Source organism: Roseovarius aestuarii (assembly GCF_019966515.1).
GTDB classification, from domain to species: Bacteria; Pseudomonadota; Alphaproteobacteria; order Rhodobacterales; family Rhodobacteraceae; genus Roseovarius; species Roseovarius aestuarii.
Map to the genome: position 1 here is coordinate 56527 of NZ_JAIMIB010000010.1, position 106348 is coordinate 162874.

Consider the following 106348-nt stretch of genomic DNA (forward strand, 5'->3'; position numbering starts at 1 on the left):
TTGCGCCGGGTGCGAATGGCACTAATGCGGAAGTTATGCCGTAGCGAATGTAAACGCGAAAAATGGCAACAATGGCTCGAAGCATACAAGCTGATTGGGCGATGGACGCTGCAACGCCTCAAATATTCGGTTTGGAACCCTTCGCGGTCAAAGACGGCTATGCCCATGTGTCAATGAAACCCGGCCTCGGCATTACGCCCGGTCCTGACAAGTTGGCGATGTGCCGCACCTCATTTCTGGGCTGAGCGCCCAAAATGCTCCGCCAATAGATCAAACACCAAGCGGATCCGCCGCGCTGTGTGCAGCTCTGAATGGGTGGCCAGCCAAACCGGGAACTTGAACGGCTCCATGTCCGGTAGCATCTGCTCCACACCAGGGGTCATTGCTCCGACTTCATCCATCATCGGCACGATCCCGAACCCCTGTCGCACCATCTCCCAGGCCACGATCCCATTCGCCGAGCCGATCCGGAAATTCTCCGGACGGACCGGAACGCCCGCTGGCTCAAGATAACCGATCATCTGGTCTACCGAACCCAAGCTGACGAAATCAAGCGCTGCCAAACCCGCCAGATCCGTCGGACGCCCAACACGGTCCAGATAAGCCGACGCACCATAGAAATGCGCCGTCGCCTCCGTCACCAGTTTGGCGATCAGGTCCGGCTGGGTGGGGCGCACATGACGGATCGCAATATCCGCCTCCCGGCGCTGAATGTCGCGGATCTCGTTTGAGGCCACCACGTCAATTTTAAGCCGCGGTGCCACGGCACGGATTTTCTCCAGAACTGGCGGCAGCAAATAGGCCGACATCACATCCGCCGCGGTGATCCGCACCAGCCCTTCAATGTTCTGAGACTGCCCGGATGCCACAAGCGAGATCCGGCTCGCCACATTCGCCATGTCGCGCACATGATCCAGCAATTCGGCCCCAGTCCCGCTTAAGGTCAGCGACTTGCCGACCCGTTCAAACAGTATTACGCCCAAAGCCTCTTCCAGCGCCGCAACCTGTCGGCCCACGGTCGGCTGTGTCTGCCCCAAAGCCCGTGCCGCCGCCGAGAAAGACCCCTCTTCCACGGTCGCCAAAAACGCCCGCACCTGGTTCCAGTCAAAGCTGATCGCCTGCCAATTCATGCATTATTGCATAACACACGAACATATTGAGGCAATTCCAAATAAAAATGCAGAACGGTACAAAGACGTCAACGCATAGCAGAAAGACGACCATCATGACCGCCACGGCCTTTGAAACCAATTTCTGGAGCAAAGTCTCCCGCAAATACGCCGAGCGCCCTATCGATAATATGGAGGGCTATCTGGACACTTTGGAGCGCACCAAGGCGCATCTGAGACCCACAGATAACGCCCTAGAGATCGGGTGCGGCACTGGCTCAACCGCGCTCCTGTTGGCGCCGCATGTCGCCCATATGACCGCCACCGATCTGGCCCCCGGTATGATCGAGGTCGCTCGAGAGAAACTGGCAGAGGGAGGTCTTGACAATGTCACCTTCAAAATCGTCGACGTGCCCGCACACAACCCGGCCGATGGCCCCTACGATGTCGTCATGGCCCACAACCTGCTGCATCTGCTTAAAGACCTCGATGCGGCCCTGGAGCATATCGCAACACTCGTCGCCCCTGGTGGGTTGTTCATCTCAAAAACCGTTTGTGAGCCACGAGCCGGAGGTCTGAAGTTCAACCTTGTGCGCCGCCTTGCTTTGCCGCTGATGCAGCTGTTCGGCAAAGCGCCATTCGTGAATTTTCTCTCCGCCGCTCAATTGGATGCCAAGATCGAGCTCGCCGGGTTTGAGATCATAGAAAGCGCAGATCAGACCGGATTTGCCCTCAGCCGCTATCTGGTGGCGCGTAAAACCTGAGGGGCCTTTCTGCATGACGCTGACTGCAGGGCAGTTGTTTGGACGATTCCCAGCTAAATCCGTCGTTGACGGCTTCGAGCCCAAAGCGGAATTCAACATGGGCCGGAGAATTCACTGTCTGTCATCAGCACCCACGGAACAGAATAGATTGATTGCGTAGCGGAGGATCAGGCTCATCGTAACCATCGGAGTGTGGAGATGAGAATATAATCCGGGAAACACAAAGCGACGGCAGAGAGGGTCGCCCTCATCTTGAGCAGCCCTATTTGGCGGGTCCAAATTGATTTTTAGTGTATGATCGGTCTGGGTTGCATTGGTATGATGGTTTGCTGAGCAGTTCGTTCTACGGCCTGGGCACTATCTACGCCGAAGGGATCGGGTTCTCGGCAGCCCAGATTGCTTTGTTCGTATCCCTCGTCCTGATCGCTCCGGCAGTTACCCAATTGCCAACCGGGGCCTTGGCGGATTGGTATGGTCGCGTACAGATCGCGACGCTGGCCTCTCTGCTTGCCCTGGCCTGCGCATCGGCTGTTTCGTTTCAGTTCGTCAATTCCTTCCTGACTGTAACGATCACCGCTGTTTTGGTGAACGGGCTCGGTCAGCCGCTTTACGCGTTGGGCCACGGGCGCCTCGTTGACGGAGGGCACAATCTGATTGCTGCGACAACGGCAGGCCTGCTTGGTTATAGCTTTGGTACGTTTTTTGGGGCCAATCGGGGCAGCGCTCGCGATGGATCATGTTGGTCCAGTAGGACTCTATTACTGGATCGGTCTCTGTCTTCTGGCCAGTAGCGGCAGAGCGTTCATGGCCATGCTAGCTACCCAGAGGCGATGTTGCCCGCTTTGAGCCCGGTATATTGGCGAAACAGTCCGGGCCATTTATAGCAGCCCGTCCTGAAGGCACACGAGGATGGCGAAAGCAGGCTCGGTGTCCGATTTCCAGACTGCTGGTGATCTGCGTTGCTTGCCAGCTACTCGCGGTAAATCTTATCAGCCTTGTGTGCCATGGCGACCGGCATTTGAACGACGGTGCATCAGGTGCCGGAAAGGGTGAAGCCTTTCTCCCAGAACCGCAAGGACGATGGCGCAAATGCCGGCAATCTGCAGTAAATCAGGACGTACGTTGTAGATCGTGAGATCAAAGACAAGTGCCGTCATGGGATAGAGGAAGGACAGGATCGCAATTCGGCTACTTCCGAGCGACTGCACCGCACCATAAAGCAGAACGTACGTGATTGCCGTGTGAAGGATACCGATAATCAGCAAATAGTTAGCGCTGCCTGCGTCAACCGCCAACGCGTCCGCTCCCACCAGCGGCAATATAACGACAGCGCCGACCAGCAGTTGAACCGCCGAGTAAAGGCCCGCCGGTGTCGCTGAAAGCTGTTTTGTGATCAGCAGGGTCGCGGTGTAGCAAACCATCGCCGCCAGCGTCAGGCCAAGGCCCGTCGTGCTCATGGCTGATCCGCTGCCGATGGCCACAAGGGCAACCCCAAAGAATGCAACCATGGCCCAGCAAATTGACCTTGGGCTAAGCTTTTCGTGAAAGATCAGCGCGGCGCCGACGATCAGCGCAAACGGATACATATGGTAAACCGTGGGTACCATCGAAATCGAGGCATGCGCATAGGCCATGAAGAAAAGCACCCAATTGGCCGCCATGGTCACACCGCTAAATGCCATCAAGATAAGGGACCGCACGGTTATCTTGGCAAAATCCGCGCGGTGACGGGCGATGCCATACAGCAACAGGGTCATCCCGCCGATCAGACATCTGTAGAAGACCACGACCGAAGCCGACTGGCCGCTTTCAACCACGAAGATACCGATGCTCCCTGCCAGGGTCATGGCAGTTATCATTTTTAGATTGTGTGTATTTACGCTTGGGGAAGCTGTCATCTCGTCTCTCCTCATGCGGCTGAGGATAGAAGCGGCGATAAATTAAATTAAACGATTTTAATTGATATAATAAATCTGATATAGTGATTATATGCTGCTTGATCTTGACCAATTGCGAAGTTTCGCCGCCGCCGCTGACACGCTCAACTTTTCCGAGGCTGGCCTTCGGGTCGGTCGCGTTCAGTCTGCGATCAGTGCCCAGATAAAGGCCCTTGAGGAAACAACCGGGCAGCTCCTGTTTGAACGCGGGCGTGGAAAGACAATGAGCCTGACCCCGGCGGGCGAGAAGCTGCTGGCCCATGCCCACCAGATGCTGCGGCTTAATGCGGCGGCGCTGAGTGATCTGAAACAGGCGGGTGCCCATACTGCGTTCAGCGTTGGCACGACCGAGACCTACGCCCTGTCCATCCTGCCGCGCATGCTGTCGTATTTTGCCACCAGCCACCCCACCGTGGAACTGACTGTCATCTGCGGAACCAGCCTGCAACTGCTGCAGGCAGTCGAAGAGGGCAAGCTTGATCTGGCGATCGTAACCGATCAACCGAAATCTGAAGGAAAGACGTTGATATACGAAGACGAACTGGTTTGGGCAGCAGGGCCGCGTTTCCATGTTGACCCCAAAACACCACTGCCGTTGGCATTCATGCCGGTCGGCTGTGAGTACCGCAGGCGAGCGCTAAAGGCACTGGACACGTTGGAGCGGCCATGGCGAATGGCGGTGAATAGCCTGAGCCCGACCGGCATCCGCGCAGCGATCCGGGCGGATCTGGCTGTTTCCGCAATGCCTGTCGCATCGCTGGAAAAAGACTATCGCGTTCTTGGCAAACCCGAGGGACTGCCGGAGCTGGACGGTATCCGCATCGTTGCATACAGCCATCCCGAAGAAGCCAATGCACTCGCCAACGAGTTTGCCGCCCTGGCCGCGAAGGTTATCTGACCAGACACTTGCATCACATGGACCGGCGTCCGGTTGTCCCGCGTTTCAATGGTCGAAACTGGCAGCACCGAAGTGACGATTTAGGCTTCTCCGGTTTTCGCTTGCTCAAAGGACCGGAAACGGAAATTCCACTGCGTCGCCAAAACGACGTCGCTGCAAGCGCGACAGTTTTCTGCGTGAGCACTAGCCGCGATTACACAAGCCCGTTTTGTCCGCAACCAAGACCTTACCGCAATCGGCGGCTTTCCCTTATCTGCGCGCGCCTTTCCACTAGGCCCAGCTGTGCCTCACGGTAGAGCATGAACATCCCGCTGCCCACCACGATCGCTGCGCCGGCCAGGGTCACCGGGTCGGGCCATTCACCGAAGGCCAGCCAGCCCAAGACCAGCGCCCAGATCAAACCGGTATATCTGAACGGCGCGATAAAGCTGATCTCGCCTACTCGCATGACCATAACCGAAAAGAGATACCCACCAATGATCATCAGCGAAGCCCCCAATGTCAGCGTACTTGCTCGCATATCCATTGGCACCCAGTCCCGCATCAGGCTTGCCAGTCCAAAAAATATCATAATCGCCAATGACGTTACCAGCGTCACCAGCATTGATGGCGTTTCCTTCGACAGTTTCCGCGTCGACAGATCCCGCAATGTGACAAAGGCAACGGCTGCCATTGTGTAAAGCGAATAGCTGTTGAAGCCCTCGGCCCCCGGACGAACGATCAAGAGCACGCCGACAAAGCCGACCAGGATCGCCGACAATCGCCGCCAGCCGATCGGCTCTTTGAACACCAACGCCGCAGTAAGAGTGATGGTCAGCGGCAGCGCCTGCAGGATCGCGGTTACATTGGCCAGGGGCATGTTGAACAATGCGGTCAGAAAGAAGTAGGCTGCCCCGATCTCCGCCACTGTCCGTACACCGATGAATTTCAGGTCACGCGCGGGCAGCCGCAACGTCAGCGCCTTCATGCGCCAGGCCAACAGCCCGACCAGAACCGATGTGATCACGCCGCGCAGGAACAGAAGCTGAAAGAGCGGGATTTCCCCCGCGAGCATCTTCATCATCGTATCGTTCAATGTGAAGGCCGCCATCGAGGCCATCATCAGCAGCGCGCCGGTCAGATTGTCGGATCTTGCCATGCCGTTCCTGTCCCGTCCTGTCCTTAGCCATTAGGCGCACAATCCGCAGGGCAGCAAGAGGATTCTCTTCTGCCAGAAATCACCCTTCGGTCCGTTTGGACCCGTAGCCTAGCGCGCCAGTCGGGCGACCTTTTCGCGACAGGGACAGGTAAGCAGGTGATCATTCACCAGACCACAGGCCTGCATGAAGGCATAAACAATCGTTGGTCCGCAAAATTTGAAACCTCTTTTCTTCAAATCCTTCGAAATATCTTCGGAGATTTTCGTCTTCGCAGGCACCTCGTCCAGCGTGGCAAAACGGTTCTGAAGCGGACTGCCGTCGACATAATTCCACAAGTATTTGTCAAAGCCGATCTCGGCCTCGATCTTCTGCCAAGCGATCGCATTTGTGATCGTCGCCTCGATCTTGCCCCGGTGCCGAATGATCCCCGGATTTTGTAGCAGGCGCAGCACATCACCCTCTCCCCACCGGGCAATGACATCAGGATCAAACCCTTGAAAAGCCTCGCGAAAATTGTCGCGCTTTTTCAGAATTGTGATCCAGCTCAAACCTGCCTGAAACCCGTCCAGGATTAGCTTTTCCCACAGAGCACGGCTGTCATATTCAGGAACACCCCATTCGTCGTCGTGATAGTCCGCGTATATTTTTTCGCTGCCGGCCCAGCCACATCTTTCCGTCATCTGCGCTCCTCTGAAGACCCGATATCGCCAGACTGTTTCAAATCAGCGACTTAACTCCTCATTAGCGTGATTGTCCCAGTCTGTGAACCAAGCGATTCCGGAGATCACTATGGGACACAGCGCCAATTGGGCCAACATTCAAGCGGGATATGACAATCCGCTTTCTTATGCGGTGACCGCCCGCGACCGATCAGTCGTCGACATGGTGAAGCAGGCCGTCAAACACAAGCAGGTCATGCTTGCGTATCAGGCGGTTGTGCCTGCATCGCAGCAAAACCAGCCCGCCTTTTACGAGGGCCTGATCCGGATACTCGACGAAACCGGGCGTATCATCCCAGCCCGTGATTTCATCGACGCGATCGAGACCACCGAAACCGGCCGCGTGATCGACTGTCTTGCCCTTGAAAAAGGCATCCAGACCCTGGCGGAATTTCCTGACCTGCGCCTCGCCATCAACATGTCAGCGCGTTCAATCGGATATCGTCCCTGGGGTAATATCCTGCAAAAAGGCCTCGCCGGCGATCCTACGATTGCCGAACGGCTCATTCTGGAAATTACTGAAAGCTCGGCGATGCTCGTGCCCGAACTGGTCGTGGGATTCATGAACGACCTGCAGCGCCAGGGCATCAGCTTTGCGTTGGATGATTTTGGCGCCGGCTATACCAGCTTCAAATATCTGAAAGATTTCTTCTTTGATATCCTCAAGATAGACGGGCAATTCATACGCGGCATCGCCAACGACGCGGACAACCAGATACTGACCGCAGCTCTGGCATCCATTGCCGAGCAATTCGATATGCTGACCGTTGCCGAAAGTGTCGAGCAACCGGACGATGCCGCCTATCTCACGGCGATGGGTATCAATTGCCTGCAAGGCTACTATTTTGGTGCGCCCACCGTGAATCCCCCATGGGTCGACAGCGACTTGGCGCAAGCTTCCGCCTGACTGCCGCAAACCTGCGGTTGCTGCCCTTTTAAACCTGAGGTATGACAACCCTGAGGTGCGGGGGATGTTGACGTACGCAAATATGCGGCGTCAAATATTGCTCCGTGCGCATAGCAACCGCCTGGTGGAGGAAAATCATTGACCAATGTAGTAATTGCATCCGCGGCACGGACCGCGGTTGGATCCTTTGGCGGCTCGTTCGCCAACACGCCTGCCCATGATCTTGGCGCGGCCGTTCTGGAAGCCGTCGTCGAACGTGCTGGCGTAGACAAATCTGAAGTCTCCGAGACCATTCTGGGCCAGGTGCTGACCGCCGGTCAGGGCCAGAACCCTGCCCGCCAGGCGCATATCAATGCCGGCCTTCCCACAGAAAGCGCGGCCTGGGGCATCAACCAGGTTTGCGGCTCGGGCCTGCGCGCTGTCGCCCTGGGTGCGCAGCATATTCAACTTGGCGATGCCAGCGTCGTCGCTGCCGGTGGCCAGGAAAACATGACGCTCAGCCCCCATGTCGCGCACCTGCGGGCCGGTACAAAAATGGGTGACGTGAAATACATCGACTCGATGATCCGCGACGGCCTCTGGGATGCGTTCAACGGCTATCACATGGGTCAGACCGCCGAGAATGTCGCCGAGAAATGGCAAATCAGCCGCGAGACGCAGGACGAGTTCGCCGTCGCTTCCCAGAACAAGGCAGAAGCGGCACAGAAAGCCGGGAAGTTCCAGGACGAAATCACCGCGTTCACGGTCAAGACCCGAAAGGGCGACATTGTGGTGGACGCCGACGAATACATCCGCCACGGCGCCAATATCGAAGCCATGCAAAAGATGCGCCCGGCCTTCACCAAGGATGGCAGCGTCACCGCCGCCAACGCCAGCGGCCTGAACGATGGTGCCGCCGCGACCCTGTTGATGAGCGCGGACGAGGCCGAAAAACGCGGCATCGAACCGCTGGCCCGCATCGTGTCATATGCCACCGCGGGGCTTGATCCGGCGGTGATGGGTGTGGGTCCGATCTATGCGAGCCGCAAGGCGCTGGACAAGGCTGGCTGGAAGGTGGAAGACCTTGATCTGGTCGAAGCCAACGAAGCCTTCGCCGCGCAGGCCTGCGCCGTTAACAAGGACATGGGCTGGGATCCGGCGATCGTAAACGTCAATGGCGGCGCTATTGCTATCGGCCATCCGATCGGTGCCTCGGGCTGCCGCGTCCTGAACACGCTGCTATTCGAGATGAAGCGCCGCGACGCCAAAAAAGGCCTCGCCACGCTCTGCATCGGCGGCGGCATGGGTGTTGCGCTCTGCGTCGAACGCCCCTGATTTTGCACGATTCGGTTTGATCGGGGGCGCCTATCGGTGCCCCCGCGACTTTTTGACAGGATTTCGCTGCACAATGGTAATTTTTAGCTGCACTGCGGCAAAATACACGCGTAATAATATTGCGCATCCCGACCCCAAATAGTAACAGAGTTACCAACACATTTCGCCAAACTGGAGGACACCATGGCACGAACAGCACTCGTCACCGGCGGATCGCGCGGCATCGGCGCGGCCATTTCGAAAGCACTCAAGGCCGAGGGCATGAACGTCGCCGCCACCTATGCCGGCAATGACGAAGCCGCCGCGGCTTTCACGGCTGAGACCGGCATCAAGACCTATAAATGGAACGTCGCCGATTACGGCGAAAGCGCCGCAGGCATCGCCAAAGTCGAAGAAGAAGTCGGCGCGATCGATGTGGTTGTCGCCAATGCGGGCATCACCCGCGACGCACCGTTCCACAAGATGACGCCTGAGCAGTGGCACCAAGTGATCGACACCAACCTGACCGGCGTGTTCAACACCGTGCACCCGGTATGGCCCGGCATGCGCGAACGCAAGTTCGGCCGTGTCATCGTGATCAGTTCGATCAACGGGCAGAAAGGCCAGTTCGCACAGGTGAACTACGCCGCGACCAAGGCGGGCGATCTGGGCATCGTCAAATCGCTGGCACAGGAAGGCGCGCGCGCGGGCATTACCGCCAACGCCGTCTGCCCCGGCTATATCGCGACGGAAATGGTCATGGCGGTACCAGAAAAGGTTCGTGAGTCGATCATCGGCCAGATCCCGGCCGGTCGCCTTGGTGAACCTGAAGAGATCGCGCGTTGCGTCGCCTTCCTGGCCTCGGATGATGCTGGATTTATTAACGGCTCGACCATCTCGGCAAACGGCGCTCAATTCTTCGTCTGACTAGTCCTGACGTCATGAGAAAGGGCCGATTCACGCAACCGGCCCTTTCCGTTTTCCAAGCGCGCTTGCAACGATCACTCGGAAGAATGTGGCTTTCTGAACCAGCGCCAGATTTCTTTTAGTGCATCACTTCGGGCCTGATGGGCGGCGCGGATGGCGTCTCGGGTGCGGGCATTTGATGGTGCTTCGATCATGTCGACCTCCCAGTACTTCAGTGTTACTTTACTGAATTCAATATGCATCGATTTTTTTAAGCCTACAAACGAGACTTTATGCGCTTTCACTTAAGTGATACTTAACTGATATGAGTGACCGCTTTCCCCCATTGACCGCTCTGCGTGCCTTCGACGCCGCCGCACGGCATATGTCGTTTCAGGAGGCGGCGTCAGAGCTGAACGTCACCCCCGCTGCCCTGAGCTTTCAGATAAAATCATTGGAGGAGCATTTCGGCGGTCCGCTTTTCATCCGCCGCAACCGCGCCGTCGACCTGACCGAAGCGGGCCGCGCCCTGGCCCCCGGCGCACGAGACGGGTTCACGACATTGGCGGCGGCCTGGCGCAGTGCCCGCCGTGTGACCGATCACGCCTCGCTGACAATCACCACCGGACCGTCTTTCACCGCCGTCTGGCTGGCCCCCAGGCTTTTCAGCTTCGCGCAGGCCAATCCCGATATCGAACTGCGTTTCAGCGCCAGCCTGACCCTGGTCGATCTCACACGGTCTGAAGTGGATATCGCCATTCGCTTTGGCTATGGGCCTGACAGCCCGGATGTGCACGCCGAAAGCTTTCTTGACGACTGGGTTACACCGATGATGTCACCCGATCTGGCGCAGCGCTATGCCTCACCCACTGACCTTGCCGATGCCTCGCTGATCCACCAGGACGACATCAGATTTCTTGATCCGCCCTGTGACTGGCCCGCCTGGTTTCGCGCCGCTGGTCTGCCGTCGCGGGATTGGACAGGCCAACGCTATTCGCAGGCCGACCACGCCATCGATGCGGCGATCTCTGGGGCAGGTGTCATTCTCGGACGCGGTGCGCTGGCCGCAAGGGCATTGGAACAGGGTCAACTGGTCGCGCCCTACCGCACCGCTCTGAAAACCATTGCGAACTATCGTATCATTTGTTTGAAAGGGGCCGAACATCGACCCCAGATCGTCGCCTTCCGCGACTGGCTGACAGAACAAACCAATAGTGTTGCGGACCTTGCCCGCAAACACGATCTGATTGATCTGCGCGACGTTTCGTCAGATTAGGCGTTGACGGATAGTCGCGTTATTTCCTCTTTCAGCCTTAGCTTCTGCTTCTTGAGTTCTGCGATTTCCAGGTCACTTGAGCCCGGTGCGCGCTGCGCTTCTTCAACTTGGTTCGAGAGAGATTGATGTTTCTTCTTCAGTTCCTCAACATGCGAACTCAAGCTCATGGGCGTTCTCCTCTCTGAAATTTTGCCTAGCCTAGACAGTCGATCACAAATTCTGCCACCTGTCACGCTGCAAGCGCAGCATAATCGAAAAATATCTACTTCAAGTTGAATTTCCTTATTGCGAAAACTGCAAGGCTGCGCCGTCTCTTAACACGCAAGCCGTTGCATTGGTGTAATTTTCGCGGTCGCCCGGGTGGCTGTTCCCTTCGTGCAAAACCCAACCATGATGCAATTTGAAATCGGCGCGACCACCCTTGCGGCCCCGCAACAAAATCAGCCGTGCGGTGCGACCCGGACGGGGAATCAGCGGTAGGGCTTCCAGACTGCCCAGATGTGATGCCATCGCACTCAACAGAGCGGGCATGCGTTCAGCGCGCTGGATGACAGTGACTGTGCCCTTTGGGGCCACTCTTTTGGCCGCCGAGGCAATCCAATCGGCCAATGGCGTGTCTTCCCCCAAAGCCGCCTCGCGCCCGGCGTCCTGGGCGCGCGTCCCGGTGCAGCGGTCGAAATAGGGCGGATTGGCGATGACATGGCTGAACTGACGCTGGGTGATACAGGCGGGCATCTGTTGCAAATCACCGTTCACAATTTCGGCACCCAACTGGTTCAGCGCCGCATTCCGCCGAGCCAGATCGGCATAACTGGGCTGAAGTTCCAGGCCGGTCAACGACAATCCAGGTACCCGGCGCCCCAGACATAAAAGCGCCGCGCCGGCCCCGCAGCCCAGGTCCAGCACCGTGTCACCGCTCGCTGCGGGCACGCTGGCGGCCAGCAAAACCGGATCAATACCGGCCCTGTAGCCGCTTTTGGGTTGAATAAGCTGCAACTTGCCGCCCAGAAAGCGATCGGCACTCAGTTGATCCTCAGGCCAGACCTCAGCCATCCAATTCGAATCCATTGTCCTTGAGTGTCCGGGCCGCACGATCAAAATCATCCTCGCGCACCATCAACCGCCGCGGGAAAATACCTATCGACCCTTCGAGCACACTCATATTTACGTCCATTTCAAAGCAGTCTATACCCTCGCCCTGAAGCAGTGCTTGGGCGAACGCAATTAATGTGGGGTCGGTTGTGCGCAATAGCTGTTTCATAGTCGATGACATAAGGGCACCGCGATCTGTTTGTCGAGCGGTGTGACAGGAGTGTGATGGGTTTGGACCACGCTGCGACAAAGCCGCATGAAAAACTGGCGGCGCATCTGGCAAACAAGTTGGACCAGGTTAATACCCTGATCCGAGCGCGCATGGAATCTCGGCACGCCCCGCGCATCCCCGAGGTTACCGCACATCTGGTCGAAGCCGGCGGCAAGCGCCTGCGCCCGATGCTGACCCTGGCGGCGGCGGATATGTGCGGGTATGGCGGCGATTTCGACGTTCACCTGGCTGCAACGGTCGAATTCATCCACACGGCGACCCTTCTGCATGACGATGTGGTGGACGAAAGCGCGCAACGGCGCGGGCGACCCGCCGCCAACCTGCTTTGGGATAATAAATCAAGCGTATTGGTTGGAGATTATCTGTTTTCCCGCGCCTTCCAGTTGATGGTCGAAACCGGATCGCTGAGGGTTCTCGATATTCTTGCCAATGCGTCGGCCACGATTGCCGAAGGTGAAGTACTGCAATTGACGGCATCCCGTGATCTTGCCACCAACGAAGCGATCTACCTGCAGATCGTGCGCGGCAAGACCGCCGCGCTGTTTTCTGCGGCGACGGAAGTCGGAGGCGTGATCTCAGGTGTATCCGAAGATCAGGTGCAGGCCCTCTATGACTATGGCGACGCGCTTGGGATCGCCTTCCAGATTGTTGACGACCTGCTCGACTATCAGGGTCAAAGCACGGCGACCGGCAAAAATGTCGGAGATGATTTCCGCGAACGCAAACTGACCCTACCCGTGATCAAGGCAGTTGCAGAGGCCAGTGAGGACGAGCGCGCCTTCTGGACCCGTACCATCGAAAAGGGCCAGCAGCGTGACGGGGATCTGGACCACGCCCTCGAGTTGCTTGAGCGCCACGACGCGCTTGGGCGCACCCGCCAGGATGCGAATGTTTGGGCTGACAAGGCAAAATCCTCGTTGAACCGTTTGGCGGATCACCCGGTGCGCCAGATGCTGCTCGATCTGACCGATTTCGTGATCGCACGGGTTAGCTGACGCAGGTCGGGACGTGACGCCGGGCCGTGCAAAGCAAGAATGAAAGGTAGTTTCAGGCCGTGCTGGACCAAATTGAGGCCACCTGACTTGACACCCAATCCCCTGAAGTCACCCGTTGAGGCGCGTTGCAGCCACCCACCAGCCCGGATAATCCTGCCGCAATCGTCCGGCGGCGGAGGCTGCGGTTTCCGCATCACCATAAATCCCAAAACACGTGCCGCCCGAGCCAGACATCCGCGTGATCAGACAGCCAGGCGTAACCGCAAGCGTGTTGAAGACATGTTCGATGATCGGCTCGGCCTCAATCGCGGCCTCCTGCAAATCATTGCGCATCTCGCTGAGCCAGGAGATCAGCTCGCGTGACGAAGCACCGCGTGGCAGGTCATCAGGCATCGGCGCGTTGTTGTGATTGCGCAGGCGTTTGAACACCTCGACGGTCAGCACCGGCAGTTTCGGGTTGACCAGCACCGCATGCAGCGCGGGCAGATCGGGCACCGGATTAATCTCGTCGCCAATACCCCGCATTCGCGCGGCGCGGCCATTCATGCAGACCGGCACGTCCGCGCCGAAGGCCAGCAGATCATCCGGCACCGGCTTACCGCTGATTTCCGACAGGGCGCGAAACGTCGCCGCTGCGTCGCTTGACCCGCCACCAATACCCGCGGCATGCGGCAGGTTCTTCTCAAGCTGAATATTGGCCGAGACTGCCATCGCATCGGCAGCCCGCGCCACCATGTTGGTGCGATCCCGCGGCAAACCGTCGGCCATCGGCCCCTTGATGATCATGATCGGCGTATCCGATGGCCGAACGGTGATACGATCACCCACATCGGCAAACATCACCAGCGAATCCAGCAGATGATAGCCGTCCGGGCGTTGCCCGGTCACGTGTAGCGTCAGGTTGACCTTTGCCGGCGCGAATTCCTTAACCACCGTCATCGACAACCTTCAGAGGCGCACTGCCTTCTTCCTTGAGGACTTCATCCAGACCGACCTCCAGCTTCCGACGGATACGATCAGCCTCGACGTCCGAACTGGCCTCGCCTTCACTGACGAACGACAGCGCCCTATGCCACTGAAACTCCGCCTCCTGATAGCGGCCCACCGCCCACAGAACATCGCCCAGATGGTCATTTACAACCGGATCGACAGGCTCCAGTTCGGCGGCCCGCTCCATATGTCCTACCGCTTCGTCGTACCGGCCCAGGCGATAGAGCACCCAGCCCAGACTGTCGATGATGTAGCCGCTGTCTGGCCGCGCCGCGACGGCGCGTTCTATCATGTCCAACGCCTCATCCAGATTGATGCGCTTTTCGACCATGGAATAACCCAGATAGTTCAGCACCTGCGGCTGCTCCGGGCTCAGTTCCAGCGCCTTGCGGAAATCGGCTTCGGCGTCCTCCCACTCATCCAACCGTTCATGGCTGATGCCGCGGGCGTAATAGACGAACCACTGATTGTTATCGCGCTCCTCATATAGCGCTAGCGCCCTGTCATATGCCGCGGCGGCCTTTTCAAACTGCTCCAGCTGACGATGAAGATCACCTGTCGAGACATGCACAATCGGCAGGTTGCCATGCGATTGGGAAAGCTGTTCCAGCACCTCGATGGCAGCGTCGGCCTTGTCAGAGCGGCGCAGCGCTTCCGCGCGACCCAGTTCTGCAATATAGTAGGATGGATGATCACGCGGCACCCGACGATAGGCCGTGGTCGCAAGTTCATGCCGTTCAAGCGTTTCCAGCAATTCGGCCGTCATGATGACGGCATCGACATTATCCGGCGTCAGATACTCGGCCACGCGGGCATAGAGCAGCACGTAATCTTGTCCGGCATCGACCTGAAGCGCGCGACCGAGAGAGAAAAATACTTCGGACACCCCGTCACGCGCACCGCTGATGACGCTGAAGGGCAGTCGCTCGTCGGCAGCAAGTCGTTCACGAAGCTCGGTTATTTCGGGATCCATGTTACCGCCAAAGACCTCGTCGATGACAGCAACTGCCTCGTCGTTATGTTCAAGCTGGCTCAGCACCTGTGCCCAGGCCATAGTGCCGCGTCTGGTGCGCTGCATCGGACCTTCGGCGTCGCCCGAGAATATCGCTTCGGCGCTTTCGAAATCACCAACCGAAGCCAGCGCCAGCGCCTTGTGGTAATTTGCGAAACTGTGCAAGCCGCGTTGATCGGCAACCTTGTCGAAAAGCTCGAGCGCGGTCTTCATGTCGCCCTGACCCATATGCGCCCAGGCCGCGATCAACCCGTCGCCAAGCTCTCCGATGCCCCGATTTCTATCGATGCGGTCCAGCAGCTCGTCATAAGCCTCGCGACGCCCCTCATCTGCAAACAGAACCATGTGGGCCACCTGGCTTAGCAGGTCAGCATCCTCAATCCGCTGCGCAACGGGCAGGGCCTTTTCAAGCTGTCCGAGACCGACATAAGCCGCAATGGCATTTTCCATGAGTGCCGGGTTCGACGGATCCTTGGCCAGGGCGCGGGTAAAATGCTCGGCGGCGGCAGTGAAATCATTCTGGAACCGCGCCTGGCGCGCCGCCAGATAGGCGCCCACGGCCTCGTCGGCATGGGGCGGGCCGGTTGGCAACTGCAGCGCAGCGGCCAGAACGGCAATGGAAAGGGATCTGAGTTTCACGTGTGCCTGCCTCTGGGATTGCTCAGTCAGCAAACTAGTGTGATAGCGCTCTCAACGCAATGCGGGACAGCCTTTTTGCCGCCCCGCAAGCGAGAAATCACGCGCCTTTTACATGTTGGGATAATTCGGCCCATCACCGCCCTGCGGTGTCACCCAGTTGATGTTCTGGCTGGGGTCCTTGATATCGCAGGTCTTGCAATGCACGCAGTTCTGAAAGTTGATCACGAATTTGTCGTCGACCACTTCATACACGCCCGCCGGGCAGTAGCGCTGCGCCGGTTCAGCGAATTTCGGCATGTTGACTGACATCGGAATATTCGCGTCTTTCAACTGCAGATGGGCGGGCTGGCTTTCCTCATGATTGGTCATCGAGAAGCTGACATTGGTCAGCCGGTCAAAGCTAAGCTTGCCATCGGGCTTGGGATAATCGATCGGCTTGTGGGTGCTGGCCTGTTCGGTCGCCTCGGCATCGGTCTTGCCGTGTTTGAGCGTGCCAAAAAGGCTGAAGCCCAGCGTGTTGGTCCACATGTCGACCCCGCCCAGCATCAGGCTGGCCAGCAATCCGTATTTCGACCAGAGCGGCTTGACATTGCGCACCTTCTTCAGATCCTCGCCGATCGAACCGGTCCGCACCTCGGCTTCATACTCACTAAGCTCGTCACCCGACCGACCACCTTCGATGGCGGCATGGGCGGCTTCGGCAGCGGCCTTACCGCTAAACATCGCGTTGTGATTGCCCTTGATGCGCGGCACGTTGACCATGCCCACCGAACACCCCAGAAGCGCGACGCCGGGCGCCACCATCTTGGGCATCGACTGGAAACCACCTTCAGAGATCGCTCGTGCACCATAGGCCACGCGTTTACCGCCCTTCAGCAGCTCCGCCACCATCGGGTGGTGCTTGAAACGCTGGAATTCCATGTAGGGGAAAAGATGCGGGTTGCGGTAGTTCAGGTGCACCACGAAGCCAACGTAAACCTGATTGTTCTCAAGGTGATAGATAAAGGACCCACCACCGGCATTGCTGCCCAGAGGCCAGCCCATCGTGTGGGTTACCGAGCCTTCCTTGTGCTTGGCCGGGTCGATCTCCCAGATCTCTTTCATGCCCAGCCCGAATTTCTGCGGCTCCTTGCCTTGTGAGAGATCGTATTTGGCGATCACTTCCTTTGATAGGCTACCCCGGACGCCTTCACTCAGGAAAACGTATTTGCCATGCAGTTCCATCCCCGGCTCGTAATTGGGGCCGTGGCTGCCATCCGCCTCTTTCCCGAACTCGCCCGCGACCACGCCCTTGACGCTGCCATCGTCACCGTAAACGATTTCCGAACAGGCCATGCCGGGGAAGATCTCGACGCCCAGTTCCTCGGCTTGCTCCGCCATCCAGCGGCAAACATTCCCCATCGAGACAATGTAGTTGCCGTGATTGTTCATCAAGGGCGGCATCGGGAAGTTGGGAATACGGATTTTGCCCGCCTCACCCAGCATGTAGAAATTGTCGTCCTTGACCGGCGTGTTCAGCGGCGCGCCTTTTTCTTTCCAGTCGGGAATCAGCGCATCCAGACCGCAGGGATCCAGCACCGCGCCTGACAGAATATGCGCGCCAACCTCGCTACCCTTCTCCAGCACGACGACCTGCCGTTCGGGATCAAGCTGCTTCAGGCGGATCGCGGCGCTCAGACCAGCTGGGCCTGCGCCCACGATCACAACATCATATTCCATCGTTTCGCGTTCGATCTCGGCCATTCTGCACGCTCCTCTCGGGCAAAAAGATTTGAGATTGGCTAAACCAGAGAGGCCGCCAATGCAATCGCGATGGCGCGTCAAACGATGTTACCAAAGGGAATTGGCGCGTTTCTCGTCACTATTGGCGGATTTACTGGCGTACCAGTGCTTCCGTGCCGAGGCTCGCATAGATATCAAGTACCTGATCAACCTCGTCGCCGTTGCGAATCCGCGGATCATAAAGCGCCTCCAGCAGCCGCTGGTCATAGTCGCGCGGCTTGTTTTCAGGCAGGTTGTCAAAGGTGAAATAGGTCGAATCCTGCGCATCGTTCATCAGCCCCATCGCCTGCACCATCTCTTCGTAGATGCAGGCCCTTTGCAGGTCAGGATTGATAGTAGGCGCAATCAGGATCGTGCCGAAATGAATGCTTTCACCATTGGAAAGCACCTTGAAATAGCAGGGGCCATCGCCCTGCACGTAGCTGCGTGTCAGGTTGCCCGTGAACCGTCCATAAGATGTCAGCGCGATGAAATGCGATGCCAGATGCGGCGACACCATGAAGACAAAGATATTCGCCGAAAGCTTCAGGTCCTGTTTCTGCGCGATCAGCAGATCCGAGGTCATCTGCCCTGTTCCAGTGTTGCGCGGGCTGTAACGCGACGCGGTGTAGAAACGCGGATCAAATCCCTCTTCGGTCAGGTTGACAAAGGTGGGTGGTTTAACCGGCAGGCCGGTCGCAGACGCAATGAAATCCGTCACCTCAGCGAAAGCTGACTGATCAACCGCCTGGTCGTGCACGACGACAAAGCGCGGCGCATAATGCCATTTCTTAACCGTATCTGATTTGGCGGTGACGATGATCCGGGCATCGCTCAGGTCGTCAGCAGCAGCATGGGTGCTACCCCATCCGGCCAAACTCAGGGCCGCGGTCAGTACAACACTCAACAACCTGTGCATCTGCAACCTCAACGATTTTACTTTGGCGAAAAATCGCCAAAAAAGGCGCTTATGTCAAATCACACTTGCCAGTAGTTTTGGAATTTTTCGTGATTCGAACGTAACGTCACTTCAACCGAAAGTTAACTTTTGTGTGATCGCCCGCAGAGCTGATGCGGTTCCGGCGCTCATAAAGACGCGGACGGCGGGACGCCGCTCTGCTCTGCCATATCTGGCAGGAAATAGCTATTTTGGCGGGAAAAACGACCTGATTGCGCCGTGGGTTCTCATCATCTATTGCATCCGCTGACCCGCTCGGGGCAATCTTGCGCGATGAATTACAAAGTTGACGGGGTCGCGCCACGACCCCTGACCTGACAGTGGACGACCAACATGGAAAAGATCCCAATGACCCAAGCGGGTTTCGACGCGCTTGAGACTGAACTGAAGCAGCTGAAATCGGTGGAACGCCCGGCAATCATCCGTGCCATCTCGGAGGCACGCGAACATGGCGATCTGTCCGAGAATGCCGAATATCATTCGGCCAAGGAAAAACAGTCCTTCATCGAGGGGCGAATCAAGGAACTTGAAGGCGTGATCGGTCTGGCCGAGGTCATTGATCCGGCAAAATTGTCGGGCACGATAAAATTTGGTGCGACGGTCACCCTGGTCGATGAAGACACCGATGAGGAAAAAACCTGGCAAATTGTCGGAGAGCATGAGGCCAGCATCGAAAACGGCCTTCTGAACATCAAATCTCCGATCGCGCGCGCGCTCATCGGCAAAGATGAGGGCGATAGCGTCGAAGTTCGCACTCCTGGTGGCGAGCGATCCTATGAGGTGCTAAAGATCGCCTATGTCTGATAGGCAAGCCGAGATGTCGAACCAAACAGAGACCCACCCAACGCCTCTGGGGATTTATGACAAGGCGCGCAAGGAACCGATCACCGGCATTGAGGTGATTGCGATTGCGCTGTCTTTGCTGTGGCTGCTTGGCACTGCCGTTTTCTTTCTGACGCTGGGGCCAGGCGAGATATCCGGAGCCTCAGGCAGTGCGCTGCAATTTGTCATGGTCCTGCTCGCGATTTTTATGCCGGTAGCGATGATCTGGGTGGCGGCGACGGCGGCTCGGGCAAGCCGTGTTATGCGCGAAGAAAGTCAGCGCCTGCAAACCTCGATCGACGCGATTCGCCGGACATATGTGGCGCAAAATCAGGGCCGCAACACCGCCTCCGAGCCGTCGGTCAGCAAGAAGCTGGATGAAATTGCCGCCGCGCAACGCAAAACCGAAAGCGCGCTGGCCACGTTTTCCTCGACGCGCCCGGCGGCCCCGGCACGGCCAGTGACGCCACAACCCGAAAGCAAGCCCGAAAATGACGGCCAGGTAGCCCTTCCGCTTGGCACCTCGGCCGAAGACATTCAACCACCCCCCGATCTTCCCGATTTCATTCGTGCGCTCAACTTCCCGGAAAACGCCGCTGACAAAGCGGGTTTTGCAGCGCTGCGCCGTGCGCTGAAAGATCGCGAAACCGCTCAGCTGATCCAGGCCGCACAGGATGTACTTACGCTTTTGTCCCAGGACGGTATCTATATGGACGATCTGCGCCCTGACATGGCGCGGCCCGAAGTGTGGCGCCGCTTCGCCGCTGGCGAACGGGGCCGGGCGATTGCCTCGCTAGGTGGTGTGCGCGACCGTTCCTCGCTGGCGCTGGCCGCGTCACGCATGCGCAGCGAGACGATTTTCCGGGATGCAGCACATCACTTTCTACGCCTCTTCGACCGCATGTTCACGCAGTTCGCAGAGACCGCAAGTGATGCCGAGATTTCAGAACTCTCCGACACCCGAACCGCCCGCGCTTTCATGCTGCTCGGTCGGGTGGCGGGAACGTTCAACTAGGGGCGCACACCGTCCGCCTGAACGCCGTGCAACCCGAAAGGCAACGCATGTACCAGACCGCGCGAAGAGGCAAATACCCGTATCCGCTCCACGGGGCTCGCAAAATTTGGTTCACCATAAAGTAAGGCCCCGCCAACCGGCAGGGCCTTGTCACGCGATTTGCGCGAAATGTCTTATGATGCGTCCGAGATGAACTTGACCGCGTCGCCGAAGGTCTGGATGTTTTCGGCGGCGTCATCGGGAATCTCGATGCCGAATTCTTCTTCGAAGGCCATGACCAGTTCGACCGTGTCCAGGCTATCTGCGCCCAGATCGTCAATGAAAGAAGCGTTCTCGGTCACCTTGTCCTCTTCAACACCAAGATGCTCAACAACGATCTTTTTTACGCGGTCTGCGGTATCGCTCATGTCATAATCCTCATAGTCTGTTGGGCATCATGGCCCGTTTTTCTGCACCCGCTCAGGTCGGGTAGCGGCTCTCATTTTTTGCCCTTCGGGCGGTTCTAGTCACCCGTTCCGGGCTGCCAACAGGCATGTTGCACATGCGACTTGGTCAATCTGCGCCGCCTATAACACATGGCGCGCCGTTGGCAAATGCTTTCCCAAATTGGTCAATCACGCAAGAATTGCAAGGGGGGCAGTTGGTATTTTAAGGGCGGCAAACACGGGCAAACACCTGCTACACATATGAAAACGCCGCTTTGTGGGCGGGAAAAACATATACTTGCATCGCATTGGTGGCAACGGCTGGGCCGGTTTTATCCCTACTCAACCGTCCGATGACGGCAGAATGCGGCTCACATTGATTCCCTGCCCGGACATGCGCGATCAGAGCATCGCCATCCCGCCATTCACATGCAACGTGGCGCCAGTCACATATCCGGCTTCGGAGCTCGCCAAATAAAGCACCGCCGCTGCAATTTCATCGGCACTGCCCATACGTGCGGCGGGAATCTGCGCATTGATCTTGTCTTTCTGATCATCCGTCAGCTTGTCGGTCATCGCGGTGGCTATAAACCCGGGCGCCACGGCATTAGCGGTGATCCCGCGGCTTGCCACCTCGGCGGCGATGGATTTGGTCATGCCGACCATGCCCGCCTTGGATGCCGCGTAGTTCACCTGCCCGGGGTTGCCCGTAGCCCCCACGATCGAGCTGATATTGATGATCCGGCCCCAGCGTGCCTTCATCATGGGACGCATCACCCCTCGGCACAGTCTCATCGTAGACGTGAGGTTTACATCGATCACGTTCTGCCATTCCTCGTCCGACATACGCATGAAGATCTGATCGCGGGTAATCCCGGCATTATTGACCAGAATATCAACCGATCCCATTGCCTCGGCGGCCTGCTTCGGCAGGGCATCAACAGCGCCCGGATCGCTCAGGTTGCACGGCAGCACGTGGGTGCGTTCTCCCAGTTCTGCGGCCAGCGACTCAAGCGGTTCGACCCGCGTGCCGCTCAGGGCTACCGTTGCGCCGACGCCATGCAAAGCACGCGCAATGGCGCCGCCGATGCCTCCTGACGCGCCTGTTACCAGCGCGCATTTTCCTGTCAGATCGAACATGTCCCGTGTTCCTCTCGTCAGTAAACTGTCCCAGTTATTTACTTTGCGCCGCTGCGGCTCAGGCGTTCCGCAGCGCCTCGGCAGCGGCCATGACCTCATCAGGCGTGCCAACCGTGCGGCTGGTCATATCGCGGTTGATCCGCCGCACCATGCCCGAAAGGGCCTTGCCTGCGCCAATTTCCCACACCTCATCGACACCCTGTGCCGACATGTACATCACCGATTCCCGCCACCGGACCGAGCCGGTAACCTGTTCCACCAACAAAGATCGGATTGTCGTCGGATCGCTGACATTCTCAGCCAGCACATTGGCAACGACCGGCACGTTCGGGTGCGAGATATCTACCCCGTCCAGTGCCTGCGCCATCGCCTCGGCAGCGGGCTCCATCAGCTCGCAATGGAAGGGTGCACTGACCGGCAGCAGCATCGCCCGCTTGGCGCCACGTTCCTTGGCAAGCTCAACCGCGCGTTCCACCGCGGCCTTGTGGCCCGAGACCACAACCTGCCCCGGATCATTGTCGTTGGCCGCCTGGCACACTTCGGCAAGTGCCGCATCTTTGGCAACTTCGCGAGCCGCATCAAAATCCAGCCCCAGCAATGCCGCCATCGCGCCCACGCCCACCGGTACCGCCTTTTGCATCGCCTCACCGCGAATGCGCAGCAGCCGCGCCGTATCGGCGATGCTCAGCGCCCCGGCTGCGGCCAGGGCCGAATACTCACCCAGCGAGTGCCCAGCCACGCAGGAGGCCGCCTCGATGGTCACCCCTTCGGCCTCCAGCGCACGCATCGCCGCCAACGAGGTCGCCATCAGTGCCGGTTGTGCGTTTTGCGTCAGCGTCAGCTCATCCTGATCGCCTTCCCAGATCAGCGTCGAGAGCTTCTCACCCAGCGCCTCGTCCACCTCGTCGAAAACGGCCCGTGCCTGGGGACAGGACTCGGCCAGTTCCCGGCCCATCCCGATGGTCTGCGCGCCCTGCCCCGGAAAAACGAATGCTCGGCTCATTTATCTTGTCTCCTTTTACTCTTTTTCCCCGATACCCCGCCTGCACGGCGGTGGCAACGCCGAAGCCCCTGCCCTGGCATCAGCGGCGCGTCGCTGCACGAAGGTTATGCGCAGGTTGCAATTGCCCCGCTGGCGCAATCAGCTACAGTCTAGCAGATCGCAATCAGGATGTGACGTGATGCCCTACAACAATTCGCCCACCTCCTATGGGTCTGTCACCAAGACCTTTCACTGGCTGACCGCATTGCTGATCCTGTCGGCCATTCCGCTGGGGATCATTGCCAGCAATCTGGCTCACGGGTTGAGGGATCCGTCCATCACCCCGGATGAGGCCACGTTGCAACTGACGGCAACACTGTTTTCGCTGCATAAAACCATTGGAGTGAGTGTCTTTTTCGTGGCCCTCGCCCGTATCCTCTGGGCTGTCAGCCAGCCCAAGCCCGGCCTGCTGAACGGCGATAACGCGCCCGAGGCATGGCTGGCCGAGACCGTTCACTGGCTGCTTTACGGCTCGCTGATGGCGGTGCCGCTGACCGGCTGGATACATCACGCCGCCACCACCGGATTTGCACCGATCTGGTGGCCCTTCGGCCAATCCCTGCCCTTCGTGCCCAAGAACGAACATCTGGCAGGTTTCACCAGCACACTACACTACACCCTGCAATGGGTCCTGGTGGGCGCAGTCTCGCTGCATATTATCGGTGCGCTGAAGCATCATGTGGTCGATGGAGATGCCACCCTGCGGCGCATGCTGCCCGGTTATGCGCCAGCACAGCCGACCGAACAGCAGCCCAACCATGTTCTGCCCTTCATCACCGCACTGGTGATCTGGGCCTCTGCCCTCGGCGGCGCGTCGATGCTGGGATGGTTTGCGCATTCTCATGCGGTGGTAGGGGATGCCGCTGCCGCACCCGAGCTGGCACAGGTCGAAAGTGACTGGCAGGTCGAAGAGGGCGCATTGACCATTTCTGTGCGCCAGATGGGGTCTGATGTTGCCGGCAGCTTTGCGGACTGGACAGCCGATATCAGCTATGACGAGGCCCCCGATGATATCGGCAGACACGGGAAGGTCGAGGTGACCATCGCCACCACCTCTCTGACGCTGGGGTCAATCGGTGAACAGGCCAAGGGCGCGGGTTATCTTGCGGCCAACACCCATCCGACAGCGCGTTTTTCAGCCGATCTGATGGCGCGCGGCAGTGGACATATGGCGGTGGGCACGCTCAGCATCCGCGACCAATCCGTCGCGGTCGAGATGCCGTTTGACCTGACAATCAACGGCGACACCGCAAGCGCCAGCGGGACTCTCAGCGTTGACCGCCGTGATTTCGGCATCGGCGCGGATGTCAAGGATGAGGGTTCTCTCGGCTTCGCGGTTGAGATCGCTTTCGAACTGACCGCCACCCGGCAATAGCTCCGCTTCCATCCCAGCGTCAGACTGCTTTGCGGACAAGGCCGGCTTGAGTTTTACCGCAGTGAATGCCGGCCTCGTCATTATTGGCGAAGTTTAGCAGGCGCGCCGGATCGGAGCGCACCGCCCTTCGGTTCACGTAAGGCTTTGGCGAAGCCTCGGCATTTTTGACAAAACCAACAGGTCAAGCGCCAGCACACTTAGCAGCGCAATCCCTGCCATCGGAAAGGCCATTGACACCCCAAGGCCAACCAGAACCGCACCCTGCCATAGCGGCATCTCTTTTGGCATAGGTGGCGCGGCGAGACGTCCCGCTTTAGTTGGCCGGCGTTTCCACCAGAGCACCACCGAACTTACACATAGAAACAGGACCGAAAGACAAACCAATGTATTGGCCAAGACGCTCCACAAACCGAGTGTTCCCATATGCAGCGCAATACCAACTGCCATCGCCTTGCCAGCCAAAGAATAGTCAGCATAGCGCACGTCCGCGAGGATTTTGCCGGTGTATTGATCAACATGCACCGTCCGGTCGGTTGTTGGTGCGGTGCTGTCTGTGCTCATCGAGTCGCGGCTGAGCGTCCAGACACCTGTGTCACCGGATGGCACGTTAAGCTGATAACGTGCTTCAAACCCAATCGCACGTGCCAACAGATCAATGCTATCAAGGGTCACAGAGCCAGAAACACCCGCGATACCCGCATCGCTGCCCGAGGCAGGCATCGGTGTCTGCTCCAATGCCCAAGGCACCTCGCGCCGGTCGTGATTCATGCTTGCATGTGTGTCATCTGAAAGAGGGACAGCATCCCATTTCTCCGCCGGGAACTGGCTCCAGGCCTGCACCATCTTGCCGCCCCAAATACCCGCCCAAGCAAGGCCAGAGATCAGGAAAAAGACTAAAAAAACGGACATCCAGATGCCCACCACTCCGTGTAGTGACTTCCAAAGAGAGCGCCCTGCGCCTAAGGTTGGCGTCAGTGCCCTGCGCCACCCTGCGTCTCGTGGCCACCACATATAAAGCCCGGTCGCGACAAGCATGAGGGCCAATGACGCTGCGGTTTCCAGCATTCGATCGCCCACCACGCCCAGCATGAGGTCACTATGAATGTTGTCGAGGAAGTCATACCAGCCGCTACGGCGTGGGAAGGTTTCGATCACCTGAGCGGTATACGGGTCAACGGCAACCATCGTTGCCTCGCCATCCGCATCAACACGAAACAAGGCCGCCAAATCATCGCGCCGGGGGGCGACATATTGCTTGAGCGTGCCGCCCGTAACCGCAGCCACCGCAGCCTCGGATTGGGACGAGACAGACAGCCCGATCTCTTGGGGGACAACTGCCGTCCGTTCTCCATCCCGCCCGTCGATCCAGGCAATCCACAGCATCATCATTCCAGTTAATGCGAGAATGGTCAGAAACGGGATTACGAACAGCCCAGCATAAAAATGCCAGCGCCACGCGGCGAAATAGATCTTGTTTGCGCTGCCCTCAGGCTGCGCGTCTGTATCGAAAATAGTCATTGAAGGGCTCCAAGCCTGATGAGCCGCATACGATTGGATGCGGCTAAGTTAAGGTTCTGATTGAATGAAATCAGGCTTGTGGTGGCGCGCGAACCAGCCGCGCAGGGTCGAGGCCTTGGCTTTCAGCAATGCGTTTTGCGACAAATCCAAAGATGAATACCTTTGGTGTACTCGTTGCGACTGTGTGACAGCCGCTCCCCAGCATGCCGAGGTGGTCGCTGATACGGCATGCTTCACAATCTATCAGAGGAGCGTTGCCCTCATCACCTGCTGTGCCGCAAATATCACTGAGGGATCCTCCCGCAGCAACATAGGCTACCAGTTCTGGAGACAGTGAAGGTTGCGCCGCCCGATGTGCGAAACCAATCGCGACCATTGCGAACATAGTCACAAAGATCAGGCAAAATTTGCATAAACTGATTGCGCGGCAAACCATAGAAAGACCTTTAGCAAGCATTAAATTTCTGCGCCAGAAGACATTCGCGACAGAGCAAAAAATTGTTGGCTTAGACTCGAACCGAGCCGAACGAGTTTCCTGCTTGAATGCCCAAAGCCGAGTTATTGCCAGACTGCGGGGTGACGACCATGGGCTTGTGGGAACAGACCATAACAACCACCCTATCTCACGGCAGCAAATAAACGCCCGTTGATTTTCTGGTGGACATTTCGCCATCACCCCGGCTCTTTATGCGCATGACCCAACCGCTCTACGTTATTCCGGATATACACGGCCAGCTGGCATCGCTCGAAGAGGCACTCTCGCGGATCAAGGCCGATGGTGGCCCCGACACCCGGATCGTTTTTCTGGGCGACTATGTGGACCGTGGCCCAGACAGCCGCGGCGTGATCAACACGCTGATCGCCGGGCAGGAAAACGGGCGTAAGTGGATCACGCTTCGGGGCAATCACGACCAGATGTTTCTGGATTTCCTCGAGCAGGGCAGGATCGACAACCCGCGGCTCAGCAAACCCGGCTATAGCTGGCAGCACCATCGTCTGGGGGGCGTCGAAACGCTGGCCTCTTACGACCTGTCCCGACCCGACCATGACGAGGCGTTGCAAGCTGTACCGGCTGCTCACCGCAACTGGCTGGCTGGGTTGCCGCTCTATCATCTCACTGACGATCTGCTTTTGGTGCACGCAGGTATCCGCCCCGGCATCCCGCTTGAAAAACAGTCGCCCGACGACCTTATGTGGATACGTGACGAATTTCACGCCCATACCGAGCCCTTTCCCTGGCTCATCATCCACGGGCATACGCCGCTGGACTACCCGGCGCATTTCGGCAACCGGATTGACCTTGATGGTGGCGCCGGGTGGGGCCGACCGCTATGGCCCGCGGCCTTTGAAGGGCGCGACTGCTGGGTGCTGACCGACGAAGGGCGCGCCGCACTACCTGCGCCCTGACAGATGTTTCAGACGGACGGGTGACGTAACATCACATTTGCAGGCCCGTAGCTTTGCGTTAGCCTTGGGCGACTCGTTCAGATTCCGGGGAGGTTTCCAATGACCGATATCGTTCTTCTAGATGGTGCGCGTACCGCAATCGGTACTTTCGGCGGCTCTTTGGCTGGGGTTCCCCCCAGCCAATTGGGCGCCATTGTCGCCCGCGAAGCGCTGGTGCGCTCTGGCGTCGAAGCTGGGCAGATTGGCCATGTGGTATTCGGTCACGTGATCAATACCGAACCACGCGACATGTACCTTTCCCGGATCGCCGCGATGGATGCCGGTATACCCGACACGACGCCCGCCATGAACGTCAACCGCCTGTGCGGATCGGGCGCGCAAGCCATTGTTTCTGCGATACAGAACCTGATGCTTGGGGATACGGATTTCGCCCTTGCAGGGGGCGCGGAAAGCATGAGCCGATCACCCTATATCGTACAGGACCAGCGGTGGGGGGCAAAGATGGGCGATATTCGCACGCTCGACATGATGCTGGGTGCGCTCAACTGCCCCTTTGGCACCGGCCATATGGGTGTGACCGCCGAAAACGTCGCTGCCGAACATGATATCAGCCGCGAGGATCAGGATGCCTTTGCAGCAGAAAGTCAGAAACGCGCCGCTGCCGCAATCGCGGCGGGGCATTTCAAATCCCAGATCGTGCCGATTGAGGTCAAGGTCAAGCGCGATATGGTTGCCTTTGACACCGACGAACACCCCAAAGCCACGACCATGGAAACGCTCGCCGGTCTGCGCGCGGTTTTCCAGAAGGATGGCACTGTAACGGCGGGGAATGCCAGCGGAATTAACGACGGCGCCGCAGCCGTGGTAATGGCCCGCGCTGAGGCCGCAGAGGCCGCAGGGCTGAAACCCAAGGCGCGCGTTCTGGGCTATGCGCATGCTGGTGTGCGCCCGCAGGTGATGGGCATCGGTCCGGTGCCAGCGGTCGAAAACCTGATGGCGCGTACCGGGCTGTCGGTAGATGATTTCGACATCATCGAATCGAACGAGGCTTTCGCCGCGCAGGCCCTTGCCGTCAACAAGGGGCTTGGTCTCGACGCCGCCAGGGTGAACCCGAATGGCGGCGCGATCGCCCTTGGCCATCCGGTCGGCGCGACCGGCGCCATCCTTACAGTCAAGGCGCTTTACGAGCTGGAGCGTATCGGCGGATCAAAGGCGCTGATCACAATGTGCATCGGTGGCGGACAGGGGATCGCGCTGGCCATCGAACGGATGTAATCCCATCTCCGCGCCTAGTCGACCCGCACCCTCACCCGGGCGGATCGGCCGGACGCGTCAATAACTGAAAGCGTTGAAAAACCTGCGGAAATGCCAGGCAGTAGCGCCTCTCGTCCGCGTGCGCCGATCAGAACCGGCGTGCCATTGGCCAGCCAGGTGAACGGCGGCTTGCCGTCACGCATCTTGACCGGCAGCGCGCCGTTAGCAGACAGCCTTGCGCCATCGGGGGGAAACACCAGTTTGGGTGCATCGGGCGCTGCCTCGAACACCGCATCACGGCCCGCAAAGCGCCGCAACGGGCGGGGCAATTCGGCCGTTGAAACAATCAAAGTTTCCGGCGGTGGCGGCGGTAACGGGTCAGGCTCGGATTTCAACCGCTGGAACGCCTTGAAAAGCACCGGAGCCGCCAGTTCACCCCCAAAGGCCCCCGGTACCGGTGTACCATCGGGCCGGCCGATCCAGACGCCCGCCACATGCGCCCCGTCAAACCCGACTGCCCAGGCATCGCGATGGCCATAGGATGTGCCAGTCTTATAGGCCAAACGCCCAGACGGCGCACCCGATGGCGGTGGCAGTGATCCCAAAATGCTCGAGACCTGCCATGCTGCGGATCGGCTGATGACCGTGGTTTTTGGTGCATCCGGTGGGTTTTCTGCCCGCCAATACAGCGGAACTGTTTCCCCGCCATTCGCGAAAACCGAATAAAGCTGGACAAGATCGTAGAGCGTTACGCCAACGCCGCCAAGCGCAACAGCCAGACCGGCCTGCCCACCCGGCACCTTCGCTTCAACACCGGCACGCTTCAGAGCGTTCATCAGATGCGCCGGACCAATCTCATCCATCAGCAGCACTACCGGAATGTTCAGCGATTGCCGCAGAGCATCCGCCACCGGCAATTCACCCCGGAACCGTCCGTCAAAATTCTGCGGTGCATAACTGCCAAAGGCGACCGGGCGATCATTAATCAGCGTATTCGGATGGGCTAGGCCCCGGTCGAATGCCATCGCGTAGACAAGCGGTTTCAGGGTCGATCCGGGCGATCGCAGGGCATGGGTCATGTCGACATAACCCTGACCACCGCCCGTCGCAGCATAGTCGCCTGATCCGACCGACGCCAACACCGCACCAGTGCGATGATCGGCCAGCACAATTGCAACAGACAGATCTTCAGGCAGGCCCTGCAACGTGGATTTCGCCAACCTTTCAAGGCTTTGCTGCAATTTTCGTTCGAGGGTCAGCTGATGTGTAACCGCCAGCGCGTCATTTGCACGTGCCTGATCGCTGAGATGCGGCGCCAGCAACGGGAACGGGCGGCGAATGCCGGGGACGGGCTCAGCCAAACCGGCGAGCGCGGCGTCTTCTGCAATGACAGTTTGCGATGACATTCGTGTCAGCACCCGATTCCGCGCCTCACGGGCCGCGTTTCTGTCGCGATCCGGACGACGTGCCTCGGGCGATTGCGGCAGGGCCACAAGCAGCGCTGATTGGGCCGGTGTCAGGCGACCAGGTTCCTTGCCGAACCACGCCAGGCTGGCAGCGCGCACCCCTTCCAGATTGCCGCCAAAAGGCGCGTGGGTCAGGTAGAGCGTCAGGATATCAGCCTTGCTCAATCGCCGCTCCAACGCCAAAGCGACCCGCATCTGACGCAGCTTGCCGCGCCATTTGCCGGTACCGCTTTCCTCAAGCAGCCTGGCCACCTGCATCGTCAGTGTTGACCCGCCGGAAACGATCTGGCCATGCCATATCGCTTGCGCCACCGCCCGCAACATCGCCCGCGCATCTATCCCGGGGTGTTGATAAAACCGCCTGTCCTCGTAGGCAATCAGCATGTCCAGATAGGTATGATCCAGCTGATCCGGGTGCACCGCCAACCGCCAACGCCCGTCGGCCACGGTGTAGACGCGCAGCATTTCCCCGTTGCGGTCGCGCACTTCAACCGACGTCTCGCTGATCAGTTGCGGTAATTCGGTAGCGTCAATCCAATTGTCAAGCACGTCCCGACTGAAGGCGAGCAAGAGCAGACAGATAGCCAGCGCAGCGAACAGACGGTCAAGTCGCTTCATGGGTCACCTCTCCTTCCCACACTCCCGGATACAGCGTCACGAAGCGGGAGTTATCGACCTGCAGCGTTGTTTTGTAACCAGTTTGTTCAGCAAGATATGTGACACGGCCGGGAAATTTTGTTTTCCGGTACTCCTGATGAAGCGGGCGCAATTCTGTGTCTGGATATTTTAGCCATGCGGCAGAAATTCTCACCCGGTCAGACGACGTTCCGGCAAGTTTCCAAAGCGGCATCACGTTTGTTGCTGGCGTGAAAGAAAAATCTATGAATTCCGAGTTAGCTACTTTGGGCTGCTGCACATCATTTAGCGTCCAGACATCGTTTTCACGGACAATCTGAAGCTTCACTTCACGTCCCTGGTGAACACCTGCCACATCCGCCCCAAGAGTGCTCCATTCCTGATCACATCGCACAACGTAATCCAATGCAGCAAAACCACTTTCATCGCGAAACCGCGCGTGTCCCACCAAAATCCAACCAACGTCGGTGCGAGCCAGCCTGCATGAATCGTCCCCCTCACGATCCAGCGCGCGCCATCGACACGAAGCAAAAGTATATCCTTTCATTTGCCCGGCTCCGTTTTCATTCAGACACCGCCATCTCGCCGGTATTCGTGCGTGCACGATAGCGGGGGCGATACATGTCTTCGACCGTGGCCGCCGGGTGGTGATATTGCCCCGGCGACACGGCCCGCACGATATAGGCCAGTTGAAACGCTTTGTTGCTGCGCCAGTCTACAGCCGCGAGAAACCTGTCGGCGCGAAACTCGGTATGCCGCGCCTCGATCGGGTTGAGCCAGTCCAGCGCTCGTATATCACCCGAGCGCAGCAGGTTTGGATTGTCGATCTCCAACCCCGCCGGAAGTGGATCATTGACCATCAGACGCGCCTCGCCCTTTTCGAAAGGCGATACTTTCAGCACCGCCACCAACCGCGAACCGGTCTGCACCCCATCAAGGCTAACGGGATTGCCGTCCATGTCATAATACTGCCGCTCGATTGCGTAGCCATAGCCACCCGCGTCAACCGGCACCTCGGGCACACCGATCGTTGTCAGGGTGATGTCGGTATCCGTGGTCGAAGCGTTGCGGATCGCCTGTGGGGTCAGGGTATCGGCCTCGACCATTCTCACCAGCGGGCCGGAGACCTCAGCGCCATTCAGGGTCAGCCCGGCAGTACTGGGGTCATCGATCAACGCCTGTGCTGCCATCAATGTCCAGACCTGCTCCTGCGGAGACATATGCGGTCCCTCGGCAACCAGCGTGCCGCTCAGAAGGCCCCGGTCAATCGCATTGCTACCCGCCTCGACCGCCAAGGTCAGCACCGCCGCCCGGTCACGCAGATGGGTCCCGTAATCGGCGCGCCAAACCTGGGTTTCCGAGGTCGGCTGACTGCCGATCATCTTACCAGCTTGAGCAAACAGCCGATCTGCGCGGGTCTGGTCAGCATAAGCGGCAAGCGCCGCCCCAAGCTGCGCCACGGCAAGCGGTGTGGCCAGCGCCCCGGCCTTCACATCGGCGTAGTAGCGCAGATCTCCCATTCGTGCGGCCCCCTCACGCGCCAGCACCATCAGCGCATAGGCGATATCTTCTCCGCCCTTGTCGAAGTCCGGGGCATAGTTCACCCGGTTGCGCAGGTTATCCATCGTCATCGCAAAGGCCTGTGCGGGCACCTCATGCCCCTCGGCCCGGGCGCGCGACAGGAAATCGGCAACATAGGCGTCAAGCCAGAAATCACCTGAACCGGCACGCCAGAGGCCAAAGGCACCGTTACTGGACTGGCGTGTCAGAATACGGGCGATCGCCTGGTCAATGCGTTTGTCAACCTGATCGGCATTGCCCAGCCCCATCGCCTGCGCCACCTGATTGAAATAGAGCAGCGGCATGGTTTGCGAGGTCACCTGCTCGGTACAGCCGTACGGATACCTGTCTAGCGCCGTCAGAAGCGCCGGGGCATTCAGCCTAGCCAGTGGGCCCGCAGAAATCACCGCACTGCCCGAGCCAACGCGTAGACCGCTGAACACATCCTTGTCCAACGTGAACGTATCCCCCGCCGCAAGCTTAAAACGCCGGGTTGTCGATACTGCCGGGTCATTTGTCCGGACTGGCAAGGTTAGCGTCTTGGTCAATTGCTTGCCATCCGGTGTGGTCAGGGCGACGCGTATCTGATGATCGCCCGTCTCATCGGCCGTTATGGGAAGTCTAAGCACCAGCTTATCCCCATCTGCTAGATCAACACCCGACGGGATATCCTGGGTCAATGCTTCGCCGGACGCGGTCACATCCAGGCCCATCCGGCCAGCGGGTCCGTCAGCATGAACGATTTCAAGCAGCATCTGGCTGACATCCCCCGGCGCCAGAAAGCGCGGCAGCGTTGCGGTCACCACCACCGGGTCTCGCACCAGCACATCACGTTCTGCCTGCCCCACCGCGGTATCAGACCAGGCGATGGCCATCAGCCGCACAGTGCCGTTGAAATCCGGAATGTCGAATTGCGCCCGCGCTAGGCCATCGGGGCCCACGGTGACCGGTCCTGAGAAGAACGCCACCAGTTTTTCGGTCGGCGGCGGCGATTTAAGTTGCATCCCACTGCCCGCATCCCCGCCCGAGCGCACCCGTCCCGCAGCGCCGTTCATCCCGTCGATCAGACGGCCATAGAGATCACGAATCTCGACCCCCAATCGGCGCTGACCAAAGTAATGCGCGCTCGGGTCAGGACTTTCGAAACCGGTGAGGTTCAGAATGCCCAGATCAACTGCCGCGAGGGTGACGTAGCCGGTCTGTCCCGCATCCAGCCCCTCGACCTTCAGCGACACGTCCAGGGCGCCGCGCGGATTGATGCTGTCCGGCGCTTCGATACTGACATCCAACCGTCGATCAGCCGGATCAATCCTGGCATAGCTCAGACCAAGCGCGCGGGCGGGGTTTTGACCCGCGGCAACGTCCATCGGGCGAATGACCTGCGCCGTGACATAGGCCCCGGCCCCCCATTCGTCGGTAACCGTCAGCGGGATCAGGTTTTCGCCTTCGGCCACCTCAACGGCCTGCATGTCTATCACCCGGTTTGACATCACTGTGACCATCGCGGTACCGGCGTAGCGCGGCGTGATCCGCAGCTGTGCCGTGTCGCCGCTGCGATATCCAGGCTTGTCCAGAGACAACTCCAGCGTGTCAGGCGTTTGCGAAACGTCGGCGGGCGCATACCACCCGGCATAGAAATCCGTCGAACTGGCGACATAGCTGCCGCCCAGACGCTCGACTACCAACTCATAGCGCCCCCAATCCACTGGCGCTGAGATCGTCACAGGGTTTCCCTGCAACGCCATCTCTCCTGTCGCCACGCGGCTGCGAGCGGTGATCGGCTCCCAATTCCAGTTGCCGTACTGCTGATACCACTGGTACCGGGTCTCGACCCGGTTCAGCGTCCAGCGAAGCTGCATCGGTGTCGGGTTGAGGTCGGGGCCAATTCCGATCAACTGAAACGTCGCATCTGTGCCTTCCGGGACCACACCGTCGAAGCCCGGCTTGATGCCGATCATTGGACCCACAGGTGCCAGCAACCGGGTCAATCTGCGTTCGACCGGACGGCCCGAACCTTCTTGAACACGAATGACTGCCTCTACCTCATACGGTCGGTCGGCAAGTTGGGCCGGTGGGATCGGTAGGGGCAGCATGGCCTTGCCGTCCGAGCCGGTTTCACCTCCATCAAGATAGCTGGTTTGTGCACTGACAATGTCATCATAGCGGCCAAATGCGTAACCGGGAAATTCCGGCAACTGGTTCTTGGCCTTCAAGCTGGCCGTCCCTTCCACCCGCAACCCGGCCCCCGGTGCCCCAAAAAGATACCGTGCATCGACCGTCAGAGGTGGCGTATCTCCCGCGCGGATCTTAGAGACGTGCAGCGACAGATCAAAGTCGATCCGTTCCGGTAGGAAATCTTCGACCAGAACCTGACGGCTGACCAACGCGGGCGCGTCTAGATCGGCCTTGATCTCGATCGTCCAGGTGCCACGCGGCGCGGTATCGCCGATAGGTATCCCGAACACATGACCGCCTGCTTTGTCACTGGCTGAGAGATGGCGGGCATATTCCACACCATCCGGACGGCTCAGGATTGCAGTGAGCGGAAGGCCAGTGATCGCCGCCACCTGGCCGTCTCGGGCAAGCACGGTCGCATGGATCATCTCACCCGCGCGATAGGCCCCGCGGTCAGTCGCCATAAACACGTCGATCGGAGAGGAGGGAGGCAGACCATCGACCCCGCGATCCGACAAGTCAAACGCCGGGTCGGTCAACGACAGAAAGGCCAGATCGTCTTCGCCCGCACGTGCCAACACCAGTGCCGGCGCCGCGCCGCCCGTGCCGCGCGTTAGGCCGGGTGCAAAAAGTGCGTGGCCCTGCGCATCGGTTTGCAAACTCGCCAGTTCCCGATTGGCGCGAGACAGCAGTGTCAATTCAACCCCTTGCCGCGCCGCGGCATCAGACAGGCCACGCACGAATACATGCAACCCATCGGTGCCCTTCAGCGTGGTCAATCCCAGATCGGTGAGGACGAACCATTGCGTCGCGCCCGGGTCGTCATAAATCTCGCGCCCCTTTACCCGCGCGGTCAGCGCGTAAATACCCGGTGGCTGATCGCGCAGCACGTCGCCCAGCGGCAAACGAGTCGTCATCGTCCGGTTCAGTTCATTCTGCACCTCACCGACGCCGGTCCATACCTGCTCGGCCACATCGTTGGAAAACGCCTGATCCTGATATTCGCTGAGCGGCCTGCCAAAATAATCGTCCTGAATGGCGCGCAACAAGTTGCGGTCACTGACCCGGCGCAAAAGCAGTTCGACACTATCCAGATTAACCGTCTCAATCGGCAGAGACGCATCGGCAGCCTTGGGCAGAACATAGGCGCGTCCCGCAAAATTGACCGCCTGCGAGCGATCGCGCACGTAAAGCGACAACTCGACATCCTTGTGCAGCGCCTCACCACTGGCGGCCGGCAATCCTTTGCGGAACGTAATACTGTACCGCTGACCGTGCTGCGCGCCATCAATGCAAATCTGGCGCCCCTCGGCCTGCACTACCAACCGCGGGTCGGGCAGGCGCACATAGGGCGTGTAATCGGTGCCCGTCTTGATCAGCGACTCCGAAAATTCAGCGCAGAGGCGAGGTGCTTCGCTTTCGTTATCGCTGCGATGTTCGGTGATACGAAAGCCGTATTTCGCGATTGCCTTCTCCAATGCCTTCGCGGTGTCCTGACGTGGTTGGATATTTTGGGCCAATCGCAAGGCACTGATCATATCACGCCCGCGCTGGTTATTTTCCAAAGCCGCCGCCATTTGTGCCAATGCCGAGACCCGCGCGGGATCGCTCAGCGCCCGCAAATACCCGTTGACGGATGCCTTAACGGACTGCGCCTTAAAGCGCCGCATATCAGAACTGCTCTGCGATTTCGCAAGCAGTGAAAGCCGCGCGTATTCGACCCAGAGATCGCTGCTATCCGCGCGTGAGATCGCGGCGCCGGTCCAGCGCATGGCATTCAGATGATCCCCTTTTGCTTCGCGGTCACGGGCGGCGGCAAGCATCGTCTCGACATCCCACGCATCGGCCGGATGCCGCCAGCCGATGTTTTCCGCCAGATCACGTGCATTTCGCAGATCACCGGCCGAGAGAAATTCCAGATCATCGGCACGCGCTTGCGCACCCGCAAGAGCGCGCGGATCGGTCGAGAGTATTTCGGCCGAAATCGCGCCCTCGTAAGATTGTCTCTCGGAGACGCTGCTCTTTGGAAAACAGGCATTTGAGCGGCTGTTGTAGGTGAAGGCGTTGCAGGTGGCATTTGCAAGACAAGCCTTTTGGCACGCCTCGAATGTGGTGTCGAACAATGGATCAAGGTCAGCACCGTAAAAATCCACATCGCGGGTGACCACCGGGCGCCTGTCGGGCAATGGATCCTCAGCGGCGGCGACGGTGGAATAACTTGTGATAAGCAGTATTGAAACAACCTGACGCAGCATAAGAGCCTCCTGACTAACCAAAGGTATGGTGCCACGGCGCAGCACGGCTGACAACGGTGCCACCGGAGCCGTTTTAAACAGTTGTTCACCACAATATCCGATTGTGCATTGAATCCCCGGTTGGGCATTGCGGAGTACGGGTATGAGCCTTGCCAATAAACTGTCACAGGAACGGCGTGCGCGCCTGGCCGCCGAACGCCTGCTGGAACAAAAGCAGGCAGAATTACATGCCGCCAACCGCAAGCTGGGCAAGCATGCGCGCGCGCTCTCGGACGAGATCGTCGAGACCCGGGCGGAGGTTGAACACATCCTTGTCGAAAATCAGCGCGTCAAGTCCGATCTGACCGTTGCCAACGAAAAGGCGGAAGTTGCCGAACGGCGCCTCTGGCAGTCAATTGAAATCATTCAGGACGGGTTCGCCTTTTTCGATTCTGACAGTCGGATGATCTCGGCCAACAAGGCGTGGATGCGTGTTTTTGATGGGCTCACGGAAATCAGACCCGGGATCAGCTATGTCGAAATCCTGCAATTCGTGACCGAAGAGGGTATCGTCGATATCGGTGATATGCACCCTGCTGACTGGCGCGAAAAGATGCTGGACCGCTGGCAAAGTCAAACCCCCGAACCCGAGATCATACAACTGTGGAACGGCGAATATATCAAACTCGTCGATCAGCGCGGTCAAGGCGGTGGAACGGTCAGCCTGGCGCATAATATTACCGAAACCGTGCGACATGAAAAACAACTGAAAGATGCTCATCGCAAGGCCGAAGCGGCAAGCCGCGCCAAATCCGCATTCCTTGCGAATATGAGCCACGAAATCCGGACGCCGATGAACGGTGTCGTCGGCATGGCGGACCTTTTGCAGGATACCGAGTTAAGTGACGAGCAACGACTATACGTCGAGACCATCAGGAATTCCGGCGAAGCATTGCTGGTGATCATCAACGACGTATTGGATTTCTCCAAGATCGAAGCCGAAAAGCTGGTATTGCACAAAGACACTTTCGACCTCGAACGTTGCATCCACGAGATCGTGATCCTTCTGCAGCCCACCGCCCGGGACAAGGGGATAGAAATTCTGGTCGATTACGACCTCTTTCTGCCAACGCAATTCTCCGGCGACCGGGGCCGCATCCGGCAGGTACTGACCAACCTCATGGGCAACGCGGTGAAGTTCACCGAAAGCGGGCATGTATCGGTCTGCGTTGTCGGCATGCCGCCCTGGGATGAAGAAACCGCAAGACTACATATCATCATCGAGGACACCGGTATCGGTATACCCGAGGACAAGATTGGCCACATCTTTGGCGAGTTCAACCAGGTCGATGACGAGCAAAATCGTAAATTCGACGGCACCGGGCTGGGCCTGGCTATTTCGCAGAAGCTGATCAAACTGATGGATGGCGATATCTGGGTCGACTCGGTCGCTGGTGAGGGATCAAATTTCGGTTTCTCCCTCTCGCTCCCGGTGGCCGAGGCCGTCGATGCCGATGGCGCCCGGATGCCCGAGGGGCTGAAACGCGCCCTCGTGGTGGACGATCATACCGCAAACCGGGAAATTGTGGAACGCCAGCTTGGTGTTCTGGGTATCGAAGCCGTGTCCTGCGGAAGTGGCACCGATGCACTGGCAAAGCTTGACCAGGGCATCGATCTGGTTCTGACCACCCATACGATGCCGGTCATGGACGGTATGGAATTGGCAGAGGCGATCCGCGAGGCCGGGCATACGGTGCCTATCGTGCTGCTAAGCTGCAATACTGGCACGGCCGAACAGGACCCTGCTCGACCACATCTGCACGCCTTGCTGCAAAAACCCGTTGCCCGGCAAGATCTGTTCACTGCCCTGAAATCGATCGAAGTCAAACCGGCGGCGGTCGAAATAACGGAACCCCCGCCGCCCTCTCCCGAGCCGGACAAACAGGACGGGCCGACGCCAGAGTCGCGGGCAATGCGCGTGCTCGCCGCCGAAGACAATAAGACCAATCGCCTTGTCTATACCAAGATGGTCAAGACGTTGGATATAGATTTGAAATTTGCCGAAAACGGGGTCGAGGCCGTTGAATTCTATCAATCTTTCGATCCCGACATTGTCTTCATGGACATCTCGATGCCCGAAATGGACGGGAAGGAAGCGACACAGAAAATCCGCGAACTTGAAGAGAGTGCGGGTAACCATGTGCCCATCGTAGCCATGACCGCTCACGCCATGGACGGGGATCAGGACGGCATACTTTCGGCCGGCCTGGATCATTACCTGACGAAACCGCTGAAAAAGCAGGCTATTATCGATCATATTACCAAGGCTTGTCCTGATGATGCGCGCAACCCACTGCGCGATGATCAGTCCTGAGGATAGTCGCGCAGAAAAACCCAGTTGAAATCATCGGATAAATCCGGGCGATATCGGTATCCGCCGCTGTCAAACTGGGTGATGGCGTTTGGTTCGGTCAACCGGTGCTGGACAATAAAACGGGCCATGGCGCCCCTCGCCTTCTTTGCAAAAAAGCTAACGACCTTGGCCGCACCCGCTTTTTCTTCCATGAAAACCGGCGTGATCACCCGCAGATCGAGCGCGTCAAGATCAACGGCGCGGAAATATTCCTGACTTGCGCAGTTGATCAATGTGTTGGTCTGAACCGCGCGAGCCTGAGCGTTCAGCGCCTTGGATATCTGATCATCCCAAAACTCATAAAGCGATTTGCCGCGAGCATTTTTCAGGCGACTACCCATTTCAAGACGATAAGGTTCGATGGCATCCAATGGACGCAAAACACCATAAAGGCCCGACAAGATACGCAGATGATCCTGCGCCCAGGCCAGCTCGTCCTCATCAAGGCTGCCGGCTTCAAGTCCCTGATAAGTATCCCCGGCAAACGCCAAGGCTGCGGGTTTCGTTGACATATGTCCAAAATCGCCGAAACGCGTGGCGTTGAGCTGTGCCAGGTTATCGCTGATGCCCATAAGTTTTTGCAGATCTTTGGGCGAAAGGGTTCGCGCGATAGTGGCCAATTGATGGGCTTCAGCCTGAAAGGCCGGCTGGGTCGGAACAACATTATCAACTTCGCGCATGTCCAGTTTTTTGGCAGGTGAAACAACAACCAGCATTCAACGTCCCCCAGATGGTTTATTTTCAGGTGATCTAGCCCGCCGCCCGCAAAACGTCCAGAAACACCGCACCAAATCTCTCCGCACGCTTTTCCCCAAGCAACCTCGCCATCTCATTCGGGTCGCGCGGACGGGTCGCGGCGACCCGTGCAAGCAGCGAGGCGGAACAGCTGAGCGGGCGGTCAATCCCGGCCTCACCGCGCGCCAGATCGGCCTGCGCTTCAAGAAGCTGGTCATAGACCTCCCCGACCTGACGGCCCGCCAGTTTGCGGCGTGTTGGATGTAGTTGCGCCGTGTCATCACCGTTAACTACCTGCAGGAACGCATCACCATAGCGCTCAAGCTTCTTTGCCCCCACACCGCTGATCCGGGCCATCTGGTCCAGGTTAGCAGGGCGCGTCTCGGCCATTTCAATCAACGTGCGATCGGTAAATACCACGTAGGCGGGTACACGCGCGGCCTCGGCCAGTGCCCGGCGCTTAGCCTTGAGCGCGGACAATAGCGGCGCATCTTCTTCTGACACTAGCGCCTTTGCCGCCGGGCGACGCGATTTCGTCACCAGCGTATCGCGGCGCAATGTGATGCTCTGTTCGCCGCGCAGGATCGGTCGGGCGGTCTCGGTCATGCGCAGGGCGCCGTGGCGTTCTCGGTCCGGGCGGATCAGGTCCAGCCCCATCATCTGACGGAACACCCCCTGCCACGTGCGCCGATCCAGATTCTGACCCACGCCAAAGGTGGGCAGTTGATCATGCCCGCGGGCGCGCACCTTGTCGGTCTCATTCCCGGTCAGGATATCAATCAGATGCCCGGCCCCGAAAAACTCGTCAGTGCGCAGGATCGCCGAAAGCGCCTTGCGCACAGCTTCGGTTCCGTCGAACACATCAGGGGGTGTTTCGCAGGTATCGCAATTGCCGCAGCCGGGTTTGTCCTCGCCGAAATAACGTAGCAGGACGGCGCGTCGGCACTCTTGCGCCTCGGCCAGCCCTAAAAGAGCATTCAGTCGGGCGTGATCCGCCATGCGGCGCTCGGGCGGCGCCAGCCCTTCGTCAATCTGGGTGCGGCGCAAGCGTATATCGTCTGGACCGTAGAGCGTCAGCGTCTCGGCCGGGGCACCATCACGACCCGCACGGCCGATTTCCTGATAATAGGCCTCGATCGACTTGGGCAGATCCGCGTGGGCCACCCAACGGATATCCGGCTTATCCACCCCCATGCCGAAGGCCACGGTCGCCACCACGATCAACCCGTCTTCGGTGTTGAACCGGGTCTCGACAATGCGGCGGTCTTCGGCCTCCATACCGCCGTGATAGTGGCAGGCATTGTGACCGTCTGCGCGCAACGCCTGCGCCAGGGTTTCGGTCTTGGCGCGCGTGCCGCAATAAACGATACCCGACTGGCCCTTGCGGGCGGCGGCAAACTCGGTGATCTGGTGGCGCGGACCATCCTTGGCGGCAAAGGTCAGGTTGATATTGGGCCGATCGAAGCCGTGGAGAAAGCTGGCCGGAGCTTGCCCGTCAAAGAGCTTTTCGACAATCTCGTCGCGGGTTTCTGCATCCGCTGTCGCCGTGAATGCCGCAAGCGGTACGCCAAGGGCGCGGCGCAGCTCTCCGATGCGCAGATAGTCAGGTCGGAAATCATGACCCCATTGCGAGACGCAGTGCGCCTCGTCCACGGCGATCAGGCTGACCCCGATGCTGCGCAACATGCCCATTGCCGACCCGGCCGCAAGGCGTTCGGGCGCGATGTAGAGGAGTTTCAACCGGCCCGCGTCAAGTGCTTGCCAGACTTCACTGGTTTCTTCCTCGGTATTGCCAGAGGTTAGCGCACCGGCTTCAACGCCGACCGCGCGCAGCGCCCGCACCTGATCGCGCATCAGCGCGATAAGCGGCGAGATCACCACTGTCACACCATCGCGCAGTAGCGCAGGCAGCTGAAAACAAAGTGATTTACCGCCACCTGTCGGCATGATCGCCAACACGTTATCACCGTTCGAGACAGCGTTGACAATATCCTCTTGCCCAGGACGAAAAGCATCGAACCCGAATACGTCGCGCAAAAGCGTGGCAGCGCCTGGCATGGAAACCCTGTAAGATTTTATTTATCTGCTCTTACAGGAAATCATTTCATACTAAGAATTGGTGAACAAGAGCGGGATCAATAAAAAGCCGCGATATTGTTCATTAGAATGATCCTCAGCGCATAAACCGCAATCAGCGCGATCAATGGTGCCAGATCGATGCCGGAAATCGGCGGGATAAAACGGCGGATCTGGCTGTAGACGGGCTCCAGCAATCGATTGAGCATATGCCAGATCTGCGCGACCAATTGTTGATGCAGATTCAGCACCTGAAAATTGATCAGCCAGCTCATGATCACATGGGCAATAATGAAAAACCAGATGATATCCAGAATAAGCATTATGATCTGGAAAATTGAAAGCATCGGCGCATTCCCTTGGTCGTCGTCGCCACAACAGGTAAGCGGAGTCCTGCAAAAGCGCAAGCGTGACGCGAGGTTGTGGTTGACCACCCGGGACAGGCAAAACAGATAGCGGGCAAAGGAGACGCCCGATGTATCCCGTCATTCGTCTGATTGCCCAGCTTGTCAAACACCGCAAAGACCCGCCCATGCCGGTCACCGGCACCCATGTCTCGCACCATATGTGCCTGCCGTGGGATATCGACATCTGGATGGAGCTGAACAATGGACGCACCCTTACGCTTTACGATCTGGGGCGAACATCGGCGGCCCAACGCGCCGGGCTGGTCCGCGTGCTGCGCAAGAACCGGTGGGGTCTGACCATGGCCGGGGCCAGCGTGCGCTATCGCCGACGCATCCGCACGTTCGAACGCATCGAAATGCGCTCGCGTCTGGCCTGGTGGGATGACAGATTTTTCTATGTCGAACAGTCGATGTGGAAAAAGAACGGCGAATGCGCCAACCACATCATCTATCGCTCGGCCGTGACCAGCAAAGCGGGGATCGTCGCGCCACACTCCGTCGTTGATGCAATTGACCCTTCGACGGTCAAACCCGAGGCGCCCGCGTGGATCTCAGCCTGGATTGAAGCGGATGCCAAACGCCCCTGGCCGCCGATGCAGGAATAGCTTGCCACCAGGTCTTCCAGCCTGTCATATCGCGCCAGCAAGCAGAGGGGCAGGATGGCCGAAGTTTCGCAAAGAAAACGCATCTGGGGCTGGTATTTCTTCGACTGGGCCAGCCAGCCATTTCATACCCTGTTGCTGACGTTTGTCTTCGGCCCCTATTTCGCAGGCGTCGCGGCGGAATACTTCCTGACATCGGGTCTGAGCGAAGAAGCCGCCGATGCCCGCGCCCAAAGCATCTGGTCACTCTGCCTGACGGTCACGGGGCTAATCATTGGTTTTGGCGCACCAATCATGGGCGCGCTGGCCGATACGACCGGACGACGACTGCCTTGGGTCATAGGGTTTTCGATGCTGTATGTTGCCGGTGCCTTTGCGCTTTGGTGGACATTTCCCGACGGCTCGACCATGTGGCCGATGCTCATCGCCTTTGGCATAGGTTTCATCGGCGCCGAATATGCGCTGGTTTTCGTCAACTCCCAGCTTCCATCGCTTGGAAGCCAGTCCGAAGTGGGGGAAATCTCGGGTTCGGGCTTTGCGTTCGGGTATCTGGGCGGCATCCTGTCACTTATTGTCATGCTGCTTTTCTTCATGGAACAGCCCAGCGGTAAAACCCTGATCGGGCTCAACCCGGCTTTTGGCCTCAATGCCAGCCAGAATGAGGGAACGCGCGCGGTTGGCCCCTTCACTGCGCTGTGGTTCATCGTCTTCATCCTGCCCTACCTGCTCTGGACCCGTGACACCCGAACGCCACCCCAGGGCAAGGGGATGGGCGACGCGCTGAAACTTCTCGTCAAAACGGTAAAAAGCCTGCGCCGACGTCTCAGCCTTTCAGCCTATCTTGGCTCATCCATGTTCTACCGTGATGCGCTAAACGGTCTTTACAGCTTTGGTGGGACCTACGCGCATCTGGTGCTGAACTGGGAGCTGGTCTCGATCGGTATCTTCGGCATCATCGCCGCCATTTCCGCCGCCGTGTTCAGCTGGATCGGCGGTAAGGCCGACAAACGGTTCGGCCCGCGCCCTGTGATTGTCATCTCGGTCTGGGTTCTGATTGTGGTTTGCGTGATCATCGTCTCGATGGACCGCAGCCAGATTTTCGGCATTCCTCTAGCAGAAGGATCACAACTGCCGGATGCCATCTTCTTTGTCTGCGGCGCGTTGATCGGTGGTATGGGCGGCGTGCTGCAGGCCGCCAGCCGGTCGCTGATGGTGCGCCACACCGATCCCGCAGCCCCGACCGAAAGCTTTGGTCTCTATGGCCTTTCCGGCCGCGCGACCGCATTCATGGCGCCCGCCCTGATCGGCGCGGTCACGGCCCTGAGCGGCAGTGCGCGCATTGGGGTTGCCCCGCTCATTGCGCTTTTCCTGATCGGCCTCTTCCTGCTACGCTGGGTTGAGGCAGAAGGAGACAGCGAGACATGGACCGTTTCTTCAAACTAGCTTTTCTGACGCTTGGGTTGGCCGGATGCGGCGGATCGGCCCCGGAACCGTCGGCAAAAGTACAGGCACTTTCAACCCAGAGCATTCCCGCCGCGATGAAAGGCGTCGAGGCACGACAACTCTTTGGCAAACATGCACGCGGCTCGGCGCAATCCGCCGCACCTTTCGGCAGCTATGCCAAGGGCTGCATGGCTGGCGGCGTAGAGCTGCCTGAAACCGGGCCCACATGGCAAGCCATGCGGCTAAGCCGGAACCGCAACTGGGGGCACCCGCACGCAATTGACTTCATTGAAAAAGTATCGAAAAAGGCCGCAGCGCAGCCGGGCTGGAACGGCCTCTATATCGGGGATATCAGCCAACCGCGTGGCGGCCCGATGCTGAGCGGCCACCGCTCTCATCAACTGGGGCTAGACATTGATATCTGGCTGCGTCAGGCGGATAATCTGAAACTGTCGCGAGCCGCACGAGAGGAGATCTCTTCAATCTCGATGCGCCGGTCCAACGGGGCCTACACCAATTCCAACTGGACGCGGCAGCATCACGAAGTCGTCAAGGCCGCAGCGCAGGACCCGCGCACGGCGCGTATTTTCATTTTCCCCGGTGCCAAGGTGCAGATGTGCAAGGATGAAACCGGCGACCGCGCCTGGCTGCGCAAGGTCAGGCCGTGGTGGGGGCATCATTACCACTTCCATGTCCGGCTGAAATGTCCTGACGGATCAAGAGGTTGCGTCAATCAGTCGGCGCCACCCGCCGGGGATGGATGCGCCGAGGCGCAGCAATGGGTCAAAAACATCCTGAACCCGCCGCCGCCCGATCCGAACGCGCCCAAGGCCAAACCCCGGCGCGAGTTGCGAGTCGCTGACCTGCCAGGCCAATGCGTGGCCGTGCTGCAATCGCAGTAGCTGCACGGGGATGGGGGCCTCTGCCCCCTCCCCTCTTGGTGGTTCCGCAGCATCATGGGGGTCTTAACCTTTCGCACCACATGATTTTGTTTTGACAAACGAAAAATCTGTGGCAGTCTGGCTTTGAGTTCAACAGCAGAAAGGAGGTGCCCATGTCTTTAGAGGTAATGGGGAGAGGTGTCGGAACAGTTCAGGAGGGTCGGACCTAGGGCAGCCCCTGGGGACTGAATACCACTTGAATTGGTGCGCCTAACCGGCCCACCTCCGCTGACTTCTAGAGGGCCGTACCGACAAGGGCGGCCCTTTTGAATTTCCGTACACCCTGTACGTCCCGTACGCCCTTTATGTACATAATGTACGTTTTCCGAAAAACTGACCCCGTGATGCAAATCAACGACCAGATCACCATCGAAGACTGGGAACTGACCGAGCAGTTTGTTCGCGCGTCGGGCCCCGGCGGGCAGAATGTGAACAAGGTGAGTTCTGCGGTCGAGCTGCGGTTCGAGGCCGAACGCTCCCCCAACCTGCCCGACGCGGTGAAACGGCGGCTGAAGAAGCTGGCCGGGCGGCGCTGGACCAAGGAGGGCGCGCTGATCATTCAGGTGGACGAAACCCGCCACCAAGCCCGCAACCGCGAGATCGCGCGGGAAAGGCTGGCCGAGCTAATCCGCAAGGCGCTGGAAAAACCCAAACGCCGCATCCCGACCCGCCCGACGCTGGGATCAAAGAAACGGCGGCTGAAGGCCAAGAAGGTGCGCGGCGAGGTGAAGGCTTTGAGGGGGAAGGTTGAAGGCGAGGATTGAAAATATACCAGGATTTGGTATATATGGATCAAAGGAGATTTCCATGCCCCGCAACACCTCATTCGTGCTGAGCGATCATTTTACCGATTTCATCGACAACGCCGTGGAAAGCGGGCGCTACAATTCTGCCAGTGATGTGCTGCGGGCGGGGCTGCGGCTGTTGGAAGAGGAAGAGGAAAAGCTGGAACGGCTGCGAGCGGAACTGATCAAGGGTGACGAAAGCGGGTATGTCGAAGATTTTGATTTCGACGCCTTCCTCGCAAACAAAAACGCCAAGCACCGCGCGTGAAACGGCTCAGGCTCTCACGCGAAGCGCTGAACGACCTCGATGAAATCTGGGATTACACTGCCGAAACATGGGGACCGGATCAGGCGAACCGGTATTTGGAAGATTTGCGCAGCGTGATCGAAGAATTGCCCGAGGGCAAAACGGTATCGCAAGGCGCAGAAGACACACTGCCTGGGGCGCGTAAAGTGTTTCGCGGCAGGCACGTGGTGTTCTTTCGGGACAGCATTGAAACCATCGACGTGATCCGGGTGCTGCATCAGCAGATGGATGCAGGGCGGTGGGTATGAAGGATTGGTAAGGTGGAACCCAACTTGCGCTTTCTGGGTGAAGGGAGTTTTAACCCAATAGGCTAGGGGTTGTATTATGGACAAAAAAAGTTTGATAAACATAAAGTTACTAATTCGGAAGGCCATAAAATGAGCGTACGTTATGGATTCAAACTAGAAGCCTACTTGTATAGCTTTAGGAATTATTTTCCGCAGAAAGTTCAGACTGGTCGGGAGTTTGCTAAATTATTGGTTAGCGAACACGCCAAAGGAAATTTGAAATCTATTCCATACGGAACCCAAGAAGTTTCTGCCGCGGAAGTTACAGTAAGCAACGATGAGCTCTCCATTCTATTCCATCTCTATGACCCACTTATCCCCGATCCGGATTACGTAGATAAAAACAACGGGCAAATACGGACTGCACAACGGCGCAAAGGTGAAGAGCCTGCACGGTCAGCCCACATGATTATGGATGTGTCTCCTAAACATGAGGCGGATCGAGCCTATCCCGTAGGGCTTGAGAATGCGGAGTACCTTTCACGCACACTTGTCAGTAGATACCTAAATGACAGTTTGGACAAACTGACGAGTTCTCAAGAGCTTTGGGTGTCCAAAACCGGAAAGGAAGATCAAAAAAGCTCTCGCAGAAACTAAAGTTCCGCGCCGAACACTCTCAAACAATTGATGGCCTACTCCAAGGAGGCGGAATCTTAAAAGGCATAAAGTCCGTATCAAGCGAGTTAACAGAAACGGATTTTGGCGATAGCGCTTACCCTGTCGTGGAGGAAAACGATTTGTCGGTAAAGGTTCTAAATGGTCCGACAGGAAATGTTGCTAAACAGTTGCTCTCCGGCGTTTGGCAGAAGATACAACAAAAAGATCCAAAGAAGGTCAGCGTAACAATCGAGGATTCTGTGGAAGATAGGTTGAAAACTATTCAAGTAGATGTTTCCAAAGGGAACATATTGGAAAATATTTTCATCCGGCAAAAATCGCTCGGCACCTTCACACCAGATATAAGACTGTGCGAACCTTCTATCCGAATCGATCTAATCTCAGAAATGAAAGGCAAGCTGATTTGACTGTCCCAGTGACAGAGCGTTCGATTTTTCTTCGCCCATTCAATTTTCTTAGAGTGCGGCATAAATATGCTTTTGTTCACAACTTCGTAATACCGCTTCTATTGTTCGTGCCGATTTTATTTAGTTCAGCGATTGATGCCGCTGATCAGACAAAAGCAGTGTTATCGGTTCTGGATTCCGAGATTGAGTTTTTGAAGCTATTTCTACCATTTTCAATCACTTCGCTCGCAGTTGTTTCAACATTCCAGGGACCCGAGAGTATTGATAAAAAATTCAAGATGTCCTCAGAGGTAACACTGCTTGTTTCAAGTTCAGGTGCAACCGAAAAAAAAAACCGATAACACCTCGACATTTTATGACCCTACTATTTAGCTACATCACTATAGCCTGCATAATAGCGATATTTGTTTTTGTTATTTTCGAGCCGCTTTCCAAGTACTTGCCTTCTTTTTTCGGGTACCTATTAGCGGCTGGGGTTTTGTTTCTATTCGCGCAGGTTTTGGTACTAACAGCAGTCGCAGTTTATTTGCTTGGTGACTACCTCGCACGACAAAGAGACCCCTAAACCACCACCTCCAATTCCGCCTGTTCTCCAACTCCGAACACCCGTTTGTAGCGTTGGATTTCGTTCGCCGGACCCATGGCTTTGCGGGGATTGTCGCTGAGTTTGACGGTGGGGCGGCCGTTGGCGCTGACGGCTTTGCAGACGAGGGAGAACGGGTCGAGGGCGTTGTCGGGGACGAGGCCTCGGAAATCGTTGGTCAAGAGCGTGCCCCAGCCGAAGCTGACCCGCGTGCGGCCGGAAAACTGGGCGTGAAGCTCGGCGATTTTCTTTTCGCCCAGACCGTCTGAAAAAATCACCAGTTTTTCCATCGGGTCCTCGCCGCGGCTCTTCCACCAGTTGATGGCAATTTCGGCGCCCTCCGCGGGATCACCTGAATCGATGCGGATACCCGTCCAGCCCGCCAGCCAGTCGGGGGCGTTTTTCAGGAACCCCGCAGTACCATAGGTGTCGGGCAGGATGATGCGCAGGTTGCCGTCATGCTCCTCGTGCCAGTCGGAGAGCACGTCATAAGGCGCGCGGGCCAGGTCGGCGTCACTTTCGGCCAAGGCGGCGTAGACCATCGGCAATTCGTGGGCATTGGTGCCGATCGCCTCGACATCGCGGTTCTTGGCGATGAGGCAGTTGGAGGTGCCGACGAATTTCTCGCCCAGCCCTTCGCCCATCGCCTGCACGCACCAGTCCTGCCAGAGGAAGGAGTGACGGCGTCTTGTGCCGAAATCGGCGATGCGCAGCCCGTCGACGGAGCGCAGGCGTTCGACCTTTTCCCAGAGCTTGGTCATGGCGCGGGCATAGAGCACCTGCAATTCGAACTTGCCCATGCTGTTCAAGACGGCACGGGAGCGCAGTTCCATCAGCACGGCAAGGGCGGGGATTTCCCACAGCATGACCTCGGGCCATGACCCCTCAAAAGTCAGCTCGTACTGGCCGTCGTGTTTTTCCAAATGGTAGGGCGGCAGGCGCAGGTTTTCGAACCAGTCCATGAATTCGGGCGTGAACATCTGGCGCTTGCCATAGAAGGTGTTGCCGCGCATCCAGGTGCTCTCGCCGCGGGTGAGCGAGAGGGAGCGGATATGGTCGAGCTGTTCGCGCAATTCGCCCTCGTCCACCAGGTCGGCCAGCTTGATGGATTTGCTGCGGTTGATGAGCGAGAAGGTGACCTGCGTGTCGGGTTTGTTGCGGAAGATCGACTGGCACATCAGCAGTTTGTAGAAATCGGTGTCGATCAGGGATCGGACGATCGGGTCGATCTTCCATTTGTGGTTATGGACGCGGGTGGCGATATCGACCATGGGGCGGCTCCGGCACTGAAGCGATGATGAGCAAACCCGTCAGGGGTTTCGGCCCGGACATCGCGGACACCCGAAAAGGCGGGCCGGACCGTTAAAGCAAAGGCGGGCGGGGGTGGCAAGGCACTGCGGGGTGCCGCAAACGGCTGAACGCCAAAGAAAAGGGGCCGCCCGAAGGCAGCCCCGATCCGAAACCGTGATACGGCAGCTTACATCATGCCGCCCATGCCGCCCATGTCGGGCATGCCGCCACCCATGGCGGGGGCATCTTTGGCAGGCTTGTCGGCAACCATTGCTTCGGTTGTGATCAGCAGACCAGCGATCGAGGCCGCATCTTCCAGCGCGGTACGCACAACCTTGGCCGGGTCGATGACACCGAACTTGAACATGTCGCCATATTCTTCGGTCTGTGCGTTGAAGCCGAACTTGGCATCCTTGCTTTCGCGGATCTTGCCCGCAACAACCGACCCGTCAACACCCGAGTTCTCGGCGATCTGACGCAGGGGCGATTCCAGGGCGCGGCGCACGATGGCGATACCGTTGTTCTGGTCGCTGTTGGCGCCTTCCAGACCTTCGAGCGCGTTCGCAGCCTGAACCAGCGACACGCCACCGCCGACAACGATGCCTTCCTGAACGGCCGCGCGGGTCGCGTTCAGCGCGTCATCAACGCGGTCTTTACGCTCTTTCACTTCGACCTCGGTCATGCCACCGACGCGGATAACCGCAACACCGCCTGCCAGTTTGGCAACGCGTTCCTGCAGCTTCTCGCGGTCATAGTCGCTGGTGGTTTCTTCGACCTGGGTGCGGATCTGAGTGACGCGCGCTTCGATCTCGGCTTTTTCGCCGCCACCGTCGATGATGGTGGTTTCATCCTTGGTGATGTCGACGCGCTTGGCCGAGCCCAGCATATCCATGGTCACCGATTCCAGCTTCATGCCCAGATCTTCGGAGATGACCTGACCACCGGTCAGGATCGCGATGTCCTGCAGCATGGCCTTGCGGCGATCGCCGAAGCCCGGTGCCTTGACGGCTGCGATTTTCAGGCCGCCGCGCAGTTTGTTCACAACCAGGGTTGCCAGTGCTTCGCCTTCAACATCCTCGGCAATGATCATCAGCGGCTTCTGCGACTGGATCACCTGCTCAAGCAGCGGAACCATCGGCTGGAGGCTCGACAGTTTCTTTTCGTGCAGCAGGATCATGCAGTCTTCGAGCTCTGCAATCATCTTGTCGCTGTTGGTCACGAAATAGGGGCTCAGGTAGCCACGGTCGAACTGCATGCCTTCGACCACATCGGTCTCGGTTTCCAGACCTTTGTTTTCCTCGACGGTGATCACACCCTCGTTGCCGACCTTCTGCATCGCGTCCGCGATCTGCTGGCCGATTTCGGCCTCGCCGTTGGCCGAGATGGTGCCGACCTGTGCAACTTCGGCGCTGTCTTTGACTTCACGCGAGGCCGCTTTGATCGATTCAACCACTTTCGAGGTTGCCAGGTCGATGCCGCGCTTCAGATCCATCGGGTTCATGCCAGCGGCAACCGCTTTCATGCCTTCGCGCACGATGGCCTGGGCCAGAACGGTCGCTGTGGTGGTGCCGTCGCCGGCTTCGTCATTGGTGCGGCTGGCGACTTCTTTCACCATTTGCGCGCCCATGTTTTCGAACTTGTCTTCCAGTTCGATTTCCTTGGCAACCGATACACCGTCCTTGGTGATGCGCGGTGCGCCGAAGGATTTGTCCAGAACAACGTTACGGCCTTTGGGGCCCAGCGTTACCTTGACCGCGTCGGCCAGGATGTTCACGCCGCGCAGCATCTTGTTGCGGGCATCGGTATCGAATTTGACGTCTTTAGCAGCCATGTCTCGATTTCCTTTGATTTAATGTTTCGCAGGGTGCGCTAACGCGCACCGGTTCGACAGATCAGGCGATGATGCCCAGAATGTCGCTTTCCTTCATGATCAGCAGTTCTTCGCCGTCCAGCGTGATCTCGGTGCCGGACCATTTGCCGAACAGAACCCGATCACCGGCCGAGATCGACATCGCGATCAGTTCACCGCTGTCCTTGCGCGCGCCCTCGCCGCAAGCGACGACTTCGCCTTCGCTCGGCTTTTCCTTGGCGCTGTCGGGGATGATCAGCCCGCCGGCTGTTTTCTCTTCGCTTTCAACGCGGCGTACAACGACGCGATCATGTAGCGGTTTAAATGCCATCTCTGAGGCTCCTTAGCTCAAAGTTACTCCCTATGGCCCCTCCCCAAAAAGTCATGGTGGGGCCGTTAGCACTCACTCAAATCGAGTGCTAACGGCGCATAGCTAAGGATCAGGAAAACCGGAGTCAACAAGTTCATTCAATTTTTTTAAGCGTTTTCATACCGCGTGGCGCGGTGTTTCCGGCTTGCGGTTGGATCACAGGCGGATAGAATCGCGCAATGATACGAATTTTTGCATTTTTCTTGTTCGTCTCACTGCCGGTTGCCGGGTTTGCCCGCTGTGACGGAACCGACCTGATCGAGGCACTGCCTGACGCCGATCGCGCCGCCCTGATGGACCGCGCCGAAGCTACCGCCTATCCGCAGGGGCTGCTCTGGCAAGCCACGCGCGATGACACGGCAATCACGATTTTCGGCACCTATCATTTCGAACATGATCACACCGCGCAACATCTGACGAACCTCAAACCACTGATCGATCACGCCGACATGGTCTATCTTGAAGTGTCCAACGACGATCAGAAGCAGTTGCAACGCGATCTGGCGAATGATCCGTCACTGATGTTCATCACCAAGGGCGACACCCTGCCCGACCTTCTGGGTGAAGAAGACTGGCAGCGCCTCGCCGAAGAGCTGCACGCCCGCGCGATCCCGGGTTTCATGGCAGCCAAGTTCAAGCCTTTCTGGGCGGCAATGATGCTGGGGGTCGGCCCCTGCGAATCGAAAAGCGCGATGAAAAGCGACAATGGCATCGACAAGCAAATCGGTGAGTATGCCGCCAGCGTCGGCAAGCCCAGCCGCTCGCTGGAAGATTACCGCAAGCTTCTGACGTTGTTCGACAGCTTCCCGCAGGAGGAGCAGCTGGACATGATCCGGCTGATGTTTGCCTGGCCGGGCAATGCGGACGACATGTCCTACACGCTGCGACAACGCTATCTGGCGCAGGAAATCGCCCTGATCTGGGAGTTTTCACGGCAGATTTCGCTGGAATTCGGCGGCCCCGATGCCACCGCAGATTTCGCGCTGTTCGAAGATCAGCTCCTGATCCGGCGCAATCACGGCTGGATTGATGTGCTGATGCAAGACGCCCTTGGCCAGCGGGTTTTTCTGGCCGTGGGTGCCGCGCATCTGCCCGGCGAACACGGTGTATTGCAACTGCTCGAAGATCAGGGATTCAAAATCGCCCGCCTGCCCTTCAACGGCTAAGGTCATGCACACCCGGAAAGGGTTGCGGCCCGAGGAGAAGGCGCACCGCGCCGACGACGAGATATCCGGCGTGCGCGCCAGCGCACTCCGTTAAGCAACAGCCCGGTCTTGGCACTTGACCCCCGGTCAGGCGCGGGGCATCACCGGCCCATGCTGATTTACAAGATTTTCCGCACCGATGAATGGGCCGCGCTCAGAGCGCAAAAAGAAACCGCCGGGGCCCCGGTCGATCTGGCCGATGGCTATATTCATTTCTCGACCCTTGAACAGGCGCCGGAAACCGCAGCAAAGCACTTTGCCGGCGAAGACGGCCTGATGCTTCTGGCAATTGAAACCGAGCCACTCGGTGACGCGCTCAAATGGGAGCCGTCCCGGGGTGGCGCTCTTTTCCCGCATCTCTATCGCAATCTGCTGCTCTCGGATGTGCACTGGGCGCAGCCGCTGCCACTGGTGGATGGGCGGCATGTCTTCCCACCCGGTCTCACATGACGCTGATCGAACGTCTCGGCCTTGCTGCCCTGCACCGTTTCGATCCGGAAACCGCCCACGGGCTGGCGATCCGGGCGCTGCGGGCGGGGCTTACGCCCAGGCCCGGCCCGGTCACCTCGTCGCGGCTCAGGACCGAACTGGCCGGGCTTAACCTTCCCAACCCGGTGGGCCTGGCCGCCGGGTTCGACAAGAACGCCACAGCACTTGCCCCACTCAGCCGCGCCGGGTTCGGCTTTGTCGAAGTGGGGGCCATCACCCCGCGCCCGCAGCCCGGCAACCCGCGACCACGGCTTTTCCGCCTGAGCGACGACGATGCCGTGATCAACCGGTTCGGCTTCAACAATGAGGGGATGGAAGCCGCCGCAAAACGCCTTGCCGAGCGACCGAAAAACGCCGTCATCGGCCTCAACCTCGGGGCCAACAAGGACAGCGCCGACCGGGCCGAGGATTTCGCCCGTGTCCTGGCCCATTGCGGGCGGCATCTGGATTTCGCCACGGTCAATGTCTCGAGCCCAAACACCGAAAAGCTGCGCGAGTTGCAGGGAGCCGCGGCGCTGACCGTATTGCTGAAAGGTGTGATCGAGGCCCGCGACTGGCTGCCGAAACCGATACCGGTCTTCCTCAAGATCGCACCTGATCTGACCGTGACCGAGCTTGAAGACATTGCCGAGGTCGCCCGCTCAACCGGCCTTGATGCGATCATCGCCACCAACACCACACTATCACGCGAAGGGCTGACCAGCCCCCAGAAAGACGAGGCAGGAGGTCTTTCGGGCGCACCGCTTTTCGAAAAATCCACCCGCGTTCTGGCGCAGTTCTCACAACTGACCGCAGGCGCTATCCCCCTGATCGGCGTTGGCGGCATCGGATCAGCCGAGGATGCCTATGCCAAGATTTGCGCCGGGGCCAGCGCGGTGCAGTTTTATTCCGCACTGGTCTATCAGGGGCTGTCGCTGGCCGGCGACATCGCCCGGGGCCTTGACCGGCTGCTTGACGCCGACGGATTTACCAATATCTCACAGGCGACAGGCACCAAACGACAGGACTGGCTATGACAACCATCTGGCACAACCCGCTCTGCTCGAAATCCCGCCAGACACTGGCCCTGCTGGAAGAGCGTGGCGAAGAAATTACGATCCGCACCTATCTGGATGATGCACCCAGCGCCGGTGATATCAGAGCGGCGCTTGAAACGCTGGGCCTCAGCGCCATTGATATCACCCGCACCGGCGAGGCATTGTTCAAGGAACTTGGCCTGTCCAAATCCGACGACAATGACACGCTGATCGCCGCGCTGGCCGCGCATCCGAAGCTGATCGAGCGTCCCATCGTTTTCAAGGGCGATCGCGCCGCGCTTGGCCGTCCGCCGGAAAACGTGTTGGATATTCTTTGATCCCGCCCGGATGACACTGCTCAACGCTCTCTCGCGCGGGATCGATGCGATCATCTTCGATCTGGCCCGGCAATTGCGCTGGTCCTTCCTGCCACCGGTGATGATCTACTTCGCCTACGGTGTCTCGACACTGACGGTGATTGTCGGCACGTTTTTCGTCAAAGACTATCTTGACCTTTCCGCCGCCTATATCGCCGGGCTGGCCTTCTGGGCCGGGCTGCCCTGGGCGCTGAAAATGCCGCTCGGGCATCTGGTCGATATCATCTGGAAGTGGAAATGGGTGCTGGTCTGGCTTGGCGCGGCGCTGACGGCGGCCAGCATGCTGATCATGTATCTGGTCATCACCCAGACCGATATGATGCAGGCTTTGATGCCGATCAGCGCCTGGTACATCACCGCATATATTCTGGCGCCCTGTGGCCTTGTCATTCAGGACGCGGTGGCAGATGCCATGTCGGTCGAAGCAGTCCCGAAGGTTGACGAGACCGGCAAACCGATCCCCGACGATACCTCAAAGGCGCTGCACACCACGATGCAGACGCTGGGGCGCTTCGCGCTGATTGGCGGCACGGTGGTAGTGGCGCTTCTAAACATCTGGATGTTCTCGGATGTCGAGACAATGACCAGCGCCGACAAGGAAGCCACCTATGCGCGCATCTACCTGATGGGTCTGATGGTGCCGGTCCTGTCGGTGTCGGGCGTGGTGCTGGCGGGGATGCAGAAACACCGGCATCGCCGTGCCTTGCGGGCGCAGGGCGTTCCCGACGATCAGATCGCCGCGCTGGATCGCCCCGACGAGCAAACCACACCCAACCCGTGGTATTTCATCGGCGGCGCGGCTTTCGTGGCGCTGAGCCTGGGCGTGGGCCTGTCTGAGATCGACTATGGTCAGGAGATTATCTTTGTCGGCTCGATGACCATCGTCGTGCTGCTGATGCGCCAGTTGATCACCGTGCTCAGCCCGGCGCAGGCGCGGGCCCTGGTAGGCACCGCACTGATCCTGTTTTTCTTCCGTGCCGTCCCCCTGCCCGGCCCCGCCCAGAAATGGTTCGAGATCGACGTGCTGGCCTTTGACCAGCGCTTTTTGTCGGTGCTGTCACTGATTGTTTCGGTGCTGACGCTGGTCGGTATGGTGGTGTTGCGCCCGATGATGGCGAACCGGTCGATCACCTGGCTGGTGGTGATGCTGACACTGGTGGGCGCGCTGCTAACGCTGCCCAATCTTGCGCTTTACTACGGGCTGCATCACTGGACCGCGGCCATGACCGGCGGCATCGTCGATGCCCGCTTCATCGCGATGCTTGATACGGCAGTCGAATCCCCGCTCGGGCAGGTCGCTGTCATTCCGATGCTGGCCTGGATCGCGCGCTATGCGCCGGGGCATCTGAAGGCCACGTTCTTTGCGGTCATGGCATCGTTTACCAATCTTGCCCTGTCGGCCAGCGCGCTTTTGACCAAGTATCTCAACGAGATATTCGAGGTCACGCGCGAGGTGCGCGATGCCGCCACCGACACCATCCAGACCGCCGCCAACTACAGCGAGCTGGGCTGGCTGTTGCTGAGCGTGACGGCCCTGACGCTGGCGCTGCCATTGCTGACAATATTTGTCATCAACCGCTCGCCCCTGCGCAGCAAGGATTGACGCCCGACGTGCCATCCAACACTGATGGGCAATGAGTTCAGACGATCCCGCCAAAAACATCGCGCTTTACCCCTGGTATCAGTTCTGCCGCAATCTGGTCTTCTGGCAGGCGATCTGGTTTCTCTTCTTCCAGAACCGGCTGTCGGCGGCCGAGGCGATCCTGCTTTATGCGATATACGATATCGGCACCACCGCGCTTGAGGTGCCATCGGGCTACCTGTCCGACCGGATCGGGCGGCGTTTCACGCTGATCGCCTCGGCGATTGCGGGGGTGTTAGGCGTGCTTTTGCTCAGCTTCGGTGGCGGATTCGCCGCCTTTGCACTGGCGCAGGTGTTTCTGGGGGCCAGCACAGCGTTCAACTCGGGCACAGACAGTGCGGTCTTGTTCGAATCGCTCAACGCGCAGGACCGGCAGGACGAGGTCGAGGCGCAGGAACTTAAAGCCTGGCGGTTCGGCTTTGCGGCATTGGCGCTGTCGGCGGTGCTGGGTGGCGCGATGTCCTATTATAGCGAGGTGCTGCCCTTTCTCACCAGCGCGCTGGCCTCGGGTGCGGTGCTGGTGATCTGCCTGAAATTCAGCGAACCGCCACACCGGGCGGGCACCATCCCGCAAGGGTCGGAACTGCTGCGGCTGGCCTCGTTGCGCCCAGCGCTGACGCAACCGGTTCTGGCCTGGCTTTTTCTGCTGAGCGTGCTGATGTACGGGTTCAGCCATCTGCCTTTCGTCTTTGGCCAGCCCTTCATCCTTGAAGCGCTGGCTGATGTGGGGTTGGCAGCCGAGGCGCCGGTGGTCAGTGGTGCAACCTCGGCGGTGATGATGCTGCTATCCGTCGCCACATCGCTAATCGCGCTACGCCTGCGCCACGCCATCGGTCTGCCCGCGATCCTGATGCTGGCCTTTGCCATGCAAATCGTGCTGGTGGCGGTGCTGGCGCTGACCAACAGCCTTTTCGCCATCGTGCTGTTGTTCTTTCGGATGGTGCCCAATTCGCTGTCGCAACCCTTCATCCTGGCGCGCACGCAACCGCTGCTGGCCGATGACAGCCGGGCCACCTATCTGTCGCTGCGCAGCTTCTGCGCGCGGTTGCTGTTTGCCGGCTCGCTCTATCTGGCATCGCTGTCAACCACGACTTCCGGCCAGATGGTCTATGCCGAGCTGCAACAGGTTCTGGGTTGGTACGTGACGATCGGGGTGGTCGCGCTGGCAGCTCTGGTGGTCTGGGCGCGGCGGATCAGGATCGAGCCACCCCCGACCGTATCGGCGTAGCCATCACGCGCAAAGATAATCTGCACGTGCGCTCGCTTCTTCCTTGCCCCGCGCGCGGGGGCGGGGCAGGTTTAGGCGCAAATGGAACTGGGTCCTTATCTTATTCTCGCCTCGCTGGAAGGGGCTGTCACGGCGGCGGTGCTGGCGCTGACCGCTGTGGGGTTATCGCTGGTCTTTGGCGTGATGCGGGTCGTGAATATTGCGCATGGCGAGTTTTTCATGCTGGGCGCGGTGATTGCCTGGTGGGTGGCGCATATCACTGGCGGGCATCCCGCCATCGGCTTTGCGCTGGCGCTGATCGTGGCGCCGGTTCTGGTGGGGGTGATCGCCGTGGCCGCCGACATGACGATCCTCAAGCGGCTGGACTATGATCCCGAACGCACCATCGTCGCCACTATCGGGCTGCTTTACATCATCCAGCAACTCACTCTGATGACATACGGCCCCGAGGCCCGCCCCGTTGAGGCCCCGTTCAACACCCGCCTGGCAATCCCCTGGTTCAAAAATGGCGAGGACGGCTGGCAGATGATCTGGCCCTGGGGGCTGGGCACGACATCCTACAAACTGGCGGTGATCGGCGCGGCGGTGACGGTGCTGCTGGGCGTGTGGGCGTTGATGAAACGCACCCGGATCGGTCTGGTGATGCGCGCCACGCAAGCGGACCGCGAAATGGCGCTGGCCTTCGGCATCCCGGTCGAGCGGGTCTATGCCATGGTCTTCGGCCTCGGCGCGGCACTGGCGGCGCTGGCCGCTGTCCTCATCGTGCCCATTCAGCAAGCGCATTACCTGATGGGTGGTGACCCGCTGCTCCTGAGCTTTATCGTGGTGATCATCGGCGGGCTGGGCAGCCTGCCCGGCACGGTGCTGGCGGCGGTGCTGATCGGCCTGAGTGACGGCATCATCTCGGTCTTCTTCTCGCCCACGCTGGCGAAGATACTGGCGACGCTGCTGGTCGGGCTTGTGCTGGTCTTCCGGCCGCAGGGCCTTTTGGGAAAACGAGGCGTATGAGCGCGAGGGCCAAGATCATTGCCCTGCATGGCGGGCTCTTAGTGCTGCTCTTCGTGCTGCAATTCATCCTGCCCGCCTATCACCACGGCAATCTGGCGCGGATCATGGTGCTGGCGAGCTACGCCGTCGGCTACAACATCCTCTTTGGCTATACCGGCCTTCTGAGCCTTGGCCATGCGCTGTTCTTTGCCGCGGGCATGTACGGGATGGGGCTGGGCATCCAGCATCTTGGCCTCACGGTGGCACCCGCGATGCTGGCGGGGGTGATCGCCGGGGCCGTGGTGTCAGGGGCGCTGGCGCTGCTGGCGTTGCGCACGGCGGGGGTCGCGTTCATGATCGTGACCCTGATGTTCGCGCAGGCCGGGTATCTGACGGTGCTCTATTTCGGCGAATATACCCGCGGCGACGAGGGGTTCGTGATCCAGCAGGCCCAAAGAATGCTGTGGGGGATCGACCTGTCCGATCCGACCAACCGGTATTTCGCGGCGCTGATGCTTTTCGCGCTGTGTCTGATCGTGTCGCTCTGGCTGGTGCGCCATCCGTTCGGCAAGACGCTGATCGCGATCCGCGAAAATGAAGAGCGTGTGCGGATGCTGGGATACAACATCTATACCCACAAACTGATCGCGATGGTGGTCTCGGGGACAATCTCGGCCACGGCGGGCGCGGCCTACGGGCTTTTGTTCGGATATGCGGGGGCCAGTTTCGCCAGCGTTCAATATTCGATCTTCCCGCTGCTCTGGGTGCTTCTGGGGGGTGCGGGCACGGTGCTGGGCCCCTTCATCGGCACGCTTTTCATGTTCTACCTGATCGACCTCAGCTCGGGGATTACCACCGCCTATATGCTGATCGCCGGTGTGGTTCTGGTACTTCTGACCCTCTTTGCACCGCAAGGTCTGGCCGGAGAGCTGCGCAACCGGATCTGGAGGTGGTTGCCATGACCATCCTGTCCACGCAGGAACTGTCCAGGCATTTCGACGGGTTGCAGGCTGTGCGAAATGTCTCGCTGGGTATTCCCGCCGGGCAGGTGCGCGCCCTGATCGGCCCCAATGGCGCGGGCAAGACCACGCTGGTGGGAATGATCAGCGGGCGCATTCCGCCCTCGTCGGGGCGGGTCCATTTCGATGGCGCGGATATCACCGCGCTGCCCGCCCATGTGCGCATCCGGCGCGGCATGGCCTACACGTTCCAGATCACCTCGGTCTTCGAACGCCTGCCTGCGCAGGAAAACGTCACACTTGCCGCGCGGCGCCACCTGAAAGCCCCCGAGGTTGACAGCGCCACCCTCGAGGCGCTGGAGCGGGTGGGCCTGCTGGAGTTGCGGGATCAGGAGGCCGGTGATCTGGCCTATGGGCATCAACGGCTGCTTGAGATCGCCATGGGGTTGGTGCAGCGGCCCCGCCTTCTGATCCTTGATGAGCCGACGCAGGGGTTGACCGACAGCGAGATCGCCGGGTTCAAGAAGCTGGTGCGTGAGCTTGCGGGCAAAACGACGATCCTGCTGATCGAGCACAATATGAATGTGGTGATGGAAGTGGCCGATCAGGTCACGGTACTGAATTTCGGCGAAGTGCTCGCCGAAGGCACGCCGGATGACATTCGCGCCGACCGCGCGGTGCAGGCCGCCTATCTGGGGACGGGCTGATGCTGGTGCTGGACAAGATCAGCTCGGGCTATGGCCGCGCCCAGATATTGCGCGATCTCAGCCTGACGGTCCGGTCAGGCGAAATCCTCTGCCTGCTGGGGCGCAATGGCGCGGGCAAGACCACGACCATGCAAACGATCATGGGGCTGTTGCCGCTGATGTCGGGGCGCATCGCGCTGGACGGTAAGGATATCGGGTCGCTATCCGCGCATCGCGTGCCGCAAGCCGGTATCGGCTATGTGCCGCAGGGGCGCAGGTTGTTCACGGGGTTGAGCGTGGCGCAGAACCTCGAGATTGGGTTGCTTGCACGGCACAGTGGGCCCGACACGCTCGAGGAGGTGCTGACGCTTTTCCCCCGATTGCGGGAACGCTACCGTCAGCGGGCCGAAACGCTGTCAGGGGGCGAACAGCAGATGTTGGCCACCGCCCGCGCCCTATGCCTGCGACCCAAGGCGTTGCTGCTGGACGAGCCGACCGAAGGGTTACAGCCCTCGATGATCGAGGCCATCCGGCAGGTCATCGTGCAGATGCGGGCGGCGGGCGTGGCGATCCTGCTGGTAGAGCAGCGCGTTGATGCCGTTCTATCGGTCGCAGATCGCGTAGCGTTTATCGAAAACGGTCAGGGCGGCGAAGTGATCGAAGCCGAGACCTTGCGGCAAGATCACTCAATCGTCGAGCGGTATATCGGTGTCTGATATAGGCAGCACGACTCGCTTTGGCGCTGGCCCGTGACACCAGACCGCCGACAAAAAATCTATGGCGTGTCGACGCGACCGGTAGAGCATAGCTAGTAAAGATGGATCGGCATGCTGACGCCCCTTTGGCATCCGCGAAATCTGGAAAATCTGAAGCTTTTGACGCTTTCGCAGATCAAGTGCACGCCACCGCGCGCCGAACTTTTTTACCCGTTGACTCGCCCAGTTCTTGGCGATACATCGCAGCTTCACGACACCTGCCCAGGTGGCGGAATGGTAGACGCGCTAGCTTCAGGTGCTAGTGTCCGTATGGACGTGGAGGTTCGAGTCCTCTCCTGGGCACCAAATTATACGAAATAACCATTAAAATTCAACGGATAAGGATCTTACGCCTTTACCCGATCCACCCACTTGTCCACCTATAGAATGAAGTTGTTTCCCTGATGCCGCTATCAATGATCGGGGCGGAATCCGGTCATTCGCTGCATATGCGCAAGACATATTTTCTGCCAAGAACAGCGGACATCCGTGGTTGTGTTGTGGGCCAGCTAGTCGTGAACCACCAATACGTCGTTGGTTGTAAATGTCCGCAATGCGGGCTGCTAACGCAGCATCGTGACCACGGGTTGCGTGACCGCTCTGGGCCGTCCACAAAAACACCTCAGATCGAAATTTGGCTGATGCTGCACCGGCTCCGATGGCCGCGAAGAGCCCACAGCGGAAGTATCAGGTTTTCGCTGCGCGCGCTCGCGGCCCGGATTTTTCTACAGCAGCCCAATGCTCACTGCTGAAATACAGCGCCAAGATCGGTCGTTCGTGCAGGGTGCAGCAAAGATAGCGACCTGACACCACAGATCGCGGAACGACGTCATCTACGCTGCCAACCCTCCAGTCTGGGCGACGGAATTGAAATGAAGGTCGTCGCTTCTTGGGAATTGGAGTTTTTCAGATTTGAAACCAGTTGATTCGACGAGCACCACCTCATCCGTCAAAAAAAGTTAAGTCTCTATGGAAAACCTAGACATTTGTTCCCTTTCTCTGGAGAGGGCGTATCGAAAACAAGTATCGGATCGAAGACATATTGAAGAGTTTGGAAAATTCGACAGTTATAGTCGAGGCTGACAAACGGATACCAATCTGGAAAGAGCTGTTTCAGACGGCCCTGTTCTGACTCGGGCCAAGCGTCTAGCGGGGGTGTGTCAGCGAGGGCTGCGAAGAAGTCCCGGCAGAATTGCGTTCTGCCGATCCAGGCGCCGCCATTCAGATACCGAAAGGCGCTGTTGGCCGCTCCGGGAAGCGACCGTTCGAAACTGCGGAATTGTTGCAGATCCGGCCAGCAGACCTTACCTGCATTGAACAGCAGGTCACACGAAAAATTGGCATCGAACAGATCGACCGCATGTGAGGGCGCGCGCACGGCGATGGCATCGAAGCTGTCAACTGCGAGCACATAATCCGTGGTGATCGTTTCCAGTGCAGCGAGGGTAAGGCTGGGTTTATGGATGCTGTTCACCCAGTTTGCGATGCCGCGGCCCAGGACCATCGGTGCCAGCCCCATATGCGCGAGGCTTTGTTCGAAGAGGCCGGGACCGGTGGGATTGTTGTTCCAGGTGATGATGGTGAGCCGCGTATCCCGAAGCGCTGGCAGCAGATGGTTGGCAAAGAAGCGGTCCCGGATCGGGGCCCAATGCGGGCTGGCGTTTTGCCGGCCCTGTGCATGTATGATGACCGGTTGCGTGTCGAAATCCGTGTTGGTCAGCATGCCGAAGCCTCCGGAAGGCGGGTGACTGCTAGCCTGTCGATTCCGTGTGAAGCAAGCAGGCGCTCAGGCGCAGCCCTGCGTTTTGAGCGAATCGTCGGCCTATGATATCATCCATAAGTTGTTTGCTATTTTTGACACGGTAACTTTCCAAGAATTCGAGGGTTTTACGCCCTCATGATGTCTTGAAATCAGCCGATCTGCCGCTTCTTGGGACGCCATTATTTTTCGGGCTTTGCCAATACTTCAGTATTGAGGATATTCTGATGAAAGTCTTCTCTGACCATTTAACTGCATTTTTTGGCGCACTGTGCGGTGGTGGATGCCTGACGTGTCGAGGTTTGCGCCTGCTGCCGGACCTGTGTGCCGTGGTGCTTGCGGCAGCGCTGTCTGTGCCGCTTTGGGCCACGGTGGCGAAGGCGCAGGATTTTCCGCAGGGAACGTTCTTTCTGAACCCGTCCATTCAACAGAACAAACACGTGCAGGACATCGCGGAGATCGACAAGACAGACCCGCAGGTGCAAAAACTCATCGCCGATGAAATTCTCGGCGCGGGTCCGGACAGTGCAGTGATTTCCGGCGGGTTTAAGGTGGACACGTCCGATGGCGGTTATCAGATTGCCGACCCGGTCGGCGGTCAGGCCACGGGGGTGTCGGTTGGGATTGCTGGCCTGACGCTTGGGCCGCCGTCACCGGAGGAGTTCGAATTCGGGCCCAATACGGAGTGGTGGTGGTTCGACAATGCGAGCGAGGCACAGATCATCGAACGTCTGGATCAGGGGTACCGGCTGGTCGATATCGAGGTTGTGCAGGTCAACCCCATCCGTTTCGCGGCGGTTCTGGTCCGCAATACCGGGCCATATGCAAAAACCTGGTGGTGGTATTTCGACAAGACGGAATCCGAGGTGCGTGCCCTGGCGAACCAGAACGCGGCCCGGCTGATCCGGGTGCAGCCCTATGAGAGCGGATCGGGCCTGCGTTTTGCCACCATCATGGTGCGCGAAACCGGGCAGGACAACACCACCTGGACATGGTTTGATGCGACGACGCTTCAGCAGATCCGCGACCGAGTTTACAACCGTAACGCGCGGATCATCGATATCGAGCCGTATCTGGTGCAGGGGGTGCTTTTCTATTCAGCCTTGCTGGACAATGCGGTCACGGGCGGGCCGAATGCGGTGCTGTCGCATACGCAGGCAAGCGGTATCGGGGCCTGGCTGGCGGACAATCCCGGATACAAAATCGTCGATCTGGAGCGGCGCCCAACCGGGGGCTGGGTTGCCATTGCGGCGCGCGATCCCGGTCTGAGCCACTGGTGGTGGTATCTTAACATTCGCGCCGAGGATATTCTGCACCTGACCGGGCGGCATTTCGCGCGGATTTCTGATATCGAGGCGCGCCAGACAAGTGCCGGGCTGCGTTATGACATCGCGATGACCAATAATGGTTTGCCGCAGCAGGGAGTGGGCAACGGATTTGCGGCACGGGATGCCTATGACCGCCGGCTGCGCAACTTTGTGAAGCAACGGGGGATACCGGGGCTGGGGATGGCGTTGGTCAAGGACGGGCGCCTTCTATATGCGCAATCCTATGGCCTGGCCCGCACCGCGCCGGTGGAATTGGCGAGCGCGCGCACCTTGTTCCGGATCGGCAGCACCTCGAAGATCACGGCATCGGTCGCTATGCTGCAGCTGATCGAGGACAATGCCATGACGCCTGCGGGGCAGCCGGTGACGCTGAACACGCCGATCTTCCGCGATATCCTGAACGGGCTGCCCGGTGTCGGCAATGCGCTTGGGACATACAACAGCCAGCTTGATCAGGTGACGGTCCGCCAGGTGCTGCAGCACATAGCAGGCTTTGGTGGGATCAATCCCATCACCAATACCGAACAGATCGCTATCGCTCTTGGCATAGAGCGCACGCCGACCTGTGCCGAAACGGTGCGCTGGATGCTGGACCGATCGCTGTCGGCGGCGCCGGGCTCCACCTATACCTATTACAACACCGGCCCCTGCATCATCGCCGCGGCGGTCGAAGTGCTGTCCGGGCAAAGCTTTGAAACCTATATCCGCAACAACCTTTTTGCGCCTTACGATCTTGAAAACCTGATCCAGCGCAGTGCCGATCTGTTTGCGGACCGCGCGGCAGGCGAGGCCGAGCATTATTCGACGATCGGCGACCGGCTTTCTGGGGCAGAGTTTGTCCGGCCCCGTTATCTTGAACTCGTGCCGTCCTGGCCCGGTGGCGTGCCCGATTATGCGGATATCACGGTGCGGTTTCCCTATGGCGGCATTCCACTGGTCAATGGCACCGCCCCCGGGGGCATTGCGGCCACTCCGGCGGCCTATGCGCGGTTTCTGGCCGGGGTTGAGGGATCGGATGGCGCGCCGCTTATCTCGCAAGGGACGTTCGATAATGTGCTGACGGCGACGAGTGCCCAGAATCCCGGATACGGGGCCTTTGTGTCCGTCAATGCGGGTAATGGCGACGTCTTTCACAATGGCGCGGTGGGTGGTGGTCTTGGCTGGTATGTGATGAAGACGGCGGATGACGTCATCTGGACGGTCTTTGCCAATACCAGCGACAATGGCGATCTGAACAGGCTGAACCAGGTCATGATTGCAGCCTATGTGGAGGCCAAACCCGTGATTGACGCCTCAACGGCGGATCATTTTCCCGATCTCGGGATTCCCGCCGTTTCGCCGTAACCGCGATCCGCAAGACACGACAGCGTAACCTCAGGAAAGGAGCACGATCTTGTATAAGACGACAGAAAGCTGGAATGAACGCTATGCGCGGGTCATCGCCCGCGCCTGGACCGATGAGAGCTTTAAGAAGAAGCTGCTTGCAGAGCCTGCGGCCGCACTGGCGGAATTCGACATACGGATACCGGAGTCAGTGTCGGTGGTGGTTGTCGAAAATACCGCATCGACGGTGAACCTGGTGCTGCCCAAAGTGCCCTTTGAGGGCGATCTTTCTGACAGTGATTTACAGAACCTTGCCGCGGCAGACACGCCGACGGGCTTTTGCTGTACGCATGACTGTCTGATCGGTCCCGGTGGCGGCGTGCTGAGTCAATAGTGGCGGGCAGCCCCCGGTCTGAACGTGCGGCGGCCACGCAAACGATTGAGCCGCGTGGAGACACCGGGGCAGGTGAGACGGCGCCCGGCGATAGAGATGCGACCGCTTCTGTAACGCATGCCTGGATGCTGGAGGCGGTGCGCGCGGGCCGGGAGCCTGATGGAAAAGACAGTCCGCCAGCTCAGCCCGGGGGAATTCCCTTCGAAGACCTACTATTGCCGGTGGCGCGGGCAGCACGGCGGCGTCGGTCGGCCCGTTTTGGTGAACCTGCAGCGTTCGTCGAAGAAGCGGCGCTGCAAGGTCTCGACAAGATCCTGTTTTTCCGTCTTTCCGACCTCGTCGCGCCGACGCTTCTTTTGGGGTTCAGCCTGTATCGTCTGGTCCGGGAGCCAAATGCGTTGTCGCATGGCATACCGGTGCCCTGTGATCCCGCGTCGACCCGTGTTTACGACGCCTATGTGTCCGCGCTTCGGGATGGCCGCATTGCGGACGAACTGGCGGAACGTCCGGTCCTGGCAGAGCTTTGGGCCCGGATAACCAACCAGTGGATCGAGGCGACCGGCGAGTTTCTGATGCGGCTGGCCGCGGATCGCGAGACCATCAGCGCAACCTTCTTAGATGGTCGGGGACACGGCAGGGTCACATCGGTCGAAGGTGGGCTGAGCGATCCCCATTGCGGCGGGCGAATAGTGCTGAAGGTAACCTATAATGGCGGCCAGTCCATCGGTTACAAGCCCCGTGACCTGTCGCTGGATGTGGCGTGGCGGGATTTTCGGAGCTGGCTTGACTCGCAGGGCGCGCCCTCTGCCATACGCGCGCCGGAGGTTCTGGCACGAGATGGTTATGGCTGGGTCGAATGGATCGAAGCGCGGCCCTGCGCGAACCGGGATGAGGCCAACTGTTTCTTTGAGCGCGGAGGGGCAGTCTTGTGCCTGTTGCACCTGCTGCGCGGGGCCGATCTGCATTTTGAGAATGTGATCGCGTCGGGCGACTGGCCGGTTCCGGTCGATCTTGAGACCCTGTTCCAGCCGGTGCCCCGGGGCGACCCGGCAACCTGCCCGGCGGGATCTGCCATAGACTTGGCCGCACAATGGGTGCGGGATTCTGTTCTTTCCACCGGGTTCCTGCCACGGTGGCTGGCGGTTCCGGGGGGACATCTTCTGGCGGTGGGTGGCCTTTTTTCCGAGGCTCACACGCTGTCCCCGCACCGGAGATTTACGCATGTGAATACCGATGCCATGGATCATGAACCGGTGCAGGTTCGCCCGCCGGAGGCCGGCAATGCCGCCACGCTTGACGGGACGCCGCTGGCCGCTGGTGCCTTCACCCGGGAGATCCTAAACGGCTATGCGCGGATGTATCGTTTTCTTCTCGACCGGCGCGCGGCGTTTCTGGCGGATGACGGGCCACTGGCGGGCTTTCGCGGCAGGCCTGTCCGGGTCGTGCTGAGGCCGACGGTGCTCTATGCCTCCCTGTTGCGCCGCGCAACCGGCCCCGGAAACCTGCGCGACTGGCAGATGTTTCGCGCAGGCTTTGGCCTGCTGGCCCGGCAGGGAAGTTTTACGGCGCGAGATCGTGTCGTGGCGGATGAGATCGGTGGGATGGAATATCTCGATATTCCCTATTTCACGACACGGACCGACTCGACCGCTCTCGTTCTTTCCGATGGGCAAAGGATCGGGAATTTCTTCCGCGCCTCCGCGTTTGACGATGCGGTCGGATTGGCGGCGAGGATGTCGGAGGAGCATCTGTCGGACATGCTGGGAACGATTGCGGCCGCACTGACCCCACAGGACAGTCTGCACGTGAGCTGGCCGATTGCCGGTGACTCCGCATCGCGCGCCGCTGGCGGGGATATGGCGGCGGATGTGGCGCGCGATTTGTTCGAGAAGCTGGAGGCCGCTGTCATCCGCGGCCATGACGGGACGATCTGGATCGGAGCGGTGCCACTGGGGCGAGGCGCGCGGTCACAGATCGAACCTGTCGGGTTCGATCTTTATTCCGGCACCACGGGGATCGCGCTGTTTTTTGCCGCCTGTTTCAAGACGCAGGGGATCGAACAGGCACGGCAAGCAGCACTTTCCGCCCTCGCGCCGCTGCGGGCGGTGCTGCGCGACCCGGAGCGGCGAAAGCGGCTTGTCGACACGATGGGCATTGGTGGGTTGAGCGGTGCCGGATCGCTGATCTATGCGTTCACGTGTATCGCCGATCTTGTTGGAGATGCTGGCCTTTTGGACGAGGCCGGGACAATTGCCCGGGAGATCAGACTAGAGCGGATAGAACTGGATCGGGTGTATGATGTTGTTGGCGGGGTGGCGGGCGCAGGACTTGCGTTGCTAGCGCTGCATCGGGAGACGGGTGAGGCCTGGTTGCTTGAGAGGGCATATGCCTGCGGGGCCCATCTGGTGGCGAGCACCGGCATCACGGACACGGGGCATCGCGCATGGGTGGGGGTGAATGACCGGGCGTTGACCGGGGTTTCTCACGGGGCGTCGGGCATCGCGTTGGCCTTGTCCCGGCTTGGCGCTGTTTGTGGTGAAGCGTCATTCAGGGCCGCCGCCTGTGAGGGGCTGGATTTTGAAGATGCGCTGTTTTCGGAACAGGCTGGAAACTGGCCTGACCGGCGGACAGAGGGGGCAGATGCGGGAGGTTTTGCGTACCAATGGTGCCACGGTGCGCCCGGGATCGCGCTGGTGCGGTCCGAACTTTACACACAACTTGGCCGGCCACAGGAGTCCGCCCTGCTCGACGCAGCGCTTGAAACAACGGAGCGGTCGGGCGCTGCTGCCCGTGATCATCTCTGTTGCGGCACCTTTGGCCGGATCGACGTCTTGCTGACCTGCGGTTTGCGACTTGGTCGTGCAGAGCTTGCAGACCGGGCGGTTGCGATGAGCCGGGATGCGCTGCACGCAGCCAGGCGGCGTGGGGGTTTTGCATATCCCAATGGTGCCGGTGCGTTTGCGCCGGGCTTCTTTTGCGGGCGTGCCGGGATCGGTTATCAGCTTTTGCGTCTCGGCAATCCGGATGCGCTTCGCTCGATTCTGGCGTGGGACTGAGGGAATGGAACTTCGGCGCGCCCTGACAGCAACCATCCATGGCCCGCAAGCGCATTTTCCGGAGTGGTGCCGTTACCATCTAAGCCATTTTGATGTACTGCTTTTGTGGGCCGATACACCCGAAGATCTGGCGGCAATGCGCCCGCTTGCCGGGAAGAGGATTATGGTGCGCCAGGGTGCGCAGATTCAGCATGACTCGAGACTGACCCGGACGTTGCTGCGCCAGGACACCAACGCGAATGCCGCGCTGGTCGAATGCCGGAAGCGGGGTGTCGACTGGCTTGCCCATATCGACGATGACGAAGTGTTCCGCCCTCTGGATCCACTTTTATGGCACCAGAATGCGGATGTCGCACAGCTTCATTTCGTCAATCATGAGGCTTGTCCCAGATGGGTCGCCGGGAACCCGTTCGAGACGATACGGCATTTCAAACGAAGCGGCCGTCTGCCGTTTCTGCTCTATGAGGGCGGTAAATCCGCGGTTCGGTGCAGGGGAGGTGTTGGTGCGGACGGGCCGCATCGCTTTGATGTCAGTGAAGGCACCTCGGTTCTGTGTCCAGGTGCAGAGATTTTGCATTACGGCTGTTGCTCCTATGAGGCGTGGCTGCGTAAGTACCTAAATCTGGGCAGTTTCTCAGATTGGTACCTCGACGAGTTCCGAACGCCAATCACGAAACGGTTTCATCTGGAGTCTCGCAACGTAGTTCAGAGATGCCTTTCGAATTGGGATTTTAGACCGTGTGAGATCTTCTTCAGCCAGTTTGTTTGGAATGATGGAGATCTTCAACAAGGTAGATTGCGCGGCGATTTACTATATGTTCCCATATCGGAACTTGCGGGCTTTGTTGATTAGGGTCAGGGCTCATAGCCAATAGCGGAAGGTGGCCGCGAGTGCGACGGCTGAGAGGAACACCTTTGGGCAACGGTCGTAGCGGGTTGCCACGCGTCACCAATCCTTCAGCCTGCCGAACATGATCTCGATCCGGTTTCGCCGTTTGTATCGACGCTTGTCGTACTTCACGGGTTTCTTGCGCTGCTTTCGGCCGGGGATGCAGGCGCGTACTTGTGAAAACACCATGTTGCGTCGTGCTCTACTGCCTGAGACGGTACTGTCAGAGGAAACCGGCTTGAGGCTGGTCATGCGGTTTCGTAATTTCGCCGGATGACAAAACGCTCCCCTTTCCGCTATTTCAAAACCAGCCCTGAGATCATCCGCCTTGCGGTCATGATGTACGTTCGATTTCCACTTTCGCTTCGCAATGTTGAGGATCTCCTCCACGAACGCGGGATCGACGTGAGCCATGAAACGATCCGGTTTTGGTGGAACAGATTTGGTCCCATATTCGCGGTGGAGATACGCAAAGACCGGATCAATCGGTTGCGATCACATTCGAATTGGCAATGGCACCTGGACGAGGTATTCGTGAAAATCAACGGCGAAAGGCATTACCTTTGGCGCGCCGCTGATCACGAGGGTGAGGTACTGGAAAGCTTTGTCACAAAGCGCCGTGATCGCAAAGCAGCATTGAAATTTCTCAGAAAATCAATGAAACGCTACGGCCAACATGATGTTGTCGTAACGGATCGGCTGAAATCCTACGGCGCAGCGATGAAGGTAATCGGTAATTCTCGACGACAGATGACAGGCCGCTGGCTAAACAATCGGGCAGAGAATTCACATCTTCCGCTTCGACGAAAGGAACGGGCAATGCTCCGATTTCGACGTCTGCGGTCCCTGCAGAAATTCGTCGCAATTCATTCCGCCTTCCACAACCACTTCAATCAAGAGCGCCACCTCTATTCACGAGCCAACTTCAAACTCAACCGAACTGCCGCACTCGCCGAGTGGCGGCAGCTTTGTTCCGCATAGGTTCACGCTTTCCGTGGTAAACTGAGACTGGTTCGAATTTGTCTGACAGCATCCAGGCACTTAAAAATGAGAATTGGAGCTCTGTTAGTTATACTGCTCTGCGCGTGATATCGCTTAGCGTTTCCAGTGCTAAAAGTCGCCAATTCACATAAATGAAGAGAAAGTAGCAAACAAAAGACTACGACAATCCGAGATTTATTTCACAACCAATCCGTCTGATCCCAGACTAGTACATTTAGCGAATTGCTGTTGCGGCGGCATAAATCCACTTAAATCGCGAATTATTTTCAAAGAGTTTCAAAACTGCTGGACTCTCAGCCACCTTCGCAAAAGATTGGCTGCGCGTTCTAACCATGGAGCAGAGCAATCGCACAGTTCCTGTTTTTCGCTTTCGATCTGACAGAGGCTTCCCAGATCCGAAGAATTCAAAGCCTGCGCGCCCTGGGACATGATGTCCGGAGCGCCGCATTTCGTAGATCCAATATGAACACAGATTTTGAACCGGACTGGCCAAATATTGAGCTGGGCAGCATTGAAAACGAACGCTTTTTTCGACGTTCATTTGGCATGTTGCGCGGGCTTGTGCGAGTGATGCGGCACTCGGAGTCTTGGCGTGACGCCGATGTCATTATCGCTCGTAACTTCGATCTTCTGGCAATCGGCTGGAGCGCGCGTTTGCTGTTGAGGCGGCGCAAAATACCACTTGTATACGAATGTCTTGATATCCACCGTCTGCTCACGGATAGCGGGCCTGTAGGGCGGATCATCCGCTGGTGCGAAAGGCAGTTGTTGCGGCAGGTGCAGTTGCTGATTGTCTCATCGCCACGCTTTGTCTCAGCGTATTTCAAAGATATCCAGCGGTATGACGGGTCTTTTGCGATTATCGAAAACAAGCTTTGGTTCGATGCGGACGCATTGGCAAGGCCAAAAGTCAAATCGGACCGCCCCGCAAATGTGCCCCTGACACTGGGATGGGTCGGATCAATCCGGTGTGCACCAAGTCTCCGGCTGTTGCTTGCCGCTGCTGACCAGATGGGTCCGGCCGTTCGATTGAAGATCCACGGCAACGTGCACCGTCATGCGTTGCCCGGCTTTGATGCTGAAGTCGCGGTGCGGGACAATGTCAGCTATCATGGAGCCTATCAATACCCGAATGATCTGGCATCGATTTACGGCGAGAGCGATCTGGTTTGGGCCCAGGATCTGTGGCAGCGCGGAGGAAACTCAGACTGGCTGCTGCCAAATCGCATCTACGAGGCAAGTTGGTTTGGCTGCCCGCAGATTGCGGTTGCCGATACCGAAACCGGCAGGCGCATCGCCTCCGACGGATTGGGGTTAACGATTGATGCGCCGACCCCCGCGGCGCTGGTTGCAGCTCTCGAGAAGCTGGAGCCGAAAGACATCACGCGGATGCAACGTCACATTCTGAATCTCGAGGATGAGCGCTTCCGATTGCGCGAAAGCGATATCGCTCGGGCATTGAGTCCCGTTATCGGGTCCCCGCCGCACCGGCGTATTGTCGAAGAAGAGTAGTTTCTGAAGCCAGGATTGGGTGGGCAAGTTCGTTTTCGCGTAGATCACAGTTTTTGCTCCGGTCCACCTGCGAGCTCTTTTTCCTCGCATCGCGATAAAAGACGGCTCGATTCCGCCAATTCCAGACCTGTTCCCTTCGCCTTAGGCAAGAATCCCCCACAACCAACGCGCGAATTTTTGCCGAGGATCGCAAGTGATTTATTTTGTTGTCCATTTCTTTCTTGAAAGCGATTAGGGATGCTGCTTTCGCTCTGACATTCGTGTGGCACCCCCCGCAAGGCGCTGACCCGCAAGCGAAATTTCGCTGCATTTGCCTGGTTCCGCATCGAGAGACCGCGTGCGCAGGTTTGACCGCAAAGACCAACTTCAGCAAACTCTGGGCTTCTAGCCACAGGAGCGAATAATGTTCATTTCTGACAGTGTTGCTGACGTCACATCGTCCGATCGTGGATGCGAAAGTTCATCTCGGAAAGCCGGGTTGGAGATGGAGCCAGTACGCCCTGTGCCTTCGGTCGCCTTGGGCGGTACACTGAAGCGCTGCCTCGATCTTATCGTCGCCCTTGGCGCGCTTATTCTGCTTTCACCGCTGTTCTTGCTGGTCACCGGTGCAATCAAGCTGACGTCAACCGGGCCGGTGTTTTATGGCCACAAACGCGTCGGTTTTGGCGGTCGCACATTCAGGTGCTGGAAGTTTCGCTCGATGATTACCGATGGCGATGCGACGTTGGACGCTTATCTTGCCACCCGCCCTGACGAACGACTTGAATGGGAAAGAAACCGGAAATTAAAAAACGACCCGCGCATCACCAGACTGGGCGGAGTGATGAGAGAATACAGCATTGACGAGCTGCCACAGCTACTGAACGTCATTCTGGGCGACATGAGCATTGTCGGGCCCCGCCCGGTGGTGTGGCATGAACTGGCAGGATATGGCACTTCGATCAGGCATTATTTGCGGACGCGCCCCGGAATAACCGGTTTATGGCAGGTCAGCGGACGCAGCGATGTCAGCTTTGACCAGCGCGTTCAACTGGACACACACTATGTCACCAGGTGGTCGCTGCTTCTGGACTGCCTGATCATTTTCTGGACCATACCCTGCGTTATTTCGGCCAAGGGGTCCTACTGACCCTCATATCTGTAGCCGGGAAATTCTGCTGATTTCCGATGTCACACCCGGCAAGTTCTTTTACTGAACAGAAGGTCAAAATCATGGTACAGGCACGAAGTTCAGCCAGCTTTCTGGCCCTATTTCTCTCTATACTGGGCGGAACAGTTTTCGCCGCTGACTATCGGGTCGGTCCCGATGACCTGCTTGACCTGCGTGTAGCGGCCTGGAATGCCGCGACCGGCGGCATTCGCCAGGAACTGACGATAAGCGGAACCTATCGGGTGGGCGCTGAAGGTGGGATCGCGGTTGCTCTGGTCGGCAATACCGCGGTGGCCGGTCTGACCGTCGACGAGATCGCGCAACAGATTGAATCAGAGCTTTCGCAATATTCCAGGATTGGAGAAACGGTCAGGGTTTCCGTTGGTATCGAGAACTATGCGCAGATCTATGTGACCGGCCAGGTGGAAAAGCCGGGTGCCTTCGACTTTGCCAGCGGACTGACCGTCATGAAAGCTGTTGCCCTCGCAGGAGGCATGGCCGGTATCGATCCGATAGAAGGGGAAGAGCGCAACTTCCTGAATGCCCGCGGCACTTTTGACATGCTGCAGCGGGAACTCATGTATCTGCACGCGCGCCATGATCGTCTGACAGCCGAACTGAACGGGTCGGCTGAGTTTGCCGGCGAGTCGGAACCCACCGACCAGACCCCCGAGATGAAGCGCGTCAGAACTTCCGAACTGGCGATCCTGAAGGCGCGCGACAAACGATATCGGCATGAAATCTCATCCCTGACCAAGGCGCAGGAATCGTTTCGGCAGGCGCTGGCCGTGCTTGAAGACAAGCTGAAAACCAACGTGAAGCAACTTAAAGCGTCACGTCTTGAACTCAGGCGCGAGGAAGAATTGTTCGAGCAAGGCCTTGTCCCCGCGGCAAAGATCTTTGAACGGGTCCGTTTTGTCAGCGATCTCGAAAGCCGAGTGTTGGATATCGAACGCTCGATCCTTCTGGCGCGGAAGGAATTACAGGACCACGAACGCAGCCAGAGTTTGCTGGTTGCCGCGCGTGACGAGGAAAACGCCATCGAATTGCAAGAGGTCAACGCTGACATTGCCGAAGCGGAATCTCGGCTGCAAAAACAATTCTCGCTAATGTCCGAGGCGTCAGGCCTGAGGGCGGGCATCGAGACCCCGCTTGACCCGACTTCGGCGACGGTCGTCTACCAGATTACACGCGAGAGGGGGGATAAGCCGGGCCCATTCGTTGCCGACAAGACCACGGTTCTGCTCCCCGGCGATGTCGTTGAAATCCAGTACACCAAGGCCGCTTCGGCCGAACCGTCGAATTAAGCCGGGCCAATGGGTCAGCCCGCTGAAATACAGAATTCCGCGATGACAGGGGCCAACGCCTACCACCCGCACCTCGTCAGAGGGCGCTCGCGTGCGGCGGTGTTCGGAGTGCTGTGGTCCTCGCTGCACACGCTGATCCCATCGATAACTTCGGGCGCCGTGTTCTTTGTCGGCGCATATTTTCTTTCACCCGCCGATTTCGGCCTGGTCGGGCTGGCCAGCAGCGTGGTCCTGTTCATGATCGCTTTTTCGCCTGTGGCATTTGGCGAGGCACTGGTTCAGCGCCAATCGGTAGCCAGGGCGCACGCGGATAGCGTGTTCTGGCTGACGGCATCAGTTGGCGTGCTCTTCTGCCTGCCCTTCATGATCGCGGCTTCGCCAATCGCCGAGCGTCTTGGTGAACCGGCGATCGCCGCCCTGCTTCCGGTTCTTGCGCTGCGCATTCCGCTCGAGCTTTTGGCGACAGTGCCGAATGCCATGATCGTGCGCTCGATGAAATTCAAGCTCATAGCGCTGCGCACTTCGATCGCAACTTTGGTGAGCGCGCTCATTTCCGTTTCGATGCTGTTAGCCGGATACGGGTACTGGGCGCTGGTGATCAGCCAAGTCTCGGGCAGCTTCGTGAGCTGCGCGATGAGTTTCTGGGTCTCGGGCTGGCGACCCGGGCTGGCGACCCGGCCGTCGGCCCTGTGGGAGCTTGCGCACTACGGGCTGTTCGCCTCCGGTGACCGGATGCTAGCGACGATGCGGCTTGATCTTATCGTGCTGGGCTCACTTGGCGGCAATGTGCTTCTGGGGCTTTACTTCTTTGCGCAGCGGTTCTTTCAGATGTTGACACAGCTTGTGTCCGGCGCGCTGTCGTCGGTGACACATGCGCTCTTGTCGACCCTTCAGGATGATCGCGAAAAAGCGGCGCAAGCATTTTCGATCGCGTCTTTTGTCTCGGCGGCAGTCAGCATGCCCATGTTTTGCCTGGCGGGCCTGCTGATCAAAGACCTGCTGGCGCTGTTGCCCGAGCCCGGCTGGGAAGACGCGGCTTTTGCCATTCAGGCGTTCTGCGTCGCAGGGATTCTGGCCAGTGTCGGTGTCGTTCAGGCCGCACTCATCAAGAGCCGCGGAAAGGCGCATTGGTGGTTTTATTATCAACTTGTCCAACAGGGCTCGACAATTGCAGTGATAGCGTTGACATATCGCTATGGCCTGCCCACGCTTATGGTCGTGTTGGTAGCGAAGTCGTTTCTGATCTGGCCGGCTTCGCTGCACATGACCGCGCGTCTTCTGGGCATAAGCATCCGCGCCTATCTTGCGGTTTTTGCCGGCCCGGCTGCAGCCACGCTGGCGATGGGGCTGGCTGTTGTCCTGACGGCCCCCCTCCTCGAAATGCTCTCTCCGGTGGCGGGATTGGGCACGTCGATTGCGCTTGCATTCACAATCTACGTACCGACGCTTGCGCTGTTGTCCTATGCCAGGATCCGGCGCATTCGGCATCTTTTGCACCAAAACTAGGAACTGGCCCATGAAACTTACCTACTTTCAGGGCAATCCGCCGAATTTCGGTGATGAGCTGAATACAAGCATGTGGCAGCATTTGTTGCCCGCCGATTTTTTCGATCGGGACAGCTCTGTCCTCTTCCTCGGCATCGGCTCGATCATTCAACACAGTTATCCAAAGACATCAAAGAAGCTCGTTGTGGGCGCGGGGTATGGCGGCTACACGCGCAAACCCGATGTCCACGACGGCAGTTGGGAATTCTGGTTCGTGCGTGGGCCGCAAACGGCGCACGAGCTTGGCCTCGACCCGGCTCTTGCAATTGCGGATGCGGCGATCCTGTTGCGGGAAACGCCTCTGCCACATCCGGCGCCGGATATCGGCGTTGGCTTTATGCCGCATTACGAAAGCATCGAGCGCGGCAACTGGCAGGAGGCTTGCGCATTAGCCGGGATTACCTTCATTGATCCGACCGAACCGACCGAAAAGGTCATATCGCAAATCCGCGGAGCAAAGCTTGTAATCACCGAGGCGATGCATGGCGCAATCGTTGCCGATGCGCTGCGCACCCCGTGGATCGGCATACGCGCGATGCATCACGTCCATCGTTTCAAATGGTACGATTGGGCCAGGGCCCTGAATATCGACTACGCACCGCGTTCGGTCATACCGTCCAACTGCCGCGAAGCCTGGGCGTATACCACGGGCCGCTCGGGATCGGGTGCGCGTGCAATCTCGGTCGCGGGCAGCACCGCCGCAGCCCCGTTCAACCGTGCGTTTCAACACCTGGCGGCACGAAGCCTGCAAAAACTTGCCACCTCCGACGCCCAGCTCAGTTCAGACCGCGAGATTGATCTTGCCACCGACCAGGCGATGTCCACCATAAATCATATGCTGCGGGCCTATGCGCGCGGCGCGGTTGGTCTGATCTGAGCCGCCGGTCGAACCCCTGGATGCCGCAATGCCCGCAGCGCAAAGACGAAGGCGCAGATCACGATCACCGTGCGCAGGCTGAACTGGAAGAATACCGGCACTTCCACAAAGCTGATGATCACGACCATCATCACCAGCGCGAACAGCAGTGACGCGTCTGCATCCTGCCGCCGAAACGCCGAAACGCCGGTCAGAAGTGCTGCGCCGTACAGCAGGAACATCTGGATCATGACCCCGACAATGCCGATCTCTACCGCGTTTGACAGGTAGGTGTTGTGGAAGTTGAAGCCGCTGCGGCTGTCGATACCGAACATGAACCACAAGGATTCGGCCGGGGCATTTTCCCGCACCCAGAAAGCCTGATAACCAACGCCAAAAAGCGGGCGTTCGCGGATCAGGTCTAAAGCAACCCGCCACAGGTCGGTGCGCCCCGTCAGCGTGGCGTCTTTATCCGTGACATCAAGCAGTTTCGCGAGCAGCAGGTCGAAATACATCCCGGCCAGGATCGCGCCCAGGGTGCCCAGCATCGCGGTGACGCAGATCGCCACCAGGCGCTGGCCCGGAGTCAACCGATGCAAGAGCATGAGCGAAACGAGGATCAGCAACGCCGGTGGCACCACGAGCAGCGCGCTGATCGATTGCGCCAACATCAGAATCATTGTACCTGCCACGACCCCCAGAACAGCAAGCTGACGAAATCGCAGATCGGCACGATGGTCCAGCACCTGTGCCGCGGCAATGACGATGAACACAGCCGCGGCGTTCGCCATGGCGTTTTTGCTGCCGTAGATGCCCAGCAATGCTCCGGTGTCGGCACGCACATTGCCCGAAAGGAAGCTGATCGCAATGGCTACGGAGAAGAGCGCAAACAAAGTACGGCAAAAGGCTCGAGGGGTGATCTGGCTTGCAATGACGACGGCAATCATCGTTGTAACCAGCAACTGCAGGCCAAATCGCAGGCTTACTTCTGGGAACTGGGACCAGAAGAAGCTGACAAGACAAAATATCGGAAGCGCCAGAACATACCAGTACCTGACGCATAACATGGCGGATACGACCGGTTGCCGGAGTATCAGGAGACAGCCAAAGACAAGAAACCCGAGCGCTCCGCCGGTTTCGAGAACCGGCACGAAAACAAGCGCCGCCAGCGCCAGCACCGACAATACGAGGCCCGGCGAAATAGTGATGATATGGGTCGCCCGTGGCGCAAGGGATATTCTGAATTCGCTCATGCGTGGCAAGAGGAGGCTATTGATCCAAGGTGCAGAGGATCGACTCTTTGAACTGACAGCCCTGGCCCAGTTTCGTGTAGGCGATCCAGTCGATGGTCATCTTGATGTCGCCCGCGGGCGGGTCGAAGTTTCCCATCCAGTCCGGGAACGAATTGCTGCCCCACAGGCTTGCATAGATTTTCTGTGCGTGCACAGGCAACGGGCTGCCCGGCTGACTTTCATGCACTTTGGCACCGTTGACATACCATTCGATACCGGCTTCGGACCAGATGAATGAATAGGTGATGAACGCCTGATCCGACGGATGCGGCAAATCCACCGGTTTGCCATTAGTCCCGGCGCCCGAAACATAGGTGTTCAGGCTGACCTTGCCGGTATCGCGGGTCAAAACCTCAAAGTCGATTTCATCGTGCGGTTTGCCGTGGTGGTTCCCTATATAGGTAAAAAAAGCCGCATTCAGGCCTGAACCGCCCTCAGTGCGAAAACGGGCTTCGAAAGTGCCATAGGAATAGGCGTGGCGCGACTGGATTTCGCCGCAGATATATTCCCGCTTAGCGGTTTTCCGTTTGCTGTAGACCAGCGTCAGCGTTCCGCCCTTTACGGTCAGCGCCTCATGCGACCATTCGCAGTTTTGCCAGTCGCCATTCACCCAGCCATCCGAAACACCCCAGAGCGTTTCGTCGAGCGTGTCGAACCCGTCAAAGAACGTCTCACCTCGTGGCACCTCCTCCGCCGGGGCGGGGTGTGCGAAGATGGCACCGATCGCAGCGGTAAAAGCGGCGCAAACACAATACATGGCAAAGCGTTGGACTGGCGCATTCAGAAGACGCATTTGCTAGCCTTTCCGGTCTGTTTCATCGTCGGCATCCTTGCCATCATGTGCATCTGAAACCCCTCGAAATGCAATCGCCGCACGGTTTTCGACCAAGGTCGGCATAACGCCGCCGGAATGGGTTGTCGGCGGTGGCAAAGGGTTTCCACCGGCCTCTAATCCGATACCCTGAATGTGAATAATCAGGGTAGGTTTGTTCCGTCTTGTACATGCGGCGGCGTGCCTCTTTCGTACCCCCATTCGTTTGTTGCCGACCCATCCAAACTGCAAGCTGCGGCGCCAGGGAAGGAGTTTGAAAACCAAGTGTTACAGACCGATTCCAGATATCCAATCTTCGACAGCCGGGGTATCGATGCTTGATCGCTCCCCGCCGCTTGTGTCGGTCATCATGGCGAATTTCAACGGCCAGGAGCATTTGGCGCGTGCAGTTCATTCAGTTCTGGCGCAGACGGTCACTGATGTCGAACTGTTGCTGGCCGATGACGCCTCGACCGATGCCAGCCTGCCGATTGCCGAACGGATCATGCGTCAGGATGATCGTCTTCGTATCCTACGCGGGCCCCGCAATTCAGGGCCTGCTGCGGCCCGTAACCGGGCACTGACCCATGCCTGCGGCGAATGGATTGCGGTTGTCGATTCAGATGACATCATCCATCCGGAGCGCCTTGAACGACTGATCGTCGCCGCCGAGACCGAGCGTACCGACGGGATCGCCGACGATCTGATCTTTTTCGGCAAAAGCCCGCAGCAGCATGGACAGGTATTGTCACAGACCCTGCTTCTCGACACGCCGGTCGACCTGACGCCCGGTGCGCTGCTCGATATGCCCACACTGGGCTATCTCAAACCGGTCCTGCGCCGTTCGGTGGTGGGTGAGCTTCGCTATCGCAAAGATATGCGCATCGGCGAGGATCATGATTTCTACATGCGCTATCTGCTTCGCGGGGGGCGTCTGCGCCTGATTGGCCAGTCCTACTATCTCTATCGCCGACACGGCAACTCGATCTCACACCGTCAGCACCCCGAGGATGTGACCGCGATGCTGAACGCACAGGACGATCTGGTCGCACAGTTTCCCGATATCCCGCTCGATCTGGCATCCAGGTTCAGCGCACGCCGCAACGAACTGGACCGGTCCCTGCAGTTCGAAAGGCTGGTCCGGGACATCAAGCAACAGAAATGGAGGGCAGTTCTGCACATGATCTGCAAAATACCGGCACTCCTTGCCCCGCTGTTACGAGCGATGCGTGAGCATTGGCAGAACCGTATCGGTCAAAAACAGGCCCCGCAGGACACAGCGCCCAGCGATGTTGTTCTTCAGACCGATGAGCAGATACGGGACAGGCCGCCCCAGGGTGCGATGCCGTTGACGATCCCGAAACACCCCGGTCAATGGGAGGCCGCTGACTGGGCGAAATTCATGGCGGCGCTTCCTGCAAGGGTCGACCGGGTTTTCGCGAAGGGGGCGCCCGGGCGTTTTGCCCTTGGCTATGTCCCGCAATGCAACGCCGCCATTCTGGAGGCAGAGGACAGCCTCTGGACCGATAGTTTCGAATTTGGTCCGGCTGATTTGCAATCCCGCAATCAACCCGGTGTGGCGCCCTTGTACACGGCGCCGACCCGAGGTGATCCGGTGCCCGGCAAAGAGACCGGGTAGCGGCCATGCAGGCGCGGCAGAGCAAATCACGCGTTCACATCCGTACACCGACCTACCGGCGGCCCGCGGCGCTGAAAAGATGCCTTGAAAGCATGATCGCCCAGACCTGGGAAAACTGGGTCTGCGATGTCTATGACGACGACCCGGAGGGCTCTGCGGCGACAGTCGTAAACGCCCTGTGCGACCCGCGCATCACCTGTCACCAGAATAAACCGCAACGGTTTGCATCAAAGAATATCGACCAGTGCTTCGGCCGCGCCAACCCGTGCGACGCAGACTATTTCTGCGTCGTGGAAGATGACAATTTTATCCTGCCGCGCTTTATCGAGGACAACATCCGGATATGCCGACAGCAGGGGGTTGAAATCGTCTTTCGCAACCAATTGGTCGAGTTTGAAAGCGGCAGCAAGGATGCGCATCTGAGCGCCGGGGGCATCCTGGATAACAAGCTGACCGAGGGTCGGATCAACGCCAGCCTCTTTCGAATGTCCTTGATAGCGGATATCGGCGTCTCGAACGGTGGTCTGTTCTGGTCTCGCCTCGCGGTTTCAGATCTGGAAATAAAGGTGCCCTGCAGCGCGACGCTTCAGGAATACATGCGAACTTTCGCGATCGACGAGCCCATCTATATCGCCCTCGAGCCACTCGCCGTCTGGGCCGAAAACGGGGACGATACATTGCGCGATCTCGGCTCCAAGGCCGGGTATCTGCGGAGTGAACTCAGTCTCAAGCGTTCGATCGGTGTGTTGCGGCGCGGGGCATGGGCTCGCGCCGCAGCCGAGGATCGTTCCCGTTTCCTGGATCATCCGGCTTTTGCCTACCCGGTGAACATGCGCGCCCGTGGGTTGGTCAAATCCCACATCACGTTCAATGTCGGCACTGCCCTTCGGTTTTCCGACAAATTGCGACTTGCGTTGCGCGGCGGGCTGACACGGCTGATGGGCCGGTCGGATCCGAACCTGCACGAGTTCATCTCGACCCGCAGCCGCCAACAGGTCTAGTCATCAGGGTCCGAGACCGCTTTGGCGCCAGGCGGGGACTCGGGATGGTTTGCCTGTGTCTTGTCGGATTCCTTGGTTTTGCCGGGAACATAAGCTGACAGGAAGACCAGCAGGAAATACCCAATCTGCAATGTGACCATCGTAATAACCATACGCAAAAGGATCACCCCAATGCCCGCACCGTTCACCCACGACCAGGTTCCTACAGCGACCACCGCTACCAGCAACAAGACGACAAAGACAGCCAAACGCAAATCATACACTCCAAGGCTTTCGCCGTCAGTGTATAACAACAGTTGCTGACTTGCGCGATAAATCCGGAATTACGGTGATCTCAGCGCGACGAAGCAAATCTGGGTGCATCTTCGACCGGTTCATCTGCGGGCGCAGCCAGGTGGCTCATCAGAAACCTCTCTGCATCGCCAGACCGTGCATATTTGCTCAGCTTGCCGATGATCACCCGGTTCAGCACGACTCCCAGAACCTTCTTGGCGAAGGCGGGTTCCTGGGCAAAGAACCGGCTGACCAAGCTGCGTGGCGTTTTGCCCCATGCGCAGACAAAGATGATCTTGTCCAGGCGGCTCAGCATTGCCTTGGCATCCGATACAGTGCCAAGCGACGGCAGGTCGATGACGATCACATCGTATTGTTTCCGCAACTCTTCGATCAGCAACGTCATGTTTTGCTGATAGAGAACGTCAACCGACGATGCCCGGCGCCGACCGGCGGCGCATGGCAACAGGTCCGGTCCGTTGCGGGGTAGCGCACACAAGGCTTCCGAGAGCGCGTTGCTGCCCCTCAGAACCTCGACAAGTCCCGGCCCGTCGGCTCGACCAAGTTCGATGCTCAGCGTCGCGTGGCGCAGATCGGCATCGATGAGCAGGACCCGTTCACCCAGTCGCCCGGCCATGTTGGCATAGTTCGCGGCAAATGTCGTCTTGCCTTCCCCGGGCAGCATCGAGGCTGCTGCGACGACGCGGCAGGTTTTCTGGCGCAGGTTATGTTCAAGCGTTGTGTGAATATTTCTCAGTGTTTCGCTGTAAAGCGATCCGGGGGCCAGAATCGACATGAAAAGATGCGGCGCCACAAGCGGCGATTGACCATGTTCTGTCTGACCGCCATTCGTCCTGTCCGGCTCGGTCTCCAGCATTGCATTCTCATCGAGAATCAGCGTGCCGCACTCCGGCCATGGTTCATCGACCAGATCTCTGAAATCCACATGAGGCAAATATCCCAGAAAGGTCTGGCCCGTGTATTCACTCACGTCTTCGCCCACCCGGAAGAACCGTTCACGCATTTCGCGCAGGACCGCGATCGCGAAACCGAACATCAACCCCAGCAGACCGGCGATCGAAATCAGCCGCCAAGCCTTTGGTAGCGCCGGGGTCTCAGGCACGATCGAGTGGGTCAGTATGCGACCGTTGCTGACCGGAAATGACCCTTGAATTGCGATTTGTTCATGGCGCTCGGAAATCGTCTTCTGAAGCGTGGCCAGCGTTGTCGCCCGTCGCGCCAATTCCCGCAATCCCTGCACGTTGCCGGGATCCGCGCGGCGCAGGGCCTCTGCCTCTTCAGCGACGGCCTTCGAACTGGCCTGCAACTCGACCATTCGGTTTCGCATCCATGTTGCAGTGCGCTCGCTGGATTTGAGATTGGCGTTCAGATGATCCTCCAGATAGGCTTCGGCATAGGTGTTCACGATCTGTGTGGACAGCTCCGGATCGAAACCCACAAAACTGATATCTACGGAAAAGCTACGCCCGACCCTTGCGATACGCACGTCGCGCTGCAGCCGAAAGGCCACCATCTCGATCTGCTTGGCCTCGATGTCTTCCGGTGATGCCGCGTCAATGATAGGCGTTGCTTCCTCGCGCCCGGGTATCAGCGCCGTGACGCGATCCGTTAGCTCCGTGATCGCCGATCGCGCGACCGAACTGGGCGGGGAAAGGAATTCCTCATTATGATGCAGCCCAAGTTTCCTGGTCACTTCTATGGCCAGTTGAAGCGACTGTAAAACCTCGATCTCGTTCAGAAGCGAGGTGTCGTTGCGCACGAAGGGAATGCTGGCGGTGATCTCTTCGGCCAATTCGCCCATCCGGTCGTCCACGAGTACCGTGGCAAAAGTGTAATATTGAGGCGGCGAGGTCAGGTAATGCAGCGCCCCCAGCACGAGGCCGGCGAAGGCACCAAGCAAGACCGGCTTGTACTGCCGCCGCAATGCGGATCTCAGGTCGCCCAATGTCGCCAGATCCTCTGCGTCCATATCTGACAGGTTCGCCTCGCGGGGGTCGTTTCGCACTCTGATACCAATCGTGTTCATCTGCCTGAAATTCCTTCGACCCCCGCTGCGCGGGCGCTCAGTTCACCCTGTCCAGACGGGCAGTGCCGTATTGCCGCAATGTTCGCTGCCCGATCAGACCGGCAACCACGCCGGCATGCAGCGCCGCGCGCAGGATCGCTTGATAGCGGCGCGTCTGGCTGAAACCACCCAGAACCGCCGCGCCGGCGCAATAGATGATCTTTGCCAGTGCCAGCCCTACGGGGACAGCCTTTGCGATGTTGCTCTTCCTGTCGCCAAGCAGCTGACCATGCGTCTGGCCCATGCGGTAACGCCGCCGCAAAAGCCACCCCGCGCTGGCCCGTTTTGGCGGCACGTTCTCGTGAACCAGTGCGCCTTCGGCAAACACGATCTGCCCGCCACCGGCGAACACTTCGGAAAAAAACTTGGTGTCCTCGCCACCGGACTGGCCAAGCGCCGGGTCAAAGCGCCGGGCCGATACCGCGGGATGGTGACGGTCGATCAGCACGTTGCAGGTATACCCCGTCCGAATCACGCCATTGACCCAAACCGGCCGGGTCGAGTGTACCGAAAGACACTGCATCCAGGCCGGTGCATCCAAACTGTAAAGCGCCGTGACGGGTCCCAGGACGGCCGCCGCACCCGTTGCCTTGATCTTGCGCAGCAGTTCCGAGATCCAGCCGGGCGTGACAACCTCGTCATCGTCGACAAAGGCGAGATAGCGCGCAGTGCTATTGTCCAGTCCGCCATTCCGAGCAATCGAGATATTGCCCTCCGGACAGTGGACATAGCGTAGTTTCAGATGGCACGATCGTGCACATTCCAAAACCATGTCCTTCGCATTTGGGTCCCGGTCATTATCGACCACCAGAATCGCCACCTCGGCGTCTGCGGGCAATCGAAGTTTCTGCAGCGAACGCAGGGTCTCCAGCAGGTGCGGTCTGCGATATGTGCAGACGCAGATGTCGATGCGGGGAAGCGGATCGGTTGGTCTCATGACGCGCGTTCCACCAGCAATGTCGGCAGACGGGAAATTACGCGCTGCCAGAACCCGAGCGACCATGAGAAATGCATGAGCATGGCCGAGATACCCGAAATCACCAGGTCCGGCTGGCGCGTGCGGATCACCATCGCAACACCCGCACCCAGGCAGGCGCTAACCCAGATCAGCGCCGGCACGGCAAAGGCAACGCTGAAACCAGACAACCCGGCCACAAGAACTGCGGGTAGCACCAGCACGACCTTGGCCTGCCGCAATCCCGGTATGATCCGGTGCTTTATCAGATTGCTGGCCCGGCCCTTGCCATGGTTGAAATATTGCCGGGCCAAGGCATGCAGCGTGTCGCGCGGGTAGTAGGTTACGACCGTCTTTGACGTGAGCCAGATCCTATAACCCGCCCTGCGCAGCCGGTAATCCAGTTCGGCATCTTCGTTATGCGTGAACGAGGGGTCATACCCACCGACCGCCCTGAAAGCGGCAAGCTTGATCAGCGCATGATGCCCGTGATCGACATAGCCGGCTAGCGGGTGCACCCGGTGCCTTGATCCGCCATTGCCAATGAATGAATTCTGGACCGTGGCATTGATGCGTTGAATGCGGTTGTTGCCCTGCGCCACCATGCCGACGACGATACAATCGGCATAGACGCTTCGCGCGTCCTGCAGCAGCAGGTCGCAGAAATCCTCGGGATAGCCGCAATGCGAATCGATGCGGATCAGGTGGGTGGCCATGTCTCCGAACCGTTCGACTGCCATGTTGATCCCGATACTCTGGATCCGTTGCGGATTGCGCATCAGATGGACGCGCGGGCAAAGATTTGCGTGTTTTGCCGCGATGTCGAACGTGCCATCGGTGCTGCCGCCGTCAACCACGACGATCCGGCCTCCGACCCTCGCGATTGTCCGGCGCAATTGCGCCAGCAATGTTCCGATATGCGCCGCTTCGTTCAGGCACGGTACAACGATGAGGGGCTCAGAAGCCCTTGCTTCATCCGGCGCGACCGGAACAGTGGTTTTCATCTCCATGTCGGACCGCTTTCGTGTAGAGAATATCGCAGTGCAAGGCGGGGCAAATTTGGTGAAACCAGTCGAAAATCAACGCAATGCCTGCGTTGAAATCTATCGCACGGATGCCGGTCGCGCACATGCAGGGCACGGCGGTCGGCTATAAATTGCCAGCCGCGCGCCACTTTCAATCGAACATTGTATTTCTGCCCGGAAAATCGGCATGTGAAGCTCGGCAGGCTTTTGCTCAGCCCTGTTTGTGTTGCCGGATTTTGGTGCGGAATGGCAGATTCCAGCCCACATATTCACGGTCATTCGCAACGACGGTCTGAGTCGTCGGGGCATTGTTTGTTCGATTGTTAGAGGCCTGAATGGGAAAAACCTATCTTGTTGTCCACAATGTCAGTTTCGGCTACGTGCGAAACGTCGTCCGATTTATTCATCGGGTTCTGCGCAACATAGTGGATGCCGATGCAGAGCTCCTGATAGTCGACGAGATCGACGCCGCGGGTCACGAAGAGGGTGCTCTGGTCTTTGTCATCGGCGAAAACTTCGCACGCCACATCCGGCGGCCGGGATGCCGGTATGTCTATCTGAACTTTTCGGTTGTCCTAGCTTTGGGTAACCCCCTGAACATAAGCCGGCCCGGCTGGAGCGCGATCCGCCGCAAGAACAGCATGCTGATGGAAAAGCTCGATCTTTATGATGTTCTTCTCGACTACTATCTGCCACAAACCTGTGTCCTTCAAAAAAGGTTGCGCCTGCCCGTCCTTCATTTTCCGGTTGCCGTGGATCCCGCCGACATTCCGGCGAAAACCCAACTCGACCTGCGGCGGTACGACGTCTGTTTCGTCGGCGGGTTGACCGAGCGGCGGCGCGAAATCGTAACCGCGCTGAGCGCCGGCGGCCTGCGTCTTTCCCCGCATCAAGGCGTGGTTTTCGAAGATGTCGTGGCGCAATCGCGATGCTGCCTGAACATCCATTCGCACAAATGCAATCATCTCGAGACCCCCCGGATCGTCGGGGCAATGGCCGCGGCAACACCGGTTGCAAGTGAACGCAGCTACGGCCTGCAAGACCTTATCGACCAGGATCTTCTTGTCACCTCCAGCATTTCAAGTCTCGCGTGGGCCACAATTGAATTATGCGATGACCGGACACGACTAAAAGCTCTCAGCGAAAGTTCTTTTGTTTGGTATCGGGATATCTATCTGCCGAAATGTTACAGCCATTGGATTAGTCTCGTTTTTCAGCTTTCCAAGCTGTTGAAAATGAGCATCCATGAGTCGGTCGGGTCAGATTTTTCGGATCGCTAGTCGATCGGGAGCAAGGTACACGATTGACTTGAACTCAACACGGGTTTGAAATGCTGCGCCGAGTGCCCAATGTCTGCTTCGAAAAAAGTGGATTAACTCTCGAATTAGTTTTCGGAAAACCTTGATACATCGGGCGGTAGCTTTGTCCGCAACAGTCATCAAGATTTCCGATATTGCTGCGCTCCGTAGGAATGTCAGCTTTCGGGAAGTTGGCCAGCGGGAACTGCGATCTATCGAACGTCGGCAAAGGGCCGTTGCCATTTCCACGAAGAACATTTGTTCCGTAACCTGACTGCTCCCTTTAGGATCGAAACAGATTATATAGGATTAAGACCATGGGACGTCTTGAAACCATTCGGGCCGGGGCAACTTGGAAAGATATCCACCAAGGCCAATTGCTACACTTTGGGCTCATTGTACTTCTCGTCTCTGGCGCCTTTTCTCTACCTTCGCCAACAACTAAATTACAAATTCTAGAAGTCTGAATGTAAGGGGGATCTCGTTTCTTCATTGGGAAGATTTGACGGCGGCCCGCAAGGTTCACCTCGGGCCGTCAGCAGGATGGTCACAATCGTTTCATCCAATTAGCGCCCTCAATACCCACAATTGGCATAGTCACGGGCCAAACACTCATCGGCCAATTCTAGAGCCATGGATATTTCTTTTTCCGTCAAGTTGTTAGCAACGAGCCCCTTAGACATCGACGCGGCAATTCCTCCACCATTGTTGTGCGCGATGTGAAGCCACATGTAGGCCAGTACATCATCCTCGGAGACACCTTTACCTTTGTCATACGCAATACCCAGATTTACCTGACCCGAGCTATCCCCCTGTTCAGCCGCCGTCCGATACCAACGAACAGCCGCTTCAGCATCCTTTGGAACACCAAGCCCTTTGGCAAAAAGGGCAGCCAGATTGTTTTGGGCCTTAGCATTACCCTGTTCAGCTGCCTGCTTATAAAATGTCGCAGCTTCCGCAAAATCTTGTGCAACTCCGAAGCCACCCCGATATATATTCCCGAGAGAAAGTTGGGCATCAACGCTACCCAGAGCAGCGGCACTGCTGTGCCATTTCAACATTTCCTCGAAACTTGAAGGAACGCCATTTCCGTTGAAGTACATCAGCCCCAAATTGTATTGCGCTATTTCGTTTCCTTGTTCAGCTAAAGGTACCAGTTCGCCCAAAGCAACAGCGTAGTCACCTGATCGATAGGCCTCCAACCCTTTTTGAAGATCCTGAGCTGAAAGGGATGAGACCAATGAAACGAGAACGGCAGACAATACCAAAGTTGTTTTTTTCATAAGCAGACTGGAATTCTGTAAAGCCGCTTTGTCAACTTCGAATTTACGGATCTGGCACTCTCATATCACCCTAGCAAATGGATTTCTGAATGGACCAACATCGTCCAATTTGTCGCTCAACGGTGCAATCCAAATGACGATGAAGACCAATTTTAGGGATATGAGTTCAAGTATCATTGTCATTGATATGTGCTGATATGTGAATTTTAAGGGCCTAGGATGTTCGCAAATCTCCATCACCCTAAGGAAAGGGCCTCAATTGGAAGCTTTTTGGAAAATGCTCTTTATGGCACTGCTCATGCTTCCGCTCAGTGCCCAACTCACCCAAGCGGATGACCCGACTGTTCTATTTGTTGATGATGATCCTGAACTAAATGTTGCCATTCAAGAGGCTCGGCGTGACTTGGATACTTTCCTGAAGTACGCCAGAAAATCTAAATTGCCGCACGCTTACAATGTTCGGATCACCTTGCACTCCTCAAAAGATGACACTGTAGAATATCTGTGGGTATTCGCTCCGAAGCGCAAATTTGGCATCGAAGAAGTCTATGTCGCTAACATCAATGAACAACCCAAACTCCGAGAACATCGGGTGTTCTCAAATATGATCGAGTTTCACTACAATCAAATCACGGATTGGGCCGTCGTTAAGAACGGACAGAACTTTGGGAATTACTCGGGGCGCATATTTACAATGAGAGATCCCAAATATGCAAAGCACTTCGACGTGTATTATTCCAAGAACCCAGTGCCCGGATCTGGTGATTGGCCCTAAAAATCAATGTCAATGCGACTACATTATTTGGCTCCGACAGCTCCGAAGACTGTAACCATTTGCTGATGGACTGTTGAGGTCAAATATCTTGATCTTTTTGGATGCTTGGGTGAAGCGAATCTAGCACACATTGGCGAACTCAAGTTATCAACTGACGCGAGGAATTCAGTTAGCATGGACGCTTCAAACGAAGATTGGATAATCGATGCGGGAGACGTGGTAATCCAAAAACGCGTTAAGGATGGACGGGATTCTCTCCAGCCGCTCGATAAGCTTATCTACTGCTTGTGGGTGGCGGATTATGGGATGAGGAATGCTGGAGATTTGTCGGCTGCAGAAGACGTATACCCGCCTTTTCAAGACGAGGCGGAACAGCTGGCGAAAGGCCTAAATCTACCGCTGACTCATTCCGCTTTTAGCCTTTCTAGCGCTGAACTTGAACGGCAGTATTTTGAACTGTTTGAGGGCGTTTGTGACGAAATTCGCGCATCACAAGGGAAATGAAAGTGCGGTGGCCAGCCGCGTGCTGGATTTAGCTCTGAACGTCAATGCGATTGAGGCTAATACTCATGCTTAGCTCGGAGCTGACATTGACAAGGTTCCTAGTTGATGCAGATCTTCGCTCACAATGTCAGATGACCCCAATTGAGCGGGTGTACCCGGGCGAGGGTCTATGAAGTCCGCACCGCAGCCATTGCGGTGATTGACGTATCGACTACTGTTTGGATGCCTAGTTGGAAATCAGCTATTAAGTGGTAGAGGAACGAAATGCGTCAATTACTAACAATTCTTTCAATTATCGGATTGTGCGGCGGATCGGCAGCGCAGATGCCAACTACGCCCGATCAATTGGAACAGTTTTTTAAGTTTGTCCAATTGGGTGACACCACAAATGTCCAGCAAATGCTCGAAGCTAATCCTAGTTTGGCAATCGAAGCAGACAGGTTCGAATTTCAAGCAATACATGTTTTGGACTACAATGGTTTTGACGAAGTACTGGCGCTTCTTTTGCATTATGGGGCTGACATTAATGCCCAAAGCGGTGACGGCAGCACTCTGCTTCATATCTTGATCGATGCTGAATTTTTGCCGCTTGTTCTCGAGGCAGGAGCAGATCTTGAACTGAAAGACGGATCGGGATTCACACCATTACTTGCACAAATTTCCAGACCAGATTCCAGGGACATGGTACTTGCTCTTTTGGCCGCAGGTTCAAACCCGAATGTGAAGGACAATTGGGCTCGTTCTGCACTCTCCCACGCCCAAGAGACAGGGGATGAAAGTTTGATAAATATACTTGTCGACGCAGGCGCTGTAGAATAGGAAATCGACTTCCACATCGCTCCGCTTCGGATTGCTCTAGCATCAATTAATGCTGCACTCCGCATGAAGGACCGGTTTCGTAGGAATGGCCAATCGATCAATGCTGTGGCCGAATGTCAGTTATAGGTCGCCCTTTGATGGGAAGAAAGTCAGTTAGCATCAAAGCGGTGGCTGGATGCCGCGTTTCCGGCGTTTTCGGTTGTTGACGAGTTCCAGTCCGGCGCGCACCGTCACTGAGCTTATCACGATGGCGCCGCCAGCAATCGTCGCCTTTGTTGGAGTTTCGGCAATGAAAAGCCAGACCCAGACCGGACCAAGGGCAAATTCCAGCAGCATGAATAGCGTCAGCTCGGCGCCGCCAAGATGTTTCGAGGCGGCGATGAACAGCGCGTTCGCCAGCCCCGACAGGATGCCACCTAGTAGAAAGCAAAGCATTATGTCGCGCAGCGGGATCGCCAGATCGCCCCAACGCAGTACCAGCGCGATCACGATGATGGTGCTGCCCGACACAATCAACGCAGGCAGCATCTCGATCCCGCGGTGGCGACGCACGATGATCGCATAGCACGAGAAACAGAGCGCCGTCAGCAGCCCCATCAGGTTGCCATAAAGCGAGCCCGCGCCGATCCCGCCCGAAACCATCACCCCAATCCCGACGGCGGCGGCGCACATTGCCATCACGGTTGCGCGCATCAGTCTCTCGCCCAGGAAAACCCGGGCAAGCGCGGCAGTGAAGAACGGGATCGCGCTCAGCATGAAAAGCGTGTTTGCGACAGTGGTGCTTGTGATCGATTGCAGAAAGCAAATGCCCGCGCCAGCCAGCATTAATCCGGCCAGAAGACCGGGTCGCCCGATGCCGCGCGTGCGGGCCATTGTAGAGCGGCCGTGGCGCAATGCCATGATGGTTACGACCATGACCACCAGCGCAATCGAGCGGTAGAAATTGATCTGCCAGACATCGGCTGCCTCGATCGCGCGGATCACCAGACCGCCAAAGCTGATGCCGACAGAGCTAACGATCATAAGCCCCATCGCCCAGGCGCGTCGCGAAGCGTGCGGCAAGGTTTCTGACAGGGCAGTCATCGGCGGACACGCCGCCGGTATCGGGTCGTTTGCAGGAACATTACCCTCTCGCGGTAGCACAATACCAAATCCCTGACATGAAGGCCTGCGACGGGACATGTCGGTTTCGGATTGTTCCCTGTCATCGCTGGGGCTGCCCGCAAAGGGGCTTGCGCAGCCGATCGTGTCGTCGTCATCGGAAATGGGTCAACATAGGAAAGTTCGTGAAATTAAATCCGCCTGGTTCATACGCGCTTGAGCGAAATACCCCTCGACGCTACGTAGCTATGCACCGTGGAACGATAACAGGGAGGATCCAAAAGTGAAAAGTCGGGCAGAGTCGCGCTGGAATGTCAAACTGCCTGAAGAGATAGAGGCAATAGGCAGTATCGAACCCAGCCAGGGTGTCGTAACTGAAGCTGGTCCTATTCACCTACCGTGGCCGCCGCTTTCATTTGATGAAATCGCGCGGACAAAGGAAACAGCGCAAGATTGGCAGTTGAATAGGAATTATGTGCCAATTATGGGAGATATGCACGATCTGGTGTGCTTGGATTACTCTCTGTCTAAAGAACCTGAAGTCGTAGTCGTGAGTGACGATAGAAATGAGCTAGCGCGCTTCACTTCACTAAGGCACTTTTTGGATTCATTAACGGATATGGCTGACGAGTCCCACTGCATGAAAATTGTAGCAGATAAATCGTGGCTGGATTTCTAGTGCAATCATCTTGGGAAATGATCGAGCTTTTGCCTTATGCGCAACGCCATCGGAATGGATGCGCAAAAAAATCTGATCTGAGGAGAAGTGGTGGGGTAGGGTACATAACCACAGGTCCAAGTTCTGCGAATGACCGCACCGAGCCCACTTTGCGCGTGGACATGTACAGAGACAAAAAATACACATCCCTAAATATGGAAGCTAGCACACGGTTAAGATTTTGAGCCTCATTGAAACGTCTAGACTGTTTGGCATTTTGGGAAAGCTAATAGATTCCGATGAAGTGAATGAGCTTCTGCGAACACATCCCACCTTTCAAATTGAGAGGCCGGAATCTGGCACGCAATACGTAATTTCAAGAGATGAAGGCGTTGATTTGCTTTTCCGACCAGACGATGGGGCTCAGGGTGGGAACACTAAACATTTGAGAAAGTGCCAAAGCATTTTCCTTTATGCGCAGGGCCACGATGACCACGAGCAATTTGCTGGGGACTTGCCACTTGGCTTTAAGTTTAGTTACCCGCGTTTGGAGTTATTGGAGCGATGCGCCCCTCAGAGAACGTGGAAAATTGGGCTGGGTGAGGTTGATGTAGGTTTCCCGAATCCAAGCCACGACCGATGGGAATTTGAAGGTAAATTGCTTTCGGCCCACTACAGCAAAAACAACGGCGCAGTTATGTATTTTGTCATCCGTCAAATAGAGCAGTAACCCTCAATTTAGCCGAGTTTTGTAAACTCAGGATGAGGGGCGTCTCTTGTCAAAGCCCATTTAGTTCCACATTTCAGTGGTCTGATTGCTGAACGCTTAGCGCCCACCAGCGCCCGAGACCATCATCCCGATGGAAACCAGGCCAATCATGCACTAACAATCAGGCTGGACCCGTCAAAAAGGGCTGCCCATGAATGTTTAGCAGCGATTGCATGACTTCGCCAAGCCGCTTAACTTGGAGTAAAATCCCTCGCAGATTCAAGCAGAGGTTTTTCATTGTTGTTAGAAATGGACTCCTCTTACATGAGACAGCTTCGTATACCTAATTTTGTAATTTGTATCTTTTGCGCAATCTGTTTGTCAGGTCATGCACGCGCTAGTAACCCAGACCTCCAGCCCCTATCCGAGATGCTCAAAGGTGAGGTTGAAATCGCGACGTGGTATGAAGTCTTTAAGCGCTGTTCAGCTTTGCATATAGCAATGCAGAAAGATACGAGGAATCTTGGATTAAGCGAGGCAGACGAGGCGAAAATACGAAAGCGCTATCAGAAAGACATTTCCTTGTGGCGCGAGCAAACGGGCAAGATTTCTGTAAAGGCCAAGTCAAAAGACAGCGAAGAACAAATCAGCCAATCCATTTTTGAGCTTTCGGAGACTTATCTTAAACTCTTCGAACAAAACCGCAGCGAAATGGGCAAGTCTTTGAATGGGCTCGCAGCCGAAGATTTTACATATTGTCTTCAACTGCAGAGTCGCTGGTGACAAATTTTCCGAATGTGGTGGCTATCCCAATTTTCTGCCAAAAATTTAGTCTTTCCAAGCTGGATTTGGCAAAATGGCTAGTGTTCGAGATTCCAATTTCAATATCACACTGAAGCTAGCAACGAGAGATTGACCTGATGTCAATCACAGATGAGCTTCGTTACTTGTCGGCCTCAAGCCGTGCCTGAATTTTGTCGAGTGCTTCACAAAGCTCAGCTTCACTAGGTTTGCCGCCGTATTCCGCCTCTACCTCCGCCTTATGACGGGCCATTTTGCCGGCCTTTTCAGGATGATCCTGAACATAGATAAAGAGCGCATCAGTCTTTTGCTGAATCTGTTCATTTGTGCATCCCTGCGCGCTGGACTGAGTGGAAAATCCAATACTTGCAACAGCTGCAAAAACAATAAACCTCATGATCTTACCCTTGGTACCATGTCGCGGAAATTCAGTTGTATCGGACTATTACCAACGTGTCTCATCCGTGGTCAATGATCTTGATCGATATGTTAAGTCGCGGGCTTCCAATCCAGATCGTAGCGTTGTTGTGATTGGTAGGCTTCGGCGCTGATCCAGTCGAAGAATGCAGCAATCCGGGGGCGCGATTGCGCCCCTGTCGGGCAAACCAGATAATAGGCGGATTCTGATGGGCAATGCACATCAAACAGGCGCGTAAGACTTGCCACACTCAAACTGCCATCCAAATGTGCACTGCGGGCCAGCGCGATGCCCTGACCGGTGGTCGCTGCCTGCAAAGCCATATTGGTGTTCGGAAATCGGGGTCCTTCGTCAAGTGGCAGATCCGGAACTCCCGCAGCGGCAAGCCAGGTTTTCCATTGCGAACTCATGACACCGTCATGCACTTGCAGCAAAGGGTAACGTATCAGTTCGGCCGGATTCGACGGTGGGCCCAGTCGGTTCAATAGCTCGGCGCTGCAAACGGGAAAGACATTTTCACGCAACAAGAGGCGGCTATGCAGCCCAGGGTAATCGCCATGGCCAAATCTGACACCCAAATCAATATCCTCGGCCTTGAAATTGACATGACCATCCTTTGTCGAAATCCACACATCGATCTCGGGGTGACGTTCATTGAAATCGCTGAGACGCGGGACCAGCCATGTCAGCGCGAAGGATTCAAGCGTGCTTACCTTGAGAGGACCTCGTAGGTTTTCAGCGCGTAGATCATCCAATGTTGCCGAAAGCCGAGTGAAAAAGTCCCCTGCGACCGGTGCCAGCGCGGCCCCCCCTCTGGTTAATCTCAGGGGTCGTGTACCGCGTTCAAAAAGCTCGACCCCCCACTGCCGCTCCAAATTGCGTATCTGGTGACTGATCGCGCTCTGAGTAACGTTTAGTTCAGCGGCGGCGCGGGTAAAGCTACGGTGACGAGATGCGGCTTCTAAGGCACGCAGAGCTGCTAGTGGCGGAAGGTGATTGACCATGGAAAACCCAGGAGAGACATGAGCATTTATTCATACTATGCATGACAAAGTTTCTTTTGTAATCCCTCGTAATTCAAATAAATTGGCGTCTATTACATTAAATTGGCTCATTAACTATTTTTGAGGAACTGGCTGAGCCATGGATTTGAGCATTGTCTTTCTGGTACTTGCGTCCGCAACGCTCCACCCGATCTGGAACCTGCTTGTCAAAAAGAATTCGGACCCACAGCTAGGGTTTATCCTTCTAATGGCCACAACCGCGCTCTGCGCTCTGGCTCACGGTGTGATCGTTGGCGTGGATTTTTCCTCAGTGTTCACGGTGCTGCCGGTCATTGCATTGTCCGTAATTGGCCAGATGATCTATGGAACCTGCCTGACCGCAACCTTGCAGCGGGGAGATCTTTCAACCTACTATCCAATCATCCGCGCCTCGCCGATTTTTGTCGTCATCGCCAGCGTTCTGCTGTTCGGGACGTATTATTCACCTCTCGCTCTGCTTGGTATCGGCATGGTGATGTTAGGGGGCTTTCTTCTTCAATACCGGCGCGGCAGCCGGTTTTTTGACGACCCATTCACTCTATTTCTTGCTGTGTTGGCCATGTGTGGCACCGGCATTTATTCGCTCGCAGATGCGCATCTCAGCCAGCGGATTGCACCCCAGGTATTGATGTTCACGGTCGATATTCTGGTCTTGCCTTTTTACCTGATCCTGTGGCGGCGTAAGCGCGCAAATGTAACTCTGCGGATCGAAAGGCTGCAATGGCTTTCGCTGATCAGCATAATGCTGCCAGGCTTGATCTGCTACGTCTCCTACTATCTGATCCTGGTCGCTTACCAACTCGGTGGGGACGTTGCTGTGGTGACCGCGCTACGTCAGGCATCGATTCCTATTTCGGTCGCGCTAGGGGGATTGTATTTGCGCGAAGGTGCGATGGGACGACGCTTCGCAGCAGCAACCCTTCTGGCTTTTGGGATAGTTGTGATTTCAATGTATGGATAATCCAAGTCAGCTAAATTTTCCGTGACGGGTTTCGCCGTTATATTCCATTTCACGCGCCCTTTAGAAAGTTGTCGTTAAAGGCGGGTAAATAGGCAAGAAACCCACAGAGAATGAACGAGACGCGGCCGTATACCAGGTCGAACTCAAGCGATGGTTTCTGCACGGCCAATGAGCAACGGTTGGGCTTGAACTTCTTGCCGAGCGCGTTCCAAGCTATAAGCCGAATGACGATTACTCTTCGTCTACGATATGACCCATGCGAAGCAAGTTGCCATCAGGATCAACGATTTCCAGCTCGCAAACGCCCCAAGGCTTGTTTTCGGCTTTTGCGAAACGCGGAATGCCCTCGGTGCGTAGATTCAGTGGGCCAAAACTTTCTGAAAGGTCCATTGCATCTTCGACACGGACAAAAGCACCATGTTCGGAGGCCTCGGAATCATGCTGAGGGTGATTAAAAAAGTGAATCTCAACGTTGTCACGAACGAGGATCAAGTAACCCTCGGCGTCGAATCTGGCGACCTCTCTGAAACTCAACAGATCATAAAATGCAGATGTCGCGTCGAAATCTCGGCTGGGTAGAATCGGGCATACACTGTTCAGCATTTTGTTATCTCCTGATGTCTTGATGCTTTGATGTAGTCGAGACGGGGTTGCATCAATCCTCCTCTTTTCTAGTGACTCAATGGGTTAAAACTGCGGGCGTTGGCTTCAAGAAAGGCGCAACTACGCGCGGCAACATTCAGACATTTTCGCGAATTTAGGGGATTGATCGGCACTATGTTGGAAGATGTACACTTCGCGTACAAATTTCAATCTGGCAACGGCAATTTTGTCCGCAAGCCACCCGAGCAGCAGGGCAAAACAGAAGGCCTCTTTTTCCAGTTACTAGTCGTTGGTACGGTTGCTGCAAACGGCAGCAAAGTCACCATCCAAGCGGATAAAACGGGTTGAGAATCCGATTGAAAGCGACCGCTGGACTGCCATGCTCATCCCGAGGCCCAAGGTGCTCGCGCAGCGCACGTATCCAGGGGTGCATTTTGGAAAGCGCGAGAACAGCAAAAAACTTTGAGAGCTGCGGCTATTGCACCACGAGCGAAGACGGTTTGAACCTTGAAAAGGCTTAGTAGTTCTCCTCGGTTCATAAACTATGGGGCTCAGAGCAATCATCTGACAGTTTTGGTCGGTCGGCTTTGATGTCGGATTCAGTTGCCGTCAATGTCGCAACAGAGATCACACTTCGAGACCACTACTGCTAAGGTTGTCAGTGAGCCTCTTAGCGCAACCCTAGTCGCCAATTCCCCCTGGCTCGGGAGTAATTTCCGACACATTTAATAGAACGGTAAGGAAGCTATGTCCAAAATTACAAATCCCCTTTTGTTCCACCGACTGGCAACCGCTGCGCGCAGCGGAAGCGTATCCCGTCGTTCATTCATGCATTATTCGTTGGCTGCAGGTATGACCGCATCTGCAGCCACAGGCCTTTGGACAACGTCAGCTAACGCAGCGCCGTTGCGCGGTGGCACATTCAGAGTCGGTATGCATGACGGCAACTCGTCTGATACTCATGATCCTGGAACATACGTGTCCAGACAACAGATTTATCTGGCGCATCAATACCGTTCATATCTCACATTGATTGAACCCGATGGAACCCTTGGCCCTGATCTTGCCTCTAGCTGGTCGGCCAACAGCGATGCTACTATATGGACATTTGAGCTTAATCCCAACGCCTCGTTCCATAGTGGCAAAGCCGTAACGGCAAACGATGTCATTGCCACACTGAACCATCACCGCGGCGAAGACTCAACATCAGCGGCAAGATCTCTGCTGACATCTGTCACTGATGTCGACGCCGAGGGAGACCACACAGTCAAGATTACCATGAACAGTGGCAACGCAGATCTTCCCTGGCTGATGACGGACTACCATCTGGCGATTTGCCCCGCCAACGATGATGGATCATTGAACTGGCAATCAGGTGATGGCTCCGGGCCCTACAAAATTGACGAAGGCGAATGGGGCGTCGGCTGGACGCTTAGTCGTCACGAGGGCTGGCATCTTGAAGGTGCATACTTCGACGCGGTTGAAATGCTGGTTCTGAATGACCCCAACGCCCGTCAGACCGCCTTGATCACGGGGGATGTCGATGCGATCTCGTTGATCGACCTGAAGACATCCGCACTGATGCAACGTAACCCGGATCTCGTCGTTGAGAATGTACCCTCTGCCGCAGCAATCACGATGCCGATGCATTGCGACACCGCACCCTTTGACAATGCCGATGTACGCAAGGCGCTCAAGCTTTCAATTGACCGCAATGAAATCATCGAGAAAATTGGGTTCGGCGCAGCGACGATTGGTAACGATTTCCATCATTCTCCTGCACAACCGTACTGGCCAGATGATATTCCTCAGCGTGAGTATGATCCTGAACAGGCAAAGTCGCTGCTCCAGAAAGCAGGTGCAGAAGGCCTCACTGTAAACATCTCGACTGCGGAAAGCCTGTTTTCGGGCGCTGTGGATATGTGCGTACTCTACGCCGAACAGGCTAAGAAGGCCGGAATTTCCGTCAACGTCGTTCGCGAACCCAACGACGGCTACTATTCCGACGTCTGGTTGAAAAAGCCATTTCTTGCCGTTTCCTGGGGTGCGCGACCGACACCTGACGTTATGTACACGCTGGCCTACAAAGACGATGCTGCCTGGAACGAGAGCAAGTGGCAAAACGAGCGGTTCAACAAACTTCTGCTACAAGCGAAGTCGGAACTTAATGATTCCCTGCGTGGCGAAATGTACCGTGAAATGGCCATGCTGGCACGTGACGACGGTGGTACAATTATCCCGATGTTTAACAATTTTGTCTATGCGCGCCGGGCAAATGTCATGCGTGGCGAGGGCCTAGCTGCCAGTTGGGAACTCGACGGCGCCCGCGCTCCCAGCCGCTGGTGGTTCAAAGCATAGTCTATCAAGATACGAGACCGGCCCGGTATTTAATCGGGCCGCGTCATTCGACCAAGCCTAGCTCTCTTACCTTGGCAGAAAGAGGTTTTCTGGGGCGGCAACAAAAGCACTACGTCAAAGAATTTCAGAGGGTGATGCCGTTTTGGTAGAAGGGGTGTAGGTTGTTTGACGAGGGGCAGACTTATCAACCTAAGTATAGACTCCCACTCCGGGCGTTCTCGAAAACTGGATTAGTTTTAGTGGCCGGTCGAGCAAGCCGTCGTTTTTTCGACGTCTTTGTGGTGACGATTTTCCTTGCCTCAATGACGAGCTCTGCTGCGGCAAAAGACCGGATGGAGTTACACTTGGTGTTGGCCATTGATACGTCCGCTAGCGTCAATGATGTTGAATTCGATTTGCAGCGCACCGGCACCGCAAATGCCCTGCGTTCCAGCGTCGTTTCAGCAGCAATTGAGCAGACACCTGGCGGGGTAGGAATCGCGATTGTGCAATGGTCCAGCGTAGCGCAACAAGTGTTGGCTTTGGACTGGGTTGAACTGCATACCATTGAGGACGTGAACGCCTATGCAGATATGGTAGATGACATGCCGCGTATATTGGGTGGCGGCGGTACCATGATCCATACGGGGTTGGATTTTTCTGCCAACGTATTGGAGCGCGCGCCGGGACAGGCGCGACGTCAAGTGATTGATATTTCGGGGAATGGCAAAACCGATGATCCAAAGCTATTGTTCGAATATCGGCGCAAGCTTCTATCACAAGGGATTGTGGTAAATGGGTTGGCTATTGAAGAGGATGACAAAAAACTGACCAACTACTTCGTCCTTCATGTGATCGGGGGCGCGAATGCGTTTGTCGTAACAGCAGATGATTTCGATGAATTCGCTGAGGCAATGGAGATCAAGTTGCTTCGCGAAATTGGTGATGTGGTTTTCTCAATGCAAGACAGCGGAAAGGCAAATCAAATAGTGACGCGCCGATGACGGCTCGTTTCCGTGTTGGTTTTGTCCGCTTGAGGCGATGATCGCCGCCTTCGCTAAACGCGGATAGATAGCATCTGTAGCATCCTAGCAAATACTCGATCTGTCAGAAAAAAACACCTAGCGCGTAAAAGCAGGATTCCACACTCTCTTGCAAACGACTCCAGTAAACCGGAAACGGCTGAAACCAACCCCAAGCTGCAGGCCTTCTTCGCCCCACAAACGTTCGACCTTCTTGTGATTGACTTGCCAGCCTTCCATCCGCAACAGGGCTGTGACCTTCCTATAGCCATACCAACCATATTGCTTGGCCAGACGGATCATCGCCAGGCGCAGTGCATCATCATTCGCTGGCTTGGGCTGATATCTCAGACTGGACCGCGCCACGCCAAGCACCGCGCAGGTCCGGCGCTCCGAGGTATCCAGCTTTTGCCGGGTGTGAATGACCGCCTGACGAAGCTGTTCCCGCGTCAGGCCTTCGGCTTTAAATGATCCAGGCTCTCCTTCAGGATCACCTTGTCGAGTTGCAAGTCAGCGACAATCTTCTTCAGCCGATCATTCTCCTTTTGCAGCGCTCTCATCTCTACAAGCTGAGGTCGCCCCATGCCGCCAAACTTCTTGCGCCAGTAGTAATAGGTTTTGTCCGATATCCCCGCCTTGCGGCACGCACTCACGACATCCGATCCATCATGCAGATGCACGTCTATCTCGCGCAACAGCCTCAGCGCGTCCTCATCCGAATACCGCTTTCGAGCCATCCCTCATTTCTCCTATGCCAGACAAATAGTGGCACAGTTTTACGGGGCTAAGACACGTTCATCTCTTCAGGCGTAACCTGACCATTGCCATCCGCATCGAGATGCTGGAAACGGTCCACCATCATTTCGCGTATCATGGCGCTGTGCAGGGCCTCGTATTCCGAGATTGATAACGTTCCGCTTGCATCGGCATCGTATTGCTTCAACTTCGCCTGAAGTTGTGCGCTTGCCTCTTCCGGGGTGACAGTTCCGTCACCATCCGCGTCCAGCATTTTTTGCATCGCACCGCCCATCATGCCTTTCATCGAATGCCGGTCCTTGTTTGGCATCCGTCCGCGCATGTCGTGATGGTCTGCTTCATGCATCTGACTGTGCATGTGGCGCATCATGTCCATCATATGGGCATGATGGTCATTCTTGCTGTGCCCTTTATGCGATCCTGCAAAGGCTGCGGTTCCAAGGAAAGCGCCTGCTGCGAGCGAAACCGCAATGATTGTTCTATACGTCATGGGAAACGCCTTCGCTGTTTCGAGCGGGAATTTAGTTCGAGCCGTCAATTCGATATTTGATCTGACACAAGAATAGCTTCACGTTTCCGTGAAACTGGTTTGCGGGTTGCACTCCAAGGCTTGCCAAAGAGCTGCAACGATAGGACCGAACTCAACGTCGGCTCTGGGCAAGAGGCCAGGGCAAATGTTGCGGACGCTTCAGGTCGATCTGCGCCTTAGCGGCTGACACTAAAAATTGCATGAAGAACTGCGAATAGACCCTTACGGTCTCCGAAAAGCCATCTATTCCCTCAACAGACTGCCCAAACAAATGCCTGCCTTCTTGAAGGTTGACACTTATCAAAGATGATTACTTCGAAATCATCTATTCTGATCACTGGTTGATTTTCACACTGCACGGATGTTTGGAACATGAAACAGTTTTTCCACATTGGCATAGCAATCAGCGTTGCATTCTGGGCAGTGTTCCTGAACGCCCAGCAGTCTGATCCGCATCTGATCTACGAAGAGAACTGCGCCGAATGTCACGTGCCGCATGCCGGAGACTTTGTTTCCGACAAACTGGTTGCGACTGATGATGGCCTTGCAGGAAAAGCCTCTGGTCGCCCCGTCATTGATTATCTGAAGGCAGGACACGGTAAGTTATCGGACCAGGAAATCGACGTGCTGATAGAGCAGTTCGAGTTCATACAAGGCACCGGACGCCTGTTTAAAGAAAAGTGCATTATTTGCCACGACAATGCTGCCAAATTCGCGCGCCTCAAGCTAATTTTGCGCGACGACATACTCACAGGGCGTTACACCGACAGAGATGTCGCAGAGTTTCTGTTGCAGCACGGAAGGCTTGACGCATTTGAGGCTCAAAAGATGGTTGAGGTTCTCAAGCGCCAACTTCAGGTAAGATAGTCCTTTCGTCAGTTTTGTTTATTTGAGAACATCATGTTGTTAGACAAACCGACATTTCAATTGTGCGGCGGGTTTCTGGCTGACTGGATTTCCTGAATGCTCGCGGGCCACGTGGAGCGGATATAGGCCAGGATATCCCAGATTTCTTCGGCAGAAAGCGTGCTTTTGAAGCCCGGCATCCCACTTTTGAAATTGGTGATCCCTCTTTCCGCCAGGGCTTCTTCTCCTCCCGATGCAGTATAAGAAAAGAGCAGCTGATTATCGTGATGCCAGGTGTGCCCCGACGCGTCATGAGGAGGTGCTGGCAATATGCCATCGTCGTTCTGCGACCTCCAGTTTGGTTGACCCTCAAGTTTCACGCCATGGCACGAAGCGCAGTTCTCTTGGTAGAGGGTCTCGCCCTGAAGCAAATCTCGACCGTCAAATTCGTGACCTGCGACAGCTTGAAATGGGATCAAAAGCGCGAACAAAGCTGCAAGGCGTAACGTCATGTGGTCTCCATCCATTCCAAATTTGTAAAGCTTTTCAGATGTTGTACGTCAAGATGTGGTTTCGACAGCAGATTGCAGTATTGCTACCTTTGCTCCCCTCTCTGTTCTTTGCAGCAATTGTCAGACTACATCGGGTTGCTGTCATTAGTGGGATTGCAGCGAATTTTCGCTTTGGTACGCAGTTCTTCCGTACGTCAGACCAAAATGCTGCGCTTTGAATCAATGTCTGGTTTTGGGAAGCAGACAAGTCGATTTTTAGCAGAGCTGAATGGCAACTAAGGGCCGCAAATATGCCAAGCACCCATGTTTTTCGTCCGTTACGCTTGACTTGGACGCTTTGCCGGCAGTACCACATGCGGAATGACGCCGTATTGCAAGGAGGGCGAAGATGATAGTCAGCATACGTTTCCTCCCGGGCCGCTCTCGTTTCGGAGCCCCCGTATCCTGACAGTATTGGGCGAATGCCGCCCCAGAGGTCAGTAGCAATCGTCCAACCATCAGACATCTTTTCAATTGAATTTAGGGCGCGGCGTCATTGTCCGCGAACGTTTCATGTCCCGCATTTTTTCCAATGGCGCATTTGCGCGCGTTCTGACTTTTGCCATGCGTTTGTGGATGCGCAGGTGCGGCCTCGTTGTTGCGCTGTTGTTGCTCGTCCTGGCCTCGACAGTCGCCGATATCGCTATCCCGCTTGTCACGGGGCGCCTGATCGCCGCCGTTTCCGAAGCAACCTCGCCCTGGAGCGCGTTTGGACTGCTCCTCGTTCTGGGCGCAGTGTCTATCGCTGCGAAAATCCTCAGCTATTTTGCGATCATAGCCCTGACAGTTCCGACGATGCGCGTGGCCGAGGCTGAAGCTTTCGCACATGTGCAGCGCCTGCCGGCCGATTGGCATGCAAGCGCCTTTGCCGGGTCGACGGTGCGGCAGATCACCCGCGGCACCTGGGCGCTTGATGACATGGCGGACGTGTTATTGCTGGCGCTGCTGCCGTCGACGCTGGTGTTGCTGGGCACCGTTGGCACACTTACCGCCTTCCGATGGGAGGTCGGTCTTGTCGCCGCTTTGGGTGCACTTGTGTTTTTGGGGCTTTCCCTAACGCTCACGCTTTTCTGGGTTGCTCCCGCCGCGCGGCTGTCGAACGCCCAGGACAGCCGGGTCTCGGGTGCGCTTGCAGATGCAATTACGTCGAACGCCGTGGTGCGGGCTCATGCGGGCGAAACACGCGAGGACGACCGGTTGGGGCGGGTTCTGTCCAAATGGGAGCATCGGACTCGGCGGACATGGCGGCGCGGCACCTGGTCCGGACTGGCTCAGGATCTGTCGCTTTGGGGTTTGCGAGCCACCGTGCTGGGCGGTGCTTTGCTGGCATTTGTCCGGGGTCTCGCAGGTGCCGGAGAGATTGCCTATGTGGTCTCGGCCCTTGGAATGCTAGACGGCTACCTGCGGCAGATCGGCAATCATGTGCGCCAACTCCAGAAATCCGTGAACGATGCTGAAGAACTGGTTGATCTGATGTCTGCCTCGGCCGAAAGGGACGTGGCCCGCCTTCCGGCTGCGGCCTTGGCGCCACGCGCGGCAACACTGGCGTTCGATCATGTCGACTATGGCTACGCAGGGGCACCATCACCACTATTCAATGATCTGCATGTCGCAATACCTGCTGGTCAAAAAGTGGGGCTGGTCGGTCGCTCGGGCTCTGGCAAAACGACATTTGTCAAACTGATCCAGAGGATTCATGAAGTGACCGCAGGTGCAATCACGCTGGGTGGCGTTGATATTGCACAGGTGCCGTTGGTGGATCTGCGCCGTCACATCGCGCTGGTTCCGCAAGAGCCAATCCTGTTTCACAGGTCACTTGCCGAGAACATCGCCTACGCACGCCCTGGTGCTACGCTGGCGCAGGTACGCGAAGCCGCAGAGCGAGCGGGTGCTGCCGATTTCATCGCACAGCTGCCCAAGGGTTACGGGACCGAAGTGGGCGAACGCGGCGTAAAGCTATCCGGTGGTGAGCGTCAACGGGTGGCGATCGCACGCGCTTTCCTTTCGGACGCGCCGGTTCTGGTGATGGATGAAGCAACGTCTTCACTCGACTCCGAAGCGGAGGCGCGGGTTGCCGACGCCGCTGAGCGGCTGATGGTAGGGCGCACGACCCTGGTCATTGCGCACCGGCTGGCAACGGTTGAAAAGATGGACCGTATCCTCGTTTTCGACCGTGGTAGGATCGTGGAGGACGGCACACCATCCGAGTTGATGGCACGCGAAGATGGTCTTTATCGGGCGCTACGCCAGCGCCAAACGCTTGCGGCCTGAATGCTTGACACAGCTCATAACAGAAGGCGGCGCACTGACGTTAGTCGGTGCGCCGTTGCGTGAGACAAACGGCGTTTCGAGCATCTGCAGTGGAAGTTTGCTGCGTCCGTTTGGGCGAGTTCATTAGAAACGCCAATTTGCTGCGCTTTGCACGAATGGCGGGTTTCGCGAAGACGGCCAATCAATACTCCGCGCGGTCGAATGTCGGTTAAGGGCCGTCCAAGATGCGATGTTATTACACACCACGGGTAACTTTGTAGGCCCGAATATCACGAGTTGCTTGCAAGCTCCTTGCTGATAGCCATAGCGCAGAAGGCTGCCACGAAGCTTGAAAGACATATCGTGGAGGCGGCATATGCGAATTCCGCATCTGCGAGAATGGCGACTGTCGCAATGCTGCCAAGTCTTGCGAAAGTGATATCCAAACTTGTCGAGACAGCACTCATACCTTTCGGTGCGAACTTCAGTACTAATTGCGTGGACGGTGCGTTGCTACAGGCCAGAGCCGAGCCGACGAGAACCGATGACAGGATCAGGAGCGGGAAGTTCTCATTGCTGTATGAAAGCAAAAATCCGGCGACTATAAGGAGCGGCGTGGCAAGCATAATCATTCGTAGTTGGGGTCTATCCACCATGTTTCGCAACAGAGTACTTAAGCCGGAGAAAGTCAGCCACATCACTGACAGCACCAAGCCGACGCCGGCAGT

At 57.5% G+C, this 106348-nt stretch carries 101 protein-coding genes, 1 tRNA gene and 2 pseudogenes; 59 read left to right on the forward strand and 45 right to left on the reverse strand.

Annotation, left to right across the window (positions count from 1 at the left end):
• Positions 1 to 71: 71 nt before the first annotated feature.
• A complete protein-coding gene (locus LC334_RS13085; protein ID WP_176237707.1) occupies positions 72 to 245 on the forward strand; it encodes a hypothetical protein in 174 nt (57 codons plus the stop codon).
• Here the strand turns inward: LC334_RS13085 and LC334_RS13090 are convergent.
• Entirely contained in the window at positions 231 to 1130 is a 900-nt protein-coding gene (locus LC334_RS13090) for a LysR family transcriptional regulator (protein ID WP_085800875.1), read from the reverse strand. The genes LC334_RS13085 and LC334_RS13090 overlap by 15 nt on opposite strands.
• Before the next feature lie 95 nt (positions 1131 to 1225).
• Between LC334_RS13090 and LC334_RS13095 the strand changes: the two genes are divergently transcribed.
• A complete protein-coding gene (locus LC334_RS13095) occupies positions 1226 to 1873 on the forward strand; it encodes a class I SAM-dependent methyltransferase (protein ID WP_085800943.1) in 648 nt (215 codons plus the stop codon).
• Between the two features lie 290 nt (positions 1874 to 2163).
• Positions 2164 to 2664 (forward strand): MFS transporter, encoded by a 501-nt coding sequence (locus LC334_RS13100; protein ID WP_223412983.1) that lies wholly within the window; start codon positions 2164 to 2166, stop codon positions 2662 to 2664.
• Positions 2665 to 2862: 198 nt separating this feature from the next.
• Here LC334_RS13100 and LC334_RS13105 read toward each other — a convergent pair whose 3' ends face one another.
• Positions 2863 to 3786: a DMT family transporter gene (locus LC334_RS13105; RefSeq protein ID WP_085800873.1), complete on the reverse strand. Its 924-nt coding sequence runs from the start codon at positions 3784 to 3786 to the stop codon at positions 2863 to 2865.
• A 76-nt stretch (positions 3787 to 3862) separates the two neighbouring features.
• Here LC334_RS13105 and LC334_RS13110 point away from each other — a divergent pair, with 76 nt between their 5' ends.
• Entirely contained in the window at positions 3863 to 4708 is an 846-nt protein-coding gene (locus LC334_RS13110; protein ID WP_085800872.1) for a LysR substrate-binding domain-containing protein, read from the forward strand.
• A gap of 226 nt (positions 4709 to 4934) precedes the next feature.
• Here the strand turns inward: LC334_RS13110 and LC334_RS13115 are convergent, their stop codons facing one another.
• Both LC334_RS13115 and LC334_RS13120 read right to left on the reverse strand, forming a co-directional pair.
• Entirely contained in the window at positions 4935 to 5846 is a 912-nt protein-coding gene (locus LC334_RS13115) for a DMT family transporter (protein WP_085800871.1), read from the reverse strand.
• 108 nt (positions 5847 to 5954) lie between these two features.
• The gene (locus LC334_RS13120) at positions 5955 to 6527 is read right to left on the reverse strand and encodes a DNA-3-methyladenine glycosylase I (protein ID WP_085800870.1); all 573 of its coding nucleotides are present in this window, start codon (positions 6525 to 6527) and stop codon (positions 5955 to 5957) included.
• Positions 6528 to 6636: 109 nt separating this feature from the next.
• Between LC334_RS13120 and LC334_RS13125 the strand changes: the two genes are divergently transcribed.
• The 3 genes from LC334_RS13125 (at position 6637) to phbB (ending at position 9693) form a co-directional block, all read left to right on the forward strand.
• Complete coding sequence (locus tag LC334_RS13125; protein WP_085800869.1) at positions 6637 to 7473, forward strand: EAL domain-containing protein; 837 nt, start codon at positions 6637 to 6639, stop codon at positions 7471 to 7473.
• Between the two features lie 138 nt (positions 7474 to 7611).
• Positions 7612 to 8787 (forward strand): acetyl-CoA C-acetyltransferase, encoded by a 1176-nt coding sequence (locus tag LC334_RS13130; protein ID WP_085800868.1) that lies wholly within the window; start codon positions 7612 to 7614, stop codon positions 8785 to 8787.
• Between the two features lie 183 nt (positions 8788 to 8970).
• Entirely contained in the window at positions 8971 to 9693 is a 723-nt protein-coding gene (gene phbB, locus LC334_RS13135) for an acetoacetyl-CoA reductase (RefSeq protein WP_085800867.1), read from the forward strand.
• A 74-nt stretch (positions 9694 to 9767) separates the two neighbouring features.
• On the opposite strand, the gene LC334_RS13140 is transcribed toward phbB, so the two are convergent.
• The gene (locus LC334_RS13140) at positions 9768 to 9935 is read right to left on the reverse strand and encodes a hypothetical protein (RefSeq protein ID WP_223412985.1); all 168 of its coding nucleotides are present in this window, start codon (positions 9933 to 9935) and stop codon (positions 9768 to 9770) included.
• A 62-nt stretch (positions 9936 to 9997) separates the two neighbouring features.
• Here LC334_RS13140 and gcvA (LC334_RS13145) point away from each other — a divergent pair, with 62 nt between their 5' ends.
• Entirely contained in the window at positions 9998 to 10948 is a 951-nt protein-coding gene (gcvA, locus tag LC334_RS13145; RefSeq protein WP_085800866.1) for a transcriptional regulator GcvA, read from the forward strand.
• On the opposite strand, the gene LC334_RS13150 is transcribed toward gcvA (LC334_RS13145), so the two are convergent.
• The 3 genes from LC334_RS13150 to LC334_RS13160 all read right to left on the reverse strand — a co-directional run bounded on the left by LC334_RS13150 (position 10945) and on the right by LC334_RS13160 (position 12209).
• Entirely contained in the window at positions 10945 to 11115 is a 171-nt protein-coding gene (locus LC334_RS13150; RefSeq protein WP_085800865.1) for a YdcH family protein, read from the reverse strand. The genes gcvA (LC334_RS13145) and LC334_RS13150 overlap by 4 nt on opposite strands.
• Positions 11116 to 11230: 115 nt before the next feature.
• A complete protein-coding gene (locus LC334_RS13155) occupies positions 11231 to 12001 on the reverse strand; it encodes a tRNA1(Val) (adenine(37)-N6)-methyltransferase (RefSeq protein WP_085800942.1) in 771 nt (256 codons plus the stop codon).
• Positions 11994 to 12209 (reverse strand): putative signal transducing protein, encoded by a 216-nt coding sequence (locus LC334_RS13160; protein ID WP_085800864.1) that lies wholly within the window; start codon positions 12207 to 12209, stop codon positions 11994 to 11996. The genes LC334_RS13155 and LC334_RS13160 overlap by 8 nt, the downstream gene beginning before the upstream one ends.
• Before the next feature lie 56 nt (positions 12210 to 12265).
• On the opposite strand from LC334_RS13160, the gene LC334_RS13165 reads away from it, so the two are divergent.
• Positions 12266 to 13267: a polyprenyl synthetase family protein gene (locus tag LC334_RS13165; protein WP_085800863.1), complete on the forward strand. Its 1002-nt coding sequence runs from the start codon at positions 12266 to 12268 to the stop codon at positions 13265 to 13267.
• Positions 13268 to 13375: 108 nt separating this feature from the next.
• Here LC334_RS13165 and LC334_RS13170 read toward each other — a convergent pair whose 3' ends face one another.
• The 4 genes from LC334_RS13170 to LC334_RS13185 form a co-directional block, all read right to left on the reverse strand.
• Positions 13376 to 14206: a 4-(cytidine 5'-diphospho)-2-C-methyl-D-erythritol kinase gene (locus LC334_RS13170; RefSeq protein ID WP_085800862.1), complete on the reverse strand. Its 831-nt coding sequence runs from the start codon at positions 14204 to 14206 to the stop codon at positions 13376 to 13378.
• Positions 14193 to 15908 (reverse strand): tetratricopeptide repeat protein, encoded by a 1716-nt coding sequence (locus LC334_RS13175; protein ID WP_085800861.1) that lies wholly within the window; start codon positions 15906 to 15908, stop codon positions 14193 to 14195. Before LC334_RS13175 ends, LC334_RS13170 begins: the two co-directional genes overlap by 14 nt.
• Positions 15909 to 16016: 108 nt before the next feature.
• Positions 16017 to 17651 (reverse strand): electron transfer flavoprotein-ubiquinone oxidoreductase, encoded by a 1635-nt coding sequence (locus tag LC334_RS13180; RefSeq protein ID WP_085800860.1) that lies wholly within the window; start codon positions 17649 to 17651, stop codon positions 16017 to 16019.
• 130 nt (positions 17652 to 17781) lie between these two features.
• Complete coding sequence (locus LC334_RS13185; protein WP_085800859.1) at positions 17782 to 18588, reverse strand: DUF2927 domain-containing protein; 807 nt, start codon at positions 18586 to 18588, stop codon at positions 17782 to 17784.
• A gap of 372 nt (positions 18589 to 18960) precedes the next feature.
• Between LC334_RS13185 and greA the strand changes: the two genes are divergently transcribed.
• Positions 18961 to 19431, forward strand: coding sequence for a transcription elongation factor GreA (gene greA, locus LC334_RS13190; protein ID WP_085800858.1), 471 nt, complete (start codon positions 18961 to 18963; stop codon positions 19429 to 19431).
• Positions 19424 to 20464, forward strand: coding sequence for a hypothetical protein (locus LC334_RS13195; protein WP_085800857.1), 1041 nt, complete (start codon positions 19424 to 19426; stop codon positions 20462 to 20464). The genes greA and LC334_RS13195 overlap by 8 nt, the downstream gene beginning before the upstream one ends.
• Before the next feature lie 173 nt (positions 20465 to 20637).
• Here LC334_RS13195 and LC334_RS13200 read toward each other — a convergent pair whose 3' ends face one another.
• The 3 genes from LC334_RS13200 to fabD all read right to left on the reverse strand — a co-directional run bounded on the left by LC334_RS13200 (position 20638) and on the right by fabD (position 23032).
• Positions 20638 to 20871, reverse strand: a complete 234-nt coding sequence (locus tag LC334_RS13200) for an acyl carrier protein (RefSeq protein ID WP_085800856.1) — start codon at positions 20869 to 20871, stop codon at positions 20638 to 20640.
• A 420-nt stretch (positions 20872 to 21291) separates the two neighbouring features.
• Entirely contained in the window at positions 21292 to 22029 is a 738-nt protein-coding gene (gene fabG / locus LC334_RS13205; RefSeq protein WP_085800855.1) for a 3-oxoacyl-[acyl-carrier-protein] reductase, read from the reverse strand.
• 58 nt (positions 22030 to 22087) lie between these two features.
• Positions 22088 to 23032 (reverse strand): ACP S-malonyltransferase, encoded by a 945-nt coding sequence (gene fabD / locus LC334_RS13210; RefSeq protein ID WP_085800854.1) that lies wholly within the window; start codon positions 23030 to 23032, stop codon positions 22088 to 22090.
• A gap of 178 nt (positions 23033 to 23210) precedes the next feature.
• Between fabD and LC334_RS13215 the strand changes: the two genes are divergently transcribed.
• Positions 23211 to 24446: a cytochrome b/b6 domain-containing protein gene (locus LC334_RS13215; RefSeq protein WP_085800853.1), complete on the forward strand. Its 1236-nt coding sequence runs from the start codon at positions 23211 to 23213 to the stop codon at positions 24444 to 24446.
• Between the two features lie 132 nt (positions 24447 to 24578).
• Here LC334_RS13215 and LC334_RS13220 read toward each other — a convergent pair whose 3' ends face one another.
• Entirely contained in the window at positions 24579 to 25964 is a 1386-nt protein-coding gene (locus LC334_RS13220; protein WP_085800852.1) for a PepSY-associated TM helix domain-containing protein, read from the reverse strand.
• 70 nt (positions 25965 to 26034) lie between these two features.
• On the reverse strand, positions 26035 to 26421 hold the full coding sequence (locus LC334_RS13225; protein ID WP_139836408.1) for a hypothetical protein: 387 nt from the start codon (positions 26419 to 26421) through the stop codon (positions 26035 to 26037).
• A gap of 236 nt (positions 26422 to 26657) precedes the next feature.
• Between LC334_RS13225 and LC334_RS13230 the strand changes: the two genes are divergently transcribed.
• Positions 26658 to 27371, forward strand: coding sequence for a metallophosphoesterase family protein (locus LC334_RS13230; protein WP_085800941.1), 714 nt, complete (start codon positions 26658 to 26660; stop codon positions 27369 to 27371).
• A 99-nt stretch (positions 27372 to 27470) separates the two neighbouring features.
• Entirely contained in the window at positions 27471 to 28646 is a 1176-nt protein-coding gene (locus tag LC334_RS13235) for an acetyl-CoA C-acyltransferase family protein (RefSeq protein ID WP_085800851.1), read from the forward strand.
• 14 nt (positions 28647 to 28660) lie between these two features.
• Here the strand turns inward: LC334_RS13235 and pbpC are convergent, their stop codons facing one another.
• The 3 genes from pbpC to LC334_RS13250 are packed head-to-tail and all read right to left on the reverse strand — an operon-like array spanning position 28661 to position 36717.
• Positions 28661 to 30709 (reverse strand): penicillin-binding protein 1C, encoded by a 2049-nt coding sequence (pbpC, locus tag LC334_RS13240; RefSeq protein WP_085800850.1) that lies wholly within the window; start codon positions 30707 to 30709, stop codon positions 28661 to 28663.
• Positions 30696 to 31274: a putative glycolipid-binding domain-containing protein gene (locus LC334_RS13245; protein WP_085800849.1), complete on the reverse strand. Its 579-nt coding sequence runs from the start codon at positions 31272 to 31274 to the stop codon at positions 30696 to 30698. Before LC334_RS13245 ends, pbpC begins: the two co-directional genes overlap by 14 nt.
• A gap of 16 nt (positions 31275 to 31290) precedes the next feature.
• On the reverse strand, positions 31291 to 36717 hold the full coding sequence (locus tag LC334_RS13250) for an alpha-2-macroglobulin family protein (protein ID WP_085800848.1): 5427 nt from the start codon (positions 36715 to 36717) through the stop codon (positions 31291 to 31293).
• A gap of 142 nt (positions 36718 to 36859) precedes the next feature.
• On the opposite strand from LC334_RS13250, the gene LC334_RS13255 reads away from it, so the two are divergent.
• On the forward strand, positions 36860 to 39070 hold the full coding sequence (locus tag LC334_RS13255) for a response regulator (protein ID WP_085800847.1): 2211 nt from the start codon (positions 36860 to 36862) through the stop codon (positions 39068 to 39070).
• Here LC334_RS13255 and yaaA read toward each other — a convergent pair.
• From yaaA to LC334_RS13270, 3 genes are all read right to left on the reverse strand, one after another.
• Positions 39061 to 39825 carry a peroxide stress protein YaaA gene (gene yaaA / locus LC334_RS13260; RefSeq protein WP_085800846.1) on the reverse strand — a complete coding sequence of 255 codons (765 nt, stop codon included), beginning with the start codon at positions 39823 to 39825 and terminating at the stop codon, positions 39061 to 39063. The two genes, LC334_RS13255 and yaaA, sit on opposite strands and share 10 nt — an antisense overlap.
• A gap of 34 nt (positions 39826 to 39859) precedes the next feature.
• Entirely contained in the window at positions 39860 to 41902 is a 2043-nt protein-coding gene (recQ, locus tag LC334_RS13265) for a DNA helicase RecQ (RefSeq protein WP_085800845.1), read from the reverse strand.
• A gap of 77 nt (positions 41903 to 41979) precedes the next feature.
• Complete coding sequence (locus LC334_RS13270; RefSeq protein WP_085800844.1) at positions 41980 to 42267, reverse strand: YggT family protein; 288 nt, start codon at positions 42265 to 42267, stop codon at positions 41980 to 41982.
• Between the two features lie 128 nt (positions 42268 to 42395).
• Between LC334_RS13270 and LC334_RS13275 the strand changes: the two genes are divergently transcribed.
• The 8 genes from LC334_RS13275 (at position 42396) to LC334_RS13310 (ending at position 47717) form a co-directional block, all read left to right on the forward strand.
• Positions 42396 to 42932 carry an acyl-CoA thioesterase gene (locus LC334_RS13275; RefSeq protein ID WP_085800843.1) on the forward strand — a complete coding sequence of 179 codons (537 nt, stop codon included), beginning with the start codon at positions 42396 to 42398 and terminating at the stop codon, positions 42930 to 42932.
• Positions 42933 to 42986: 54 nt separating this feature from the next.
• Positions 42987 to 44372, forward strand: a complete 1386-nt coding sequence (locus LC334_RS13280; protein WP_085800842.1) for an MFS transporter — start codon at positions 42987 to 42989, stop codon at positions 44370 to 44372.
• Entirely contained in the window at positions 44351 to 45274 is a 924-nt protein-coding gene (gene mepA, locus LC334_RS13285) for a penicillin-insensitive murein endopeptidase (RefSeq protein WP_085800841.1), read from the forward strand. The genes LC334_RS13280 and mepA overlap by 22 nt, the downstream gene beginning before the upstream one ends.
• Before the next feature lie 383 nt (positions 45275 to 45657).
• On the forward strand, positions 45658 to 46077 hold the full coding sequence (gene arfB, locus LC334_RS13290) for an alternative ribosome rescue aminoacyl-tRNA hydrolase ArfB (protein ID WP_085800840.1): 420 nt from the start codon (positions 45658 to 45660) through the stop codon (positions 46075 to 46077).
• Positions 46078 to 46120: 43 nt separating this feature from the next.
• A complete protein-coding gene (locus LC334_RS13295; protein ID WP_085800839.1) occupies positions 46121 to 46366 on the forward strand; it encodes a type II toxin-antitoxin system ParD family antitoxin in 246 nt (81 codons plus the stop codon).
• Positions 46363 to 46653: a type II toxin-antitoxin system RelE/ParE family toxin gene (locus LC334_RS13300; RefSeq protein WP_085800838.1), complete on the forward strand. Its 291-nt coding sequence runs from the start codon at positions 46363 to 46365 to the stop codon at positions 46651 to 46653. The genes LC334_RS13295 and LC334_RS13300 overlap by 4 nt, the downstream gene beginning before the upstream one ends.
• A gap of 129 nt (positions 46654 to 46782) precedes the next feature.
• Positions 46783 to 47289: a hypothetical protein gene (locus LC334_RS13305; RefSeq protein ID WP_139836407.1), complete on the forward strand. Its 507-nt coding sequence runs from the start codon at positions 46783 to 46785 to the stop codon at positions 47287 to 47289.
• Entirely contained in the window at positions 47238 to 47717 is a 480-nt protein-coding gene (locus LC334_RS13310; protein WP_085800837.1) for a hypothetical protein, read from the forward strand. Before LC334_RS13305 ends, LC334_RS13310 begins: the two co-directional genes overlap by 52 nt.
• 561 nt (positions 47718 to 48278) lie before the next feature.
• On the opposite strand, the gene pncB is transcribed toward LC334_RS13310, so the two are convergent.
• From pncB to groES, 3 genes are all read right to left on the reverse strand, one after another.
• On the reverse strand, positions 48279 to 49571 hold the full coding sequence (pncB, locus tag LC334_RS13315; protein ID WP_085800835.1) for a nicotinate phosphoribosyltransferase: 1293 nt from the start codon (positions 49569 to 49571) through the stop codon (positions 48279 to 48281).
• Positions 49572 to 49777: 206 nt separating this feature from the next.
• Positions 49778 to 51421 carry a chaperonin GroEL gene (groL, locus tag LC334_RS13320; protein ID WP_085800834.1) on the reverse strand — a complete coding sequence of 548 codons (1644 nt, stop codon included), beginning with the start codon at positions 51419 to 51421 and terminating at the stop codon, positions 49778 to 49780.
• A 61-nt stretch (positions 51422 to 51482) separates the two neighbouring features.
• Positions 51483 to 51770 (reverse strand): co-chaperone GroES, encoded by a 288-nt coding sequence (groES, locus tag LC334_RS13325; protein ID WP_085800833.1) that lies wholly within the window; start codon positions 51768 to 51770, stop codon positions 51483 to 51485.
• A gap of 242 nt (positions 51771 to 52012) precedes the next feature.
• Here groES and LC334_RS13330 point away from each other — a divergent pair, with 242 nt between their 5' ends.
• The 11 genes from LC334_RS13330 (at position 52013) to LC334_RS13380 (ending at position 61459) form a co-directional block, all read left to right on the forward strand.
• Positions 52013 to 52975: a TraB/GumN family protein gene (locus LC334_RS13330; protein WP_223412986.1), complete on the forward strand. Its 963-nt coding sequence runs from the start codon at positions 52013 to 52015 to the stop codon at positions 52973 to 52975.
• Between the two features lie 150 nt (positions 52976 to 53125).
• Positions 53126 to 53464 carry a DUF952 domain-containing protein gene (locus LC334_RS13335; RefSeq protein WP_085800831.1) on the forward strand — a complete coding sequence of 113 codons (339 nt, stop codon included), beginning with the start codon at positions 53126 to 53128 and terminating at the stop codon, positions 53462 to 53464.
• Positions 53461 to 54519, forward strand: a complete 1059-nt coding sequence (locus LC334_RS13340) for a quinone-dependent dihydroorotate dehydrogenase (RefSeq protein ID WP_085800830.1) — start codon at positions 53461 to 53463, stop codon at positions 54517 to 54519. Before LC334_RS13335 ends, LC334_RS13340 begins: the two co-directional genes overlap by 4 nt.
• Complete coding sequence (arsC, locus tag LC334_RS13345) at positions 54516 to 54857, forward strand: arsenate reductase (glutaredoxin) (RefSeq protein WP_085800829.1); 342 nt, start codon at positions 54516 to 54518, stop codon at positions 54855 to 54857. Before LC334_RS13340 ends, arsC begins: the two co-directional genes overlap by 4 nt.
• 10 nt (positions 54858 to 54867) lie before the next feature.
• On the forward strand, positions 54868 to 56499 hold the full coding sequence (locus tag LC334_RS13350; RefSeq protein ID WP_085800828.1) for an MFS transporter: 1632 nt from the start codon (positions 54868 to 54870) through the stop codon (positions 56497 to 56499).
• 31 nt (positions 56500 to 56530) lie between these two features.
• Positions 56531 to 57766 (forward strand): MFS transporter, encoded by a 1236-nt coding sequence (locus LC334_RS13355; protein ID WP_085800827.1) that lies wholly within the window; start codon positions 56531 to 56533, stop codon positions 57764 to 57766.
• Positions 57767 to 57847: 81 nt separating this feature from the next.
• Positions 57848 to 58774, forward strand: coding sequence for a branched-chain amino acid ABC transporter permease (locus LC334_RS13360; RefSeq protein WP_085800826.1), 927 nt, complete (start codon positions 57848 to 57850; stop codon positions 58772 to 58774).
• Positions 58771 to 59715, forward strand: a complete 945-nt coding sequence (locus LC334_RS13365; protein WP_085800825.1) for a branched-chain amino acid ABC transporter permease — start codon at positions 58771 to 58773, stop codon at positions 59713 to 59715. Before LC334_RS13360 ends, LC334_RS13365 begins: the two co-directional genes overlap by 4 nt.
• Positions 59712 to 60419 (forward strand): ABC transporter ATP-binding protein, encoded by a 708-nt coding sequence (locus LC334_RS13370; RefSeq protein WP_085800824.1) that lies wholly within the window; start codon positions 59712 to 59714, stop codon positions 60417 to 60419. Before LC334_RS13365 ends, LC334_RS13370 begins: the two co-directional genes overlap by 4 nt.
• The gene (locus LC334_RS13375) at positions 60419 to 61114 is read left to right on the forward strand and encodes an ABC transporter ATP-binding protein (protein ID WP_085800823.1); all 696 of its coding nucleotides are present in this window, start codon (positions 60419 to 60421) and stop codon (positions 61112 to 61114) included. The genes LC334_RS13370 and LC334_RS13375 overlap by 1 nt, the downstream gene beginning before the upstream one ends.
• A gap of 259 nt (positions 61115 to 61373) precedes the next feature.
• Positions 61374 to 61459: transfer RNA gene (locus LC334_RS13380), tRNA-Leu, on the forward strand.
• A gap of 661 nt (positions 61460 to 62120) precedes the next feature.
• On the opposite strand, the gene LC334_RS13385 is transcribed toward LC334_RS13380, so the two are convergent.
• Entirely contained in the window at positions 62121 to 62876 is a 756-nt protein-coding gene (locus LC334_RS13385; RefSeq protein ID WP_085800822.1) for a glycosyltransferase domain-containing protein, read from the reverse strand.
• 263 nt (positions 62877 to 63139) lie between these two features.
• On the opposite strand from LC334_RS13385, the gene LC334_RS13390 reads away from it, so the two are divergent.
• From LC334_RS13390 to LC334_RS13405, 4 genes are all read left to right on the forward strand, one after another.
• Entirely contained in the window at positions 63140 to 65584 is a 2445-nt protein-coding gene (locus LC334_RS13390) for a serine hydrolase domain-containing protein (protein WP_139836406.1), read from the forward strand.
• Positions 65585 to 65633: 49 nt separating this feature from the next.
• A complete protein-coding gene (locus LC334_RS13395) occupies positions 65634 to 65957 on the forward strand; it encodes an NHLP leader peptide family RiPP precursor (RefSeq protein ID WP_085800820.1) in 324 nt (107 codons plus the stop codon).
• Positions 65957 to 69013, forward strand: coding sequence for a type 2 lanthipeptide synthetase LanM family protein (locus LC334_RS13400; protein WP_085800819.1), 3057 nt, complete (start codon positions 65957 to 65959; stop codon positions 69011 to 69013). The genes LC334_RS13395 and LC334_RS13400 overlap by 1 nt, the downstream gene beginning before the upstream one ends.
• A 136-nt stretch (positions 69014 to 69149) precedes the next feature.
• Positions 69150 to 69866, forward strand: a complete 717-nt coding sequence (locus LC334_RS13405) for a hypothetical protein (protein ID WP_223412987.1) — start codon at positions 69150 to 69152, stop codon at positions 69864 to 69866.
• Between the two features lie 9 nt (positions 69867 to 69875).
• On the opposite strand, the pseudogene LC334_RS13410 reads toward LC334_RS13405, so the two are convergent.
• A pseudogene (locus tag LC334_RS13410) lies at positions 69876 to 70076 on the reverse strand (transposase); the annotation flags it as partial.
• Positions 70077 to 70175: 99 nt separating this feature from the next.
• Here LC334_RS13410 and LC334_RS13415 point away from each other — a divergent pair.
• Complete coding sequence (locus LC334_RS13415) at positions 70176 to 70883, forward strand: IS6 family transposase (protein WP_085800817.1); 708 nt, start codon at positions 70176 to 70178, stop codon at positions 70881 to 70883.
• Positions 70884 to 71306: 423 nt separating this feature from the next.
• Entirely contained in the window at positions 71307 to 72416 is a 1110-nt protein-coding gene (locus LC334_RS13420) for a glycosyltransferase (RefSeq protein WP_317850394.1), read from the forward strand.
• 44 nt (positions 72417 to 72460) lie between these two features.
• Here the strand turns inward: LC334_RS13420 and LC334_RS13425 are convergent, their stop codons facing one another.
• Positions 72461 to 72742, reverse strand: a complete 282-nt coding sequence (locus LC334_RS13425) for a hypothetical protein (protein ID WP_223412988.1) — start codon at positions 72740 to 72742, stop codon at positions 72461 to 72463.
• A 77-nt stretch (positions 72743 to 72819) separates the two neighbouring features.
• Here LC334_RS13425 and LC334_RS13430 point away from each other — a divergent pair, with 77 nt between their 5' ends.
• The 4 genes from LC334_RS13430 (at position 72820) to LC334_RS13445 (ending at position 77295) form a co-directional block, all read left to right on the forward strand.
• Positions 72820 to 73545 (forward strand): sugar transferase, encoded by a 726-nt coding sequence (locus tag LC334_RS13430; RefSeq protein ID WP_223412989.1) that lies wholly within the window; start codon positions 72820 to 72822, stop codon positions 73543 to 73545.
• Between the two features lie 83 nt (positions 73546 to 73628).
• Positions 73629 to 74873 (forward strand): polysaccharide biosynthesis/export family protein, encoded by a 1245-nt coding sequence (locus tag LC334_RS13435; protein ID WP_176237704.1) that lies wholly within the window; start codon positions 73629 to 73631, stop codon positions 74871 to 74873.
• Between the two features lie 42 nt (positions 74874 to 74915).
• On the forward strand, positions 74916 to 76379 hold the full coding sequence (locus tag LC334_RS13440; protein WP_223412990.1) for a lipopolysaccharide biosynthesis protein: 1464 nt from the start codon (positions 74916 to 74918) through the stop codon (positions 76377 to 76379).
• 10 nt (positions 76380 to 76389) lie between these two features.
• Positions 76390 to 77295, forward strand: coding sequence for a polysaccharide pyruvyl transferase family protein (locus tag LC334_RS13445; RefSeq protein ID WP_085800813.1), 906 nt, complete (start codon positions 76390 to 76392; stop codon positions 77293 to 77295).
• Here LC334_RS13445 and LC334_RS13450 read toward each other — a convergent pair.
• On the reverse strand, positions 77265 to 78527 hold the full coding sequence (locus LC334_RS13450) for an O-antigen ligase family protein (protein ID WP_085800812.1): 1263 nt from the start codon (positions 78525 to 78527) through the stop codon (positions 77265 to 77267). The genes LC334_RS13445 and LC334_RS13450 overlap by 31 nt on opposite strands.
• Positions 78528 to 78543: 16 nt before the next feature.
• Positions 78544 to 79359, reverse strand: a complete 816-nt coding sequence (gene exoK / locus LC334_RS13455) for an endo-1,3-1,4-beta-glycanase ExoK (protein ID WP_085800811.1) — start codon at positions 79357 to 79359, stop codon at positions 78544 to 78546.
• Positions 79360 to 79711: 352 nt separating this feature from the next.
• On the opposite strand from exoK, the gene LC334_RS13460 reads away from it, so the two are divergent.
• On the forward strand, positions 79712 to 81016 hold the full coding sequence (locus LC334_RS13460) for a glycosyltransferase family 2 protein (protein ID WP_085800810.1): 1305 nt from the start codon (positions 79712 to 79714) through the stop codon (positions 81014 to 81016).
• A gap of 5 nt (positions 81017 to 81021) precedes the next feature.
• Positions 81022 to 82017 carry a glycosyltransferase family 2 protein gene (locus LC334_RS13465; RefSeq protein WP_085800809.1) on the forward strand — a complete coding sequence of 332 codons (996 nt, stop codon included), beginning with the start codon at positions 81022 to 81024 and terminating at the stop codon, positions 82015 to 82017.
• Here LC334_RS13465 and LC334_RS13470 read toward each other — a convergent pair.
• The 4 genes from LC334_RS13470 to LC334_RS13485 are packed head-to-tail and all read right to left on the reverse strand — an operon-like array spanning position 82014 to position 86335.
• Complete coding sequence (locus LC334_RS13470; RefSeq protein ID WP_223412991.1) at positions 82014 to 82310, reverse strand: hypothetical protein; 297 nt, start codon at positions 82308 to 82310, stop codon at positions 82014 to 82016. The two genes, LC334_RS13465 and LC334_RS13470, sit on opposite strands and share 4 nt — an antisense overlap.
• A 41-nt stretch (positions 82311 to 82351) precedes the next feature.
• Positions 82352 to 84337 carry an AAA family ATPase gene (locus tag LC334_RS13475; protein WP_085800807.1) on the reverse strand — a complete coding sequence of 662 codons (1986 nt, stop codon included), beginning with the start codon at positions 84335 to 84337 and terminating at the stop codon, positions 82352 to 82354.
• 37 nt (positions 84338 to 84374) lie between these two features.
• Positions 84375 to 85313 (reverse strand): glycosyltransferase, encoded by a 939-nt coding sequence (locus tag LC334_RS13480; protein ID WP_085800806.1) that lies wholly within the window; start codon positions 85311 to 85313, stop codon positions 84375 to 84377.
• On the reverse strand, positions 85310 to 86335 hold the full coding sequence (locus tag LC334_RS13485) for a glycosyltransferase family 2 protein (protein ID WP_085800939.1): 1026 nt from the start codon (positions 86333 to 86335) through the stop codon (positions 85310 to 85312). The genes LC334_RS13480 and LC334_RS13485 overlap by 4 nt, the downstream gene beginning before the upstream one ends.
• A 446-nt stretch (positions 86336 to 86781) precedes the next feature.
• Between LC334_RS13485 and LC334_RS13490 the strand changes: the two genes are divergently transcribed.
• The gene (locus LC334_RS13490) at positions 86782 to 87636 is read left to right on the forward strand and encodes a CgeB family protein (protein ID WP_223412992.1); all 855 of its coding nucleotides are present in this window, start codon (positions 86782 to 86784) and stop codon (positions 87634 to 87636) included.
• 593 nt (positions 87637 to 88229) lie between these two features.
• Here the strand turns inward: LC334_RS13490 and LC334_RS13495 are convergent.
• On the reverse strand, positions 88230 to 88937 hold the full coding sequence (locus LC334_RS13495) for a tetratricopeptide repeat protein (RefSeq protein WP_085800804.1): 708 nt from the start codon (positions 88935 to 88937) through the stop codon (positions 88230 to 88232).
• A gap of 259 nt (positions 88938 to 89196) precedes the next feature.
• Between LC334_RS13495 and LC334_RS13500 the strand changes: the two genes are divergently transcribed.
• The 3 genes from LC334_RS13500 (at position 89197) to LC334_RS13510 (ending at position 91035) form a co-directional block, all read left to right on the forward strand.
• Positions 89197 to 89712, forward strand: a complete 516-nt coding sequence (locus tag LC334_RS13500) for a DUF2314 domain-containing protein (protein WP_139836403.1) — start codon at positions 89197 to 89199, stop codon at positions 89710 to 89712.
• A 174-nt stretch (positions 89713 to 89886) separates the two neighbouring features.
• Positions 89887 to 90216: a hypothetical protein gene (locus LC334_RS13505; RefSeq protein WP_085800802.1), complete on the forward strand. Its 330-nt coding sequence runs from the start codon at positions 89887 to 89889 to the stop codon at positions 90214 to 90216.
• Between the two features lie 264 nt (positions 90217 to 90480).
• Positions 90481 to 91035 (forward strand): ankyrin repeat domain-containing protein, encoded by a 555-nt coding sequence (locus tag LC334_RS13510; protein WP_139836402.1) that lies wholly within the window; start codon positions 90481 to 90483, stop codon positions 91033 to 91035.
• Between the two features lie 159 nt (positions 91036 to 91194).
• Here LC334_RS13510 and LC334_RS13515 read toward each other — a convergent pair whose 3' ends face one another.
• A complete protein-coding gene (locus tag LC334_RS13515) occupies positions 91195 to 92118 on the reverse strand; it encodes a DMT family transporter (protein ID WP_176237702.1) in 924 nt (307 codons plus the stop codon).
• A gap of 301 nt (positions 92119 to 92419) precedes the next feature.
• Between LC334_RS13515 and LC334_RS13520 the strand changes: the two genes are divergently transcribed.
• The 3 genes from LC334_RS13520 to LC334_RS13530 all read left to right on the forward strand — a co-directional run bounded on the left by LC334_RS13520 (position 92420) and on the right by LC334_RS13530 (position 94286).
• The gene (locus LC334_RS13520) at positions 92420 to 92815 is read left to right on the forward strand and encodes an SMI1/KNR4 family protein (RefSeq protein WP_085800799.1); all 396 of its coding nucleotides are present in this window, start codon (positions 92420 to 92422) and stop codon (positions 92813 to 92815) included.
• A 283-nt stretch (positions 92816 to 93098) separates the two neighbouring features.
• Positions 93099 to 93524, forward strand: a complete 426-nt coding sequence (locus LC334_RS13525) for a hypothetical protein (RefSeq protein ID WP_223412993.1) — start codon at positions 93099 to 93101, stop codon at positions 93522 to 93524.
• Positions 93525 to 93932: 408 nt separating this feature from the next.
• Positions 93933 to 94286, forward strand: coding sequence for a hypothetical protein (locus tag LC334_RS13530; protein WP_085800797.1), 354 nt, complete (start codon positions 93933 to 93935; stop codon positions 94284 to 94286).
• A gap of 160 nt (positions 94287 to 94446) precedes the next feature.
• On the opposite strand, the gene LC334_RS13535 is transcribed toward LC334_RS13530, so the two are convergent.
• Both LC334_RS13535 and gcvA (LC334_RS13540) read right to left on the reverse strand, forming a co-directional pair.
• Positions 94447 to 94701, reverse strand: coding sequence for a hypothetical protein (locus tag LC334_RS13535; RefSeq protein ID WP_085800796.1), 255 nt, complete (start codon positions 94699 to 94701; stop codon positions 94447 to 94449).
• Positions 94702 to 94793: 92 nt separating this feature from the next.
• Positions 94794 to 95726 (reverse strand): transcriptional regulator GcvA, encoded by a 933-nt coding sequence (gcvA, locus tag LC334_RS13540; protein WP_085800795.1) that lies wholly within the window; start codon positions 95724 to 95726, stop codon positions 94794 to 94796.
• A 139-nt stretch (positions 95727 to 95865) separates the two neighbouring features.
• On the opposite strand from gcvA (LC334_RS13540), the gene LC334_RS13545 reads away from it, so the two are divergent.
• Positions 95866 to 96726: a DMT family transporter gene (locus LC334_RS13545; RefSeq protein WP_085800794.1), complete on the forward strand. Its 861-nt coding sequence runs from the start codon at positions 95866 to 95868 to the stop codon at positions 96724 to 96726.
• 231 nt (positions 96727 to 96957) lie between these two features.
• Here the strand turns inward: LC334_RS13545 and LC334_RS13550 are convergent, their stop codons facing one another.
• On the reverse strand, positions 96958 to 97329 hold the full coding sequence (locus LC334_RS13550) for a bleomycin resistance protein (RefSeq protein WP_085800793.1): 372 nt from the start codon (positions 97327 to 97329) through the stop codon (positions 96958 to 96960).
• A 174-nt stretch (positions 97330 to 97503) separates the two neighbouring features.
• Here LC334_RS13550 and LC334_RS13555 point away from each other — a divergent pair, with 174 nt between their 5' ends.
• The 3 genes from LC334_RS13555 (at position 97504) to LC334_RS13565 (ending at position 100670) form a co-directional block, all read left to right on the forward strand.
• On the forward strand, positions 97504 to 97677 hold the full coding sequence (locus LC334_RS13555) for a hypothetical protein (protein WP_176237701.1): 174 nt from the start codon (positions 97504 to 97506) through the stop codon (positions 97675 to 97677).
• Between the two features lie 399 nt (positions 97678 to 98076).
• Positions 98077 to 99687, forward strand: coding sequence for an ABC transporter substrate-binding protein (locus LC334_RS13560; RefSeq protein ID WP_085800792.1), 1611 nt, complete (start codon positions 98077 to 98079; stop codon positions 99685 to 99687).
• Between the two features lie 161 nt (positions 99688 to 99848).
• Positions 99849 to 100670, forward strand: coding sequence for a DUF1194 domain-containing protein (locus LC334_RS13565; RefSeq protein WP_139836399.1), 822 nt, complete (start codon positions 99849 to 99851; stop codon positions 100668 to 100670).
• 117 nt (positions 100671 to 100787) lie between these two features.
• On the opposite strand, the gene LC334_RS13570 is transcribed toward LC334_RS13565, so the two are convergent.
• The 3 genes from LC334_RS13570 to LC334_RS13580 form a co-directional block, all read right to left on the reverse strand.
• Positions 100788 to 101063, reverse strand: a complete 276-nt coding sequence (locus LC334_RS13570) for an IS3 family transposase (protein ID WP_085800790.1) — start codon at positions 101061 to 101063, stop codon at positions 100788 to 100790.
• 74 nt (positions 101064 to 101137) lie between these two features.
• Positions 101138 to 101425: a transposase gene (locus LC334_RS13575; protein WP_085800789.1), complete on the reverse strand. Its 288-nt coding sequence runs from the start codon at positions 101423 to 101425 to the stop codon at positions 101138 to 101140.
• A gap of 47 nt (positions 101426 to 101472) precedes the next feature.
• A complete protein-coding gene (locus LC334_RS13580) occupies positions 101473 to 101934 on the reverse strand; it encodes an EF-hand domain-containing protein (RefSeq protein WP_223412994.1) in 462 nt (153 codons plus the stop codon).
• Positions 101935 to 102345: 411 nt separating this feature from the next.
• Between LC334_RS13580 and LC334_RS13585 the strand changes: the two genes are divergently transcribed.
• Entirely contained in the window at positions 102346 to 102840 is a 495-nt protein-coding gene (locus LC334_RS13585) for a hypothetical protein (protein ID WP_085800788.1), read from the forward strand.
• Between the two features lie 56 nt (positions 102841 to 102896).
• Here the strand turns inward: LC334_RS13585 and LC334_RS13590 are convergent, their stop codons facing one another.
• On the reverse strand, positions 102897 to 103331 hold the full coding sequence (locus LC334_RS13590; RefSeq protein WP_085800938.1) for a c-type cytochrome: 435 nt from the start codon (positions 103329 to 103331) through the stop codon (positions 102897 to 102899).
• 552 nt (positions 103332 to 103883) lie between these two features.
• On the opposite strand from LC334_RS13590, the gene LC334_RS13595 reads away from it, so the two are divergent.
• On the forward strand, positions 103884 to 105641 hold the full coding sequence (locus LC334_RS13595; RefSeq protein WP_085800787.1) for an ABC transporter ATP-binding protein: 1758 nt from the start codon (positions 103884 to 103886) through the stop codon (positions 105639 to 105641).
• A 269-nt stretch (positions 105642 to 105910) separates the two neighbouring features.
• Here the strand turns inward: LC334_RS13595 and LC334_RS13600 are convergent.
• Positions 105911 to 106348: pseudogene (locus LC334_RS13600) on the reverse strand (MFS transporter); the annotation flags it as partial.

Bases quoted from the DNA above. Each gene is read 5' to 3' on its own strand.
- LC334_RS13305 (WP_139836407.1), top strand. From the start codon at position 46,783: ATGAGCGTACGTTATGGATTCAAACTAGAAGCCTACTTGTATAGCTTT.
- phbB (WP_085800867.1), top strand. From the start codon at position 8,971: ATGGCACGAACAGCACTCGTCACCGGCGGATCGCGCGGCATCGGCGCG.
- LC334_RS13280 (WP_085800842.1), top strand. From the start codon at position 42,987: ATGGCCGAAGTTTCGCAAAGAAAACGCATCTGGGGCTGGTATTTCTTC.
- LC334_RS13445 (WP_085800813.1), top strand. From the start codon at position 76,390: ATGAAACTTACCTACTTTCAGGGCAATCCGCCGAATTTCGGTGATGAG.
- pbpC (WP_085800850.1), bottom strand. From the start codon at position 30,709: ATGAAGCGACTTGACCGTCTGTTCGCTGCGCTGGCTATCTGTCTGCTC.
- LC334_RS13270 (WP_085800844.1), bottom strand. From the start codon at position 42,267: ATGCTTTCAATTTTCCAGATCATAATGCTTATTCTGGATATCATCTGG.
- LC334_RS13385 (WP_085800822.1), bottom strand. From the start codon at position 62,876: ATGCTGACCAACACGGATTTCGACACGCAACCGGTCATCATACATGCA.
- LC334_RS13335 (WP_085800831.1), top strand. From the start codon at position 53,126: ATGCTGATTTACAAGATTTTCCGCACCGATGAATGGGCCGCGCTCAGA.
- greA (WP_085800858.1), top strand. From the start codon at position 18,961: ATGGAAAAGATCCCAATGACCCAAGCGGGTTTCGACGCGCTTGAGACT.
- LC334_RS13435 (WP_176237704.1), top strand. From the start codon at position 73,629: ATGGTACAGGCACGAAGTTCAGCCAGCTTTCTGGCCCTATTTCTCTCT.
- LC334_RS13095 (WP_085800943.1), top strand. From the start codon at position 1,226: ATGACCGCCACGGCCTTTGAAACCAATTTCTGGAGCAAAGTCTCCCGC.
- LC334_RS13255 (WP_085800847.1), top strand. From the start codon at position 36,860: ATGAGCCTTGCCAATAAACTGTCACAGGAACGGCGTGCGCGCCTGGCC.
- LC334_RS13480 (WP_085800806.1), bottom strand. From the start codon at position 85,313: ATGAGACCAACCGATCCGCTTCCCCGCATCGACATCTGCGTCTGCACA.
- LC334_RS13465 (WP_085800809.1), top strand. From the start codon at position 81,022: ATGCAGGCGCGGCAGAGCAAATCACGCGTTCACATCCGTACACCGACC.
- LC334_RS13580 (WP_223412994.1), bottom strand. From the start codon at position 101,934: ATGACGTATAGAACAATCATTGCGGTTTCGCTCGCAGCAGGCGCTTTC.
- LC334_RS13350 (WP_085800828.1), top strand. From the start codon at position 54,868: ATGACACTGCTCAACGCTCTCTCGCGCGGGATCGATGCGATCATCTTC.
- LC334_RS13235 (WP_085800851.1), top strand. From the start codon at position 27,471: ATGACCGATATCGTTCTTCTAGATGGTGCGCGTACCGCAATCGGTACT.
- LC334_RS13355 (WP_085800827.1), top strand. From the start codon at position 56,531: ATGAGTTCAGACGATCCCGCCAAAAACATCGCGCTTTACCCCTGGTAT.
- pncB (WP_085800835.1), bottom strand. From the start codon at position 49,571: ATGGTCGATATCGCCACCCGCGTCCATAACCACAAATGGAAGATCGAC.
- LC334_RS13140 (WP_223412985.1), bottom strand. From the start codon at position 9,935: ATGCATATTGAATTCAGTAAAGTAACACTGAAGTACTGGGAGGTCGAC.
- LC334_RS13505 (WP_085800802.1), top strand. From the start codon at position 89,887: ATGGACGCTTCAAACGAAGATTGGATAATCGATGCGGGAGACGTGGTA.
- LC334_RS13575 (WP_085800789.1), bottom strand. From the start codon at position 101,425: ATGGCTCGAAAGCGGTATTCGGATGAGGACGCGCTGAGGCTGTTGCGC.
- LC334_RS13105 (WP_085800873.1), bottom strand. From the start codon at position 3,786: ATGAGGAGAGACGAGATGACAGCTTCCCCAAGCGTAAATACACACAAT.
- LC334_RS13250 (WP_085800848.1), bottom strand. From the start codon at position 36,717: ATGCTGCGTCAGGTTGTTTCAATACTGCTTATCACAAGTTATTCCACC.
- LC334_RS13425 (WP_223412988.1), bottom strand. From the start codon at position 72,742: ATGCGGAACCAGGCAAATGCAGCGAAATTTCGCTTGCGGGTCAGCGCC.
- LC334_RS13340 (WP_085800830.1), top strand. From the start codon at position 53,461: ATGACGCTGATCGAACGTCTCGGCCTTGCTGCCCTGCACCGTTTCGAT.
- LC334_RS13120 (WP_085800870.1), bottom strand. From the start codon at position 6,527: ATGACGGAAAGATGTGGCTGGGCCGGCAGCGAAAAAATATACGCGGAC.
- LC334_RS13155 (WP_085800942.1), bottom strand. From the start codon at position 12,001: ATGGCTGAGGTCTGGCCTGAGGATCAACTGAGTGCCGATCGCTTTCTG.
- LC334_RS13545 (WP_085800794.1), top strand. From the start codon at position 95,866: ATGGATTTGAGCATTGTCTTTCTGGTACTTGCGTCCGCAACGCTCCAC.
- groES (WP_085800833.1), bottom strand. From the start codon at position 51,770: ATGGCATTTAAACCGCTACATGATCGCGTCGTTGTACGCCGCGTTGAA.
- yaaA (WP_085800846.1), bottom strand. From the start codon at position 39,825: ATGCTGGTTGTTGTTTCACCTGCCAAAAAACTGGACATGCGCGAAGTT.
- LC334_RS13405 (WP_223412987.1), top strand. From the start codon at position 69,150: ATGCGCCCGCTTGCCGGGAAGAGGATTATGGTGCGCCAGGGTGCGCAG.
- arfB (WP_085800840.1), top strand. From the start codon at position 45,658: ATGCAAATCAACGACCAGATCACCATCGAAGACTGGGAACTGACCGAG.
- LC334_RS13225 (WP_139836408.1), bottom strand. From the start codon at position 26,421: ATGCTTGCTAAAGGTCTTTCTATGGTTTGCCGCGCAATCAGTTTATGC.
- LC334_RS13375 (WP_085800823.1), top strand. From the start codon at position 60,419: ATGCTGGTGCTGGACAAGATCAGCTCGGGCTATGGCCGCGCCCAGATA.
- LC334_RS13450 (WP_085800812.1), bottom strand. From the start codon at position 78,527: ATGAGCGAATTCAGAATATCCCTTGCGCCACGGGCGACCCATATCATC.
- recQ (WP_085800845.1), bottom strand. From the start codon at position 41,902: ATGCCAGGCGCTGCCACGCTTTTGCGCGACGTATTCGGGTTCGATGCT.
- LC334_RS13585 (WP_085800788.1), top strand. From the start codon at position 102,346: ATGAAACAGTTTTTCCACATTGGCATAGCAATCAGCGTTGCATTCTGG.
- LC334_RS13535 (WP_085800796.1), bottom strand. From the start codon at position 94,701: ATGAGGTTTATTGTTTTTGCAGCTGTTGCAAGTATTGGATTTTCCACT.
- LC334_RS13590 (WP_085800938.1), bottom strand. From the start codon at position 103,331: ATGACGTTACGCCTTGCAGCTTTGTTCGCGCTTTTGATCCCATTTCAA.
- fabG (WP_085800855.1), bottom strand. From the start codon at position 22,029: ATGTTCGATCTGACAGGAAAATGCGCGCTGGTAACAGGCGCGTCAGGA.
- LC334_RS13495 (WP_085800804.1), bottom strand. From the start codon at position 88,937: ATGAAAAAAACAACTTTGGTATTGTCTGCCGTTCTCGTTTCATTGGTC.
- LC334_RS13485 (WP_085800939.1), bottom strand. From the start codon at position 86,335: ATGAAAACCACTGTTCCGGTCGCGCCGGATGAAGCAAGGGCTTCTGAG.
- LC334_RS13185 (WP_085800859.1), bottom strand. From the start codon at position 18,588: ATGCACAGGTTGTTGAGTGTTGTACTGACCGCGGCCCTGAGTTTGGCC.
- LC334_RS13595 (WP_085800787.1), top strand. From the start codon at position 103,884: ATGTCCCGCATTTTTTCCAATGGCGCATTTGCGCGCGTTCTGACTTTT.
- LC334_RS13370 (WP_085800824.1), top strand. From the start codon at position 59,712: ATGACCATCCTGTCCACGCAGGAACTGTCCAGGCATTTCGACGGGTTG.
- LC334_RS13360 (WP_085800826.1), top strand. From the start codon at position 57,848: ATGGAACTGGGTCCTTATCTTATTCTCGCCTCGCTGGAAGGGGCTGTC.
- LC334_RS13245 (WP_085800849.1), bottom strand. From the start codon at position 31,274: ATGAAAGGATATACTTTTGCTTCGTGTCGATGGCGCGCGCTGGATCGT.
- LC334_RS13510 (WP_139836402.1), top strand. From the start codon at position 90,481: ATGCGTCAATTACTAACAATTCTTTCAATTATCGGATTGTGCGGCGGA.
- LC334_RS13165 (WP_085800863.1), top strand. From the start codon at position 12,266: ATGGGTTTGGACCACGCTGCGACAAAGCCGCATGAAAAACTGGCGGCG.
- LC334_RS13230 (WP_085800941.1), top strand. From the start codon at position 26,658: ATGACCCAACCGCTCTACGTTATTCCGGATATACACGGCCAGCTGGCA.
- LC334_RS13110 (WP_085800872.1), top strand. From the start codon at position 3,863: ATGCTGCTTGATCTTGACCAATTGCGAAGTTTCGCCGCCGCCGCTGAC.
- gcvA (WP_085800795.1), bottom strand. From the start codon at position 95,726: ATGGTCAATCACCTTCCGCCACTAGCAGCTCTGCGTGCCTTAGAAGCC.
- LC334_RS13365 (WP_085800825.1), top strand. From the start codon at position 58,771: ATGAGCGCGAGGGCCAAGATCATTGCCCTGCATGGCGGGCTCTTAGTG.
- LC334_RS13460 (WP_085800810.1), top strand. From the start codon at position 79,712: ATGCTTGATCGCTCCCCGCCGCTTGTGTCGGTCATCATGGCGAATTTC.
- LC334_RS13215 (WP_085800853.1), top strand. From the start codon at position 23,211: ATGCCCTACAACAATTCGCCCACCTCCTATGGGTCTGTCACCAAGACC.
- LC334_RS13150 (WP_085800865.1), bottom strand. From the start codon at position 11,115: ATGAGCTTGAGTTCGCATGTTGAGGAACTGAAGAAGAAACATCAATCT.
- arsC (WP_085800829.1), top strand. From the start codon at position 54,516: ATGACAACCATCTGGCACAACCCGCTCTGCTCGAAATCCCGCCAGACA.
- exoK (WP_085800811.1), bottom strand. From the start codon at position 79,359: ATGCGTCTTCTGAATGCGCCAGTCCAACGCTTTGCCATGTATTGTGTT.
- LC334_RS13170 (WP_085800862.1), bottom strand. From the start codon at position 14,206: ATGACGGTGGTTAAGGAATTCGCGCCGGCAAAGGTCAACCTGACGCTA.
- LC334_RS13555 (WP_176237701.1), top strand. From the start codon at position 97,504: ATGTTGGAAGATGTACACTTCGCGTACAAATTTCAATCTGGCAACGGC.
- mepA (WP_085800841.1), top strand. From the start codon at position 44,351: ATGGACCGTTTCTTCAAACTAGCTTTTCTGACGCTTGGGTTGGCCGGA.
- LC334_RS13220 (WP_085800852.1), bottom strand. From the start codon at position 25,964: ATGACTATTTTCGATACAGACGCGCAGCCTGAGGGCAGCGCAAACAAG.
- LC334_RS13115 (WP_085800871.1), bottom strand. From the start codon at position 5,846: ATGGCAAGATCCGACAATCTGACCGGCGCGCTGCTGATGATGGCCTCG.
- LC334_RS13090 (WP_085800875.1), bottom strand. From the start codon at position 1,130: ATGAATTGGCAGGCGATCAGCTTTGACTGGAACCAGGTGCGGGCGTTT.
- LC334_RS13390 (WP_139836406.1), top strand. From the start codon at position 63,140: ATGAAAGTCTTCTCTGACCATTTAACTGCATTTTTTGGCGCACTGTGC.
- LC334_RS13180 (WP_085800860.1), bottom strand. From the start codon at position 17,651: ATGGCCGAGATCGAACGCGAAACGATGGAATATGATGTTGTGATCGTG.
- LC334_RS13475 (WP_085800807.1), bottom strand. From the start codon at position 84,337: ATGAACACGATTGGTATCAGAGTGCGAAACGACCCCCGCGAGGCGAAC.
- LC334_RS13560 (WP_085800792.1), top strand. From the start codon at position 98,077: ATGTCCAAAATTACAAATCCCCTTTTGTTCCACCGACTGGCAACCGCT.
- LC334_RS13415 (WP_085800817.1), top strand. From the start codon at position 70,176: ATGACAAAACGCTCCCCTTTCCGCTATTTCAAAACCAGCCCTGAGATC.
- LC334_RS13515 (WP_176237702.1), bottom strand. From the start codon at position 92,118: ATGACTGCCCTGTCAGAAACCTTGCCGCACGCTTCGCGACGCGCCTGG.
- LC334_RS13430 (WP_223412989.1), top strand. From the start codon at position 72,820: ATGTTCATTTCTGACAGTGTTGCTGACGTCACATCGTCCGATCGTGGA.
- LC334_RS13530 (WP_085800797.1), top strand. From the start codon at position 93,933: ATGCTCAAAGGTGAGGTTGAAATCGCGACGTGGTATGAAGTCTTTAAG.
- groL (WP_085800834.1), bottom strand. From the start codon at position 51,421: ATGGCTGCTAAAGACGTCAAATTCGATACCGATGCCCGCAACAAGATG.
- fabD (WP_085800854.1), bottom strand. From the start codon at position 23,032: ATGAGCCGAGCATTCGTTTTTCCGGGGCAGGGCGCGCAGACCATCGGG.
- LC334_RS13200 (WP_085800856.1), bottom strand. From the start codon at position 20,871: ATGAGCGATACCGCAGACCGCGTAAAAAAGATCGTTGTTGAGCATCTT.
- LC334_RS13125 (WP_085800869.1), top strand. From the start codon at position 6,637: ATGGGACACAGCGCCAATTGGGCCAACATTCAAGCGGGATATGACAAT.
- LC334_RS13160 (WP_085800864.1), bottom strand. From the start codon at position 12,209: ATGAAACAGCTATTGCGCACAACCGACCCCACATTAATTGCGTTCGCC.
- LC334_RS13440 (WP_223412990.1), top strand. From the start codon at position 74,916: ATGACAGGGGCCAACGCCTACCACCCGCACCTCGTCAGAGGGCGCTCG.
- LC334_RS13550 (WP_085800793.1), bottom strand. From the start codon at position 97,329: ATGCTGAACAGTGTATGCCCGATTCTACCCAGCCGAGATTTCGACGCG.
- LC334_RS13295 (WP_085800839.1), top strand. From the start codon at position 46,121: ATGCCCCGCAACACCTCATTCGTGCTGAGCGATCATTTTACCGATTTC.
- LC334_RS13195 (WP_085800857.1), top strand. From the start codon at position 19,424: ATGTCTGATAGGCAAGCCGAGATGTCGAACCAAACAGAGACCCACCCA.
- LC334_RS13085 (WP_176237707.1), top strand. From the start codon at position 72: ATGGCTCGAAGCATACAAGCTGATTGGGCGATGGACGCTGCAACGCCT.
- LC334_RS13275 (WP_085800843.1), top strand. From the start codon at position 42,396: ATGTATCCCGTCATTCGTCTGATTGCCCAGCTTGTCAAACACCGCAAA.
- gcvA (WP_085800866.1), top strand. From the start codon at position 9,998: ATGAGTGACCGCTTTCCCCCATTGACCGCTCTGCGTGCCTTCGACGCC.